Raw genomic sequence first — 96,606 nt, 5'->3', positions numbered from 1 at the left:
ATACTGGATGTATCGGGGTGATCCCGACAACGCGGCGAGCGTGCGTGCCAGGCGCCGTCGGGCAGGCGGGACTTTCGCAACACGCCCTAGGGGGTGTCCGCAGAATGGCGGGCCCCCGGCACCCGGCGTAGCGTCGGGAGCGAGAGCCGGACCCCTAGGAGGCCGATCGATGATCCGCAACGTCATCGGCTCGGTCCTGGCCCTCGCCGGAGCGACGGCCGCCGTCTGGAGCCCCTTCCGTGCCTGGTACGACGGCCGTCTCGGCCGCGACTACGCGATCGACGAGCTGTTCACCGGAATCACGGAGACCAGGGCCGACCTGCTCGGCTCGATCCTGCTGCCCTTCGCCTTCGCCGCCCTCGTCACGGTCCTCGGCGTCGTCCTCCGCTCCCGGCTGCTCGTCGCCCTCGCGGGAGTCGTCGTCCTCGGCTTCACCGTCTTCTGGATGGTCCGGGTCGGGCAGGCCGAGGGCAGCATCGTGATCTCCGGCGACGGTGCGGGCCTGGGCGACGGGGTCGCCAACGCCTTCGGCGGCGGGGTGCTGCTGCTCCTCGGCGCGCTCGTCATGTCGGGCCGACACCCGACGCACCGGCTGGACCGGACGGACCACGAGCCGCGGCCCACGCACCCCACCCTTGACGGGCCGCCGCCGGTCACGGGGGTCCCGGACGGCGCGGAGGTCGGGGACGGGCCGCACCGCCACCCGCAGGCCTCCACGCCGTACGCCGCCCCGACGCAGCCCTACGACGTCCCGACGTGGGATCCGGACCGGGACGGCCCCCCGGGGCCCCCGCCGCGGTAGCGGGGGCCCGGGCGCCGTCGTCAGCGGGGCGCGGACCCCCTGCCCGTGGCCGTGCCCTTCACCGCGTCGAGCGCGTACACGCAGCGGTCCTTGCTGCACGCGTACACGACCCCGTTCTTCGCCACCGGCGAGCCCGTGATCTCGCCGCCCGTGGCGAGCTTCCAGCGGAGCTGCCCGCCGGTCGCGTCCAGCGTGTAGAGGACGTGGTCGGCGGAGCCGAAGTGCACCCGGCCGTCGGCGACGACCGGGGAGCCCACGAGCTCGCCGCCCGCCGCGAACCGCCACCTCGGGGTGCCGGTGACCGCGTCCAGCGTGTAGAGCGCGCTGCCGCTGCCCACATGGACGTTGCCGTCGGCGACGAGCACCGGCTCGGCCGACTGGCGCGGCTCGGTCGCGATCCGCCACCGGTCCTGGCCGGTCGTGGCGTCGAGCGCGTACACCGTGCCGAGGTGGTCGGAGAGGTACACCCCGCCGCCCGTGACGGCCGGACCCGGTGCGAACGCGGGCGGGGAGAGGAAGACCGCGGGCGCCTCGAAGTGCCAGCGGACGTGCCCGGCGGCGATGTCGATCGACAGGACCCGGGTGCCGGCGGAGACGTACACGCAGCCGTCCTCGGCCGGGGCGACCCGGACCGGCACGTTGGCACAGGAGGCGGCGTCGCCGATGGGGTACGACCAGCGCTCCACGCCCGTCCGGGCGTCGAGGGCCTGGAGCCGGGCGTCCTTCCAGACGTACACGGTGTCGCCGTGCACGGCGGGCCCCGCCTCCGGGGTCTCGAAGTCGGTCTGCGCGCCGGTGATCTCCCACAGCTTGGCGCCGTTGGAGGCCTCCCAGCCCTGGACGCCGCCGCCGCGCGTACCGGTGACGACCGTGCCCCGGTCCACCTGGAGGGAGTACACCCAGGCGTCCGTGTGCAGGCGCCAGCGCTCGCTTCCGTCGCTCGCGTCGAGCGCGTACAGCGTGGGCCCGTCGGAGGCGTGGATACGGCCCGAGGAGACGGCCATCGACCAGGCCACGTCCCGGGTCTTGAACTGGCGCCGCCCGCTGCCGGTGTCCAGCGCGTGCACCTCGAACGAGGTCACGTAGAGCAGGTCGCCGTCGACGACCGGGGTGCCCCAGACGTCGTTCGACATCCGGAAGCGCCAGGGCCGCCAGTGACCGGGCTCCGGCGGCTGCGCCGGGGCGGCAGGATCCCCCTGCGGGGGTACGGCGACGGGGCGCGAACCGGGCAGCGGGCCGGGCTCGGCGCCGTGCGGACCGCCGGCGGGCGGCCTGATCCAGCCGGTCGCCGGGCCTGCCTCGGCGCTGCGGCCGACGGCGAGCGCGGCCCGGGTGTCGGACACCCGGGGGCCGGGGCCGATCGGCACGGTGGCGCCGCCCAGCCGGACGGGGCCGCCGGCGCTCTCGGCGGGACCGGCGTGCCGGCCGCCGAGCTGCGCGGGCTCGGGCTGCCGGCCGGGCTCCGGGGAGCGCGGGTCGCCGGACCGCTCGGCGGGCTCGCGGGGCGGGCGCGGCGGCATCGGCGGGGCGGTCGGCCCGGGGACGGGACGGCCGCCGTTGCGCCGCTGCTCGATCATGGCGGTGGCGCGGTGCGGCAGCCAGGCCGAGGCCGTGCCGCTGTCGTCGCTGCCGGGACCGAAGAGGTGCGGGGCGAGCTGGGCCTGGAGGTCGGCCGGGCTGGGCCGCCGGGTGACGTCCATCTGCATGCAGGAGTCGATGAGGGGCCGGAGCTCGTCCGGGAGGCCCTCCAGGTCCGGCCCCTCGCGGAGCAGCATGAAGACGGTCTCGACCGGGTTGGCGCCGTGGAAGGGCGCGTGGCCGGTGGCGGCGAAGACCAGCATCGAGCCCAGCGAGAAGACGTCGCTCGCGCCGGTGACGCTGCGCGAGTCGCGGGCCTGCTCGGGCGACATGTAGGCGGGGGTGCCGACGGCGACGTTGGTCATCGTCAGGCGCGTGTTGGACACCCCCGACGCGATGCCGAAGTCGATCACCCGGGGGCCGTCCTCGACGACGAGGACGTTGGAGGGCTTGAGGTCACGGTGGACCAGGCCCGCGCCGTGGATGGACTGGAGGGCCTCGGCGACGCCGGCCGCGAGCCAGCGCACTGCCTGGGCCGGGAGCGGCCCGCACTCGTTCACTATCTCTTCGAGGGAGGGCGCGGGGACGTAGGCGGTGGCCAGCCACGGCACGGCGGCGCGCGGGTCGGCGTCGACCACGGCGGCCGTGTAGAAGCCCGAGACGGCCCGGGCGGCCTCCACCTCGCGGGTGAAGCGGACCCGGAACAGCTGGTCCTCGGCGAGCTCCGTGCGCACGGTCTTGATCGCCACGCGCCGGCCCGAGGCCGAGCGCGCGAGATAGACCAGGCCCATCCCGCCCGCGCCGAGCCGGCCCAGCACCTCGAAGGGCCCGATACGTCTCGGGTCGTGCTGCGTCAGCTGTTCCACTTGCCTGCCACCTCCCCGTACGGGCCATGAAGGTACGGCCCCGTGGCCCTGATTCTTCCTGTCCGAGGGCCTGGTTGCGAACCCGGGGGCGGATCGGGGTGTCGGACGTTCGCCACGGTGTATGCGAGTGGACGTTCGAGATGTCGCCGGTTGTGGTGCTGAAGTGCGGTAGTGGTGCGTCTGTACGGGAGCGAGTGACACGGTGAGTGTCATGAAGCTCACGGCGAGGACGCCGACTGCTGCCGTCGCCGGTGCAGATGGCGGTGTCCGGTGCGCGTGTCCGCCGGGTGCTCGGGGGGGGGGAAACGAGCAGGTACGTGAGCAGGTGGGCGCGCATCTCGGTTTCCTCGCTGCGACGGACCTCACGACCCGTTGCGCCCAAGGACCGGCGCATTCGGCCGAGACGTGGGCGGAGCGAAAGCGGGGGCTGACGCCCTTGATGTCGTCACGGTGGGCGGGGAGCCTGACGAGGGCGACGCGTATCGGAGCCATCCGGCGGGGATGCCTCACGGTGTGGCGGGCGGCTCCGAGAGGACGGCGAAGCGGGCGCCCTGGTTGTCGTGGAGGACTGCCACGCGGCCGTGCGGGGTGTCCAGGGGCGGGGTGGCGACGCGGCCGCCGAGGCGGACGGTGGTCTCGCAGGCCTCGTCGCAGTCGTCGACGACGAAGTAGACGAGGACGTGGCCGGGCATCTCGGCGGGGAAGTCGTCGCTGATGACCGCGCGCCCGCCGAAGGCGCTGTCGTCGCCGGGCCGGGAGCCGGGGGGCGACCAGACGCGGTAGTCGAAGCCGGGGTCGCGGCCCTCGGCTCCGGCGTCGGCCTGGCGGCCGAGGTAGCCGAAGACGGTGGCGTAGAAGGTGTCGACGGCGTCCGGCCGGCGGGTGTACACCTCCATCCAGCAGAAGGCGCCCGGCTCGTTCGTCTTCTCGAAGCCGTCGTCGTCGCCGGCCTGGCGGAGGCCGAAGACGGCGCCGCCGGGGTCGGCGGCGAGCGCCATGACGCCGAACGGGCCGACGGGGTAGGGCTCCATGACCATCTGGCCGCCGGCGGCCTTGATGCGGGTGGCGAGGGTTCCCGCGTTCTCGGTGGCGAGGTAGACGGTCCAGGTGGTGGGCATGCGGCCGTCCCGCTTGGGGAGGAGCCCGGCGACCCGGCGTCCGTCGAGGAGGGCCTCGTCGCGGTCGGCGTCGAAGGTCCAGCCGAAGAGCTCGCCGTAGAAACGCTTGCCCGCTTCGAGATCGGGAAGCTGCGCGTCCACCCAGCACGGGGTGCCCTCTGTGCGTGCGGCCATGGCTCCACGCTAGGGCGGCGGAGAGCCCCTCGCACGCCCTGACATGCGAACATAAAGGCGATTTATGCCCCGGGAACCCTTGGGGCGCTTGAGTTGTCCACCGAAGTTGTCCACAGGCTGTTCATAAGCCTATTCGGGTACGGGGCTCCCCCGGCCGGTCCGAGGACGTGCCCCGCACCCGCCTCCATGGCTTGAACCCGCCCCCTCCGTCCGGGGCCGCCACGCCGCGCCGACCTCGTGGAACGCCCCCGGAACAGGGCCGCACCCCATTTGCAGTCGGCCGAATCGCGCGCCGACCCCCCCTCGGTAAGCTGACGGCATGACAGGACAAGTACGCACCGTCGACGGCCGCGTGGCCGGACGACGCGGTCAGGCGACGCGGCAGAAGCTGCTCGACTGCCTCGGTGAGATGCTCAGCTCCTCGCCCTACCGGGACGTCAAGGTCATCGATGTGGCCCGGAAGGCGGGTACTTCACCCGCGACGTTCTATCAGTACTTCCCGGACGTCGAGGGTGCCGTTCTCGAGATCGCGGAGGAAATGGCCAAGGAGGGCGCCGGGTTGACCGAGCTGGTCTCCGGCCGCTCCTGGGTCGGCAAGGCCGGCTGGCAGACATCCGAGGAACTCGTCGAAGGCTTCCTGGACTTCTGGCGCAAGCACGACGCGATCCTCCGCGTCGTGGACCTCGGCGCGGCCGAGGGCGACAAGAGGTTCTACAAGATCCGGATGAAGATCCTGAACTCGGTCACCAACTCCCTCACGGACGCGGTGAAGGAGCTCCAGGCCAAGGGCAAGGTCGACAAGGAGGTCAACCCGGCCGCCATGGCGGGCTCCCTGGTGGCGATGCTGGCCTCGGTCGCCGGCCACCAGAAGGGCTTCCAGACCTGGGGCGTCAAGCAGGCCGAACTCAAGCCGAACCTGGCCCTCTTGGTCCACCTGGGCATCACCGGCAAGAAGCCGACCAGATAGACCGGACAGCCCCTTCCCACCTCCTCCACCCGTCCTGTCGTCGACGCCGACGGCGGTCCCGCTCCGCCCCCACGGAGCGGATACCGCCGTCGGCGTCGGCGTTCTCCGGGCGGAGCGCCCGGAGCGGGGCGTCAGCGCCGGGTCAGCCGGAAGAGTCTGATCTCGCGCTCCACCCGCTGCTGGTAGGTGGCGTACGGCGGCCAGAACTCCAGCGCCGCCTTCCAGGCCGCCGCCCGCGCCTCCCCCGCGAGGAGCTCCGCCCGTACGGGGACGTCCTCGCCCCGCCAGTTGACCTCGACGTCCGGGTGGGCGAGGAGGTTCGCCGTCCAGGCGGGGTGGCCCGGCCGGCCGAAGTTGGAGCCGATGAGCAGCCAGCCGCCGTCCGGCTCCGGCATGCAGGCGAGCGGTGTCACCCGGGGGAGCCCGCTCCTGGCGCCCCGTGCCGTGAGGATCACCCCCGGCAGCATCCGGGCGCTGAGCAGCACCTTTCCCCCGGTCAGCCGGTGGACGGCCTTGTCCATCGCCGGGATCACGTGCGGGGCGATCCGGGCGAAGGTCCGGGTCGAGGACACCTTCTGCATCAGTCTCACGCCGACGGGCATCTAGGCCGCCACCTCTCCGAAGAGTCCGGTCCGTTCCGCCGCCCGGGCGCGCAGTCGCCGGGCGGGTCCGAAGAAGAGTTCGTCGGAGGCGGCCCGCTGGTAGAACAGGCGGGCCTCGCGCTCCCCGGTGGCGCCGCCGCCGTGGAGGCGGACGCCCTCGCCCGCCGTGGCGCGCAGTGCCTCCAGGGCCTGGGCGAGCGCGAGCGGCCCGCCCTCGGGGCCGGGGCCGGGTTCGCGGGCCGCGCTGTAGGTCAGGGAGCGGGCGGCCTCGACCCGGACGTACAGGTCGGCGAGGGTGCTCCTGGCCGCCTGGAGGTGACCGGCGGGCCTGTCGGGGCGGGCGCGCGGGCCGAGGCCGGCGATGGCCCGGTCGAGTGCGGCGCCGGCCGCTCCGACGGCCTCGGCGGCGATCATCACGGCGGCGGTGCGGCCGGTGGCGGCGAGTGCGCCGAGGACGTCGGCCGGTTCCTCGCCGAGGAGTTCGGCCCGGGCGTCGCGGAGTTCGACGGTGGCGTGGGGGCGGGTGAGGTCGAGGGCGGTCCTTCGGGTCCGTACGAGTCCGGGGGTCCCGCCCGCGCGCTGCCGCACGAGGAAGAGGAGGGTGCGGCTGCGGGCGAAGCCGCCGGTGTGGGCGGCGACGAGCAGGAGGTCCGCGCTGTGCCCGTCGAGGACCTGAGCGGCCTCCCCGTACAGCCGCCAGCCGCCGTGCTCCGTCCCGTCGTCGCCTTCCTCGCTCCCGGTCGCGGGGCGGGCCTGGATTCCGCCGGCCCGGCCGCCGCCCGACCAGTCCTCCGCGGTGTTGTCGCCGGTCAGGCCGAGGGCGAGCGCGAGGGAGCCGCCGGGGACGGCGAGGGCGCAGGTCAGGCTTCCGTCGATGACGCGCGGGAGGAGTTCGGCGCGCTGGGCGGGGGTGCCGAGGGCCGCGATCAGCGGGGCGGCGAGCACGGCGGTGGCGAGGAGCGGGGAGGGCGCGAGGGTGCGGCCGGTCTCCTCGCAGGCGAGGGCGAGTGCGGCGGGGCCGTGGCCGGCGCCTCCGTACGCGGCGGGGAGGGCGAGTCCGGCGAGGCCGAGGGTGCTGGAGAGCCGGGCCCAGAGCTCGGGGTCGTACCCCTCGGGGGTGGCGCCGGCGGCGTGGTTCTCGGCCGGCCCGGTCCGTTCGGCGAGCAGGTCCCGCAGGGTGCGGCGGATCTTCCGCTGCTCCTCGGTGAGCGCGAGCGCGGCCTCGGGTGCGGCGGCGTCGGCTGCTGTGTCGGCGGCGTCCATGAAGCTCCCTCCGTATCTGACGGTCCGTCATGCTAGGGCGGCGGGGTACCGGTTGCCCAGAGAGACGCCGATCCCGATTCGGCAAATCTGATGTACCGTCAGATCCATGGTCGCCACTTCACGCAGCCCCCGCCGCGTCGCCGTCGTCGGCGTCTCCCTCGCCGACTGCGGACGCGTCGACGAGGCCACCCCGTACGCACTCCACGCCCAGGCCGCCCGGCGCGCCCTCGCGGACAGCGGCCTCGACCGCTCGCTGATCGACGGCCTCGCCTCGACGGGGCTGGGCACGCTCGCCCCGGTCGAGGTCGCCGAGTACCTGGGCCTGCGCCCCCGCTGGGTGGACTCGACCGCCGTCGGCGGCGCCACCTGGGAGGTCATGGCCGCGCACGCCGCCGACGCGATCGCCGCCGGGCACGCCAACGCGGTGCTGCTCGTGTACGGCTCCACCGCGCGCGCCGACATCCGGGCCCGGCGGCGCACCGCGAACCTCTCCTTCGGCTCGCGCGGCCCGCTCCAGTTCGAGGCCCCGTACGGGCACACCCTGATCGCGAAGTACGCGATGGCCGCCCGCCGCCACATGCACGAGTACGGGACGACCCTGGAGCAGCTCGCCGGGGTCGCGGTGGAGGCGCGGGCGAACGCGGCGCTCAACCCCGAGGCGATGTTCCGGGACCCGATCACCGTCGACGACGTCCTGGACGGCCCGATGATCGCGGACCCGTTCACCAAGCTGCACTGCTGTCTGCGCAGCGACGGCGGCTGCGCGGTGCTGCTGGTCGCGGAGGAGTACGTGAAGGACTGCCGGACCACCCCCGTCTGGGTGCTCGGCACCGGCGAGCACGTCTCGCACACCACGATGTCGGAGTGGGAGGACTTCACGGTCTCCCCGGCGGCGGTGAGCGGCCGGCTCGCCTTCGAGCGGGCGGGGGTGAGCCCTGCCGACGTCGACCTCGCCGAGATCTACGACGCCTTCACCTACATGACCCTGGTGACGCTGGAGGACCTGGGCTTCTGCGCGAAGGGCGAGGGCGGCGCGTTCTTCGGCGAGAAGGGCCGGCTGCCGGTGAACACGGACGGGGGCGGGCTCTCGGCCTGCCATCCCGGGATGCGCGGGCTGTTCCTGCTGGTGGAGGCGGTGCGGCAGTTGCGCGGGGAGGCGCCCGGGCTGCAGGTGCGGCGGCCGGACGGCTCGCTGCCGCGGCTGGCGGTGGCCTCGGGGACGGGGGGCTGGTTCTGCTCCTCGGGGACGGTGGTGCTCGGGCGCGACTGACCCGCCGGGGCCACCCCGGAAAGAATCTATACAAGCGTCATAGACAGTCGTGTAGGACATTCGTATAGTCATCGGCGCGGGCTAAGGAGACGCCCGCACCACCGACAAGGAGTCCGCCATGAACAGCACCGCGAACAGCACCCCGAAGACCACCCCGAACACCATCGCGAAGCCCGCCGCGCACACCCCCGCGAGCGCCCCCGCGAAGACCGTCCTCATCTCCGGCGCCTCCGTCGCCGGCCCCGCCCTCGCCCTCTGGCTGCACCGCTACGGCTTCGCCCCCACCGTCGTCGAGCGCGCCCCCGAGCTCCGCACCGGCGGCTACAAGGTCGACATCCGCGGCACCGCGATCGAGGTCTGCCGCCGGATGGGCATCCTCGACGAGATCCGCGCCAGGTCCACCGACATGCGCGGCGGTTCCTACGTCGACGACGCCGGCCGCACCATCGGCGAGCTGCCCGCCGACGTCTTCGGCGGGCGCGTCGAGGAGGACGACGAGATCATGCGCGGCGACCTCGCCCGCCTCCTGTACGAGCGGACCCGCGAGGACGTCGAGTACGTCTTCGACGACTCGATCGCCTCCCTCGCGGAGGACGCCGACGGCGTCACCGTCACCTTCGACAGCGGCACCGTCCGCCGCTTCGACCTCGTCGTCGGCGCCGACGGACTCCACTCCCACACCCGGAGGCTCGCCTTCGGCCCGGAGGAGCGGTTCAAGCGCCACCTCGGCGCGTACATCTCCATCTTCACCGCCCCCAACCACCTGGGCCTGGACCGCTGGGAGACGTACCACGCCCTCCCCCAGAAGCTGCTCTGCGTCTACAGCTCCTCCGGCGAGACGGACGCCAAGAACCTCTTCGTCTTCTCGGCGCCCGAGGACGTCCCGTACGACCTCCGGAGCGTCGCCGGCCAGAAGCGGCTGCTCGCCGACACCTTCGCGGGCGACGGCTGGGAGGTCCCCCGCCTCCTGGAACACGCGGCCGCCGCCGACGACTTCTACCTCGACTCCATGTCCCTGGTGGAGATGGACCGCTGGTCCAAGGGACGCGTCGTCCTGCTCGGCGACGCCGCCCACTGCGCCTCCCCCGCCTCCGGCCAGGGCACCGGACTCGCCCTCACCGGCGCGTACGTCCTGGCGGGCGAACTGGCCCGGGCCGGCGGCGACCACACGGTGGCCTTCGCCCGCTACGAGGAGCGGATGCGGCCGGGCGTCGAGCAGAACCAGAAGATGGCCGAGGGCTTCGTCAAGGAAATGACGGTCGACTCGAAGTGGAAGATCGCCCTGCGCATGTTCATGGTCCGCACCCTGCCGAAGACCCCCTGGAAGAACCTCATCGCGAAGAAGATCCGCGACGGGATCCAGTCCGCGGCCAACGCGGTCGCGATCGAGGACTACACCGTGCCGGCCGGCACCCCGGCGACCCCGCGCCCTACCGTGACCGCATGACCGACTTCCACCACGCCCTCCGCTCCCTCCGCGTCTGGGACACCGAGCTCCCCTCCTTCGACCCGGCGGGCGCCCCGCCCGAGCCGCTCGCCCTCTTCCACGACTGGTTCACGGCCGCCGTCGCCGCCGGCCAGACCGAGCCGCACACCCTCTCCCTGGCCACCGCGGACGAGGACGGCAGGCCCGACGTCCGCACGGTGATGCTCCACGACGCCGACGAGCGCGGCTGGCACTTCGCCTCGCACGCCACCAGCGCCAAGGGCTGCCAGCTCGCCGCCCGCCCCGAGGCCGCCCTCGGCTTCTACTGGCCGGCCCAGGGCCGCCAGGTCCGGATCCGGGGCCACGTCACCACCGGCACCCCCGAGGAGGCCTACGAGGACCTCCACGCCCGCACCACCGGCGCCCTCGCCGCCGCGCTCGTCGGCCGGCAGAGCGAGGTCCTGGACTCCCCCGAGACCCTCGCCCGGGCGAGCGAGGCGGCCTGGCACCGGGCCGAGACGGAACCGGACGCGCCCTCCCCCACCTGGACCCTCTACGTCGTCGAACCGGCCGAGGTCGAGTTCTTCCAGGGCGACGCCCGCCGCCGCCACCTCCGCCTCCGCTACCGCCGCGACGCGACCGGCACGGGCTGGCTCCGCGAGCTGCTCTGGCCGTGACCGGGGCGGCTCAGGGAGCGTCCCCCGCCCCGTACATCTCGTCGATCTCGCGCGCGAAGTCCCGCAGCACGGCCCGCCGTTTGAGCTTCAGCGACGGGGTCAGATGGCCCGAGCGCTCGGAGAACTCGGTCGTCAGGAGCCGGAAGGCGCGGATCGACTCCGCCCGCGAGACCAGCCGGTTGGCATCGTCCACGGCCCGCTGGACCGCACCGAGGAGCTCCTCGTCCCGGGTCAGCTCCCACAGCGCCAGATGGTCCTTGTGCCGCATCCGCCGCCAGTGCGTCAGGCCCTCGTGGTCGAGGCTGATGAGGGCCGTGACGTACGGCCGGTCGTCGCCCACCACCATGCACTGCGCGACCAGCGGGTGGGCGCGCAGCCAGTCCTCCAGCGGCGCGGGGGCCACGTTCTTGCCGGCCGAGGTGATGAGGATGTCCTTCTTGCGGCCGGTGATCCGCAGATAGCCGTCCTCGTCGAGCGAGCCCAGGTCGCCGGTGGGGAACCAGCCGTCGTCGGTGTACGGCACGGCCGCCCCGCGCTGGGCGTCCCAGTACCCGGCGAAGACGTGGGCGCCCTTGAGCCAGACCTCGCCGTCGTCGGCGATCCGGACGGCCGTGCCCGGCAGGGGCCAGCCGACGGTGCCGGTGCGGGGCCGGCGCGGCGGGGTGACCGTCGAGGCCGCCGTGGTCTCCGTCAGGCCGTACCCCTCGAAGACCGCGAGGCCGGCGCCCGCGAAGAACTCGGCGAGCGGCGCACCGAGCGGGGAGCCGCCGCAGATCACGTACTTCACCCGGCCGCCGAGCGCGGCGCGGATCCGCCGGTAGACGAGCGGGTCGTACAGCGCCCGCGCGGCCCGCAGCGCGAACGAGGGCGCGGAACTCCCGCCGAACTTGCGGGCGATGGCCGCCGCGCGGTCGAAGGCGGCGGCCTTGCCCGCGCGTTCGGCGGTGGCGCGGGCGGTGTTGAAGACCTTCTCCATGACGTACGGGATGGCGAGGAGGAAGGTCGGCCGGAAGGCGGCGAGGTCGGTGAGGAGTTCGTCGCCCTCGACGGAGGGGGCGTGGCCGACGCGGACCCGGGCGCGCACGCAGCCGACGGAGACCATCCGGCCGAAGACGTGGGAGAGCGGCAGGAACAGGAGGGTGGCGGCGGGCTCCTTGCTCTCCGAGACGAAGACGGGGTGGAGGAGCCGGACGGCGTTGTCGACCTCGGCGAAGAAGTTGGCGTGGGTGAGGGCGCAGCCCTTGGGGCGGCCGGTGGTGCCGGAGGTGTAGACGAGGGTGGCGAGGGTCTCGGGGGTGAGGAGCCCGCGCCGGGCGGTGACGGCCTCGTCGGCGATCCGGGCGCCGGCCCTGCGGAGCAGGTCGACCGCGCCGGTGTCGAGGGCCCAGAGATGGGCGAGGCCGGGGAGCTGCCGGCGCTCGGCGGAGACGAGCCGGGCCTGCCCGGGGTCCTCGACGACGCAGGCGGCGGCCCCGGAGTCCTGGAGGATCCAGCGGGTCTGGAAGGCGGAGGAGGAGGGGTAGACGGGGACGGTGACGAGTCCGGCGGCCCAGGCGGCGAAGTCGATCAGGGTCCACTCGTAGGTGGTGCGGGCCATGAGGGCGAGCCGGTCGCCGGGGCGCAGTCCGTGGGCGATGAATCCCTTGGCGACGGCGTGGACGTCGGCGGCGAAGCGGGCGGCACTGACGTCGTACCACTGGCCGTCGGCGTCCTTCCGGGAGAAGAGCGCGGCCTCGGGGTCCTGGCGGGCGTTGTCGTACGGCAGGTCGGCGAGGGAGCCGCGGGCCACGCGGGGGACGAGCGCGGGGACGGAGACCTCCCGGACCCGCCCGTCCACCCGTACCTTCTGCGGCTCGACCGGCTCGGTCCCGGATGCGGCGATGACGACGGACACGTGCGGCTCCTCGGTCTGCGCGATGAACTGAGGTCGTGCGTCGGTACGTTGAGCCCTGTGATCCTTTGACTAGCCGGTAACCTTACTGCGCGGTAAGGCTCAACGGGGAGACCAGCGCTCGCTTTTCATGAGGTTCCCGAGCCCGGCCCAGGCGAAGTTCATGAGCGTCGCGGCGGCCTCCTTCGCCGTCACCCCGGGCGTCTCGTTCGCCCAGGTGGCCAGGGACTCGGCGGAGCCGACCAGCGCCTGGGCGAGCGCGTCCACGTCCCGCCCGGTGACGGCCCCGTCCGCCGCCCCGGCGGCCTCCCCGATCAACCCCGCCACGAAGGCCACGATCCCGTCCCGCAGCCGCGCGAGCTCCCCGGCGAACGGCTCGCCCTGCGTCCGCGCCCGCAGGCTCAGCACCAGCCACGAGTCCGGGTGGTCGGCGGCGTACGCGAAGAAGGCGGAAAGCCCCGCCCAGAGCCGCTCGTCGGGCGGCAGCTCCGCCCCCTCGACCCCGGCGGCCACGGACCCGAGCAGCGCGTCCGCCTCACGCCGGATGCAGGCGGTGAACAGCTCCTCCTTGGACCCCAGGTAGAGGTAGACCAGCGGCTTCGACACCCCCGCGAGCTCGGCGATGTCGTCCATCGACGCCGCCTGGTACCCGTGCCGGGCGAAGCACCGCACGGCGGCGTCCATCATCTGCCGCTCCCGCACGACCCGCGGCAACCGCCGCGCCCTCACCCCGTCACCCACGGCACCCACCCCTGTTTCCAAGATCAATCGGCTGCCCCGCAGAAGACTACGTGCCCCCTGCCCGGACGGGGGCAGGGGGCACGGAGGCGTTCGGGGCGGGCCGTACGGGACGGACCCGCCGCGTCAGGCGGCGGCCGTGACCGCGACCTTCTGGTCGGACTCGCCGACCGTGACCAGCTCGTCGAGCGGGGACGCCGAGGCGTTCGCGTACGCGGTGTGGTCGAGGATCTTCTCGCGGGCGGCGACGATCACCGGGACGAGCGCCTGACCGGCCACGTTCGTGGCCGTGCGGATCATGTCCAGGATCGGGTCGATCGCCATGAGCAGGCCGACGCCCTCCAGGGGGAGTCCCAGGGTGGAGAGGGTGAGGGTCAGCATGACCGTCGCGCCGGTGAGGCCGGCGGTGGCCGCCGAGCCGATGACCGAGACGAAGGCGATCAGCAGGTAGTCGCCGATGCCGAGCTGCACGTCGAAGATCTGCGCGATGAAGATCGCGGCGAGCGCCGGGTAGATCGCGGCGCAGCCGTCCATCTTGGTCGTGGCGCCGAACGGGACGGCGAAGGAGGCGTACTCCTTCGGGACGCCGAGGCGCTCGGTGACCTTCTGGGTGACCGGCATGGTGCCGACGGAGGAGCGGGAGACGAAGGCCAGCTGGATCGCGGGCCAGGCACCCTTGAAGAACTGGATCGGGTTGACCTTGGCGACCGTCGCGAGCAGCAGCGGGTAGACGCCGAAGAGGACCAGGGCGCAGCCGATGTAGACGTCGGCGGTGAAGGTCGCGTACTTGCCGATCAGGTCCCAGCCGTAGTCGGCGATGGCGAAGCCGATGAGGCCGACGGTGCCGAGCGGGGCGAGGCGGATGACCCACCACAGGGCCTTCTGGAGGAGCTCCAGGATGGACTCGGAGAGCGTGAGGATCGGCTTGGCGCGGTCGCCCAGCTTGAGGGCGGCGATGCCGGCGACGGCGGCCATGAAGACGATCTGGAGGACGTTCAGCTCGGTGAAGGGCGTGATGACGTCCGTCGGGATGATGCCGGTGAGGAAGTCGATCCAGGAGCCCTCGCGCTTCGGCAGCTTGCCGTCCTGCGGGGTGAGGCCGGTACCGGCGCCCGGGTTGGTGATCAGGCCGATCGCGAGGCCGATGCCGACCGCGACCAGCGAGGTGATCATGAACCAGAGCAGGGTGCGGGTGGCGAGCCTGGCGGCGTTGTTCACCTTCCGCAGGTTGGTGATCGACACCAGGATCGCGAAGAAGACGAGCGGGGCGACGGCCAGCTTGAGCAGCTGGACGAAGATGTCGCCGACCTGGCCGAGGGTCTCCTTCAGCCAGGAGACGTCCTGGCTGCGGGCGATCCAGCCGAGGAGGGCGCCGAGCACGAGGCCGGCGATGATCTGGGCCCAGAAGGGGACCTTCGGTATGCGCGCGGAAGCCGGGGACTTCTGCTCGGGTGCGTTCGCGGACGCGGACACAGACACACTCCACAGGTGCGTATCGGGAAATACGGGACGGGGGTGCGGCACACACGCGTTTTCACGCGGGCCGCTGCATGATGCCGGGTCAGAGCTCGCGGCAACAGACCGCGGACATACTGGGGGTCCCCCCTGCACGAGCGGAGCCGAGTCCTTGGGGGAGGCACAGATCGACGTGCAGGCGCGCCACGAGCGGGGTGCTCGCGGCATGAGAGGGGCGCACTGCTGTCGTCATGTCGAACACGTTAACACTTGAACTTTGAGATCCTCAAAGCCATTCTTTGGGTGCGCGGGAGCCCCCTTCCGCCTCTGAAACACAGAAATCCCCAGGCTGGAGCCTTGGAAGGCCCTACCTGGGGTGGTGTTGGTCGGGTACGCCCGTGTACGTCTGTGAGGAACCTTACGCGGGCTTTACGGCGCTACAGCGAGTCCTCCTGGGACCGGTTCGAGGCGAGCCGGCCCTTGGCGCGGTCGACCTTCGCCACGACCTCGGCGCTCGCCTCGTCCCGCACCTTGCGCAGGAGGACGAAGCTGAGCGGGGCGGAGACGACGATGGCGAGGACGAGGACCCAGAGCAGGTTCGAGTCGCCCAGGCCGCGCGGCAGCACGCCGACGTAGACGAGACCCCACAGGGCGAAGAAGCACCCGGCGAAGATGCCGAGCCGCATCAGCGAGTAGCGGAGCATGTCAGTCAGTCCACTCTTCCGTTCCGAAAAGTTCCCATACGGGACGAGCGCGCCTCCAGTGAAGCACGGGGAGGGGCGTCCACCGGGAGCGGGGGGTTGCCGGAGGGGGGCCGAGGTGAGGCCGGAGCAGGGGCCCGCGCCTCTTGAGACCCTCCCCACGTAATGGCTAAGCTCTACACATGACCCTTACGTTCGAGGTGGACCCGGCCGTCGACCGGACCCTGCGCGACGGCGTGCTCTCCCTCTGGGCCGACGTCTCCAACGCGGGCGGCGCCGTCGGTTTTGTACCGCCCGTGACCCCTGACGAGATCCGCCCCGCGCTGCTCAAGCACCTCGTCGCCATGGCCGAGGGCGGTACGCGCCTGCTGGTCGGCCGCGACGAGGACGGCGAGGTCGCCGCCACCGCCTTCTTCACCTTCAACACCCACCCGCTGATGGGCCACTGGGTGTGGCTCTACACGGTGATGGTCCACCCGCGCCACCAGGGCAAGGGGTACGGCTCCGCCCTGATGGCCGCCGTCGAGCACACCGCCCGCACCGCCCCGGGCTTCGAGGCGATCGAGGCGATCCGCCTGACCTGCCGGGGCGGCACCGGCGTCGACGGCTTCTACGCCCGGTCCGGCTACAAGGAGGTCGGCCGCGTCCCCGACGCGATCCGGGTCGCCCCCGGCGACGACCGCGACGACATCGTCATGCTGCTGCCCCTGAACTGACCCCGCCGGGACCCGACCGGAACGGGCACGGCTTGTCGGGTCCGGCAGGGGCCGCCCTTCCTACCGTGAGGACCTGGAAGAAGGAAGGACACACCCGTGCTGGAGCGGCTCAACGAGGCCCTGGACCACATCGAGGAACACCTCCGCGGGGACCGCGAGGACCTCGACGCGGCCGTGCTCGCCCGGATCGCCATGACGTCGGAGTACCACTTCCGGCGGCTGTTCTCGGCGCTGGCGGGGATCCCCCTGTCCGAGTACGTACGGCGCAGGCGGCTCACCGTCGCCGGCGCCGAGGTGCTCGCCGGCGAGCGCACCCTCCTGGAGATCGCGGTCCGCTACGGCTACGGATCCGGCGAGGCCTTCGCCCGCGCGTTCCGCGCGGTGCACGGCGTCGGACCCGGCGAGGCCCGGCGCACGGGCGCAGCGCTGAACGCCCAGCCGCGGATGTCCTTCCGCCTCGTCGTCGAAGGGAACAGCACCATGCGGTACAGGGTCGTGGAGAGGGAAGAGTTCCGGATCGTCGGGCGCCGGGCCCGGGTGCCCCTCGTCCACGAGGGCGAGAACCCGGCGATCGCCGCGCACATCCGGTCCATCGGCCAGGAGGCCCTGGGCCGGCTCGCGCGCCTGTCGGACGGTGATCCGGCGGGCGTCGTCTCCGCCGTCGTCCACCTCACGGAGAGCCGGGAGGAGGGGGCGGAGCTGGACTACTGGCACGGGGCGGTGAGCGGCGCCGAGGTCCCCGCGGAGTTCGACGCGCTCGACGTGCCCGCCGGCACGTGGGCGGTCTTCGAGAACGAGGGCCCGTTCCCGAAGACGCTGCAGTACCTGTGGCGGGACATCTTCACGCAGTGGTTCCCGTCCAACCCGTACGCGAGCCGGCCGGGCCCCGAGGTGCTGGCCGTCTCGCCGTCGGAGGACTGGACGACGGCACGGGCCGAGCTGTGGATCCCGGTGGAGCGCACGGAGAGCTGACGGCGGAACGGGGAGAGGGGCCGGCGGGGATGTCCCCACCGGCCCCTCTCTCCACTCTCTGTCCGAGGAATCCCCGCCCGACGGATCCCTGTCCGACGGATCCCTGTCCGACGGATCCCTGTCCGGCGAACGCCGGTGCGTCAGAACCGCATCGACTGCGGCGTCTCGCGCCGGTCCGCGTCCGGGCCGGGGTACTCGCGGATGATCTCGTACCGGGTGTTCCGCTCGACCGGGCGGAAGCCGGCGTCACGGATCAGTTCGAGCAGGTCCTCGCGGCCCAGCTTGTTCGGCGTGCCGTAGTTGTCGGCGTCGTGCGTGATCTTGTACTCGACGACCGAGCCGTCCATGTCGTCCGCGCCGTGCTGGAGCGCGAGCTGGGCGGTCTGGACGCCGTGCATGACCCAGAAGACCTTGACGTGCGGCACGTTGTCGAAGAGCAGGCGGGAGACCGCGAAGGTCTTCAGGGCCTCGGCTCCGGTCGCCATCGTGGTGCGCGCCTGGAGCTTGTTGCGGACCTTGCCGTCCTGCATGTCGACGAAGTCGTGCTGGTAGCGCAGCGGGATGAAGACCTGGAAGCCGCCGGTCTCGTCCTGGAGCTCGCGCAGCCGCAGCACGTGGTCGACGCGGTGGCGCGGCTCCTCGATGTGCCCGTACAGCATCGTGCTCGGGGTCTTGAGACCCTTCTCGTGCGCGAGGCGGTGGATCCGGGACCAGTCCTCCCAGTGGGTGCGGTGGTCCACGATGTGCTGGCGGACCTCCCAGTCGAAGATCTCCGCGCCGCCGCCGGTGAGCGACTCCAGACCGGCCTCGATCAGCTCGTCGAGGATGTCGGAGGCCGACATGCCCGAGATGGTCTCGAAGTGGTGGATCTCGGTGGCGGTGAAGGCCTTGAGGGAGACGTTCGGGAGGGCCTTCTTGAGCTCGGAGAGCGAGCGCGGGTAGTAGCGCCAGGGCAGGTTGGGGTGGAGCCCGTTGACGATGTGCAGCTCGGTGAGGTTCTCGTTCTCCATCGCCTTGGCGAGGCGGACGGCCTCCTCGATGCGCATCGTGTACGCGTCCTTCTCGCCCGGCTTGCGCTGGAACGAGCAGTACGCGCAGGACGCGGTGCACACGTTCGTCATGTTGAGGTGGCGGTTGACGTTGAAGTGGACGACGTCACCGTTCTTGCGGGTCCGGACCTCGTGGGCCAGGCCGCCGAGCCAGGCCAGGTCGTCGGACTCGTACAGAGCGATGCCGTCCTCACGGCTCAGCCGTTCACCGTCCCGGACCTTCTGCTCAAGTTCGCGCTTGAGTCCCGCGTCCATGTACGGCCGCCTCCCTTTGTCTCCGAAATCAGGCTCCACCACCGTACTCTCAGCCCTCTTCGGGAAGGTCTCCGACCCGGTTCTCCCACTTCGTGGAGAGCACGATCGTCGTGCGGGTGCGGGAGACGCCCTTCGTGCCGCTGAGGCGGCGGATGGTCTTCTCCAGGCCGTCGACGTCGCTGGCGCGGACCTTGAGCATGAAGGAGTCGTCGCCGGCGATGAACCAGCAGTCCTCGATCTCGGCGAGGTCCTTGAGCCGGCGGGCCACGTCCTCGTGGTCGGCGGCGTCGGAGAGGGAGATGCCGATGAGGGCGGTGACGCCGAGGCCGAGCGAGGCGGCGTCGACGGTGGCCCGGTAGCCGGTGATGACTCCGGCCGCCTCAAGTCGGTTGATGCGGTCGGTGACGGAGGGGCCGGAGAGCCCGACGAGCCGGCCGAGCTCGGCGTACGAGGCACGGCCGTTCTCACGCAGAGCCTGGATGAGCTGCCTGTCCACGGCGTCCATAGGTATGAAGCCTTCCATTGTCCAGCGATACCGCGAGTTTAGGTATAGAATCTAAGGTACACAGGGAAGACGCCCTGTGAATCTTTCAGCAGATCAAAGACGATCTTTCAGGAGTGGTGTTCACCGTGTACACGATCGAGATGGCCTACGCCCGTATGCGCGAGCTGCAGGACCTGGCCAACCGCTCGCGTGCCCACCAGTCGGTCTCCGCCTCGAAGCGCGCCGCGAAGAAGCGCGCGAAGAAGCGCTAATCAGCCCGGAGAGCAGCACCCAGCTCTCCCTCCCAGCGGCGGTACAGCCGGTGCGGCACCCTTGCCGCGTCCAGCACCCGCCCGGCGACGAAGTCCACCAGGTCCTGGATGTGCGTCGCCCCCGCGTAGAACGCCGGAGAGGCGGGCAGCACCACGGCGCCCGCCTCGTCCAGCGCCACCATGTGCTTGAGCGTCTGCCCGGTCAGCGGGGTCTCCCGCACGGCGACCACCAGCGGCCGCCGCTCCTTCAGCGTGACGCTCGCGACCCGCTGCAGCAGGTCCTTCGAGAGCCCCAGCGCCACTCCCGCCACCGCGGCGGTCGAGGCCGGCACCACCAGCATCCCCTTCGCCGGGTACGAGCCCGAGGACGGCCCCGCGGCCAGGTCCCCGGCCGCCCAGTACCGCACGTCCGCCAGGTCCGGCGCGGACACGTCGAAGGTCCCGGGCTTCCCGTCGGCGCCCCGCGCCAGCCAGGTCGCCAGGTCCTCGCGCCAGTGCGCGTCCCGGAAGGAGATGCCCGTCTCGTCCAGGAGCGTGAGCCGCGAGGCCCGCGACACGACGAGGTCGACGCTCTCCCCGGCGGCGAGCAGCCCCCTGAGGACGGCGGCGGCGTACGGCGTGCCCGACGCGCCGGAAACCCCCACGATCCAGGGCCGACGACTCTTCAATTCCTGCGACTCCACGACAGAGAGCCTATCCGGCCAGGAAAAAGCGGGCCTGGGGGCGGCACCCGCACCGCCCGCCGCCGTCAGGCGTCCCGGAAGCGCAGCAGCCGCTTCGCGGTGCTCCTCACCAGGCGGTCCGCCTCGGTGAGGGGGAGGCGTTCGCGGCGGAGGCGGAGGGAGGGCCGCCCCTCGGCCCCGAAGCCCTCCTTGAAGCGCGCGAGGGAGGAGCCCGGACGGGAGTCGCCCATGACGTACGCCTTCCGGCCCTCCGTGCACGCGTCCTCGATCGCCCGCCGCTGCAGCAGGAAGTTCGCCCGCACCGGATGGGCCAGCTCCCGTTCCATCGCGCCGCGCCAGTACTTGGCCCGGTCGCCGTACGACAGCACCACGACGCCGGCGGCCGGCTCCCCGCCGACCCGGGCCAGGTAGACCGCGCACGAGCTGCCGAACCGCGCGGCGACCTCCTCCAGGTACCGCCGCGGGAACGCCCGGGACTGCCGCAGCCGGGCGAGCGCCCTCGGCTCGTGCTGCTGCCCGGCCCAGCGCACCATGGACGTCTCGTACAGGCCGTAGAACTCCCCCACCAGCCGGCCCCCGCGGTCGACCTCCACCTCGACGGGCGAGCGCTCGGCCTTGCGCGCGTCGCGCCGCACCCGCTGGTGGAAGCGGTGCTCCCAGACCTCGTCGAAGCCGCCGCCCAGGTCGAGGACGTACGTCGTCAGGGTCTCGGCGGCGAAGTCCGCCGCCGCGGCGGACGTCCACACCGGACCGGCGTCCGGTCCGAACCGCACGCCGACCCGCAGCGCCGGGAGGCGGGCCAGGTCGCGGAGGACGACCCGGGCCTCCTCCTCGTCGGGTGTGCCCGGGGCCGCCAGCGGCCCGCCGATCCCCCAGCCGGACGGCCAGGACTCCTCGGCGGTCAGCCGTCCGGGCAGCCCGCGCCGCCGGGCGAGCGGCACGAGGAGCCGCCGGCCGCCCTCGAAGGCGTACAGCCGGCTGGCGTCCTCGTAGGGTCCGGTCGCGCAGAGGCTGTCGAGCCACGCCGGGGTCTGGGTGACGAGCGTGGCCGGGTCCTCCTCGGCCAGCCGCCACCACTCCTCGCGCGGCGCCGGGCTCGTCACCCGCACCGGGCCCGCACCGGTGGTCCGGTCGAGGACCTCCACGGTGCTCACCGCCTCCCTGCTCACCGTTTCCCGGCTCACCGCCGCGCCACCTCGGTGAGGACCGGCACCACGTTCCCGGTGACCCAGCGGCGGCTGCGCCCGTAGCGCGCGGACTTGGCCGCGTTCCCCGCCACGTGCCACAGCCAGGTGAGCAGCGGCAGCAGGGCCTCGTCGGTCTCCTGCGGCGGGGGCGGGACGTCGGAGTGGGCGAGCAGGTCGCGGTCCTCGGGCAGCAGGCCGCCGCGGCGCACGGCCTCGGCGACGATCCTGCCCAGCTCCCGCCGCTCGCGCTGCTGCCGCAGGGTGAGGACGAAGAGGTAGGAGTCGACGGCGCACGGCCCGTCGGGGCGGGCGTCCGCCCAGTCGATCACCCCGGAGAGCGCTCCGCTCTCCTCGTCCACCAGGATGTTCCCGGGGTGGTAGTCGCCGTGGGTCCAGGCGGTGGTGAGGGTGCGCCCGGCCAGCCCGCCGAGGAGGCGGTCGCGCAGGGCCCGCAGGGCGGTCCGGCCCCGGGCCCCGCCGCACCAGGGGACCTCCTCCGTCAGCACCGCGAGCCGGGTGTCCACCCAGTCGGCGCTCCTCCGGTCGGCGCGCTCCGGGCGGCCGGTGGCGCGGTGCAGGGCCGCGACGGTGTCGAGCGCGGCGAGGGCGAGCGGCAGGGTCCGGCCGGGTGTGCGTCGCAGGAGGGTGTCCGCCTCGACGCCCGGCAGGCAGCGCTCGGCCACGAGCAGCAGCCGTCCCTCGTACCGCAGCTCCTCGGCCGGCGGCAGCAGCCTCCGCCACTCCCCGACCCGCTCGTCCCCGGCCAGCTCGCGCAGGGCCGCGCAGCCGTGGGTGAGGGAGCCGGCGGCGCGGGCACTGCGCGGGTGCTTGATCACGAGGGGGTCGGCCGCGTGGTCCTCCAGCCGGAAGACCAGCAGGTCGGAGACGGTCCGCTCCAGCCGGTGCAGATCGCGGAAGCGGACGTTCCCGCCGCGCAGCAGTCCGGCGAGCCGGTGGGCCCGCACCAGGTCGGACGGGCGGGTCAGCAGCGGGTTCGGGTCGAGCGGGAGGAAGCCGCTCCATCCCGGGCGTTCGGGGCCCGGCCGCTCCCCCGGCACGGTCCGGGGGAGAGTGGTGTCCACGGATCCTCCCGGCCACGCGTCGGACTGTCGCACGCTCCGACGCACGCGAACCGACGATGACGAACCGACGATGACGAACTGACGAATGCGAACCGACGAATACGAACATTTCACTCTAACGCGGCCATAGCGACCCTCGCGCGGCCCTGGCCCGTACGTCCCTTCCGACGCGGCGGGCGACGGCCCCGAGGAACCGGACCGCCTCCACCGCGGCCGGCAGCGGGTCCTCGCGGCTGAGCCAGGCGCGCTCGGCCTGCGGCCCCGGCAGCAGGGCGGGCGGGAGCCGGTGCTCCTCGCGCAGCCAGGCCAGCACCGACGGCAGGTCGAGCTGCCCCGCGACGAACACCCGCCCGTCGGCCTGCGGCGCCGGCGGCACGTCACGGCCCGTCAGGTCGAGGTGCATGGCCCGTACGACGTCCACACCGGCGACGTTCTCGAAGAGCCGGAACTGCGCGCCGGCCCGCGGATTGAAGTCGACCAGCTTGTACCGCTCGTCGCGGCGGTCGTAGCGCCAGTCGAGGTCCGCCGCGCCGCTGTAGCCGATCCGGCGGCACAGGTCCGCGGCCAGCCCCACGAGCGGGGGGTTGTTCAGCGCCACGGCCCGGGTCGTCACCCCCGCGTGCGGCGGCCAGGAGCGCAGCTTGAGGCCGGTGAACGCGACCCGGATCTCGCCCCCGGTCCCGCAGTACAGGTGGGTGATCCAGTCCTCCGCCCACTCCCTCGGGATGTACTCCTGCACCAGGAGCGGGGGCAGGACGCCCGGCTCGAACCGGTCCAGGAGCCCGCGCTCGTCGCGGACCGCGGTGGTGCCGCCCACGGCCGGGTCGCGCAGCCGCGTCCACGCGTCGCGGTTCTTCAGGACGACGGGGTAGCCCAGCTCGCGGCCCGCGTCGACGAGTTCGTCGCGGGTGACGGGCGCCCTGGTGCGCGGCGAGGCGACGCCCAGTTCCTCGCAGAGGACGTGCAGGCTCGCCTTTCCCGCCAGCAGTCGCGGGAGCCCCGGGGGGACCCGGGGCAGCAGGAAGTACTCGGACAGGGTCTCGTAGTGCTCGGCGAGCAGGATCGCGGCCTCGTCGTCGGTCGGCACGGGGACGCAGGGCCCGCCGACGGACCGGCCGATGTCGAGCAGGGCCGCGACGAGGTCGTCCTGCCGCTCCAGGCCGGTCGTCGGCCGGACGAAGGCGCGGGACAGGTGGCGGGAGAGCGCGACCGGGGTGAGCCGGTCCTCGACGACGGCGTGGACGGTGACGCCGGCCCGGCCGAGGGTGCGGACCACGCCGAGGCCGCCGTGGTGCTGGGGGTAGCCGCCGATCTTGGCGAGGAGCGCGGGCACCGCCGGGTCGAGGAGCGGATCGTCCGGCGCGCGCGGGCTCACGACTCTCCCTTCGGCGGCCCCTGCGGGGTCCGGTCCGAGGTCCGAGGTCTCATCAGGCCTCACAGCAGGGGGCGTTCTAGAATCACACCATAATGTCTCTTTTGCGGCTTACCGGAAGGTACGGTCCCGCCGAACAGGTCATGGACGTGTTCCGGTGAGCGGGTACCACCACCGGGCCCACACCGAAGCCGGACCGGGAGGCCGAACCGGACCGGGAGGCGGAACGGGATCGGAAACCGGAGCCGGTCCGGAGACGAGAGCCGGGTCGAAGACCGGAACCGGGACCCGTACCCGTACCCGGCCCGCCGCCGTTCGCGTCTGGGCGTCGCGTCTGATCCTCCCCCTGTCCGTCGCCCTCTGGCTGCTGTCGCTGCGCTCGGTCCCGATCGACCGGATGCGCGACCTCGGACTCCTCCAGGTCCTGCCGCCGCTCTTCTGGGTGGCGGCAGGACTGCTCACGCTGGGTTTCTGCCTGGCCCTCACCGACCGCCGCACCCACAGCGCCTGGCTGACCGGCTACGTCCTCGCGCTCATCGCCCTGCTCCACGCCACCCCCACACTGCTCTACCCGACCCTGCGCTACTCGTGGGCCTGGAAACACCTGGCGGTCATCGACGCGATGATCCGGCACGGCGGCGAGGTGCCGTACGCGGACAAGTTCTCCGTCTACAACGACTGGCCGGGCTTCTTCCAGCTCCACGCGCTGTTCCTGCAGACCACCGGCCTCGATTCGAGCGTCGGGTACGCCTCCTGGACACCCCCCTTCGCCAACGCCCTGCTGCTCGCCCCGCTGCTCCTGCTGTACCGGTCCGTGACCCGCGACCGGCGGCTCGTCTGGGGCGCGGTCTGGATCTTCTACAGCTGCTCCTGGGTGGGCCAGGACTACTTCGCGCCGCAGTCCTTCGCCTTCCTCCTGTTCATGACCGTCATCGCCCTCCTCTTCCGGCAGCTGCCGGCGCCGGTGGCGGCGGCGGCGTCCTCGGCGGCAGCGGCCTCGAAGGCGGCGGCGGCGCCGGACGCCGCGTCCGACGCGCTCCCCCGCCCCGATCCGCGGCGGCGGACCGGCTGGCCACCGGGGCTCCTGGCCGCGGTCGTGGTGATCGTGGCCGCGATCGTGGTCTCCCACCCCCTGACACCACTGATGCTGATCAGCGCCCTGGCGATGCTGTCCCTGCCCCGCCGCACCCGACGCCTCGCGGTTCCGGTGCTGATCGCCGCGGCCGTCCTCACCGCCGCCTGGGACGCCACCGTGGCCCGGTCGTACATCTCCGTGAACATCAGCAACCTCATCGACTCCCTCACCGAGCCCGACAAGAACGTCTCCTCCGGACTGGCCGCCCTGGGCAACGCCGCTCCGGGGCAGATCCTGCTGTCCTGGGTCGACCGCGGACTGTCGGCGGCGGTCGCCGTCCTGGCCCTGGCCGGTCTCCTGGTCCGCCGGTGGACCCGGCGCACCGGCCTGCCCCTGCTGGCCGCGGCCCCGCTGCCGCTGCTCGCCGTCAACGCCTACGGCGGCGAGATGCTCTTCCGGGCCTATCTCTTCGCGCTGCCCGCCGCCGCGTTCCTGGTGGCGGCGCTCGTGCTGCCACCGGGCGACCGGCGCCACGCCCCGCGCACGCTCGCCGTCTACCCCCTCCTCCTGGCCATGTTCGGCGCGCTGGTCTTCGGCTACTACGGCAAGGAGGCCCTGAACCAGTACACCCTCAAGGAGGTCGCCGCCGCCCGGTACGTGATCGAGCACGCCCCACCGGGCTCGACGTTCGTCACGCTCACCGAGGACGTGCCCGACCTCGACCTGGACTACGAGAAACACCACCGGGTCCAGCTGGCCTACCAGGAGACGGACGAGTTGCGGGAGCTGGTGCGCGACCCGCTGGAGGGGGTGGAGGGCTTCGTCTTCGGCGCCACCGAGAAGAACCCCGCGTACATCGTGCTCTCCCGCGCCCAGGACATGAACCTCTTCGTCACCGGAGCACTGCCGGCCGACCTCCCGGAGCGGATCCAGTCCGTGCTGTCGGACGCGCCGGGCTTCACGAAGGTCTACGACAACGGCGACGCGATCGTCTACCGCTACGTGACACCGCCGCCCGACTGAGGAGTCGCCCCATGACACCCCTGCGCCTGGGACTCGCCGCCTCCGGGTGGCTCGCGCTCCTCGCCACGGCGCTGCCGGAGGCCGCCCCGCTGCGGGTGGCCGCCGTCGCCGCGTTCCTGCTCGTCTGCCCGGGTCTCGCGGCCCTGCTCGCGCTGCGGCCGGGCGGCCCGCCACGGGACGGGCACGCGGGGGCGCTCCTGGAGACCGCGCTCGTCACCCTCGTCCTCGGCCTCTCCCTGACGACCCTCGTGGCCGTCGCGCTCTTCCTCGGCGGCGTCTTCACGGCCACCCGGTCCCTGCTGGCGCTCGCCGCCCTGACCTCCGTCCTCGCCCTGGTGTCCCTCCGTCCCGGCGCGCGGAACCGGGACACGGGGGTGCACGCTGGTTGAAGGGCCCTTCCTCGCAGGACCGACAGGATCGCCAGGATCACCGGAGACCGGAGAGGAGACGCGCGATGGCCCAGGACCCCACCGTGGTGGTCGTCGGAGCCGGGCCGTTCGGGCTCGCCACCACCGCCTGGCTGGGCGCGACCGACGTGGCCACCCGCGTCTTCGGCGAGCCGATGGAGACCTGGCGCACCCACATGCCCGAGGGCATGTTCCTCAAGTCGGTGCCGACGGCGTCCTCGATCTCCGCTCCCGGGGACGGTCACCGGTTCGCGGACTTCCGCGCCGCGCGGGGCCTGCCGCCCGTGGGCGACACCTACCCGATCCCGGTCGAGGAGTTCGTCGCGTACGGCCACTGGTTCCAGGAGCGGCTGGTGCCGGACCTGGAGCGCACGGCGGTCCGTGAGGTGCGGCGCGCCGACGGCGGTTTCGCCGTCTCGCTGGCCTCCGGCGAGGAGGTCGCCGCACGGGCCGTGGTCGTGGCCACCGGACTCGTCGCGTACGCCCACCGGCCGGCCGGACTGGCGCCGCTCGCCGCTGCGGGCCTCGCCTCCCACACGTGCGACCACCCGGACCTGGCCGTGTTCGCCGGCCGTCGTGTCGCCGTCGTCGGCGCCGGCCAGTCGGCCCTGGAGAGCGCCGCCCTGCTGCACGAGGCGGGCGCGCAGCCGGTCGTGATCGCCAGGACCCGGGCCCTGCTCTTCGGCGACCCGCCGGAGGCCGACCGGCCGGCCGACCGGTCCTGGCCCGAGCGGCTGCGCAAGCCCAGCTCGGCGCTGGGTCCCGGCTGGTCCCTCTTCGCGGTCAGCCGCGGCCCCGCCGCCTACCGCCGGCTGCCGCGCCCGGTGCGCGCGCACTTCCTGCGCACCGTCCTCGGACCGTCCGGCGCCTGGTGGCTGCGGGACCGGGTCGACGGCCACTTCCCGGTGCTGTGCGCGCGCCGCCTGGTGGCGGCCCGGCAGGAGGACGGCGCCGTGCGCCTGGCCCTCGCCGGCCCGGCGGGATCGCGGGGCGTCCTGCACACCGACCACGTCCTGGCGGCCACCGGCTACCAGGTGGACGTGGAGCGGATCCCCGTCCTGGAGCCGGCGCTGCGGGCCTCGGTGCGCACCTGGACGGGCGGTGCGCCCGTGCTCTCGTACGGGTTCGAGTCGTCGGTCCCCGGCCTGTACTTCACCGGACTCGCCGCCGCCCCCACGTTCGGCCCGCTCCTGCGGTTCGTGCACGGCACGACGTTCGCCGCGCCCCGCGTCGCGGCCTCGGTCGCGGCCTCGGACGGGGTCGCGGATGCGGCCTCGGTCGCGGCCTCGGCATCGGCATCGGCATCGGCCTCGGCATCGGCCTCGACTTCGTACGGAGGCGGGGAGCGGTGAGCGCGCGGGGCGCCGTCCGGTCCCTGCGGCGGGCCTCGGCGCTGGCGTTGTCGTCCGTCCTGCTGCTGACGGCCGCCGCCTGCGCCGGCCCCGCCGAGGGCAGCCGGGCCGGGCCCACCGGCGTGGCCACCGACGGACCGACACCGGCCGACGAGTGGCGGATGGTCCTGGACGAGAACTTCGACGGCTCGGAGCTCGACGAAGAGACGTGGACGACCTGCTACGACTGGAACAAGGACGGCTGCACCAACAGCGGCAACGACGAACTCCAGTGGTACCTGCCGGAGCAGGTCTCCGTGCGGGACGGCGAGCTGACCCTCACCGCCGAGCGGCGCGAGACCCGCGGCAGCGACGACGAGACCTACCCGTGGACCTCCGGAATGGTCTCCACGGGCCGGGACGACTGGTACGCCGAGCCCCGGCGCACGTTCACGTACGGCTACTTCGAGGCGGCGATCAGGATCCCGCCCGAGGCCGGCATGTTCCCCGCGTTCTGGCTGATGCCCGCCGCGCGCTTCACCCCGCCGGAGATCGACGTCATGGAGTTCCTGGACACCACCCAGAAGGTCAGCATGTACGTGCACTGGCGCGACGAGGAGGGCGACGAGGCGCGGCAGCGCGGCACGTACGGGCCGGTCGACTTCCCCGCCGGGTTCCATGTGTTCGGCCTGCTGTGGGAGCCCGACGAGCTGGTCTGGTACGTGGACGGCGTCGAGCGCCTCCGCGTGACGGACACCGAACGGATCCCGGACGTGCCCATGGAGATCCTGCTCAACCTGGCGGTCGGGGTGCCGAAGGCGCCCCCGGATTCGGTCGACGAGGCCCGGATGTACGTGAACTGGGTACGGGTGTGGGAGAAGCGCTGACCCTCCGGAAGACCCGTAGGGCTGACTTGCCGACAGGCCGGACAACCCCTACGAGACCGCCCTGTACGGCACCTTCAGCCGGGCCCTCAGCCGCCGGTAGGCGCGCCAGCCCTTGGTCCTGCGCCCTTCGGGGAAGGGTGCGACCGGCGCCGCGGCGCCCCGGGTCCACTGCCGGAACCGGTCCCGGTCCGTGTCGGCGCGGACCATCAGCCGGGCGATGCGCAGCGGATCGTCGTCCGCCGAGCTGTGCGCGTCGCGCACCGCCGTCGCCGAGGTCCACCCGGCAGCCCGCACCTGCTCACGCACCGCCGGGCTGGAGTAGCCGTGCGGATAGGCGAACTCGGTGACGCGGCGCCCCAGGAAGTCCTCCAGCTCGCGCCCGCACCCCGCCACCTCGTCCCACACCCGCTGGGCGGGCAGGGTGTCGAGCTGCGGGTGGGTCCGCGTGTGGCCGCCGACCTCCACCCCGTACTCGTCGAGACCGACGAGCTGGCGCCAGCCGAGCATCCGGGACTCCGGCGGGAAGACCTCGCCCTCCGGGCCGCCGGCCCGGCCGCGCAGCGCGCCGGTGGTGACGTACAGAGTGGCGGGGAAGCCGTGCCGGACCAGCAGGGGCAGCACGGTCGAGTGGAAGTCGGCGAAGCCGTCGTCGAAGGTGAGGACCGCGGAGCGGGCGGGGAGCGGCGGGCCGCCGCGCTGCGCGTCGACGAGCAGGCGCAGCGGCACGATCCGCAGCCCGCTGTCGGCGATCGCCTCCAGCTGCTCGGCGAAGACGCGGGGGGCGACCGTGAACGGCGCGATCCAGGACGGCGGATCGGTCGACACCGAGTGGTAGAGGAAGACGGGTACGGCGGTGGCGGGGGTGACGGCGGTCATGACGGCCCTCCGTCCACCCCTCCCGCCCCCGTTCCCACGCCTGCTCCCGCTTCTGCGCCCGCACCCGCGCCTGCTCGCGGACCCGCCCCCGCACGTGCCCCGTCGCCCGCCGGGCGCCGGGCCCGGCCCACGACGTATCCCGCGACGGTCACCCCGACCCCGCCCACCAGCGCCGAGGCCGTGCGCAGTCCGCCGGGGCGGCCGGGCCGCAGCGCCCGGACGACGGCGCGCGGGACGGTCGACCGCAGATAGGCGCGCTCGCTGGACAGGGCCGCGCGGCTGCTTCCGAGCTGGGCGACGCGCGCCTTGGACAGGCCCTCGGCATAGCACCGCGCGAGGAAGTACGCCCAGGTGGCGCGGGCCGCGGGCACCCGGTGGCGGACCGCGGCGGCGGGTTCGTGGAGCAGGACGGCGGCCGGGCGGCGGGCGGCGACGCGCAGGCACAGCTCGGTCTCCTCGCAGCCGAGGGGGCGCTTGCCCACCCGGCCCAGGTCGGTGCGGAAGCCTCCGGCGGCGATCACCTCGGCCCGCCGGAAGGACATGTTGGCGCCGATGAAGTTCCGTACGGGGGAAGGCCGTTCGGGAAGGCCCCGGTAGGAGCAGCCGACGACCCAGTCGAACTCGCGCGGGAACCACACCGGCCGCCGCGTGACCCACCAGGGCCGGACCAGCCCGCCGACGCCCACGACGGCCCGGTCGGCATAGCGGGCGAGGAGCCGCGCGGACCAGTCCGGGTCGGCGGCCGCGTCGTCGTCGAGGAAGGCGACGACCTCGCAACGGGCGGCCGCCACCCCGGTGTTGCGCGCCCCGGACAGGCCCTGTTGCTCCCGGTTCGCGAGCACCCGCACCCCGGGGAAGGCGGCGGAGGCCCGCTCGTACAGCTCACGGCAGTGGTCGACGACCAGCACGGTCTCGTCCACGCGATGACGCTGGGACCGCACCGATCCGATCGCCGTCCGCAGGTCGTCCCAGCGGTCCAGGGTGTAGGCGCAGACGACGACGGTCAGGCTCGGCGCGGGGCGCGTACCGGTGCCGGTGTGGGGGTCGGGACGGGTGTTCACGAGGACCTCCGTGATCCGGTCGTGAGCCAGCGCGACCGCCAGATCAGCAGCGGCGCGGCGAGCAGGCACATGGTCACCAGCCAGGCGACGCCCGCCCCGGTGATGCCCAGCGTCGGCAGCAGCAGCTTGGTGAGCCCCAGGACGAGCACGCACATGGCGAACTGCACGCCGACCGCCCACCGCAGCCGCCGGCGCGCCCGCCACACGTCGATGGCGAGGCTGACCAGGATGTTCGGCAGGGCGGACAGGGCGAGGAGCCGCAGCAGGGTCGTTCCGTGCTCGGCGTACTCGGGGCCGAAGAGGGAGAGGATCTGCGGCGCGAGCGCGACGACGAGGACGACGGCGGCGCCGAGCAGCAGACCGGTGTGCCGCAGCATCCTCATCGTGTGCTCGACCAGCCGCTCCGGGCTCCTGACCGCCTCCACGACGAGGGAGCTGCCCAGGTTGCGGGCGATCAGGTAGAGCACGTAGCCGACGATCCAGGCGAGCGAGAAGTAGGCGCTCTGCTCGGCGCCCAGGTTGTTCAGGACGAGCAGCGGGACGACGGTGTACGCCGCCATCCGGAAGAGCGAGCCGACGTAGTCGGCGGCCGCGTACCGCAGCGCCCTGGCCGGACGCTGAGCCTCCGTCGACACCCGTACGTGGTCGGGCACGGCCCGCCGCAGCAGGACGTAGTTGGCGACGAGGAGGGAGACGGCGAGCGCCCCGACCCAGGAGAGCAGGATGCCGGAGAACAGCGCCAGGGCGGCGCCCATGCCGAGCAGCCCGATCTTCACGCAGGCGAAGATCACGTTCTCGCCCACCACCCAGCCGGGCCGCCGCACCGCGGTGAGCGCGCCGTCCTGCATGACGAAGACGGCGTATCCGGCGGTGGCGGCGACGAAGCAGGCGGCGGTCACGGGGGTCAGCAGGAAGTCGAGGCCCGGGGCGACCGTGGGGACGAGCATCAGGAAGCCGATGGCCACCAGGGAGCTGACGACGGCGCTCACGGCGTAGCAGAGGAGGATCAGCCGCCGGGTGTGGTGGCCGGCGGAGGGCACGAACCGGACGAGGAAGTCGGAGAGGTTGAGCTGTCCGATGCTCGCCAGGAGCAGGGTCATGGAGAGCGCGGAGTAGCTGAGGCCCACCACCTCGTCGTCGTACCAGTGCGTGGCCAGGACCCAGAAGATCGAGCCCAGCGCGGAGCTGACGAGGGAGCTGATCGCGAGGAGGTGCCCGTTGCGCAGCAGCGGGTCGCGGGGGAACACGGCGGCGACGCCGGAGCGGACCACCGCTCCCAGCGAGCGCCGCGTGTCGAGGGGGGCCGGGTCGCCCGCGGTCCCGGGGTCGGCCACCAGGGCCGCGGGGGCGGGCCGTGCGGTGCGCGGCTCGGTCATCGTCTCTCGCCCCGCCTCCGGGGGCCGGGGTCCGCGAGGTCGCCGTGGCGGCGACCGGACCCGGTCCGCTGCCGTAGCCGCCGCTCGATCAGGCGGCTGCGCAGATAGCCGTACGGGCCGTAGAGCAGGCCGCGGATCTCCAGGCGGGCGAGCCTGGCGGGGCCCGCGGCCGGCCGGCCGGCGCTCTGCCCCGCGGCCGGCGGGCCCGAGCGCTCGCGGTTCCTGGCGATCACGTACCGGACGCCGCCGGGCAGCCGGCGCAGCAGCGCGGGCAGCATGCGGGGTTCGTGGACGAGGGCCCCGGCCAGGTAGGCGCCGAAGCCCGCGCCGTAGCCGAAGGCCTGCGCGTCGAGGGCCTCGAAGGTGCGCCGGTGCCGGTGCCAGACGATCGCGGCCGGCTCGTAGGCGAGGGAGCCGCCGTGGGCCAGCACGCGGAAGAAGGAGAGCAGGTCGTCGCCGCCGCGCGCGGGGGTGCCGACGCCGGTGGCGGGGTCGAAGCCGCCGAGCTCGTGCAGCAGCTCCGTACGGAACGCCATGTTCGCGCCGGAGCCGAAGCGGCCGGCGGTGAACGGGAACAGCGGGTCGGCGGGCGGGGTGCGCAGCGACCAGGTGCGGGGTGCGTACCCCTTCGCGAACGCGCCGTGGCGCTCCAGGGCGACCTGCGCCTCGGTGTCGAGTTCGGCGGGGACGATGAGGCCGGTGACGCAGCCGGTCCGGGGGTCGGCCAGGAAGGGCTCGACGAGCGCGGCCAGCCACAGCCGGTCGACGAGGGTGTCGTCGTCGGTGAAGGCGGCGATGTCGCCACGGGCCGCGGCGAGCCCCCGGTTGTGGGCCCGGGCGAGGCCGGGCACGGGCTCGCGCACGTACCGCACGGCGGGGCCGTGCCCCGGCGGCGTACCGCCGTACTCGCCCCGGACCAGCTCCTCGGTGGAGGTGTCGGCCGGGGCGTTGTCCACGACGATCACCTCGAACCGCGGGTACTCCACCGCCAGCAGCGAGTCCAGGCAGTCCCGGAGCATCCGGACGCGGTTCCGCGTGGCCACGATGACGCTGACCGGGGGCGCCCCGGCGAGGACCGGCCCGCGCCCCGCCGCCCGGCCGCCGGCCGAGGACTGCCGACGCCCGCCGGTCGAGGACGGCGTCCGCTCGCCGGCCGAGGACTCCGGCGGCCCGTCGGTCGCGGGGTCCCGCCGCTCGTCGCTCGCGAACTCCCGCCGCGCCGAGGCCGCGAGCGCCTGCCACAGCTCCTCGGGCCCGCCGCCGGCCGCCTCGGCCATCCCCAGCGGGCGGCCGTGCAGCCGTACGAGCCCGAGCGCGCGGCCCGACGGCCCGGGCCGGGCCGCGCCGCCCGGGCGCCGGAACGCTCCGGGCTCGGCGAGGTCGATGTCCACGACCGGCAGCGGCCCCGACAGTACGAGGGGACGGACGGCCACGCCGGTCACGGCGTGCTCCGCTCCCGCGGTGCGGACGCGGGCCGGCCGTTCACCGGCTGACCGTTCGCGGGCCTGCCGTTCGCGGGCAGCCCGTCCGCCTTCTGGACCTGGGCGCCCGGGCGCTCGGACAGGAGCGTGCGCAGGACCCGGCGGCCGTCGGAGATCGCGTGCAGGTTGGAGCGTCCGTTGCGGCGGGGCAGTTCGAGGCTCGGGACCTCGGCGATCCGGAGTCCGGAACGCAGCGCGTGCACGATCATCTCGGCCTCGATCTCGAAGCCGGTGGCGTGCAGGTCGAGCTGGTCGAGGAAGCTGCGCCGGAACGCGCAGAAGCCGTAGCAGAGGTCGGTCAGCGTGGCGTCGTACAGCCGGTTCACGAGGGCGAGGAGGGCGTGGTTGCCGAGGCTGCGGAAGCGGGTGATGTCGAGCGAGCCGCCGCCCTCGACGAAGCGCGAGCCCTTGACGAAGTCGTAGCCGTTCTCCAGGAAGTGCACGAAGTGCGGGATCTCGGCCGGAGACATGCTGCCGTCCGCGTCCATCATCACCACGTAGTCGCCGCGCGCCGCGAGGAAGCCGGTGCGCAGGGCGTTCCCCTTGCCCTTGCCGCTCTGCGGGATGCTGCGGACGGTGGGCAGGATCTGGGTGGCCACGCGGACCGTGGCGTCGTGGGAGTCGCCGTCGACGAGCAGGACCTCGCCGACGCAGTCCGGGATCTGTTCGAAGACCCAGGGGATGTTGCGCGCCTCGTTGAGCGCCGGGACCACCAGGCTCACGGCGGGTCGTGTCGGCGCCTTGTCCTCGGCGCGCCGCATCGGGTGCGGGGGCGGGTCGGTGGAGCGGCGGAGCGGGTGGTCGACGGGCCGGGAGTCGGTGGTCCGGCGCAGGGTCGGGTGAGTGGTCATGATGGCTCCGGATCGAATCGGTGCACGGTCGCGTGGTGCCGTCGTGCTGGCGTGCTGCGGAGGCCGTCCGCCGGAACGTGGCGATCGGTGGGTTCACCCTGCCGATGCACCATACGTTTACGACGTATATGTACACTTTATCCCGGGATGTCCCACGGTCAAGGCGAGAGCGCAGGCAGGCGGGCAGGCGGACACATGGCGATCGAGAAGGACCCCTCGACGGAAGGCCCGTCGGCGGGAGGCGCCCCGGCCGGGCGCCGCACGCCGGGCCGCCGGGCCGGCGACCACGGGCGCTACGGCCGGCTGAACCGCGAGCGCGTGCTCGCCACCGCCCTGCAGCTCGTCGACCGCGAGGGTCTCTCCGCGCTGAGCATGCGCCGGACCGGCGCGGAGCTCGGGGTCGAGGCCATGGCGCTGTACCGGTACGCGGCGGGGAAGGACGCGCTGCTCGACGGTCTGGTGGAGGCGCTCTACACGGAGCTGGAGGAACAGCTGGCCGCCTCCGACGAGGCACCCGAATGGCGGGACGAGCTCCATCGGATCGCGGCCGCGACCTACCGGGTCGCCCTCGCCCACCCCCATGTGGCCCCGCTCCTGGCCACCCGCATGCTGGCGGTCCCGCTCGCCCGCCGCCCGCTCGCCGTCCTGAGGGACCACGAGCGGATCCTGGCGCTCCTGGCGCGGGCGGGCCTCGACGAGGAGGGCACGGTCACGGCCTTCCGGGCCGTCACGGACTGGGTCCTCGGCTACGTCCTCGGAGACCTGCGGGCGATGGTCGACAATCCCGACGAGCCCGATCCGGCGTTCCGCCTCGGCCTGCACCGCATGCCGGCGCGCGAGCTGCCCGGCCTGCGGGCCGCCGCCCCGACGCTCGCCCGGCGCGGCGGCCCGGAGGGCCTGGCCGCGGGCCTGGACGCCCTCCTGGACCGCCTCGCCCCCGGGCCGGGGTGAGTGTCTCCCCGGCCCGGGGTGAGTCCCGGCCGGGGTAGGTCCCGCGGGTGCGTCCTACGGCGTGAGCCCGCGCACCAGCAGGTCGAGCAGGGCGCAGACGAACAGCGCCATGCCGATGAAACCGTTCACCGTGAAGAACGCCCGGTTCAGCCGGGACAGGTCGTGCGGCTTCACGATCGAGTGCTCGTAGCAGAAGGCCGCCGCCACGATCACGAGGCCGACCCAGAAGAACAGGCCGGCGTCGGTGGCCAGGGCGTACCAGACCAGGAGCCCGGTCGTCACGACCGCCGAGGCGCGGGCGCCCCACAGGGCGGCCGGGATGCCGAACCGCGCCGGCACCGACATCACTCCGCCGGCCCGGTCCGCCTGGACGTCCTGGCAGGCGAAGATCAGGTCGAAGCCGCCGATCCAGACGCCGACCGCGAGACCGAGGACGACGGCGTCCCAGGACCACTCGCCGGTGACCGCGAGCCAGGCGCCGATCGGCCCTATGGCCTGGGCGAGCCCGAGGATGGCGTGCGGGAAGTTCGTGAACCGCTTGCCGTACGGGTAGACGACCATCGGGATGACGGCGAGCGGCGCGAGCGCCAGACAGAGCGGGTTGAGCAGGGCCGCGGCGCCGAGGAAGACGACGACGGCGATCCCGGCCCCGGTCCACGCGGACCGCACGGACACGGCGCCGGTCACCAGCTCGCGCCCCGCGGTGCGCGGATTGCGGGCGTCGATCTCGCGGTCGATGATCCGGTTGCAGGCCATGGCGAAGGTCCGCAGGCCCACCATGCAGACGGTGACGAGGAAGAGCGTCCACCAGTGGATGTTCCTGTCCATCTGGTACATCGCGGTGAGCGAGGCGGTGTACGCGAAGGGCAGCGCGAAGACCGAGTGCTCGATCATCACGAGACGCAGGAACGCCTTCGTACGCCCCGGATCAGCGCCCGGTACGGCGGCCGTGGTCACAGCCCGTACTCCTTCCAGCGGCGGTCCACCAGGGCCGCCGTCGCCGGGTCCGACTCCACCATGTCCGGCCAGCCGCCGTCCCGGGTGTAGCCCTCCTCGGGCAGCTTCTTCGTCGCGTCGATACCGGCCTTGCCGCCCCAGAACTGCTGGTAGGAGGCGTGGTCGAGGTGGTCGACGGGCCCTTCGACGACGGTCAGGTCCCGCGCGTAGTCGGTGTTCCCGAGCGCTCGCCAGGACACTTCGTGAAGATCGTGGACATCGCAGTCCTTGTCGACGACGACGATCAGCTTGGTCAGCGACATCATGTGCGCGCCCCAGATGGCGTGCATGACCTTCTGCGCGTGCTTCGGGTACTTCTTGTCGATCGAGACGATCGCGCAGTTGTGGAAGCCGCCCGACTCCGGCAGGTGGTAGTCGACGATGTCCGGCACGATGATCTTGAGCAGGGGCAGGAAGAACCGCTCCGTGGCCCGGCCGAGCGGCCCGTCCTCGGTCGGCGGCCGGCCGACGACGATCGACTGGAGCAGCGGACGCTTCCGCATGGTGATGCAGTCGATCTTCAGCGCGGGGAACGGTTCCTGCGGGGTGTAGAAGCCGGTGTGGTCGCCGAAGGGACCCTCGGGCAGCATCTCGCCCGGCTCCAGCCAGCCCTCGACGACGACCTCGGCGTTGGCCGGGACCTGGAGCGGGACGGTCTTGCAGTCGACCATCTCGATCCGCTTGCCCTGCACGAAGCCGGCGAAGAGGTACTCGTCGATGTCGCCCGGCAGCGGAGCCGTCGAGGCGTACGTGACGGCGGGCGGGCAGCCGAAGGCGATCGCGACGGGCAGCCGCTCGCCCTTCGCGGCGGCGACGGCGTAGTGGTTGCGGCTGTCCTTGTGGATCTGCCAGTGCATGCCGATGGTGCGCTTGTCGTGGCGCTGGAGCCGGTAGAGCCCGAGGTTCCGCACACCGGTCTCGGGGTGCTTGGTGTGCGTGAGCCCGAGGTTGAAGAAGGAGCCGCCGTCCTTGGGCCAGGTGAAGAGCGCGGGCAGCAGGTCGAGGTCGACGTCGTCGCCGGTGAGCACGACCTCCTGGACAGGAGCGTCCTTCACCTTCTTCGGCGGCACGTGGACCATCGAGCCGAGCTTGCCGAAGGCCTCGCGGACGCCGACGAAACCGTGCGGAAGCTCGGGCTTGAGCAGCCCGCCGATCTTCTCGCTGATCTCGGCGTACGACTTCAGGCCGAGCGCCTTGAGCAGCCGGCGGTCGGTCCCGAAGACGTTCATCGCGAGCGGCATCGAGGAGCCCTTGACGTTCTCGAAGAGAAGCGCCGGGCCTCCTGCCTTGTTCACCCGGTCGACGATCTCCCCGACCTCCAGGTACGGGTCGACTTCGGCCTTGATGCGCTTGAGGTCGCCTTCACGCTCCAGAGCCCTGAGCAGCGAGCGGAGATCGTCGTAAGCCATAAGGGCCAGTATCGGTCACCGGCTACCCTGGACCTGTCACCGGGGCCGCCGAAACGCGCCTCCGCCACCGCTTCCAGGGGGCTGTCCCACATGCTCAGGGCGCTGTTGTACATCCTGCCGCTGGCGCTGACGATCTACGCCTTCATCGACTGCCTGAACACCCCGGAGGAAGAGACCAAGCACCTGCCGAAGGTGGTCTGGGTCATCATCATCCTGCTGTTCTGGATCGTCGGGCCGATCGTCTGGTTCTTCGCGGGCAAGGCGCGGCGCGCGGCCCCGGCGCGGGGCCGGTCGGGCGGCTGGGTGGCCCCCGACGACAACCCCGAGTTCCTGAAGTCCCTGAAGCAGCAGGACGGCCCGGACGACGAGGCCGCCCTCAAGGACTGGGAGGCGGACCTCCGCCGCCGCGAGGAAGAGCTGAAGAAGCGCGAGAGCGGCGAGGACACCGACAAGTGATGGAGCTGAGGCTCCTCGTCACCTTCGAGAAGGTCGCCGACGTCCTCTCCTTCACCCGAGCCGCCGCCGACCTCGGCTACGCCCAGTCCAGCGTCACGGGGCAGATCCGCTCCCTGGAGACCTCGCTGGGCGTCGACCTCTTCGAGCGGCTGGGCTCCCGGATCCGCCTCACCGAGGCCGGCGAACGCCTCCTCCCCTACGCCCGCCGGATGACCGAGCTGGCCGAGGAGGCCCGGGCGGCCGTCGCGAGCGCGGGGGACCCCGAGGGGACGATCGCCGTCGGCACGATGGAGTCGCTCACCTCCTACCGGCTGCCGCCGCTCCTGGAGTACTTCCACCACCGCTACCCGAAGGTGCGCCTGACCCTGCGCCCGACGCTCGGCGACGCGACCCGGCAGGCGCTGCGCCAGGGCACGTACGACGTGGGCTTCCTGATGGAGCCGGACACGGAGCACGAGGGCCTGGAGACCGAGGTCCTCGCGCCCGAGCCGCTGGTCCTGGTGGCCGGCCCGGGCCACCCCCTGTCGGGGCGTACGGGGCTGACGAACGCGGACCTGGCGGCGGCGCACCTCGTGGGCACCGAGCCGGGCTGCCCGTACCGCGACCTGTTCGAGGCGGAGCTGCGGGAGTGGGCGCCGCCGTTCATGGAGTTCGGCACGATCGAGGCGACGAAGCGGGGCGTGACCTCGGGCCTGGGCGTGGCGCTGCTCCCCCGCGTGACGGTCGCGGAGGAGCTGGCGTCGGGCGCCCTCGTCGCCCTGGACTGGGAGGCCCCGTTCACCCTCTTCACGCAGCTCGCGTGGCGACGGGGGAAGCGGCTTCCGGCGCACGTCCGGCTGTTCGTGGAGCAGGCGCGGCGGCTGGTGTCCGAGCAGAGCCTGCCAGCGTGACCCTGAGGCTGGCGAGCACGATGAGCGGGACGCCGAGCGCCTGGACGAGCCCGATGTGGTGCCCGTACACCGCCCAGTCGACGCCCATGGCGACGGCGGGGTAGGTGAAGGCGAGGACGGCGATCTTGGCGGTCGGCAGCTTGGCGTAGGCGGCGTACATGAGCACGTACATCAGCCCGGTGTGGATCAGCCCCAGCCCGACCAGCCACGCCCAGCCGGCACCGAGGCCCGCCGTGGCGGACAGGTCGACGAAGGGCAGCAGCAGGGGCAGTCCGACGAGGACCTGGACGAGCGCGACGAGGTGCGGCCGGATGCCGGTGATCCGCTTGGTGACGAAGACCGAGAGGGCGTAGAGGACGGCGGCGGCGAGCGCGAAGCCGAGCCCCTTCAGGGACGCGGTGTCGCCGGGCCGCACCCCGGACACGAGCACGAGCCCGACGAAGGCGACGGCGAGCCACCCCAGCTTCCCGCCCGGGATCCGCTCCTTCGCGAAGACCGCCCCGAGCAGCACGAGGAAGAAGGGCTGCGTGTGGTAGACGACGGTGGCGAGGGAGATCGAGGTGGCCTCGTACGCCTCGAAGAGGAACACCCAGTTGAAGACGATGAACGCGCCACCGAGAGCGGCGAGCCCCAGCTTCCTCGCGGTGAACCCGTGCCCGGTGAAGAACCCCCGGGCCAGGCTGTACGCCCCGAGCGCGGCGGCCCCGAAGAGGCACCGGAAGAACACCACCTCGAAGGGCGACGCCCCGGACTCGACGACGAAGACGCCGAGCGTGCCGGAGAGCACCATGGCGAGGGTGAGTTCGACGGTTCCCCTGGTCTCGTTTCTCATGGCGACGACGCTACGAGCGCCGCCGAACGCGGTCCACGAGCCAGTGGACCGTCCTCCCGATGGGACCGATCGGCGGGGCCGATGGGGGGGCGCCCGGAATACCCCCGGAGCAAGGAAAGTTGGCCACGAGGACCGGGCACCACGCCCCCATGGCACCGAGGCACCCACACCACCGGAGCAGACATGACCCTCGACACGGCACGCGGCGACTCGGACGGCCCGGACCTCCGGGACCGCTCGTTCCTCTTCGTCCTCGGCAGCTCGCGCTCCGACGGCAACACCGAGGTCCTCGCCCGCGCCGCCGCCGCGCAACTGCCCTCCTCCGTCCCGCAGCGCTGGCTGGACCTGAACGACCTGCCGCTGCCCGACTTCCAGGACGGCCGGCACGAGACCGCGGAGTGGTCGGCCGGAGAGACCGAGGAACTGCTGCGCCGGGCGACGGTGGAGGCCACCGACATCGTCATAGCCTCGCCCCTGTACTGGTACACCCTCTCCGCGCAGACCAAGCGTTACCTCGACTACTGGTCGGGCTGGCTGAACGTCCCCGCCTCGGACTTCAAGGAGCGGATGGCGGGCGGGACGCTGTGGGGGGTGACGGTCATGTCGGACGACGACCACGCGGTCGCGGACGGCCTGGTGACCGCGCTGAACCATTCGGCGGCCTACCTGGGGATGCGCTTCGGCGGGGTCCTGACCGGAACCGCCTCCCGCCCCGGCCGGGTCCGCGCCGACGAACAGGCGATGCTCCGCGCCAAGACCTTCTTCAGGAACGAGCCCCCGCTCGCCCGCTTCCACTGAGGGCCGTCACGCAACAGGACCCGGACCGCACGCAGCGGCCCGGGCCCTGGGACGGCGCTGCGTCAGCTGTCAGCGGCTCCGTCGCCCGCCTGCCCGGCACCCTCGGCCGCACCGGTCTTCTCACGCATCTTGCGCACCAGCTCAGCCTTCTTGTCCGCCGCACTCCGCCGGTCGAGATTGCGGTGCGGCCCGTTGTTCTGACGCTCGGCGCGGGACTGCCGCTTACGCTGGCCGCCGCCCTGGCCCACGGGGTTGTTGATGTTCTTGCTGTCGGGCATGCGTACGACGTTACCCGCTTCCGCCGACCCCGCACGCCAACCGTTCGACTCCGGTCCACGGTGGCCCGCCCTCCCGATGCGGCCCCGGGGCTACTCGGCGGCGGGCAGCGACTCCCGCAGGGCCTTCGCGGTGACGGCCGGGTCGTAGCCGGCGGGGACGCCCTCGACCAGGATGATGTCGGCGGGCATGTGCCGGTACCGCAGCGGCGCGATCTCCTGGTACGCCGGCGAGTCCCACCAGGCCCGCGCCTCGGCGATCCCGGGGAACCCGATCATCACGACCGCCCCGGCCCAGTCGCCCTCCTTCACCTCGTGCGCCGTCCCGTGCACGAGGAAGCGGCCGCCGAACGGCTCGAAGGTGGCGGGGATGCGCTCGATGTACTCGACGACGTCGGCGTGCGGGGCCTCGGTGTTCAGCTTCGCGATGGCGTAGGCGGTCATGGTGCCGGTGTCCTTCCGGTCGGCCGGGCTGGGTACGGGACCGATCGTGGCACCGGCCCTGACCGGAGGTCGATGACGTCCCAGGTAATGGCCGGCTACTCAGGTGCCATCGGCAGCGCCGCCGCCTCCCTCCACACGGCCAGCTGCGCATCGTCCACGGGCTTCATCTCGCCCTGGTACCTCAGCCAGTAGCCGTCGGCGTCCTTCGCCTGGGTCGCGAACACGTACGTCTCGCCGTCCACCAGCCGCTGGGCAGGCTCCTTGTCCGAGGCGAAGGGGACGAGCACCGTGCCCCGCACGTTCCCTCGCAGCACCGACACCACGTCGACCCGGTAGATGTCCGTCGTCCAGTCGTCGATGTCCCGCCGCTCCTCGAACGCCCTCACGCGTCCGGTGAAGACGTTCTCGGAGTGCGGCGCCGTACCCGCCGGTGTGTGGGCGTCGTACCCCCGCAGCACCTCCCCCGCCGCGACCTGCGCCTCCAGCTGCTGGTAGCCGAACCAACCGCCCACCACCAACGCCCCGGCGGCCACCGCGCCCGCGGCGAGCCCCACCGCCTTCCTCTTCACGGCCGCCCCTGCCTACCGAGGCGCCATCGGCAGCGCGACCGCTTCCTTCCACACGGCCAGCTGCCGCTCGTCCAAGGGCTTCATCTCGCCCTGGTACAGCTGCGCGTGACCGTCCTTCACGGTGTCCGCCCAGGCGTGGGTGGCGAAGAGATACGTGCTGCCTTCCTCCAGCCGGGCGGCGGTGCCCTCATCCAGGCCGTACGTCACCCGGACCGTCCCGCGCACGGTCCCCCGCAGCACGGAGGCGACCTCGACCCGGTAGACGTCCTGCGTCCACCCCTCGATCTCGCGCTGCTCCTCGAAAGCCGCCACGCGCCCGGCGAACACGTTCTCGGTGTGCGGCGCGGTGGCCGCCGGGCTGGTGGCGTCGTAGCCCCGCAGGACCTCTCCGGAACCGAGCGGCTCCTCCAGGTACCGGTACCCGAACCAGCCCCCCGCGACCAGTACCCCGGCAGCCACCGCGCCTGCCAGAAGAGCCGTCCTCTTCCTGTTCATGCTCATGCTCGTCCCCAGAGTGCGTGATACGCCGTGATGTCGTGCGAGGTCGGCCCGTTGATCCGCTTGCCCTCGATGAGGCCGTAGTCCGCCCACATCACCGAGTGGTGCGTCCCGTACCCGTACGCCTTGTGGCAGAAGCCGAGCGCGTGCCCGAGCTCGTGGGCGGCGACCCGCCTGCGGTGGTCGGCCGTGCCGTACCGCTTCCCGTCGTCCAGGTAGGCCCGGTTGAGCATCAGGTGATCCGTCCCGTGCCGCGCGGCCCACTTGCCGTAGACATCGGTCCACTGGCCGGTGACGCTGTTGGCGTCCCGCCACTCCAGGTCGGCGTACGAGGTCGCGCCGTCGGGCTCGATCGTCACCTGCTTGAGCGTGCCAGCCGTCCAGACCTTGATCGCGTGCTTGCGTGCGTCGTCGAACTTCGACTCGTCGTCCCACGCGATCTCACGGCCGTCCACGGACGACCGCCCACGCGAGTCGGCCTCGCCGCCCTCGCACCGGTGCGGGGCCGCGGCCGGAGTCGCGTGGGCGGGCACGGGGACCGCTAACAGGAGGACGGCCGCCGAAGCGGCCGTCAGGGCCAGGTCGTCCATCCTCATAGTCACCGGACGATAGCGCTCCGTCACACCTGCAGGTGCTCACCCGGCCCCGCCAAGGGCTCCGCACCGCCGACCCGCCCGCCACGCGCCCCCTGACCGCCCCCGGGCGCCGGCTCACTCCCCCGACCCCGAAGGCCCTCCGGTCAGCAGATCGCGCCCGGCGCAACCGCGACAGCCCTCAGCAGGTCCCGCACCAGACCGAGATCGACGTCCTCCGGCTTACGGAACCGCAGGCAGCCCTTGCCCATGTCCCGGCCGGCCAGCCGCTCCTCGAACGCCTCCCGGACGTCGCTCCGCATGAGGTAGAAGGAGATGTACTGCTTCTGGCTCGCGAAGGCGATCTCGGCGGCGCCCGCCCGCATGTACGTGGGCATGCCGTACGCCATGACCTCGTCGAACCCCTTGAGCTCGGCCCGGCACAACCGCCGCAACGCGGTCAGCGCGTCCCTGCGCCCCTCAGGCACCTCGGCCAGGTACGCGTCGACGTCCACCGCACTGCTCTGCACCATGCGGCGAGCCTATTCCAGCCGGTCGAGCGCCGCCGGATGGCAGAGGCATCCGCACACGAGGTACCGGACCCCCTGTACGCCGCTGTCGCGGGGCTCATGATCCCGGCAGCGGTCGTGACGGCCGACGATGCAGCGCGGCGACCGGAACTCCGGCTCGGGCGGGGCCGCGAGGGCACGGGCCAGCAGGGACACGGTCACCGCGTCGGCGATCTCCGGCGTCACCCACCAGCCGTCGCCCGCGCGGTCACGGTGCGGACCGTCGTGCCCCACGGCGAGCACGCAGAGCGAGCCGCCCCACACCGGCCGCACCACCTCGGCGACGTCGCACACGGACCGCCTCGCCCCGCAGCGACTCATCGGACACTCCCCGCGTGGATGTTGCGCTGGTCGACGTCCACCCCGACCGTCGCCAGCCACAACGCCCGCCGCCGCCTGCGCTGCTCCACCCGCAGATAGGGCCGCTCCAGCGGCGACCGGGAGCCGTCGAGGAGCTGCGTCTGCTCCTGGGCGTAGGGAGACCGCCGGGCGGGCGCCCGATGCCGGGGCGCCCGCGCCGGCGCCGCGGGGCGGGGCCGGTGCCGGCCGGTGGGCGGGAGGGTGAGCATGAGCAGCCCGAGCAGTACGGGGATCAGCGCCCTGCCCAGTAGGCGCGCGATAGGGTTCCGCACGTCATCAACTCCGTTGGTAGTTGGTGGCCATGCCCCGGGGCCGTTCCAGCGGTCGCCGGGGTTTCACGTTCATTCACCATAGAGCTAGCTACACAGTGCCGCATTACTGTGTAGCTAGGTCCATCCGAACGTGTCACTGTGTGACTATCTAGCGTTGACCTATGAGCCTTGACCCGAAGTCGGGACGTCCGCTGTACGTGCAGCTGGCCGACGTAATCGCGGCGCGGATCGCCACCGGGGAGTACGCCCCCGACCGCATGGTCCCCACGCCGGCCCGCCTCGCCGAGGAGTACGGCATCGCAGTGCTGACCGCCCGCCGGGCCATGCAGGAACTCCGCAGGCACGAACTGATCTACACCGTGCCCGGCAAGGGCTCCTTCGTCGCACCCGCCGCCGGAGTGAGCGCCCCGGCGACCGTGGAACGCGAACAGGCGCAGCGTTGGCTCGGCACCGCCCTCGACGAAGCCCGTGCCGGGCTCGCCGAAGGGGGCATCCCCATCGGGGCCGCGCTCTACGGGGCCGACGGGATGCTCCTCGGGCGGGGGCACAATCGGCGGGTGCAGGACGGGGACCCCTCCCTGCACGCCGAGACCGCCGCCTTCCGGGCCGCCGGGCGGCAGCGCTCGTACCGGGGGACGACGATGGTCACCACCCTGTCGCCCTGCTGGTACTGCTCCGGTCTCGTCCGGCAGTTCGGGATCTCGCGGGTCGTCGTCGGCGAGGCCGAGACCTTCCACGGCGGGCACGACTGGCTCGCCCAGCACGGCGTCGAGGTGCTCGTGCTCGACGATCCCGCGTGCACGGCCCTCATGCGGGACTTCATCGCCGCGCACCCCGCCCTCTGGCACGAGGACATCGGGGAGGAGTCCTAGGCTCTGGAACGCCGATGCGATCGGCCGCTGTCGCTCTCGCCCGCGGCGAGTTCGCAAGCGGATCGGTGGCACGTGGTGGCATCCAAGGCCCATGCGGCTTCGAGCGGTTCGGCGCCGGAAACTCGCCCCCTCACCTGCACCGATCCGGGAGATGTCACACTTTGGCCATGAGCAACGCCAAGGACATCGTCCACCAGTTCCTTCTACAGGTGCGCTCGGGGCGGCATCCCGAGCGGGCCGGTGACTTCATGGCCGACCGGGTACGGGCCCATCAGGTCGTCTCTGAGGCGCCGGCGGTCGTGGAGCGGACACCGAAGGAGTACACCGAGCACGTGCAGGAGATGCTCGACGCGTATGGCTCCTTCACGCTGACCGTGGACGAACTCATCGCCGAGGGGGACCGGGTCTACGCCCGCTGGACCCAGCACGGGCGGCACATCGGACCGGTCGACCACCACCAGCCGACCGGCGCACCGGTCACGGCGATGACCAGCGCGGTCTACCGCGTCGAGAACGGCCTCATCGTGGAGTACTGGATCCAGATCGACCGGCAGGGGATCACCGCCCAGCTTCACCGGAGGGCCACCGAGCACTGACCCCGGCTCTGCGCCGCGCGGCGACCGCGGACCTCCGGCCGTGACCCGCCCCGCCGAGAGCGAACATCCTTGGACACAGGGCCTGTTGGGGGAAGACTGGGGCACCCGTCCCGGACACCGGAGGCCCGCATGAGCGCCGAGCACACGCACACGCTGTACGAGGCCGTCGGCGGCGCCGACGCGCTGCGGCGGCTCTCCGCGACGTTCTACGAGGGCGTCCTCGCCGACCCCCTCCTCGCACCCGTCTTCGCCGACTTCACCCCCACTCACGTGGAGCACGTGGCCGTGTGGCTGGCCGAGGTCTTCTCGGGGCCGGCCGGCTTCACCGCCGAGCACGGCGGGCACCAGGCGCTGCTCCGCGCCCATCTCGGGCTCGGCATCACCGAGGAACAGCGGCTGCGCTGGATGGAGTTGATGACGGCGGCGGTGGAGAAGGAGCTGCCGGAAGACGCCCTGCTGCGCCGCCGGGTCGTGGAGTACTTCGACTGGGGCACGCGGATCGCGAAGGACGTCTCCGCCTCGGCGCCGGGCACGGATCTCGGCGACCCCGGCCCCACCCCGCGCTGGGGCTGGGACGGCCTCGCCTGATGCGTCCGCCCCGGTGAGGACCCGCACTCCACCGGGCACAACCCCCTCAAGGACACCGGCGCGACCCCCACGGCAACCTCGCAAAGGCTGGCGTGTTCCCAACACCCTGTCGATATCCTGGACTTGAGATGTGACGGGGCACATCTCGTGGGGTAGCAGGGGGAAGCAGGGGGGTGGCGGGTGGACAGGGAGCTCTACGGCCGCGAGGCGGTCCTGCACGACAGCGGTCTCGTCGCACGGCTCAGCGGACTCACCCGGCACGGTGCCGCGCGGGTCGCGTACGAGCACGGCGACGATCCGCCGGTCACGGTGTTCACGGGCGGGCGCGGCATGGGGAAGACCGCCCTGCTCAAGGAGGTCCGCAACCGGTACAAGGGCTACACGCCGCTGGCGCTGCTCGACTGCGCGCACGTCGAGCCGCCCGCCGACCACGGCCCCGGCTGGAGCGAGGTCACCGGGGCGCTCACCGAGCTCGCCGTACAGCTGTCGCCGAAGGTGCTCGCCGCGAAGCCGGTGCAGTTCCCGAGGCTCTCGCTCGGGCTGGTCGCCGTCGCCTCGCTCGGCTGGTCCCAGGAGGACGACGAGCGCGCCCGGAACGACCTCCTCCAGCTCGGGCCGCTGCTCGCGACCGTCGACGCGTCGAAGGGCGCCGCCGGGGCCTGGGTCGCCAAGGTCCTCTCCAAGCTGGCCGCCAACTTCGCCGAGGCCACCGCCCCGATGGCCGGGGTGCTCGTCGAGGCGACCGTGGAGACCGTCCTGGAGGAGGTCTTCAGCCGCTTCCAGCGCTCCTCCGAGAACTGGTACGGCACCTATCGCAACGCCGGAGGCCGGGGCAAGGCCGGCCTCCGCCAGCTCGCGATCGACTTCGAGCAGGGCGGCCGGCGCCGCCGCGAGGCCGAGGACTTCCTCGTCGGCGCCCTCACCGAGGACCTGCTCCACGCGTATACGGGCCTCCGGCGCGGCACCCGCGTCGGCAGGCCCCTGCTCCTTCTCGACAACGCCCACGAGGAGCTCGGCCGGCAGCTCGTCGAACCGATTCTGCGCGCCCGCGCCGGCGGCCGCCGCGACCGCGTCGTCGTCCTCGCCGCCTCCCGGGTCCGCGAGCACGAGGGGCTGCGGCAGGCCACCCGGACCCGGCTGCCGGAGACCGCGCACCGCGCGCCCTGCCCGCGCGGGACGAGCGTCGGCTCCGGCATCCTCGCCGTCGAGCTCACCCCGCTCTCCCCCGCCCAGACCCGCACCGCCTTCGACCGCCAGGACCCGGCCGGCCGCACGCCCGCCGAACTGGCCCGCGCCGTGCACCGGCTGACCGGCGGCCGGCCGCTCGGCGTGGCCCTCCTCGGCCGGGCCGCCGGCGAGGCGCCCGCGGAGCTGAAGGCCGGACTCACCCCGGGCGGGCTCCTCGACCTGACGGTGGAGCTGCGCGAGGACGCCCCGCCCGTGCCCGTCGCCCCCGCCCTCCTCGCCGAGCTGCTCCCGGTGCGGCGCCCCGGCCCGTACGCGGTGCTCGCCGCCACCCACGACGAGGAGTCCGCGCGGATGCTCGCCCACGCCCGGCTCCAGGGCGAGTCCCTGGACGGGGACGTGGCCCTGCGGGTCCGCGACCAGCTCCGAGCCGAGGACTGGCCGGAGGGCCCACGCCACTTCGTCGCCGACCCCCTCCTGCGCGCCCTGCTCCTGCACCGGCTGCGCTTCGAGGACGCCGACGACCCGCGGTACGCGGCCTGGCGCGCGGTCCACGAGACCCTGCACCGGCACTACGGGCCCGAGCCCGGCCCGTACCGGCTCCACCACGACCTCGCGCTCGGCCGCACCGAGGAGGCCGTGACCCACCTGCGGACCACCTTCCCCGAGCAGGACGTCCTCGGCTGGCTCGGGCGGCTGAAGTTCGTCGCCGCCGCCCCGTACCCGCGCGAGCGGAACCGGCCGGGTCCCGACCCGCGGCGGGCCGTCGCCCTGGGCCAGGCCCCGTCCGGCGACCTGCCCGCCGGCCTCGACGCCGACAGCACCGAACTCCACCTGTCCCTACGGCGGCTGCTGCACGCCGTATGGCTGCTCACCGATCCGCTCGCACTGCCCGACGACGAGGTCGCCGACCGGCTCGCGCACGAGCTGCGCAGGCTCTCCGGCCGCCATCTGACGGGCAGCGGTTCACTCTGGGACGCGGCCACCCACTGGCCGCGCGACATCCGCGCCTGGCGGGAGCTCTCGCTGCCGCCGGGCCGCGAGGACGGAGTCTGACGCCATGCCCGACCGTCTGACCGACCGGCTGCGCCGCCGCGTCCGCACGCCCCGCCAGAAGCTCGTCGCCACGCTCGCCACGGCCGCCGTCGTCATCGGTCTCGGCACGTACGGGATCAACCGGCTCACCACCCCGGAGGACCGTTCCTGCGCGGCCGGCGTCGAACGCACCGAGACCAGCTCCGAGTGCGTCGGCGTCAACGGCGACGGCCATGACTTCGGCATCCCCGAACTCGCCGAGATAGCCGGGGCCATAGGCGCCGAGAACGCCGGCCTCAAGCCCGGCGAGTACGCCACCGTCGCCGTGCTCCTGCCCCTGACCTCCCCCGACGGAGGCATGCGGACCAAGGTCCTCCACGAGCTGCAGGGCGCCTACGCCTACCAGTACCGCGCCAACCACGAGTCCAACAGCCAGACCCCGAAGATCCGACTCGTCCTCGCCAACACCGGCCGGGGAAACACCTACTGGCAGGCCACCACCCGGCAGCTCATGTCCATGACCGGCGCCCCGGACCGGTTGCGGGTCGTCTCCGGTGTCGCCACCTCCTCGACCGAGATGCGGGAGGCGGTGACCGCGCTCACCGGGGCCGGGATCGCCGTCGTCGGCACCACCATCACCGCCGACGACATCGCCAACGGCCCCGGCGCCGGGAACAACCGCTACCCCGGCCTCGCCCGCGTCTCCCCCACCAACAGCGACGAGGCCAAGGCCCTCGCCTACTTCGGCCGCGTCGACGCCGCCAAGGCGATCCTCGTCCAGGACACCCGCAGCGGCGACCACTACACGGACACCCTCAAGTCCGCCTTCGCCGCCTCCCTCAAGGGCGCGCCCTACGAGCCGCAGCTCTTCACCTCGCCGCCCGACCCGACCGACGAGGGCACCACCGCCAACACCTTCCGCCAGATCACCCACCTGATCTGCGACACCCGCGCCGAGACGGTCTTCTTCGCGGGCCGGCACACCCAGCTCCGCCAGTTCATCAACGCGCTGGGCTCGCGCGGCTGCACCGAGCGCGCCTTCACGATCCTGACCGGCGACGAGGGCTCGTACCTGGGCGCCGACAAGAAGCTCGACCGGAACGCGCTCCGGACGAAGCTGACCGTCCGCTACGCCTCGCTCGCCCACCCGGACGCGTGGAAGCCGGCGAAGGGGCGGCCCGTCCCGGCGACGGGCGGTTCGGTGGTGGCGTACTCGACCTTCGAGACGGACATCGCCCGCGCCTCGAAGAAGCCGGTGGCGCTCGCGGACGGGCAGGCGATCGTCGCGTACGACGCGATGGCGACGGCGGTCCACGCGATCCGCCAGGCCACCCCGCGCGAGGCCCGGTACCCGGAGCTCGCGGACGTGGTCACGCAGTGGCCGCAGGTGAAGGGCTCGCTGCGGGTGCAGGGCGCGAGCGGCTGGATCTGCCTCGACAACTACGGCAACCCGTACAACAAGGCGGTCCCGATCGTGGAGCTGGCCCCGGACGGCTCACAGCGCTTCGTCCAGATCGCCTGGCCGGAGAAGAACCCCCCGAGCACGTCCTGCCTCCCGCCGAAACGGGGCTGACGGCGGGCTCCTCACGGCACCCACTTCGGCCAGGGCGCCTCGTCCCGCTCGTAGAGCGACCGCAGGTGCCGCCAGCGCTCGGGCGACCACGCGGCCCAGTCCGTCCGGCGGCCCTCCAGCGCGGCGGAGAGCCGTTCGAAGTGGTCGTGCCAGCCCGCGAGGCAGTCGAGCCGGTACTCCCGCGTCCCCCGGAACTCGTTGGTGAAACGCAGCACGGTCGACCCGCCGCCGCCGGGGCCCGGCTCCAGATGGAACCGGATCCGGCCGTGCGGCGGATCGACCGTGTACTCGGCGACGTATTCGGGATCCCAGGCCGTCACCCAGCCCGAGACCTCGGTCTCGCTGTTCAGCCAGCGGAGCGTGACCCGGCCGCCGAGCCGGGGCTCCAGCGGGTCCGCCGCGCACAGCCAGCCCGGGAGGCCTCCGGCGGTGGCGACGGCCTCCCAGACCTCGGCGGGCGGATGCGGGAGCTCCATGACGTACCGCAGCAGATGCGTGTCGCCGTCGTGGGTCTCGCACCTGCCCCGGGGTATCTCGCTCATACCTCAAGCGTGGCCCCGGGGTCCCCCACCCGCTACTCCACTGCCGCCGTTACTCCACGCCCGCGTAGGAGTGCTTGCTGGTGACGAAGATGTTGACGCCGTAGTAGTTGAAGAGGAAGCAGCCGAAGGCGATGAGCGCGATGTACGCGGCCTTCCGCCCCTTCCAGCCGGCCGTGGCGCGCGCGTGCAGGTACGCGGCGTAACCGACCCAGGTGATGAAGGACCAGACCTCCTTGGCGTCCCAGCCCCAGTAGCGGCCCCACGCGTCGCCGGCCCAGATCGCGCCCGCGATGATCGTGAAGGTCCAGAGCGGGAAGACCGCCGCGTTGACCCGGTACGAGAACTTGTCGAGCGAGGCCGCGGAGGGCAGCCGCTCCATGACCGAGCGGGCGAACGCGCCGGGGTTCCCGCCGGTCGCGAGCTTGTTCTCGTACGAGTCGCGGAAGAGGTAGAGCAGGGTGCCGACGGCGCCGAGGTAGAAGACCGCGCCGCAGAAGATCGCGGTGGAGACGTGGATCCACAGCCAGTACGAGTCGAGCGCCGGGACCAGCTGGTCGCTGGGGGTCTTCAGCCAGGTGGTGGCCATGCCCAGGTCGAGCAGGACGGTCGTCACCAGGGGCAGACCGATCCAGCGGACGTTCTTCTTGGCGACGAGGAAGCCGAGGTACGCGCCGACCGCCACCGTGGAGAAGGTGGTGGAGAACTCGTACATGTTGCCCCACGGGGCCCGCTGCACGGAGAGCGCGCGGGTGATCACGCCGGAGGCCTCGACCAGGAAGGCGAGGGCGGTCAGCGAGACGGCGATCCGGCCGTACAGGTCGCCCTTGACCGTGCCGCCGGCCGCGCCGGGGCCGTCCGGCACGTCCCGGGCGCCGGCCGCGGCGCGGGTGACGACCTGCGGCTTGTCGAGCACGGCGGTGCCGCCGGCCTGCTTGACCTGGACGGTCACGGCCGGGGCGGCGGTCCGCTGCGTGAGGGCGGCGGCGGTGCGGCCGACCTTGCTGCGGCTGCCGAACACCCACTCGGCGATGTGGGCGAAGAAGGCCAGGGTGTAGACGGCCATCGAGGAGTAGATGAGCAGGTCGCTGGTTTGCGCCAGGCTCTCGTTGGTCGTGGCGGCGAGGATCACTTGTCGGCCTCTCCAGAAGGGGCAGGGTCTTCTGCGGGTTCTTCCGCGGGTTCCGGTACGTCTTCCGGATCGGCTTCGGTCACGTCTTCCGGATCGGCTTCGGTCTCGGCTTCCGGATCGGCGCCGGTCACGGCTTCCGGACCGGCTTCGGGCGCCGGCGGCGCGTCCGCCGTGAGCGCGACCGCGAGGTCGCCCAGCTCCTCGGGGAGCCTGGCGGACTCGCTCCGGCCCAGGCCCGCCATCTCGACGACGGTCACGCCGTCCTCACCGCGCACGGCCCGGACCCAGACCCGGCGCCGCTGGATGAAGAGCGAACCGGTCAGACCGGCGATCGCGGCGATCGCGCCCGCGAGGGCGAGGCCGTTGCCGGGCTGCTGCGAGATCTGGAAGCTCGCCCACTCCTTGATGTCCTTCTCGAAGGTGATCGAGCCGGCGCCGTTCGGCAGGGTCATGGTCTGGCCGGGCACGAGCCGCTGCGCGAGCTTGTTGCCGGACGCGTCCATGAACTGCACCAGCTTGGTCTTGTCGAGCTGGTACACGTTCTGCGGCAGACCGGAGTCCACGCCCAGGCTGCCGTGGTAGGCGGTGAGCGCCATGGCCGGCGAGACGAGCGCCGGGAACTGGGAGAACATCGTGCCCTGGCCGGCGCCGGCGAAGGTCGGCACGAAGAAGGCCTGGAAGCCCAGCTGCTCCTTCTTGCCGTTCTTGTCGCGGTAGCCGTCCATCACCTTGATGGCGCCGGTGGAGGTGATGTTGTTGTCGATGGGCAGCAGCGGCACGGCGCCGTGGTAGACGGTCTTGCCGCGGCCGTCCTTGACGGTGACGACGGGCGCGTAGCCGTGGGCGATCAGATAGACCTTGGAGTCGCCCACCTTCAGCGGCTCGTTGACCCGGATGACGGCCTTCTTCTTGTCGGTGCCGCCCTGCCGGTAGGTGACGTTCGCCTCGAAGGTGCGGGGGGTGCCGCGCTGCGGGCCGCTCATCTCGTACGTGCCGTGGAAGGAGTCGAGCTTGAAGCCGAAGGGCTCCAGCTCGTCGAGGCCGAACTGGGAGCCGGACTTGAAGTCGTCGTACTGGGTGAGCGTGTTGGAGAAGCCGTCGCCCTCGACGATCAGCTTGCCGCCCTCGGACTTGAAGAGCTGGCCCCAGGCGAAGGCGACGAGCATGACGATCAGAGCGACGTGGAAGGCCAGGTTCCCGGCCTCGCGGAGGTAGCCCTTCTCGGCGGCGACGGCGTCGCCCGCCGGATGGGCGCGGAAACGGCGGCCCTTGAGGAGGGTGAGCGCGGCCTCCCGGACCTGCTCGGGCTCGGCCGCGGTGCGCCAGGTGGTGTACGCGGGGAGCCGGTCGAGTCGCCGGGGGGCGCCCGGCGGGCGGCTGCGGAGCTGGCCGACGAACTGCCAGGTGCGCGGCACGATGCAGCCGATGAGCGAGACGAACAGCAGGATGTAGATCGCGGAGAACCACACCGAGCTGTAGACGTCGAAGAACTGGAGCTTCTCGTAGATCGGCGTGAGGGTCTCGTGGGCTTCCTTGAAGGTCTGCACCTTCAGCTCGTCCGCGCTGGTCTGCGGGATGAGGGAGCCGGGGACGGCGCCGAGGGAGAGCATGAAGAGGAGGATCAGCGCGACCCGCATGGAGGTCAGCTGCCGCCAGAACCAGCGGATCCAGCCGACCACTCCGAGGACGGGTCCGCCGATGGCGGTGTCGCCGCGCTCCTCGGCGGGGGCGGTGGAGAGCTGGGCGGCGGCCGCTTCGTCGCCGGTGTGCCCGGTCTCCGCCGCTCCGGTCTCCGTCGTTTCGGTCTTGCTCATGGAACTCAGATCCCCACCGTGAAACCGCTGGACCAGCTCTGCATCGTGGCGACCATGTTGTCCCACACGCCCGTGAGGAGCAGGAGGCCGGTGACGATCATCATGCCGCCGCCGATCCGCATCACCCACGCGTAGTGCTTCTTGACCCATCCGAACGCGCCGAGGGCCTTGCGGAAGGCGACGGCGGCGAGGACGAACGGTACGCCCAGGCCGAGGCAGTACGCGAAGGCGAGTATCGCGCCGCGGCCCGCGCTGGCCTGCTCCAGGGCGAGGGCGTTGACGGAGGCGAGCGTCGGGCCGATGCACGGGGCCCAGCCGATGCCGAAGAGCGCGCCGAGGATCGGCGCGCCGACCAGGCCGGCGACGGGCTTCTTGTGGAAGCGGAACTCTCGCTGGGTGAGCCAGGGCATCAGGCCGAGGAAGAACACGCCCATGAGGATCATGAGCGCGCCGAGGACCAGGTTGAGCGTGTCGCTGTACTTCTGGAGGTAGGTCCCGAAGTAGCCGAAGAGGGCCCCGCCGGAGACGAACACGGCGCTGAAGCCGAGGACGAAGAGGAGGGCTCCGGCGGTCATCCGGCCGCGGCGATTCTCGGCGAGGTCGGTGCCGGTGACCCCGGTCACGTACGACAGGTAGCCGGGGACGAGCGGGAGCACGCACGGCGAGAAGAAGGAGACCAGACCGCCGAGGACCGCGATGGGCACGGCGAGCAGCAGGGCTCCGCTGGTGACCGTCTCGTTCACCGGCTCACTTCTCCTTGAGGAGAGGCTCGATCATCGACCGGAGCTTCGTCTCGTCGAGCGCCATCAGGGCCCGGGCGGCGATCTTGCCCTCCTTGTCGAGGACGACGGTGGAGGGGATGCCCTGGAGGCTGAGGGTGCCCTTGGGGAAGCCGAAGAGGATCAGCTCGCCCTGCGGGTCGTAGAGGCTGGGGTAGGGCACCCCGTAGTCCTCCTCGAAGGCGAGGGCGGGCTGCTTGTTGGGGTCGCGGGTGTTGAGTCCGACGAACTCGACGCCCTTGCCCTTGAGGTCCTTGGCGACCTTCGCGAAGTGGGGGGCCTCGGCGCGGCAGGGTGCGCACCAGGAGCCCCAGGCGTTGAGGACGACGACCTGGCCCTTGAGGTCGGCGACGTCGAGCTGCTTGCCTTCGAGGGTTTCGCCCGCGAGCTCCCCGGGGGTCGCCCGCTGGCCCTTGGCGGCTGTGGAGATACCGCCGCCGCTGGTCACGAAGTTGGTGTTGCCACCGCCGCCGGACTTGCCGTTGCTGTCGCCGCTGCACGCCGAGAGCATGAGGGCGGCGGACAGCACTCCGACGGCGAGCAGGGTGCGTCGTGGGGCACGGCTAAGGCTCATGTGAAAAGTTTCGCATGGGCGTTTGGGGGATCTTGGGCACCCCCCTACGTGCCCGTAAAGCCCCTTGTCAAGATCGCCTAAGCGGTCGGTTGACGACCGGGGCCGGTCAGGCGGGCCTGAGGAAGGTGTTCCAGCCGCCGGCGGGCTTCTGTCCGACCTCCAGCGTACGGAGTTTGGCCAGGATCTTGGGGTCCTGGACGTCGAGCCAGTCCACGAACTGCCGGAAGGAGACGAGCCGGACGTCCTTCTTCCCGGCCATGCCCTTGAGCGCGTCCTCGACGGCGTCCATGTAGATGCCGCCGTTCCACTGCTCGAAGTGGTTGCCGATGAAGAAGGGGGCGCGGTTCGATCCGTACGCGCGCTGGAAGCCGCCCAGGAGGGCGTCGGTGGCCTGCTTGCGCCAGCCCGGGTAGCGGGACGGCATGCCCTTCGTCGTGTTCTTCGACTGGTTGGCTAGCATGTTGTAGTCCATCGAGAGGACCTCGAAGGAGTGCCCGGGGAAGGGCACGGCCTGGAGCGGGAGGTCCCAGACGCCCTGGCGCTTGGTGGGCCACATCTGCCGGCCGCCGGGCGAGCTGGCGTCGTAGCGCCAGTTGAGGCGCTTGGCGGTGGGCAGCAGGTTGTCCTGGCCGAGGAGGCAGGGCGTACGGCCGCCGACGAGTTCCTTGGAGTAGTCGAAGGGCAGCGGGTCGAGGTCGGTCCAGCCGCTGTTCGTCTTCCACTCGGTGACGAACTTCGTCGCCTGGTCGATCTCGCTCTGCCACTGGGCCGGGGTCCAGTTGCCGACGGAGCCGGAGCCGCCGCAGAAGTGCCCGTTGAAGTGGGTGCCGATCTCGTGGCCCTCCAGCCAGGCCTGCCGGACGTACTTCAGCGTGTCCTTGATGTGATCGTCGGTGAGGTAGCCGATGTCGGAGGCGCCGACGCGGTTGTTCGGCGGACGGTAGAGGTTCTTCTTCGACTCGGGGAGGAGGTAGATCCCGGAGAGGAAGAAGGTCATCGCCGCGTCGTGGTTCTTGGCGAGTTCGAGGAAGCGGGGGAAGAGGCCGTTGCCGACCTCGCCGGCGCCGTCCCAGGAGAAGATCACGAACTGCGGCGGGGTCTGGCCGGGTTCGAGCGGCACGGGGGTGTCGGGCTGGTGCGGCTGCTTGCCGGTGTCGGCGGTGGAACCGTCGCCGATGAGCTTGGCGTCGTCCTTGGTGGGGGTGGGGGTGCTCGGCTGCCCCGACGCGTCACCGCCCTTGGCGGGTCCGGAACGTCCAGGCTTGTCCTGGTTGTTGCCTCCACAGCCGGCGATCCCGACGGCCGCGGCCGCGCCGACGCCCGCCCCGAGGAGCCCCCTTCGACTGATCCCGATGTTCCCGCGCATGACATCCCCATTCGCGCTGACGTATGAGACGTATGAACTCAACGTCATCCAAACCGACAATGAGTGAGATGCCGGGCGGAACACGGAGGTTCCGGAAAATCGCACATAAATTTCAGGCGTAGATCAGAAATAGCACAGGGCGACCGGATGGCATGTACACCACCCGACCGCCCTGACGATGGACCTCTTCGCCCCCGCTGTCCAGGGGGACAGCGGGACGACGCCCGACGACGGACCCCACGAGGCCCGGCCGCGGACCCCACGAGGCCCGGACATGGACCCGTGAGGCCCGGCCACGGACCCGTGAGGCCCGGCCACGGACCCGTGAGGTCCGGGCCATCCGCCTGCGGGACTACGCCCCGAAGGCCTTCGACTTCCCCTTGACCGGCTTCGCCCCGGCCAACAGGTGCGCCGGGACGAGGTCCCGGGCCGGCTCGCTGTACCCGACCGAGACGATCTTGTCGCCGCGGTACGTGAACGAGGTCAGCGAGGCCAGCGTGCACTGCCGCCGCCGCGGGTCGTGCCACAGCCGCCGCTTCTCCACGAAGCTCCGGACGATCCAGATCGGCAGCTGGTGGCTGACGCAGACCGCCTCGTGCCCGCGCGCCGCGTCCTTCGCCGCGTCCAGCGCGCCCATCATGCGGACGACCTGCTCGACGTACGGCTCGCCCCAGGACGGCTGGAACGGGTTGGTCAGGTGCTTCCAGTTCCCCGGCTTGCGCAGGGCCCCGTCCCCGACGCCGAAGGTCTTGCCCTCGAAGACGTTCGCCGCCTCGATGAGCCGCCCGTCGCTCGCCAGGTCCAGACCGTGCGCCTTGGCGACCGGCATCGCCGTCTCCTGCGCCCGCTCCAGCGGGGAGGCCACGACGTACGTGACGTCCCGCCCGGCCAGGTGCTCGGCGACCCGGTCCGCCATCTGCCGGCCGAGCTCGGAGAGGTGGTAGCCGGCGCGGCGGCCGTAGAGGACGCCGTCCGGGTTGTGGACCTCGCCGTGCCGCATCAGGTGGACGACGGTGATGTCCTCGTCCTTGGTGCCGTTCTCGCTCATGCGGTCGCCTCCGCGGCGGCACGGGCGGCGGCCGGCAGCGCGGCGGCGATCCGCTCGATCGCCCGCTCGTCGTGCGAGGCCGAGACGAACCAGGACTCGAAGGCGGACGGCGGCAGGTAGACGCCGTCGGCCAGCATCGAGTGGAAGAAGGCGTTGAAGCGGAAGGCCTCCTGCTGCTTCGCCTCGTCGTAGTTCCGCACCTCGTCGGCCGTGAAGAAGACCGAGAACATGTTGGAGGCGGTCTGCAGCCGGTGCGCGACGCCCTCCTTCGCCAGGGCGCCGGTGACGAGCCCCTGGATCTCCTTCGACACCGCGTCGACCTTCGCGTACGCGGCGTCGTCGAGCAGCCGCAGCTGCGCGAGCCCGGCGGCGGTGGCGATCGGGTTACCGGAGAGCGTGCCCGCCTGGTAGACCGGGCCGGCCGGGGCCAGGTGCCCCATGACGTCGGCGCGGCCACCGAACGCGGCGGCCGGGAAGCCGCCGCCCATGACCTTGCCGAAGGTCAGCAGGTCGGCCTTGACGCCGTCCACGCCGTACCAGCCGGCCTTCGACGTACGGAAACCGGTCATCACCTCGTCGGAGATGTACAGCGCGCCGTTCTCCCGGCACACGTCCGCCAGGCCCTGGTTGAAGCCCTCCGCCGGCGGCACGACGCCCATGTTGCCCGGCGACGCCTCGGTGATCACACAGGCGATCTCGCCCGGGTGCGCGGCGAAGGCCGCCCGCACCGCTTCGAGGTCGTTGTACGGCAGCACGATCGTGTCCCCGGCCTGCGCGCCGGTCACGCCGGGCGTGTCCGGGAGGCCCAGGGTCGCGACCCCGGAACCGGCCGCGGCCAGCAGCGCGTCCACGTGACCGTGGTAGCAGCCGGCGAACTTGACGACCTTGGCGCGCCCGGTGAAGCCGCGGGCGAGCCGGATCGCGGACATCGTGGCCTCCGTACCGGAGGAGACGAGCCGGACCTGCTCGACGGGCTCGACGCGCGCGACGATCTCCTCCGCGAGCGCGACCTCGCCCTCGCCCGGCGTGCCGAACGAGGTGCCGCGGGCCACGGCGGCCTGCACCGCGGCGGTGACCTCCGGGTGCGCATGGCCGAGAATCATCGGCCCCCACGAGCAGACCAGGTCGACGTACTCACGACCGTCCGCGTCGGTGAGGTACGGACCGGTACCGGAGACCATGAACCGGGGCGTACCGCCCACGGCTCGGAAGGCACGCACCGGTGAGTTCACGCCGCCGGGCGTCACGAGGGACGCGCGGTCGAAAAGCGTCTGTGAGACTGGGGCTTCGTATGAATACGGCACTGTGATCCTGACCTGCGAGTACGGCTGCGAGTACGGCTTCGAGTACAGAGGAACGGTGTGGGCACCCTGAGATCACGCCGGGGCGGCGATCGGCCGCGTCTGCGAAACTGGGGCGTCAGAGGGATGGCTCACGGAATCCATGGTGTCAGAGGCCACGGCGTTCTTGCGGACAGGTGTTTCACCGTACGAACGCGGGGGAGGTCACTGACACGATGATCGGGTTGCGCGGCGGGGTCGTGTTGCCGAGAAAAAGCAGTCGGGTGGAGATATGCATCGCGGTGGCGGACCGGGCGAGGGGACGGACGACCTGGGTCCGGAGTCTGCCCGGCGGGGGAGGCACCGGCGCCGGCGGGCGGACGGGCCGACTCCCGGCGCGCCCGGCGCTCCGGGAAGCCCTGACGCCCCGGGGGAATCGACACCCGCGAGCGGAGGCGGGCGGTCGTTGGGCGTGACGTACAAGTACTTCGGCGCGCCCGACGGCGCCACGGCGGCCCGCGTCCCGATCTCGATGCGCCCGGAGGAGCTCGGCGGCGACGAGCTCGGCATGGGCGGCATGTTCACCAAGATCAAGCCGGAGACGATAGCGGCGATGGTCCTCACGGGCATCCAGGGCATGCCCCTGCACAAGGTGCCCCCGCTGGAGCTCGTCGTGCTGCACCCGGACTACGCCGTGGTGAAGCTCCCGATGACGGTGGTCGACCCGCTGCGCGCGATCGGCGAGGAGTCGGTCGGCGCCGCCGCCTTCATCTGGTCCACGGTCCCCGACCGCGGCGGCCCGCGCGACGCCTTCGACGTCTACCAGCTGCTCCACGAATGGCAGGACTTCTCGGTACGCCTCCACGAGGCGGGCCACCAGCCGTACTGTCTGGTGTGGCCGTAAGGGGACCGGCTCCTACCGGTCCCGCTCCCCCGGCGGCCCCTCCGCCCCCGGCCCCGTCCGCTTCCCCTCCGGCCCCGGCGGTCCCTGCGACCCCGGCTTCCCCTGCTCCGCCCGCTCCCTCAGCCGTCGCTGCTCCCGCTGCTGCTCGACCAACTCGCGGGCCGAGGCGAGCCGGTACGGCACGTCGATGACGACGACGTTCTTCATGAACAGGAGCCGCGTCTTCAGGCGCAGGGCGCTCTGGTTGTGCAGCGGCTGCTCCCACCAGTGCCCGACCACGTACTCGGGGATGACGACCGACACCACCGAGTCCGGCGACCGCTCGGGCAGCTCCCGGACGTGGCGCACGACGGGCTGGACGAGTGAGCGGTACGGGGAGCTGAGCACCCTCAGGGGCACGTCGATGCCATGGGCCTCCCAGGTCGCGCGGAGCACCTCCGCCTCCGCCGGGTCCTCGGCGACGGTGACGGCCGTGAGGGAGGCGGGCCGCAGGGTCTTCGCGTAGGACAGGGCCCGCAGGCTGGGCGCGTTGACCGAGGCGACCAGGACGATGACGTGGTGCGCGGCCAGCGCGCGGGGCCGCGCGCCGGCGTCGACCGCGACCTCGGCGGCGACGGCGTCGTAGTGCCGGCGCACCCCCTTCATCCCGGCGAAGAGCACCGGCATCGCGATCACCACGAGCCAGGCGCCGTGGGTGAACTTGGTGATCAGGACGATGACGAGGACGACCGCGGTCAGGCAGGCGCCGAAGGCGTTGATCGCGAGGCGGCGCCGGATGCTGTGGCGGTCGGCGGCCCCTCCCGGGCCGGCCGCCGTGGCGGGTCTGGCGAGTTCTCGCCGCCAGTGCTTGACCATGCCGGCCTGGGAAAGGGTGAAGGAGACGAAGACGCCGATGATGTAGAGCTGGATCAGCCGGGTCAGCTCCGCGTCGAAGGCGACGATCAGGGCGACGGCGGCGAGCGCCAGGAGGACGATGCCGTTGGAGTGGACGAGCCGGTCCCCGCGGTGGAAGAGCTGGCGGGGCGCGTAGCGGTCGCGGCCGAGGACCGAGGCGAGCATCGGGAAGCCGTTGAAGGCGGTGTTGGCCGCCAGGATCAGGACGCCCGCGGTGACGGCCTGGAGTGCGTAGAAGAGGACGTGCCAGTCACCGAAGGTCGCCCGGCCGATCTGGGCCAGCGCCGTGGACATCGGGGTGCCGGGGGCGAGCCCGAGCTCGGTGGGGTCCTCGGCGACGTGGACCTCGTAGACCATCGCCAGCACGGTGATCCCGAAGAACATGGTCACCGAGAGCGCCCCCATGATCGCCAGCGTCATGGCCGCGTTGCGGCTCTTCGGCGGGGCGAAGGCCGGGACGCCGTTGCTGACGGCCTCGACACCGGTCAGCGCGGTACAGCCGGAGGCGAAGGCGCGCAGGGCGAGGAAGACCAGCGCGATCCCGGAGTAGGTCGAGACGGCGTTCACGGGCAGGTCGGCGGACTCGGCGCGGATCGTCGACCCGGTCGCCATGCGCACGGCGGCCACGGCGAACATGACGTAGATGACGGCGATGAAGGCATACGTGGGAATCGCGAACCAGCGCCCCGACTCCCGCACCCCCCGCAGGTTCAGCCAGGCCAGCACCGCCACAAAACCCACCGACATGGCCACCGCGTGCCCGTCGAGCGCGGGCACGGCCGAGGTGATCGCGGCGACCCCCGAGACGACCGACACCGCGACGGTCATCACGTAGTCGATGAGCAGGGCGGAGGCGGCGGTGAGCGCGGCGGTCTGCCCCAGGTTCTCGGCGGAGACGACATACGCCCCGCCGCCGCCCGGGTAGGCGTAGCAGGTCTGCCGGTAGGACGCCACGACGACCAGCAGCAGGACGACGATGCCGACCGCCGCGTACCAGGTCAGATGGAGCACGGCGAGGCCGCCGAGGGCGAGGATCAGCAGGATCTCCTCGGTCGCGTAGGCGACGGAGGAGAGCGGGTCGCTGCAGAAGATCGGCAGGGCGAGCTTCTTGGGCAGCAGGGTCTCACCGAGCCGTCCGCTGTCCAACGGACGTCCCACGAGCAGGCGTTTCGCCGCACTTCCAGCTCTCATAAGTGCTGAAGTTAGGACGAATGGTATGTAATGCGCGGATGCCGCGCCCTGCGGGAGCCCCTTACGAGAAAGGACGTCACGCGTGAGCGGAGTACGGAGCGGAGTACGGATGGCCGGCGAACCCATGCAGATCGGCGAGGTCGCCGCACGGACGGAACTGTCCCTGCGCACCATCCGCCAGTACGAGGACAGCGGCCTGGTGGTGCCCTCCGCGGCCTCACCCGGCGGCTTCCCGCTCTACACGGACGCGGACGTCTCCCGGCTCATGGTGATCCGCCGGATGAAGCCGCTCGGCTTCACCCTGGACGAGACCCGCGAGCTGCTCACGGCCGTGGACCGGCTGACCGAGGACCGGCCGGGCACGGACACGGAACTCGCGCCGGAGGACCGCTCGGCGCTGGTGACCCGCGTCCGCCGCTACGAGCAGGCGGCCGCGGAGCGGGTCACCGAACTGCGGACCCAGCTGGCCCGCGCGGAGGAGTTCGCCACATCGCTCCGCACCCGGCTGTCCTCGACCCCGGCGTGACCCCACGCCTGTGGTCAGGCAGGCTTCAGGCGGCCAGGGCCTCGGCCAGCTCGCGGAAGAACCGCGCGTAGGCGGCGGGGCTCGGCGGGGTCTCGGGGTTCCACGCGGCGAGCCGGGTGCCGGGCGGGGTCTCGTACGGCGGGACGGCGTGGAACCGGTTGTCGAAGAGGATCAGGTCCGGGCCGAGCTCGGCGACCCGGCCCCAGTCGGCGGTCAGCCAGTTCGCGCCGGGCCCCGGGCCCGGGTCGAGCAGCCGGACGCCGAGCGCCGCGAGCCGCGCCAGCTCGGGCCAGGCCTGCGGACGGGCCAGATGGACCTGGTCGGGACCGGCCCCGGAGAGCGCGAGGACGGCGAGCCCGGTCCGCCCGGCGACCCCGCGCAGAACGGCCTCGGCCTCCGCCACACCCGCCGGGCCCACGGCCGAGCCCGCCGAGGGGCCCGCCGAGGGGCCCGCCGAGGGGCCCGCCGCCGACGGGTCGCCCGTCACCGGCGCCCCGGCGCGGAGCGAGGCGCCCAGCGCCCCGAAGCGGCCGAGGATCTCCGGAAGCGTGAGCTCGTTGCCGACGGACAGCGCGACGAGCGGCACCCCGAGCCGGTCGGCGACCGCCTCGTCCAGCGCGTACGGGCTCTTCCCGTCGTACGTGACGTCGACGACCAGATCCGGCCGCAGCTCCCGCAGTACCCCCTCGTCCAGCGCCCGGCCGGGGCCCAGGTACGGCACCCCGGCCGCCTCGAGCCCGCCCGCCTTGGCCGGGTCGTACCCCGGACCGTCGTGCCCGGAGCCGTAGACCGCAACCGGCCTCACCCCCAGATCGAGCAGCGCCGCCCCGGCCCGTACGTACGCCACGACCCGCTCCGGCACACGGGCCGCCCCCGGTTCCGTACCCCTGTCGTCCGTGAAACCCCATGGCTGTGCTCCGGACATACGGCTGCTCCTCCCCGGCGAACCGCCTGCTGCCTGCTGCCTGCCCCGTCACCTTGGAGCGGTTCACCGGCCCGCACAAGAGGGCCTGTGGCGGCTCCGGGCGACCACCGCCGCCCGGCCGGGACTTCGGTCCCGGTCCCCCCTGCCGAAAGTCCCCCAGGTTGGTGTTAACTGAACGGGTCGGGAGGAAGCAGTAGGAATCACCAGCGCCTCCGTGCACGCGCGCCACCTGCCGGGGCGCGGCGCGTACGGACGGCCCTCACGTCCTGGAGCGAGCCATGTCCTTGCCCGACCAGTTCTCCGACCCCCGCGTCCTCACGCTCTTCGGGCTGCTCGCCGTGTCGACGGCCGTGTGGCTGACGCTGGGCCTGCGGTCCCGCGCCCGGGCGCGCCGCCACCGGGCGGCCGGCCCGCTGGCTCGCGTCTGGCACCCGCAGGAGTCGGTGCAGCTGACCCCCGCGGAGGAGCACGCCTTCGGCCAGGTCGTCTCCCGCCTCTCCCTCGGCGCCCCGGGCCGCCTGCGCTGACCCGGAACACCGGCAGGACCCACGGGCCGGAGGGCGCGCCGGACCGCGCAACACGCCCTAGGGCGTGTTGCGAAAGTAGCGCCGGCCGCCCGAAGGGCGGGCCCGACGGCGTCTGGTGCGTGCGATCGCAAGGCGGAGGGTCGCCCCGATACTGGATGTATCGGGGTGATCCCGACAACGCGGCGAGCGTGCGTGCCAGACGCCGTCGGGCAGGCGGGACTTTCGCAACACGCCCTAGCCTCCGGACGCCCGGGACCGTAAGCCGTCAGCCCCCGGACCGCCGAGGAGCGCAAGCCCCGACCGCCCAGGACCGCAGGCCATCAGACCGCCCAGGCCCGCGGATCGCGCCCCGTCACGGCGAGCAGCCGCTCGAACTCCGTCGCCCCCTCGGGCAGGTCGACGCCCTCCCCGAAGACGTTCATCTTCCGGGCCATCGGTGCCATCCGCTCCACCTCCTCCACCAGCCCGGCCACCACGGCCGGATCCGGTTCGAAGCCGCGCCCGGTGGCCCGAGCGAGGTCCCAGACGTGCACGGTCAGATCGAGCAGGACCATCGACCCGACCGTCCGCGCGGGCAGCCCCATGGCCCCGGAGGTCCCCTCCTCCGCGCCGGGCGCCGACCAGGCGGCGACCAGCTTCCCGGTCTCCAGCGAGAACCGCTCGCGCCAGCCGTCCTCAGCGAGCCGGTCCGGGGTCTCGGAGAAGTCGGCCGCCTCCTTGGCCGCGAGGGCCTGGAAGTTCACGACGACGGCGAAGAGGTGGTTCAGCAGGGCACGCACGTCGTACTCGGAGCAGGGCGTGGGCGCACCGAGCGAGTCGTCGGTGGTGGCACCGACCACGGGTGCTGCGTGGGCGGCGGCGGAGCGGAGCAGATCGGCGATGCGGGGCGGGGCTTCGTTCGTCATGCCCCGACGCTAGGGGCACCCGCCGCCCCGGTCTTGAAGAAACGCGCCGCCCCACTTCCTCGTCCCCGACATCTCCGCGCGGGGACGGCCCTACCATGCGGACCATGTCCGCCACCGCCCCGTCCCCGCGCCGGGACACCCGCGGCATCGTCGACCCCGCCGAGCTGCTCGCCCGCGTCCGCTTCCGCCGCCACACCCCGGCGCCGGAGCTGCGGCCCTACCTGGAGCACTACTGGCTGATCGACTGGAAACTGGCGGAGCCGTACGAGACCCGGGTCGTCCCGCACCCGTCGGTGAACATCGTCTTCCAGCGCTACGGCCCCCTCGACGCACCGCCGGACGCGGCCGAGTCCTCCGCCGAGGTCGCCGGGATCGGGCTCGGCCTGTTCACGCAGAAGCTCACCGGCCGGGGCCGGGTCTGCGGGATCCAGTTCCGCCCCGGCGGCTTCCGCCCCTTCGCGCCGGCGTGGCCGGTGTCGGCCTGGACGGGCCGCCGGACCCCCCTCGCGGACGTCTTCACGGCCGGGCCCGGCCAGGACGCGGGCACCGCAGCCGTCATCGCACACCCCGGCCGCCCCGACGACCCCGGCCCACTCCCCGCGGTCCTCTCCCCCGACGGCGAGCACGCGCGCGTGGCGGCGCTCGACGCGTTCCTCCTGGCCCACGGCCCCGCCCCCGACCGGGCCGCCGAGCTGGCCATGGAGCTCGTGGACCTGATCCGCACGGACCGGGGGCTCCGCAGGGTGTCCCGGCTGGCCGCGGCGTCCGGTCTGTCGGCGCGCTCGCTCCAGCGCCTCTTCGCCGGCCACGTGGGCGTCGGGCCGAAATGGGTCATCCTGCGCTACCGCATCCACGAGGCCCTGGAGCGCGCCGAGTCCACGGGAACGGCGGGCGCCCCGGACTGGCCCCGCCTCGCGGCCGAGCTCGGCTACAGCGACCAGGCCCACCTCGTACGGGACTTCACGACGACCATCGGGGTGCCGCCGACCGCGTACGCCCGCACGGTGTCAGTGCCCTGACCTACCGTGCGGGGCATGACCGACACCGCCGCGCACACCTCGCCCGTACGCCTGGAGCCCTGGTCCGAAGAGGACGCGGGGCTGCTGCGCGCGCTGAACGCACCGGAGCTGATGGAACACCTCGGCGGCCCGGAGACGGAGGAGCAGCTGGCCGGCCGCCACCGACGGTACGTGGCGCTGAGCGCCGACGGCACGGGCGCCGGACGGATGTTCCGGATCCGGCTGCTGCCGGAGGACGTGGTCGTGGGCAGCATCGGCTTCTGGGCACAGACCTGGGACGGCGAGCCGGTGTACGAGACGGGGTGGACCGTGCTGCCGGGCTTCCAGGGCCGGGGCGTGGCGACCGCCGCCACGCGCGCGGTGGCGGCGGAGGCCCGGGCCGCGGGCACCCGCCGGCACCTGCACGCCTTCCCGTCGGCGGACAACACCGCGTCGAACGCGGTGTGCCGGAAAGCGGGTTTCGTCCTGCGCGGCGAGCGCGGCTTCGAGTACCCGCCGGGCCGCCCGATGCGCTGCAACGACTGGCGCCTGGACCTCGGCCAGGCCCTGTCGTCACACTCCCGTCGTCCGCCCGCCGGGCAGGCGGGAGTGTGACGACAGGACCTAGGGCGTGTTGCGAAAGTAGCGCCGCCCGCCCTTCGGGCGGCCGGCGGGACTTTCGCAACACGCCCTAGGAGGCGTCGCCGTCCGGGCCGCCGACGGGCCGGACGAAGTGGAAGGCCGCGATCTCGAAGCGCTCGCGCAGGTAGAAGCGGTGGGCTCCGGTGCGGTGGGTGCCGGAGTCGAGGTTCAGCTCACGGCAGCCGGCCGCGCGGGCGTGGCCGTCCAGGTGGGCGATGAGCTCGTGGCCGACACCGGTGGAGCGGTCGGCGGCGGCGGTCACCAGGTCGTCGACGTACAGCTGCCGCAGGGAGCTCGTGTTGTTGACGATCCGCCAGCCGGCCGCGCCGACACAGCGCCCGGCGTCGTCGTAGGCGGCACTGAACCGCAGACCCTCGGCGTGCCCGGCCTCGTACACCTCGCGGAAGAGCTCCGGAGTGAGGTGCGGGCGGAGCTCCGAGAGGACCGGCAGGAGGTCGCTCTCCAGCCGGGGATCGCCCGGCCCAAGGTCGATGATCTTCATGCCGGGACCGTACCCCAGGGCGAATTCCCTGGCCCCCCACGAGCCCCGGTGCCATCCTGTCCCGGTGAACGGACCGGAGATCATCATCAGTTTCGCCCCCGGCCTGCGGCTCTTCGTCTCGGCGGAGCGGCGCTCGGGACGCACCGCCGTGACCACCGACGGCGTCTCCTCGCTCGGGCACGTCGTGGAGTCGCTCGGCGTGCCGCTCACCGAAGCGGGGCGGCTCCTCGTCGACGGCCGGAGCGTGACCCCCGCGCACGTCCCGGCCGCGGGCGAGACGGTCGAGGTGGAGGCGGTCACCCGCCCCCAGCCCGTGCCGGGCGCGCCGCTCCGGTTCCTGCTCGACGTGCACCTCGGCACACTGGCCCGCCGGCTGCGCCTGCTCGGCGTCGACGCGGCGTACGAGAGCGAGGACATCGGCGACCCCGCACTGGCCACGCGCTCCGCGGAGGAGCGGCGGGTCATGCTCTCCCGCGACCGCGGCCTGCTGCGCCGCCGGGAGCTGTGGGCGGGCGCCTACGTCTACAGCGACCGGCCGGACGACCAGCTCCGCGACGTGCTGGAGCGGTTCGCGCCGCCCCTGGCGCCCTGGACCCGCTGCACGGCCTGCAACGGACGGCTGTCCGACGCCGACAAGGACGCCGTCCGCGAGCGGCTGGAGCAGGGCACGGAGAAGACGTACGACGTCTTCGCGGAGTGCGTGGACTGCGGCCGGGTCTACTGGCGCGGCGCCCACCACGCCCGCCTGGAGGCGATCGTCTCCGAAGCGGTCCGCGAGTTCGGCGGCGCGGGCGCCCACTAGAGAACCCTAGGGCGTGTTGCGAAAGTAGCGCCGGCCGCCCGTCGGGCAGGCGGGACCTTCGCAACACGCCCTAGAAGACGTACGGGTCCCCGGTCGCGAGCACGAGCACACGGTGCCGGTCGTTCCCCGGGTTCCGGTCGGCCGCGCCGGCCCGCCAGGCCGTGGTGATCTCCACGGTCAGCTCGTCCGGGAGGCCGGCGGTCCTCAGGTCGAGCGCCAGCTCACCGACGGCCCCGGCGGCCCGGAGCTCGCCCGTGCGGCAGGACACCACACGGTCGCTGCTCCACAGACAGGCCGGCGGCAGCTCCTGGGCCCCCGCCATCGGCTCGGAGAAGGCGAGCCGGACCGTCGCCTGGGAGAGGTCGGTGGGCCCGTGGTTCTGGCTGACGAGCCAGACCCCGACCCGCCCGTCCCACAGGGAGACATGCCCGTGATGGGCGAGATCGGCCTCGACCAACGGAACACCGGGATGGGCAAGATCGGCCCCGGCCACCGGAACACCGTGAGGGGCGAGATCGGCCCCGGCCACCGGAACACCGACCCCGACACCCGCACCCGCACCCGCACCCGCACCACCCGCCCCGGCATCGGCGGCACTCACCCCTGCCCCCGTCACCACCGAAGCCGCGAGCACAACCCCCACCACAACCTTCGACATTCCTCGCATAACCACAAAATACCCACATCACATCCACCCGCCTGAGACCCCATCAGCCCGCGTGTCCCCGGGACCTGACACCCTGCCCCCATGCCGATCGCCCGCTCCGCAGTCCTCTTCGTCCTCGCCGCCCTCTTCGAGATCGGCGGCGCATGGCTCGTCTGGCAGGGCGTACGGGAGCACCGCGGCTGGATCTGGATCGGCGCCGGCTTCCTCGCCCTCGGCGTCTACGGCCTCGTCGCCACCCTCCAGCCCGACGCCGAGTTCGGCCGCGTCCTCGCCGCCTACGGCGGGGTCTTCGTCGCGGGCTCGCTCCTCTGGGGCATGGCCGCCGACGGCTACCGCCCCGACCGCTGGGACGTCATCGGCGCGCTGATCTGCCTCGCCGGGATGGCCGTGATCATGTACGCCCCACGCGGCCGCTGATCCCCGCCCCGCCCTATCCTGGCCGGGCGATCCACGGAATCGACCACCTGCGCGAGGAGCACGCCACCATGACCGCCGCCGGCACCCCCATCGCCGTCATCACCGGAGCGAGCAGCGGCATCGGCGCCGCCACCGCCAGGCAGCTGGCCGCCGCCGGCTACCGCGTCGTCCTCACCGCCCGCCGCAAGGACCGCATCGAAGAACTCGCCGCCGAGATCAACGACGCCGGCCACCAGGCCACCGCCTACGCCCTCGACGTCACCGACCGCGCCGCCGTCGACGAGTTCGCCACCGCCTTCCGCACCCTCGCGGTCCTCGTCAACAACGCCGGCGGCGCCCTCGGCGCCGAGTCCGTCGCCACCGGCGACCCCGACGACTGGCGCCGGATGTACGAGGTCAACGTCCTCGGCACGCTCCACATGACCCAGGCCCTGCTCCCGGCCCTCACCGCGAGCGGCGACGGCACCGTCGTCGTCCTCTCCTCCACCGCGGGCCACGCCACCTACGAGGGCGGCGCCGGCTACGTCGCCGCCAAGAACGGCGCGCGCGTCCTCGCCGAGACCCTCCGCCTGGAGATCGTCGGCACCCCGGTCCGCGTGATCGAGATCGCCCCCGGCATGGTCAAGACGGACGAGTTCGCCACGACCCGCTTCCGCGGCGACACCGAGAAGGCCGCCAAGGTCTACGCCGGCGTGGCCGAGCCCCTGACCGCGGACGACGTGGCCGACACCATCACCTGGGCCTGCACCCGCCCCCCGCACGTCAACATCGACCTCCTGGTCGTCCGCCCCCGCGCCCAGGCCTCCAACACCAAGGTCCACCGCGAGCTCTGACACGTCCGGGTGAACGACCTCGATCACCCACACGCCGACCGAAGACCCGCTCTGACGTCGAAGACAACTCCATACAGAACGGCCCTCGGCAGGGATTGCACTCCCCGCCGAGGGCCTCACCATCCGGAAGGCAGAACTTCCCATGGCTGAACAGGCCCCTGCCGCCGCAGCCACCGCGCTCGACCGCACCGAGCAGAGCTGCTTCATGCGTCTGTGGCGTCTCCGCACAGGCCAGACGCCCATGCCCGCCCAGTAGGCCAGCACGAAGCGGAAAACGGGGTGCCACTGACGTGGCACCCCCCTTTTTTTCGCCCTCAGCCCTTCACACAGATGACCTGCTTCAACTTGGCGACGACCTCCACCAGGTCCCGCTGCTGCTCGATCACCTGCTCGATCGGCTTGTACGCGCCCGGGATCTCGTCCACGACGCCGGAGTCCTTACGGCACTCCACACCCCGCGTCTGCTCCTCCAGGTCTCGCGTCGTGAAGCGCTTCTTCGCCGCGCTCCGGCTCATCCTCCGGCCTGCGCCGTGCGAGGCGGAGTTGAACGACGCCGCGTTCCCCAGGCCCTTCACGATGTACGAGCCCGTACCCATCGAGCCCGGGATGATCCCGAACTCTCCCGAGCCGGCCCGGATCGCACCCTTCCGGGTGACGAGCATGTCCACGCCCTCGTACCGCTCCTCCGCCACGTAGTTGTGGTGGCAGGAGATGACGGCGTCGAAGGTCACTCGCGCCTTACGGAACTCTCTCCGCATGACCTCCTGGAAGAGCGCCATCATGATCGCGCGGTTGTACTTGGCGTACTCCTGCGCCCAGAACAGGTCGTGCCGGTAGGCCGCCATCTGCGGAGTGTCCGCGACGAAGACGGCCAGGTCACGATCGACGAGCCCCTGGTTGTGCGGCAGCTTCCGCGCTTCGCCGATGTGGTACTCGGCGAGCTCCTTCCCGATGTTCCGGGATCCGGAGTGCAGCATCAGCCACACCGAGCCCGAAGAATCGATACAAAGTTCAACAAAATGATTCCCTTGGCCAAGGGTTCCCATTTGCGTAACCGCCCGGTCTCGCCGGAACTTCACCGCGTCCGCGACCCCGTCAAACCGCGACCAGAAGTCGTCCCACCCCGCCGTCGGGAACTGGTACAGCCTCTTCGGGTCCACCGCCTCCCGGTGCAGCCCACGCCCCACCGGGATCGCCTGCTCGATCTTCGACCGCAGCCGTGACAGATCGCCCGGCAGGTCGTTCGCCGTCAGTGACGTCTTGACCGCCGACATCCCGCAGCCGATGTCCACACCGACCGCCGCCGGACACACCGCGCCCTGCATCGCGATCACCGAACCGACCGTCGCGCCCTTGCCGTAGTGCACGTCCGGCATCACGGCCAGGCCCTTGATCCAGGGCAGCGTCGCCACGTTCTGCAGCTGCTGCATGGCGCCGCCCTCCACCGAGGCGGGGTCGGCCCACATCCGGATCGGTACTTTCGCCCCCGGTACCTCTACATACGACATACTTCCTCGATTCCCCCGAAAAGTCTGATAACGCAAAAACCGGAGCCAAAGCCCGTACAGGTGACAGGGGACCGGCATCAACGGCTGCGTGTGCGATAGACATTGTGTCCATCGGCCGGGTTCGCGCGGCAAACAGTTTTCTGGAAAGACTTCGGGTGAAGGGAGCCTGGGACCGTGCAGCGAAAGAGGTACGCATCCGGTCGCACCGGGTCCACGGCACGCAACGCCGTCGTCCTCACCAGCGTCATCGGACTGGGCCTCGGGCTCGGCCTCACCGGATGTTCGGCGGGCCCGACGACCGACGATCTCGCCGTCGACGCCAAGGCCGGCCCCGTCGTGGCCGTCGCACCCCCCGGCCGCTACCGCACGCTCTTCGAGCCCTGCGGCGCCGTCCCGCAGGGCACGCTCAAGGACCTGCTCCCGGGCGCCGCCGCCCTGCCCGACGCCGAGCGCGGCAAGGCGTACCGCGGCGTCGCGGCCGTCACGTACGACACCGACCGGCGCGTGGGCTGCACCTGGAAGGCCGACAGCCCCGAGACCTCCCACCGGCTCGCCCTCGACATCGAGCGGGTCGTCTCGTACGACCCCGCCGTCAGCGACGACGCCCGGGCGCAGGAGGTGTACGTCCGCAAGCAGCTCGCGGCGGGCATCCCCCTGCCCCCCACGACCCCGCCCACCCCCACCGGCACGACCACGACCACGGCCACGGGCGCCGCCTCCGGCACCGCCACGCCCCCCGCGGCACCCCCCGCGACCAAGAGCGGCACGGGCACCGCCGCTCCCACGGGCAAGCCCTCCACGGCCTCGGCCCCGCCCTCGGGAGCGCCTTCCGTCGGCACGCCGCCCACCGGCCCCACGCCGAGCGCCACCGGTCTGGAGCCCCGCGGACTCGAAGGCCTCGGTGACGTCGCGTACCTCGACGACGCCCTGAGCACCGTCGGCGCGAACGGCCACCAGCGCGTCGTCAGCGTGGTGTTCCGCACATCGAACGTCATCGTGACCGTCTCCTACCGGGAGCAGACCACCGGTTCCGCGGAGGCCCCCGACAGCAAGGAACTGCAGGAAAAGGCCCGGAACCTGGCCCGGATGCTCGCCGAGCGCCTGGAGGAGTAGCCGTTCCGCTCCGATCCGTGAGCGGACGGCGACCACGTAACGTGTCGGCGTACCCGTGGCCGCCCGATGGCCGTGGCCGCCGACCGGCCGGCCGGACCGTACGACAAGCGACTGAAGGAACCATGCAGCGATCAGCCTCGCGACTCCCCCGCATACTCGCCTGCGCAGCCGTCCCGGTGATGCTCGTCGCCGCCGGCTGCTCCTCGGACTCGGGCGGCAGCGGCGGCTCCGGCAAGCAGGGGACGCAGGACAAGACCTCCGCGTCGGCGTCCGCCACCCCGACCCCCTCGCCGACGCCGACGGTCGAGCCGGCGAAGTTCGCGAAGCTGCCCGAGGTCTGCAAGTCGGTCTCGGCGAAGACGATCGGGTCCCTGGTGCCCGACGCGAAGAACAAGAAGGGCACGCCGGCGGCCTCCAGCGACCTGGGCAGCCGTGGCGGCTGCTCCTGGAACGGCCTGGACGACAAGGGCGTGGACGGCTCGCAGTACCGCTGGCTCGACGTGTCGTTCTACCGGTACGCCTCGGACGTGTCGCTCGGCAGCGGCGAGGAGCGCGCGCGGGAGAACCTGACGAAGGAGCTCGCGAAGGTCCAGGAGACGCCGGGCGCGAAGAAGCTGAAGACCACCACGGCCTCGGGGATCGGCGAGGAGGCGAAGGCGGTCTCGTACAAGCTGCGGAAGACGGACGAGGACTTCGTCTACGCCTCGGTCGTCGCGCGGACGGGCAACGTGCTGGTCCTGCTCTCGTACAACGGCGCCGGGTACGCGGGTGCCGACGCCCCGTCCGAGAAGAAGATCATGGATGGCGCGGTGAAGGCCGCCAAGGAGGCCGTGGCCGCCGTGGCCGCAGCCAACAAGTAGTCACAAACCAGCGCAGACGGAGACATCCGCGTGGAGCCCGTCCCTCCCCAGAGGGCCGGGCTCCGCGCGCATGTGCCAGTCTGTGCGCGCGAGATGTCGTTTGACGGGAGGGTCCGCGGGTGGCCGCGATGCAGCTGACACGCACACACCGAATACTCATCGGCCTCGTCATCGCCGGTGCGCTGATCATCGCGGGGATCGGTTTCGCGGGCTCGTACGCCGCTGTCCGCGAGCTCGCGGTGGCCAAGGGCTTCGGTACCTTCTCGTACTTCTTCCCCATCGGCATCGACGCGGGCATCTGTGTCCTGCTCGCCCTGGACCTGCTCCTGACCTGGCTGCGGATTCCGTTTCCGCTGCTGCGGCAGACCGCGTGGGTGCTGACGGCGGCGACGATCGCCTTCAACGGCGCGGCCGCGTGGCCGGACCCGCTGGGTGTCGGGATGCACGCGGTGATCCCGGTCCTGTTCGTGGTGGCCGTGGAGGCCGCGCGTCACGCGGTGGGCCGGATCGCGGACATCACGGCGGACAAGCACATGGAGGGCGTGCGGCTGACGCGCTGGCTGCTCTCCCCGGTGCCGACGTTCCGTTTGTGGCGCCGGATGAAGCTCTGGGAGCTCCGCTCGTACGACCAGGTCATCAAGTTGGAGCAGGAGCGGTTGATCTACCAGGCGCGGCTGCAGGCCCGGTTCGGTCGCGGGTGGCGGCGCAAGGCGCCGGTGGAGGCGCTGATGCCGCTGCGGCTGGCGCGGTACGGGGTGCCGCTGGCGGAGACGGCGGCGGCGGGTCTCGCGGCGGCGGGCATCGAGCCCGCGGTGCTGCCGCCCGCGGAGGGCCAGGCGCAGTCGCAGCCGGTCGCGCTCGCGCAGCTCCAGTCGGCGGCGCTGCCGGCGCAGGTCCCGGCGCAGGTCCCGGCACAGGTCCCGGTCGGGCCGCAGGCACAGGCGCAGGTTCCGGTCGGGCCGCAGGCGCAGGTGCCGCAGCAGGCGCAGGCCCCCGTGGGGCCGGTGAATCACGAGAGCCACTGGTTCGACGCCTCGCAGGTCTCCCCGGCGTCCTATGAGGGCAGCTACAACCCGCAGATCGTGGAGGGTCTGGAGCCGACGCCGGTGCCGGTGCCGCAGGGGCCCGAGGACGTCCCGGCGCCGGGCCCGGAGGAGTTCGTCGAGTACCCGGAGTACGTCGAGCGGCAGGAGCCGCACGCGGACGAGTTCGAGGACGTCGTCTACAAGGTCCTGGGCGCGTACGTGATGGAGCACGAGCGGCTCCCCGCCGAGGCCGAGCTGGCCCAGCTGGTCGCCGAGCAGTACGGCCTCCAGGAGTTCCCCGACGCCGACATCGACCTGCTGCGGCGGGCGATGCCGAGGGCGCAGGAGCGGGTCCAGCAGGCGAGGGCCGACGTCGACACCCCGTAGGGGTCCTCGTCCATGTGAGCGGAAAGGGCCGCCACCCGGATTGCGGGTGGCGGCCCCTTCACGTGCTCACGTGCTCACGTCCTCACACGCTCACGCGCATGCGCACGCGCACGCTCACGCGCCGAGGAGCTTGCGCACCCGCTCCGCGCCGACCGCGAGGAGCAGCGTGGGCAGGCGCGGCCCGGTCTCGCGGCTCACGAGGAGCTTGTAGAGCAGGGCGAAGAAGGCGCGCTGGGCGAGCTTCAGCTCGGGTGTCGGCTTGGCCTCGGGGTCGAGACCGGCGAGGACCTTCGGGACGCCGTAGACGAGCGTGGTGAGCCCGTCGAGCGACCAGTGGGTGTCCAGGCCCTCCAGGAGGAGCCGCAGCGAGTCGCGGCCCTCGTCGTCCAGGGTGCCGAGGAGCTCGGTGTCGGGCTCCTCGCGGACGATGGTGCGCTGGTCGGCCGGGACCTGGTTGGTGATCCAGTTCTCGGCGCGGTCGAGGCGCGGCCGGACCTCGTCGAGGGAGGTGACCGGGTTCTCCGGGTCGAGCTCGGTCAGGATCCGCAGGGTCTGCTCGTCGTGGCCGGCCGTGATGTCCATGACCGAGGCGAGCGTGCGGTACGGCAGCGGGCGCGGCGTGCGGGGCAGCTCGCCGGCGGCGGTGCGGGCCGCGCGGGTGTGGGCCGCGGCGTCGGCGGGGAGGACGGTGCCGTCCGCGACCTTGGCCTCCAGCTTGTCCCACTCGTCGTAGAGCCGCTGGATCTCCTGGTCGAAGGCGATCTTGAAGGACTGGTTGGGCTTGCGGCGGGCGTACAGCCAGCGCAGCAGCGGCGCTTCCATGATCTTCAGCGCGTCGGCGGCGGTCGGTACGCCGCCGCGCGAGGAGGACATCTTGGCCATGCCGCTGATGCCGACGAAGGCGTACATGGGGCCGATGGGCTGGACGCCGTCGAAGATCTCGCGGACGATCTGGCCGCCGACGACGAAGGAGGAGCCGGGCGAGGAGTGGTCGACGCCGGAGGGCTCGAAGATGACGCCCTCGTAGGCCCAGCGCATGGGCCAGTCGACCTTCCAGACCAGCTTGCCGCGGTTGAACTCGCTGAGCTTGACGGTCTCGGCGAAGCCGCAGTTCGTGCAGGTGTAGGCGAGCTCGGTGGTCTCGTCGTCGTACGAGGTGACCGCGGTCAGGTCCTTCTCGCACTGTCCGCAGTACGGCTTGTACGGGAAGTAGCCGGAGGCGCCGCCGGAGCCGTCGTCCTCGGCGGCTGCGCCGGAGCCCTCCTCGGCCTCCAGCTCGGCCTCGTCGAGGGGCTTCTGCGACTGCTTCTTGGGGGCCTTCTTCGTCCGGTACTGGTCGAGGATGGCGTCGATGTCGCCGCGGTGCTTCATGGCGTGCAGGATCTGCTCGCGGTAGGCGCCGGCGGTGTACTGCTCGGTCTGGCTGATGGGGTCGTACTCGACGCCAAGCTCGGCCAGGGACTCGACCATGGCGGCCTTGAAGTGCTCGGCCCAGTTCGGGTGGGGCGAGCCGGCGGGGGCCGGGACGGAGGTCAGCGGCTTGCCGATGTGCTCGGCCCAGGACTCGTCGATGCCCTCGATGCCGTTCGGCACCTTGCGGTAGCGGTCGTAGTCGTCCCAGGAGATGAGGTGGCGGACCTCGTGTCCGCGGCGGCGGATCTCGTCGGCGACCAGGTGCGGGGTCATGACCTCGCGGAGGTTGCCGAGGTGGATGGGGCCGGACGGGGAAAGACCGGACGCGACGACGACCGGTTTGCCAGGCGCACGTCGCTCCGACTCGGCGATGACCTCGTCCGCGAAACGGGAGACCCAGTCGGTCTCGGTGCTGCTCTGAGCCACGGTCGGTACGTCCTTCTTCCTGAGGGGTTCTGCCTGACAGCCCTACGTGAGCCATTCTCCCAGACGGAAGGGCGCGCTCCGAGGTTGTCCACAGGCGGAGAAAACACGTTGCTCTCCCATGGGACACTTGACAAGCGAAATAGACCTGACGGACTCAACAGGAACGGAAGCTCATGGCCTCGGTCCCTTCCCTCGCTTCGACCGTGCAGCAGCGCCTCGCGGACGGACTCTCGGCAGCACTGCCGGAGGCCGCGTCCGCCGACCCGCTGCTGCGACGAAGCGACCGGGCCGACTTCCAGGCCAACGGCATCCTGGCGCTGGCCAAGCAGCTCAAGGGCAATCCGCGTGAGCTGGCGACGAAGGTCGTCGACGCGATCCCGGCGAACGACGTGCTGAAGGAGATCGAGGTCTCGGGCCCCGGCTTTCTGAACATCACGGTCACGGACTCGGCGATCGTCGAGACCCTCGCCGCGCGCGCGGCCGACGCCCGGCTCGGCGTGCCGTTCAACGAGTCGGCGGGGACGACGGTCATCGACTACGCCCAGCCGAACGTGGCGAAGGAGATGCACGTCGGGCACCTGCGCTCCGCCGTGATCGGCGCCGCGATGGTGGAGATCCTGGAGTTCACGGGCGAGAGCGTGGTCCGCCGGCACCACATCGGCGACTGGGGCACCCAGTTCGGCATGCTCATCCAGTACCTGATCGAGCACCCGCACGAGCTGGACCACAAGGCCGACGGCGAGGGCGCCGACGCCTCCGGTGAGGAGGCCATGTCGAACCTGAACCGGCTGTACAAGGCCTCGCGGAGCCTCTTCGACTCGGACGAGGAGTTCAAGACGCGGGCGCGTGCCCGGGTCGTGGACCTCCAGGCGGGCGAGCCGGAGACGCTGGCGCTGTGGCAGCGGTTCGTGGACGAGTCGAAGATCTACTTCTACTCGGTCTTCGAGAAGCTCGACATGGACATCGACGACCCCGACATCGTCGGCGAGTCCGGTTACAACGACATGCTGGCGGAGACCTGCCGCATCCTCGAGGAGTCGGGCGTCGCCGTCCGCTCCGAGGGCGCGCTGTGCGTGTTCTTCGAGGACGTGAAGGGCCCGGACGGCAACCCGACCCCGCTGATCGTCCAGAAGTCCGACGGTGGCTTCGGTTACGCGGCGACGGACCTGTCCGCGATCCGTGACCGCGTCCAGAACCTGAAGGCGACGTCCCTGCTGTACGTGGTGGACGCCCGTCAGTCGCTGCACTTCAAGATGGTCTTCGAGACGGCCCGCCGGGCCGGCTGGCTGAACGAGGACGTGAAGGCCGTCCAGCTGGCGTTCGGCACGGTCCTCGGCAAGGACGGCAAGCCGTTCAAGACCCGTGAGGGCGAGACGGTCCGGCTGGTGGACCTGCTGGACGAGGCCGTGGACCGGGCGACGGCGGTCGTGGCGGAGAAGGCCGAGAAGGTGGGCCTGAGCGAGTCGGAGATCGCCGAGAACGGCCGGTTCGTGGGCATCGGCGCGGTCAAGTACGCCGACCTGTCGACGTCCGCCGCGCGCGACTACAAGTTCGACCTGGACCAGATGGTCTCGCTGAACGGCGACACGTCGGTCTACCTGCAGTACGCGTACGCGCGGATCAGGTCGATCTTCGGGAAGGCCGGCGACCGTGCGCCGCTGGCCCACCCGGAGCTGGAGCTGGCCCCGGCGGAGCGCGCGCTCGGCCTGCACCTGGACCAGTTCGGCGAGGTCGTCGCCGAGTCGGCCACGGAGTACGCCCCGCACAAGCTCGCCGCGTACCTGTACCAGCTGGCCTCGCTGTACACGACGTTCTACGACCAGTGCCCGGTCATCAAGCCGGAGCCGGCGCGGGAGGTCGCGGAGAACCGCCTCTTCCTCTGCGACCTGACGGCGCGCACGCTCCACCAGGGCATGGCCCTCCTCGGCATCCGCACCCCCGAGCGCCTCTGACGCCCGGAGCGGCATCCTCCTGAGGCGAAGCCCCCGGTACGGGCCGTACCGGGGGCTTCGTCGTCAGCGAAGACTGTGGGAGGTCCTGCCCGAGACCTCGTCGATCTCCGTGTGGGCCTTCTGGAGCAGCTGGGAGGCGAGGTCCATGAGGGCGCGGGCGCCCGCGATCTCCTCCCCGACGCGCAGCTGGTCCGGATCGGAGGGGTGCCGGTTGGCCGTGCCGTGGGCCCGGAACTCGGTGCCGTCGGTGAGCCGGACCATGGCCGCCGCCCGCGTCCGGTCGCCCTCCTCCTTGAATTCCATCTCCACGTGCCATCCGACGAGTGTGTGCATCATGAGGACCACCTCCACCGAGGTACCTGTCGGCTACCTCTCCAGAGTGCGCCGCCCGGTGCCGCCCCACCACTCGCCCCGTTGTCAGTGGTGCCCCGTACGTTCTCCGCATGGCGATGATCCCGAACCAGCTGCCTCGGCTCGCAGCCGATCCGACCGGCCGTTCTCTCGGCCTCGACCTGCCGCCCGGCGCCCTGACCGGCCCCGCGGACGCCCCGTACCTCTGGTCGGGCCACGGCGCGGCGGGCCCCGCCGGCTGGGGCGCGTTGCGCCCGGCGGCCCGCACGGCGGGGCTGCTTCCGGTGCTGCTGGGCGGTGACTGGGGCCTGGACCGGTGGGAGCTGATGCCGGAGCGGATGAGCGACCCGGCCGACCACGAGGCCGACGAGGTCCTGGCCGGGTTCTGGGACGCGAACGCGTCCGAGGAGATGCCCGGGAGCGCCGGCTGGCCGGGGCTGGCCCCGGAGCGGCCGTACGACACGGATCCCGACGGGACGGCGGCGGCCGTCGCCGAGATGCTGACGGAGCCGGGCTTCTGGCTGGAGGATGCCCGTCCGGCGCTGGTTCCGGCGCGGCGCAGCGCGGACATCCCCGCGGTGATCGGCTGGACGGGGCCGCTGAACCACGAGAACGACGTGGCCAGGCTGTGCGCGGTGCTCCGGTCCTGGGAGGACCGCTTCGGGGCCCGGGTCGTCGCGCTCACCTTCGACCAGCTGGTGGTGTCGGTGGCGTCGCCGCCCGTGACGGTGGAGGAGGCCGAGGCGGTGGCGGCGGAGCACTACGCGTTCTGCCCGGACAACATCGACCAGGGCAGCGCCTCGACCCTCCGCGACTACGCCCGGACGGGGCTGCTGGACAGCCCCGTCTGGACGTTCTGGTGGGACTGAGCCCACCGGGGGCCTATCGGCGTGCGGCGGACAGCTTCTGGGCGACCTCGGTGGCCCAGTAGGTGAGGATCATCTGCGCGCCGGCGCGCCGGATGCCGGTGAGGGTCTCGAAGATCGCCTTGTCCCGGTCGATCCAGCCCTTCTCGGCGGCCGCCTCGACCATCGCGTACTCACCACTGATCTGGTAGGCGGCGACGGGGACGTCCACGGCCTCGGCGACCTTCGCGAGCACGTCCAGGTACGGCCCGGCGGGCTTCACCATCACCATGTCGGCGCCCTCCTCCAGGTCGAGCGCAAGCTCGCGCATCGACTCGCGGAGGTTGGCGGGGTCCTGCTGGTAGGTCTTGCGGTCGCCCTGGAGGGAGGAGCCGACGGCCTCGCGGAAGGGGCCGTAGAAGGCGGAGGAGTACTTCGCGGTGTACGCGAGGATCGCCACGTCCTCCTTGCCGATGGTGTCCAGGGCGTCGCGGACCACCCCGACCTGGCCGTCCATCATCCCGGAGGGTCCGACCACGTGCACGCCCGCGTCGGCCTGCACCTGCGCCATCTCGGCGTACCGCTCCAGGGTGGCGTCGTTGTCGACCCGCCCGTCCGCGTCGAGGACACCGCAGTGGCCGTGGTCCGTGTACTCGTCGAGACACAGGTCGGACATGATGACGAGGTCGTCGCCGACCTCGGCCCTGACGTCCCGGATGGCGACCTGCAGAATGCCGTCCGGGTCGGTCCCAGCCGTTCCCGCCGCGTCCTTCTTCGCGTCCTCGGGTACACCGAAGAGCATGATCCCGGAGACCCCGGCCTCCAGCGCCTCCACGGCGGCCTTCCGCAGGGTGTCCCGCGTGTGCTGCACGACGCCGGGCATCGCGCTGATCGGGACGGGCTCGCCGACGCCCTCCCGCACGAACGCGGGAAGGATCAGATCGGCCGGCTGCAACCGCGTCTCGGCCACCATGCGCCGTATGGCGGGCGTCGTCCGCAGCCGCCGCGGCCGCGCCCCGGGAAAGGATCCGTACGAGTTCATAATCCCGAGGCTACGCCCGCCCAAACGGTGCTCTTACCGACACCCTGTTGCCGCCGAACCCCACCCGGTCACGCCCCACCACCACCGCACCGCGTACAACCCCAGCCCCACCCCCGCGGGCACGCACCCCAGCCCCACCCCCGTGTGGGCAATCGTCCCGCTGGGCGTGGGGGTCCCCCCCTCTGGGGGAGGGTGGGCACACGGGACGGCGCCCTTCGCGGGCGCCTCCGCCCCCGTACCGACCCGCACCACCGGATCCCGCACCCCGCCAGGCCCCCCACGCACCGGCCCACGGGCCAAGCCCGAGAAAACGCCGGGGCGCGGGCCCCATAAAGGAACCCGCGCCCCGACCGAGCAAACAACCACCCACCTACGTGGTCCGCCGCCTCCGCGCCCCCGGCCGCCGCTCACTGGGCCGCGTCACCGGATCGCCGGCCTCCAGCGCCGCCTCCCGCCGCCGCAGCCCGAAGTCCGCCAGCGCCTCGGCGAGCTTGTGCACGGACGGCTCGGGCGACAGCACGTCCACCCGCAGCCCGTGCTCCTCGGCCGTCTTGGCCGTCGCGGGACCGATGCACGCGATCACGGTCACGTTGTGCGGCTTCCCGGCGATACCGACCAGGTTCCGCACGGTCGAGGACGACGTGAACAGAACGGCGTCGAACCCACCGCCCTTGATCGCCTCACGCGTGTCCGCCGGCGGCGGCGACGCCCGTACGGTCCGGTAGGCGGTGACGTCGTCGACCTCCCACCCGAGCTCGATCAGGCCCGCGACCAGCGTCTCGGTCGCGATGTCGGCCCGCGGCAGGAAGACGCGGTCGATCGGGTCGAAGACGGGGTCGTACGGCGGCCAGTCCTCCAGAAGCCCGGCGGCCGACTGCTCGCCGCTCGGCACCAGGTCCGGCTTCACGCCGAAGTCGACGAGCGCCGCGGCGGTCTGCTCGCCCACCGCCGCGACCTTGATCCCGGCGAAGGCGCGGGCGTCGAGCCCGTACTCCTCGAACTTCTCGCGTACGGCCTTGACCGCGTTCACCGAGGTGAAGGCGATCCACTCGTACCGTCCGGTGACGAGCCCCTTGACCGCCCGCTCCATCTGCTGCGGGGTCCGCGGCGGCTCGACGGCGATCGTCGGCACCTCGTGCGGCACGGCGCCGTACGAGCGCAGCTGGTCGGAGAGCGAGGCGGCCTGCTCCTTGGTACGCGGCACGAGCACCCGCCACCCGAAGAGCGGCTTCGACTCGAACCACGACAGCTGGTCCCGCTGCGCCGGGGCGCTGCGCTCGCCGACCACGGCTATCACGGGCCGGTGTCCCTCGGGCGAGGGGAGGATCTTGCCCTGCTTGAAGACCTGGGCGATCGTGCCGAGCGTCGCGGTCCAGGTCCGCTGCCGGGTCGTCGTGCCCGCGATCGTGACGGTGAGCGGGGTGTCCGGCTTACGACCCGCCGCCACCAGTTCACCGGCGGCCGCGGCCACCGAGTCGAGCGAGGTGGACACGACGACGGTGCCGTCGGAGGCGCCGACCTCGGCCCAGCAGCGGTCGTCGGCGGTCCTGGCGTCGACGAACCGCACGTCCGTGCCCTGCGCGTCGCGCAGCGGGACACCGGCGTAGGCGGGCACGCCGACGGCGGTGGCGACACCGGGGACGACCTCGAAGGGGATGCCCTCGGCGGCGCAGGCGAGCATCTCGGCTCCCGCGTTCCCGTCGAGACCGGGGTCGCCGGTCACCGCACGGACGACCCGCCTGCCGCCCCTCGCGGCCTCCATGACAAGATTGGCGGCATCCCTCAACACGGGGACTCCGGCGGCTGTTGACGCCTCGTCAACAACCGTCAGCTCAGGCGTGCTCACCCCCGCACGCGCATGGTCGCGAACGACCTCGAGCACCTCCGGCTCGGCGATCAGGACGTCCGCGCCCGCGAGGGCCTCGACGGCCCTGAGGGTCAGCAGTCCGGGGTCTCCCGGTCCTGCGCCGAGGAACGTGACGTGCCCGTGGCCGGTGAAGGCCGAGGACACAGGGCTGGTGGTCGGGCGGGTGGGGTTCAAAGTGCTCGCTCCCCCATAAGACCAGCCGCACCCTTGGCGAGCATCTCGTCCGCGAGTTCGCGTCCGAGCGCCATCGCCTCGTCGTGCGAGGTGGGTACGGGACCGGTGGTGGACAGCTGCACCAGCGTCGAGCCGTCGGTGGTGCCGACGACGCCGCGCAGGCGCATTTCGGTGACAACCTGCCCGTGACCGGGGTCGTCGGCCAGCAGGTCGGCCAGCGCACCCACGGGTGCGGAGCAGCCGGCCTCCAGGGCGGCGAGCAGGGATCGCTCGGCGGTCACGGCGGCCCGCGTGAGCGGGTCGTCGAGAGCGGCGAGCGCGGCGACGAGCTCGGCGTCGGACGCCGGGCACTCGATCGCCAGGGCCCCCTGGCCGGGGGCGGGCAGGACCGAGTCGACCGACAGGTGGTCGAGCGACAGGGAGCCGGTCAGCTCCGCGGTCCCGCCGATGCGGTTGAGACCGGCCGCGGCGAGTACCACCGCGTCCAGTTCACCGCTGTGCACGTAGCCGACCCGGGTGTCGATGTTCCCCCGGATCGGGACACAGGTGAGTTCCAGGCCGTGGCTGCGCGCGTACGCGTGGAGCTGGGCCATGCGCCGCGGCGAGCCGGTGCCGACGCGGGCGCCCTTGGGGAGCCGGTCGAGCGTGACGCCCTCGCGTGCGATCAGGACGTCGCGCGGGTCCTCGCGCTTCGGGACGGCGGCCAGCGCGAGCTCGGGGTGCTGCGCGGTCGGCAGGTCCTTCAGGGAGTGGACGGCGAAGTCCACGTCACCGGCGAGCAGCGCGTCGCGCAGGGCGGCGACGAAGACGCCGGTGCCGCCGATCTGCGCGAGGTGCTCCCGGGAGGTGTCCCCGTACGTCGTGATCTCCACGAGCTCGACGGCCCGGCCGGTCAGCCGCCGGACGGCGTCGGCCACGTGCCCGGACTGGGCCATGGCGAGCTTGCTGCGCCTGGTCCCGAGCCTCAGTGCCCTCTCGGTCATACTCGCCCTCGGTTCTTGACGTCGGCGTCATTCAGGTCGGCCCGGCTGACGGATGCGACCGTCTCCGGGTCGAGGTCGAAGAGTGTCCGCAGCGCGTCCGCGTACCCGGCACCGCCGGGCTCGCTGGCCAGCTGCTTGACCCGCACGGTCGGCGCGTGCAGGAGCTTGTCGACCACGCGTCGCACGGTCTGGGTGATCTCGGCGCGCTGCTTGTCGTCGAGGCCGGGCAGCCGGCCCTCGAGCCGGGCGACCTCGCTGGCCACGACATCGGCGGCCATCGTGCGCAGGGCGACGACGGTCGGGGTGATGTGCGCGGCGCGCTGGGCGGCGCCGAAGGCGGCGACCTCGTCGGAGACGATGCCGCGGACCTGGTCGACGTCGGCGGCCATGGGCGCGTCGGCGGAGGCCTCGGCGAGCGACTCGATGTCGACGAGCCGGACGCCGGGGATCCGGTGCGCGGCGGCGTCGATGTCGCGGGGCATCGCGAGGTCGAGCAGGGCGAGCGGGGTGCGGCGGCCGAGTACGGCGGCCTCGACGGCCTCGGCGGTGAGGACGAGTCCGGTGGCGCCGGTGCAGGAGACGACGACGTCGGCACGTGTCAGTTCGTCGCCGACGGCAACCATCTCGACCGCGCGTGCGGCCACTCCCGTACCACCGGGCTCGCCGAGGATCTGGGCGAGCCGCTCGGCGCGGGCCAGGGTGCGGTTGGCGATCACGACCTCGGAGACGCCGGAGCGGGCGAGGGTGGCCGCGGCCAGCGAGGACATCGATCCGGCGCCGATGACGAGCGCCCGCTTGCCCTTGGCCCAGGTGTCGACGTCCGCGTCGCCCGCGCCGCCGGCGAGCTGCTCCAGGCCGAAGGTGACGAGCGACTGCCCGGCCCGGTCGATCCCGGTCTCGCTGTGGGCGCGCTTGCCGACCCTCAGGGCCTGCTGGAACAGGTCGTTGAGGAGCCGTCCCGCGGTGTGCTGCTCCTGGCCGAGCGCGAGGGCGTCCTTGATCTGGCCGAGGATCTGGCCCTCGCCGACGACCATGGAGTCGAGCCCGCAGGCCACCGAGAAGAGGTGGTGGACGGCCCGGTCCTCGTAGTGCACGTAGAGATAGGGGGTGAGCTCGTCCAGGCCGACGCCGCTGTGCTGGGCGAGGAGCGTGGACAGCTCGGCGACACCGGCGTGGAACTTGTCCACGTCGGCGTAGAGCTCGATGCGGTTGCAGGTGGCCAGGGCGGTGGCCTCGGCGGCCGGTTCGGCGGCGAGGGTGTCCTGGAGGAGCTTGATCTGGGTGTCCGCCGGCAGCGCGGCCCGCTCCAGGATGGAGACCGGGGCGCTGCGGTGGCTCAGCCCGACGACGAGGAGGCTCATGCCGGCATCACGGCGGGGACGTCCCCGTCGGGTCCCTTGCGGCTGCCCGGGGTGCGGGCGGCGGGCGGTGCGGTGGGCGCACCGGTGTCCGTGGCCGTCTCCGGGCCGCCCTCGGCGCCCGCCTCCTCGCCGGCCTTCCGCTGCTCGTGGAAGGCGAGGATCTGGAGCTCGATGGAGAGGTCGACCTTGCGCACGTCGACGCCGTCGGGCACGGAGAGCACGGTGGGGGCGAAGTTCAGGATGGAGGTGACTCCGGCGGCCACGAGCCGGTCGCAGACCTGCTGGGCGACGCCGGCCGGGGTCGCGATGACGCCGATGGAGACGCCGTCCTCGTTGATGATCTTCTCGAGGTCGTCGCTGTGCTGGACGGGGATCCCGGCGACCGGCTTGCCGGTCATGGCGGGGTCGGCGTCGATCAGGGCGGCGACGCGGAAGCCGCGGGAGGCGAAGCCGCCGTAGCCGGCGAGCGCGGCGCCGAGGTTGCCGATGCCGACGATGACGACGGGCCAGTCCTGGGTCAGCCCCAGCTCACGGGAGATCTGGTAGACGAGGTACTCGACGTCGTAGCCGACACCGCGGGTGCCGTACGAGCCGAGGTAGCTGAAGTCCTTGCGCAGCTTCGCGGAGTTGACGCCCGCGGCTGCCGCGAGCTCCTCGGAGGAGACCGTGGGTACGGAGCGCTCCGACAGCGCGGTCAGTGCGCGCAGATACAGCGGAAGCCGGGCGACGGTGGCCTCGGGAATTCCTCGGCTACGGGTCGCCGGTCGGTGAGTTCGGCCAGTTGCCACGGTGCTCCTGCGGGATGAGCGGGGCTGCAGGCGGCCATATGTCCCAAGACCGCCCCGTCGAATGCAGGCTATGTCTTTGTGAACGCGTGCACAAAGATGGTGTCCGTTTTGTCCGGCCAAAGTGACCGGGGTCACGCGGCTGGTTCCCATCGTCGCGGAACCGCGGAGTCGGTCAGAGCGTTGAGATCTCGAAGGGGGCAAAACCGCACACACTCCTCACGACGCCGCCCCCGAAACCCAACAAAACGTCCATGATGGTAACCGCCTTTCGGTCACACACCCAGTTCACGCCGGAGCCGCTGGGGGTCCACCCGCCAGAAGGTGTGCTGCTCACCGTCGACGAGTACGACGGGGATCTGCTCCCAGTAGGCGCGGTGGAGCTCCTCGTCGAGCGTGATGTCCTTCTCCTCCCATCGTGCCCCCGTTTCGGCGCACACGGCCTCGATCACCGCCCGGGCGTCGTCACAGAGGTGACAACCCGGCTTGCCGATCAGCGTCACGGTGCGCGACGCGGCGTCCTTCTTCTTCGTCCGTCCGAACATGACGTCCATTCTGTCCAATTAACAGGGGAGCCCCGCAGTGTTCACGCCCCGGCATCGTCACAAGTCGGGAAGTACCGAACAGACTGGCTATGCTCACGGCATGGCCGCTCTGGGATGGCTCACCCCTCGTAGGCGCTCCGCCACCGCGCGCAGCGTCCTCGCAGGCGAGGCCGCTGCCGAGGCAGCGCGGAAGTCCTCGCTCCAGCTGGAACGGGAGCGGGAGGAGGCGGCGGCGGAGACCGCGGCCGCCGAGACCGCCCCGGCCGAACCCGAGTTCCCGGTCGTCGGCGACGTACGGGCGGCGGCCTTCTTCGACCTCGACAACACCGTGATGCAGGGCGCCGCGATCTTCCACTTCGGCCGCGGCCTGTACAAGCGGAAGTTCTTCCAGCGCCGCGAGCTCGCCCGCTTCGCCTGGCAGCAGGCCTGGTTCCGGCTCGCCGGTGTCGAGGACCCCGAGCACATGCAGGACGCCCGCGACAGCGCCCTGTCCATCGTCCAGGGCCACCGCGTCTCCGAACTGATGTCGATCGGCGAGGAGATCTACGACGAGTACATGGCCGACCGCATCTGGCCCGGCACCCGCGGCCTCGCCCAGGCACACCTGGACGCGGGCCAGAAGGTCTGGCTCGTCACGGCCGCCCCGGTCGAGACCGCCACGATCATCGCCCGGCGGCTCGGCCTGACCGGCGCGCTCGGCACGGTCGCCGAGTCCGTCGACGGCGTCTACACCGGCAAGTTGGTCGGCGAGCCCCTGCACGGCCCGGCCAAGGCCGAGGCTGTACGGGCCCTCGCCTCCGCCGAGGGGCTCGACCTGAGCCGCTGCGCCGCCTACAGCGACTCGCACAACGACATCCCGATGCTCTCGCTCGTCGGGCACCCGTACGCGATCAACCCGGACACCAAGCTCCGCAAGCACGCGAAGGACCGGGAGTGGCGCCTGCGCGACTACCGGACCGGCCGCAAGGCCGCCAAGGTCGGCATCCCCGCCGCCGCGGGCCTGGGCGCGCTCGCCGGCGGCACCGCCGCCGCGGTCGCCCTGCACCGCCGCCGCCGCTGACCCGGCCACCCGCCGGACACCAGCCGCACCGGAGGCCTCCCCCCGGCGCACCGCCGCTCTGCCGATACGTTTCGGCTGCGATCATCTGCGACAACCCCGGACCAGGCGCCCTCACCCGTCCGTGGTCGAACACCCCCGCACAGGTCGACTCCCAGGCATTCCGGGGTCCTTACCCAGCAGCGGCCCCGATCACTCACCCGTTCTGCACTTGAGCACAACGCAACGCCCGCGCAGTCACACTCGGAAGCAATTCGATCAACAACCGGTCACGAACAGTGGCCAGTTATGACTGCAAGCAGTAACGGAAACGACGTAATCGGTGATTTGAGCAACTGGGTGTAGCGCTGCCTGTACGAAGCGTTATTCTCCTCAGACGCACAAAGGACCCCTCCCGTCGCCACGACGAGTGAACGGTCCTGTACTGCACGTGATGGAAGCTCTGCCTCTGGGAGTCCCGTGTACCCACACGTCGGGGTTGACACCTCGGGCCTGGCTACGCTGCGCGCAACGGTCCTCGACCACTTGCGCGGCTTCGTCCCCACCGCGTACGCCGGCCCCGTCCCCGCCTTCGCCTTCGCCTCACCGGCACCCGCCGGCCCTTGCTATGCCCTGGCCGACGGCAGCGCCGCCGTGGGCAGACGGGGAACCCGCGGCGGCGCCGGAACCTCGACCGCCGCCCGCCGCCCCACCGCCGACAGCGACAGCGCCCGCATGATGGACCTGGTCGAGCGGGCCCAGGCCGGCGAGGCCGAGGCCTTCGGCCGGCTGTACGACCAGTACAGCGACACCGTCTACCGCTACATCTACTACCGCGTCGGCGGGAAGGCGACAGCGGAGGACCTGACCAGCGAGACGTTCCTGCGCGCCCTGCGCCGGATCTCCACCTTCACCTGGCAGGGCCGCGACTTCGGCGCCTGGCTCGTCACCATCGCCCGCAACCTGGTCGCCGACCACTTCAAGTCCAGCCGCTTCCGTCTCGAAGTGACGACCGGCGAGATGCTCGACGCCAACGAGGTGGAGCGCAGCCCCGAGGACTCCGTACTCGAGTCCCTCTCCAACGCGGCACTCCTCGACGCGGTCCGCCGCCTCAACCCCCAGCAGCAGGAATGCGTGACCCTGCGCTTCCTCCAGGGCCTCTCGGTCGCCGAGACCGCCCGCGTCATGGGCAAGAACGAGGGCGCCATCAAGACCCTCCAGTACCGGGCCGTCCGGACCCTGGCCCGCCTCCTCCCGGACGACGCCCGCTGACCGGTGCGCCCCCCACACGCGCCTCCACCCACCGGTCCGGGCCCCGCCGGCCCACGCCCCACCCCCCGCTCCTCCCCCCACGCCCCACGACCCCCGTACAACTCACAGTCGGTGACGCCTCGGTGACGCACTGGTCCGATCATCTTTCGCGCGTAACCCAAGTGCCGCGCCGCTCGTTGTGCGGAATGCAGGCTCCCTGTGGTCACGCCATGCCCGCAGCCACTCACTCGTTCGTGTGGATGTGTTCAAGGTGTGCAACCTTCCGGACACCCCGGGGAGTCGACCGTCATGACGAGAGGAGGTGCCGCCAGTGATCGCGAACGTATCGGCGCACCGGCGGGCGAACGCCTTCGCCCAGGCCCTGGAGGACCGGGCGGCCGAGGGCGCGGCAGTCGAACAGCCCGAAGCTCCGGCCGAACCGGCCGAGCAGGGACGGCTGTTGGCGCTGGCGAACGGCCTCGGTGAACTGCCGAAGCCACAGCTGGATCCCGAGGTCAAGGTGGTGCAGCGAGCGCAGCTCGTCGCCGCCATGGAAGCGATGCTCATGGAAGGGAGCGCGGCCGCGGGACCTACGGTCCCGGAGCAACGGGCCCCGGGCGGAAAGGGAACCCACCGGGCCTCCCCGCTCCGCAAGCTCCGCCCCCGTTCCCGCTGGTCCAAGGGCCTAGCCGCCGGCGGCCTCACGGTCGGTGTGGCGGCCGGAGCCTTCGGCGGCGTGGCCGCCGCCAGCTCCGACGCCCTCCCCGGTGACTCGCTGTACGGCCTCAAGCGGGGCATGGAGGACATCAAGCTCGGCATGGCGGACGACGCCGCGGACCGCGGCGGCATCTACCTCGACCAGGCGTCCACCCGGCTCAGCGAGGCCCGCAGGCTCATGGAGCGGGGCCGCTCGGGCGACCTCGACCACGAGTCGCTCACCGAGATCCGCCGGGTCCTGGGCGGAATGAAGCACGACGCCAGCGAGGGCCACCGGCTGCTCCGCGAGGCCTACGAGCAGGACGGCGAGATCGGCCCGATGGCCCGTCTCAACTCCTTCGCCCAGGCCCACCGGGACACCTGGAACGGCCTCCGCGACCGGCTCCCCGTCCAGCTCGCGGACGTCGGGAGCGAGGTCACCGGGGTCTTCGACGCCATGGACGAAGAGGTCGAGCCGCTCCAGTCGGTGCTTCCCCGCACCCTGGAGAAGGACGGCATCACCACCGAGCGTCCGACCGGCCGGACCAGCGCCCCGCAGGACACCCGGCAGCCGGACACCCAGCGTCCGCCGTCCACCCACGAGGCACCGTCCACCGGCAGCACCTCCGCCCCGCCCCGCCCGACCGGTCCCACCCCGAGCACCGGTACGAGCACGAGCGCGAGCACGGACAGCGGCAGCACCACCTCACCGGAGGACGACGGTCTCCTCGGCGGCAACACCGGGGGGCTGCTCCAGCCGCCCTCCCCGACCGGCCCGCCGACGGCACCCACCACCACGACCCCGGCACCCCCCGAGGCACCGGACGTGACCCTTCCGCCACTCCTGCCGGGCCTGCTTCCAGGCCTCGGCATCGACAGCGAGGACGCTCGCTAGCAAGGGAGGAGGGGCGCCCCACGGACGGGGGCGCCCCTCCACTCTGTCTTCTGCCTCCCTCGCACCGCTCGGCCCCGGGGGGCCTCACGGCCTTCGGAAGCCTGCGCCGGACTCCGTCCGTCGGGCGGGCGCGGGGATCAGAAGAACACCGACCGCCGCTGTACCAGCAGCTTGTAGAGCGTGTGCTGTATCTGCTCCCTGACCTGGTCCGTCAGATTGAACATCAGCATCGGGTCCTCCGCCGCCTCCGGCGCGTACCCGTCCGTCGGAATCGGCTCCCCGAACTGGATGGTCCACTTCGTCGGCAGCGGCAGCGCCCCGAGCGGCCCCAGCCACGGGAAGGTCGGGGTGATCGGGACGTACGGGACACCGAGCACCCGCGCCAGCGTCTTCGCGTTCCCGATCATCGGGTAGATCTCCTCGGCCCCCACGATCGAGCAGGGCACGATCGGCACCCCCGCCCGCAGCGCCGTCGAGACGAAACCGCCCCGCCCGAACCGCTGCAGCTTGTACCGCTCCGAGAACGGCTTCCCGATCCCCTTGAAGCCCTCCGGCATCACACCGACGATCTCGCCGGCCCGCAGCAGCCGCTCCGCGTCCTCCGCGCAGGCCAGCGTGTGCCCCGCCTTCCGCGCCAGCTCGTTCACCACCGGCAGGACGAAGACCAGATCCGCGGCGAGCAGCCGCAGGTGCCGCCCCGCCGGGTGCCGGTCGTGGACGGCCACCTGCATCATCAGCCCGTCCAGCGGCAGGGTCCCCGAGTGGTTGGCGACGATCAGGGCCCCGCCCTTGTCGGGGATGTTCTCGATGCCCTTCACCTCGACCCGGAAGTACTTCTCGTACAGCGGGCGCAGCAGCGACATCAGGACCTGGTCGGTGAGCTCCTCGTCGTAGCCGAACTCGTCGACCTCGTACTCACCGGTGATCCGCCGCCGCAGGAACGCGAGCCCACCCGCGAGCCGCCGCTCCCACCCCCCGGCCCCGGACACGCCCCCGGCCTCCGCCCCGGCAGGCCCTTCGGCACCGGCCTCCACCGCGGCACCGGCCCCGGCAGGCCCCTCCGGGGCCTCCTCCGGCTCCTGGGGGCCCTGCTGGGCCCCGGGCAGGGCTCTCACGGCCGCCGCCTCCCCGTCGGCCCGGCTGGGCCGACGACGGGCCCGCGAACGGTCGTCGTCGAACGGAATGACCTTGGCGTCCGCCATCGCTGTCCGGTCCCCTCAGGCGCCGTGGTGAAGTGAGTCGGTGGCCGCCGGGGCGAGCCGGCCCGCGAGCCGGTCCACCGCCCCGGCGAGCATCTCCGGCGGCAGGAGGCCAGGCCCCCGGCTGCCGGCGAAGTCCGCGAAGGTCTCCGCGGTCGTGTAGCGCGGCGAGAAGCCGAGGACCTCACGCATCTGCACCGTCGAGACGACCCGGCCGTGGGTGAGCAGCCGGATCTGCTCGGGTGCGAAGTCGGTGATCCCGACGGTGCGCAGCGCCGTCCCCACCCAGGTGACGGCGGGCAGCAGCACGGGGACGGTCGGCCGCCCCAGCCGCCGCGCGCACTGCGAGAGCAACAGGACCCCGTCCCCGGCGACGTTGAACGTGCCGCTGTTCAGGGTGGCCCGGCGGGGCTCGTGCGCCGCGAGGCGCAGGACGTCGATCACGTCGTCCTCGTGGACGAACTGGAGCCTCGGGTCGTAGCCGAGGACGGTCGGCATGACCGGCAGCGACAGGTACTCGGCGAGCGGGGAGTCCACCCGCGGCCCGAGGATGTTCGCGAAGCGCAGCACGCACACGGCCACGTCGGGCCGGCGCCGGGCGAAGCCCCGCACGTACCCCTCGACCTCGACGGCGTCCTTGGCGAAGCCCCCGCTCGGCAGCGACTTCGCCGGGGTGGTCTCGGTGAAGACCGCCGGGTCGCGCGGCGCGGAGCCGTAGACGCTCGTACTCGACTTGATCACGAGCCGCTGGATCCGCGGCGACTTCTGGCAGGCCCCCAGGAGCTGCATGGTGCCGATGACGTTGGTCTCCTTGACCGACGTACGGCCGCCGGCGCCGAGCGCCGTGCCGGTGACGTCCATGTGGACCACCGTGTCGACCTCGTGCTCGGCGAGGACCTTCGCGATGGCCGGCCGGCGGATGTCCGCCCGGACGAACTCGGCGGCTCCGAGCTGGTGCGGCGGGTCGACCGCGTCCACCGCGATCACCCGCTCCACTTCCGGGTCCCGCTGGATCCGCCGTACGAAACGGCCCCCGAGGTGCCGGGCGGCACCGGTGACGAGCACGACCCTGCCCAAGATCAGCGCCTTCCGTCCGTCTTCCGTTGGTCGCCACCGTAGCGCCTCCGTATTTCGGCGCGAATAAGGCGTGGCCCTCCACCGCGAACGGTGAAGGGCCACGCCTGACGCACGAATCGCTGCGGTGCAGCGGTCGCCTTACTTCTTGTTGCGACGCTGAACGCGCGTGCGCTTGAGCAGCTTGCGGTGCTTCTTCTTCGCCATCCGCTTGCGCCGCTTCTTGATAACAGAGCCCACGACTACCCTCGCTCACTTCTCGGAACATCCCCGCCTCCCGGCGGGGATCGGTGCGGGGCGTCTGGGCCCACACGACCTACGTCGGCCTAGCCTACCGTCCCGAGCACCTCGCTTGTAATCCGAGGGCCGTACGCGACTTTCCCGGCGAAACCGGCCGCGCGCTCGCTACGCGGTCCCCACCCCCACGAAGGACTCCCTCAGGTACTCGTGAACCGCCTGTTCCGGCACCCGGAAGGACCTGCCCACCCGGATCGCCGGCAGATGACCGCTGTGCACCAAGCGGTACACGGTCATCTTCGACACGCGCATCACCGAGGCGACTTCCGCCACGGTCAGAAACTTGACCTCGTTGAGAGGTCGCTCGCCAGCAGCCATGACCCACCTGTACCTTCCGCCGCGACGCCCACCGGCTTCCCCTCCGGTGACTCTTCGTCGCCGAGCGCTCACTCGCCAGACTAGGGGCGGGTGGTACGAGTGGGGAAGAGGAGCTGTCACCGGCCGTTTACCGTGACAGACACGCTCGATTGAGTACATAGCGCGTGAGCGGATGGTAGTAGTCGGAGCGCACGCCGTCATCAAGCGGAACGGCCACCGACACCTGCCCCTCCGCCTCACCGACGAACAGCGCGGGATCATCCGTATCGGCGAGACCGATGGCCTCGATACCCAGCTGACCTGCACCGCAGACCCATCCGTGGTCCCCGACCACCAGCTCGGGAAGCGGCCCGCCGGCCTCCGCCGCACTTTCGAGCGCAGCCCTAACCGGCAGCGCGGAGTGCGAGTGCGCCCCCGGCTCACGGCCGTCCCCCGACAGCCCGGGCTCCCGCACCAGCGCGACCCCCCGTACGTAGTCGAGGAGGTACGTACGTACGCCGAACCGGGTCGTTATGTCGACACATCGCCCCTGCGCCGGAGTGAGGACAAGACATCCCGCCGCCGACAAAGCGTCTGCGAGCGCGACGTAGAAACCGAGCAGACGATGCGGATGCCCCGTTCCGAACAGCACCGGAACCCGCCGCGCGGCCGCCGCGCCCAACCGCGCGGCGAAGGCGTCGAGCCCCCTCAGCGTCCGCTCGGGATCGATGACGTCCGGCCCCGACCGGTGCTCCGGGTCCCCCGACACCCCGCACTTGTCGGCCATCAACCGCAGCAGATCCGCCTCGTCCCACCCCCAGGCGGGATCGAGCCCCAGCAGCACCCGCGGATCACGCGCCGCGAAGAGCCGATAGCTCCGCAGGCTCTCCTCCCGCGACGTCGCCACCGTCCCCGCCAACCCCGCCGCCAAAAGATGCGCCCGCAGCGCCCCGGTACTCAACACCCTCCCGATGCTGCCGGAACACACCGCCCCCGGAGCCGAAACCCCGGGGACAGCGCACAGTCGGCGTAACGGCCGGCGGCCCCCTTCAGGGGAAACCGACAGGCCCACTCCTCTAGGGAAGCAGCCCCCGCAGCGGGAAGGCAGCCTTCCGGGTCGCGAGCACCGCCTGGTCCAGTCGGTCCGCGGGGTCGTAACCGGCGGCCCACTCCCGGAAGCCCACCGGCCACCGCCCGTCCGTCATCCGCGCCGGCCCCAACTGCCGGGTCCGCGCGTACACCTCGTCCCGCCAGGACGACGGAGTCATGGACTCCGGCTCCACCGGGGCATGCGCGGCGATCCCCACCAGATGCGTCCAGGACCGCGGCACGACGTCGACCACCGCGTACCCGCCACCGCCGAGGGCGACCCAGCGCCCCTCCGCGTACTCGTGCGCCAGCTCGTGACAGGCCTCCTGCACGGCCCGCTGCGCGTCCAACGACACCGCCAGATGGGCCAGCGGATCCTCGAAGTGCGTGTCCGCCCCGTGCTGCGTCACGAGCACCTGCGGCCGGAAGTCCGCCATCAGTTCCGGCACCACGGCGTGGAAGGCCCGCAGCCACCCCGCGTCCCCGGTCCCCGCCGGCAGCGCGACGTTCACGGCCCCGCCCTCACCGGGCCCCGCGGCACCCGTCTCCTCCGGCCACCCGGTCTGCGGGAACAACGTCCGCGGATGCTCGTGCAGCGACACCGTCAGGACCCGCGGATCCTCCCAGAACGCGGCCTGCACCCCGTCGCCGTGATGCACGTCCACATCCACGTACGCGACCCGCTCGGCCCCCAGCTCCAGGAGCCGGGCGATCGCCAGCGACGCGTCGTTGTAGATGCAGAAACCCGAGGCGCTCCCCGGCATCGCATGGTGCAGCCCGCCCGCGAAGTTCACCGCGTGCGCGGCCTCCCCGCGCCACACCGCCTCCGCCGCCCCCACCGACTGCCCCGCGATCAGCGCCGACACCTCGTGCATCCCGGCGAACGCCGGATCGTCCACCGTCCCCAGCCCGTACGCCTGGTCGGCACGGCGCGGATCGGCCGACGCCGCCCGCACCGCCGACACATAGTCCTCACGGTGCACGAGCCGCAGCGTCGACTCCCCCACGGGCTTCGCCGACACCACGTCCGTCGCCCGGTCGAGCCCGAAGGCCCGCACCAGCGACATCGTCAGCGCGAGCCGTACCGGATCCATCGGGTGCTCGGGACCGAAGTCGTACTGCGTGACAGCTTCATCCCACATCAACAGTGCGCGGCCGCTCATGCCCGCCACCGTATCGGGCCTCTCTCGAACCGAACGACGTGGCGTACACCACCGTCACCAGGACCAGCACCATCGGAACGAGCATCGCCCCCCGGTAACTCCACGTGTCCCCGAGCGCCCCCACCAACGGCGAACCGACCAGGAACCCCACGTAGTTGAAGACGTTGAGCCGCGCGACCGCCGCGTCACTCGCCCCCGGGAACAACCGCCCGGCAGCGGCGAACGTCTGCGGCACCAGCACACTCAGCCCGAACCCCAGCACGGTGAACCCGGCGATCCCCACCCACGCACCGGGCGCCACGGCCACCACGGCGAACCCCAGCGCGGCGAGCACCGCCCCGCACCGGACCACCGTCGCGGCGCCCAGCCTCCGCACCCCGAGGTCCCCGACCGCCCGCCCGAGGAGCGTGGTCACCATGTACGCGTTGTACGGCACGGTCGCGAGCTCCTCCGAACCGCCGAGGACGTCCTGGAGGTACTTGGCACTCCAGTTGGAGACGGTCGAGTCCCCTATGTACGCGAAGGTCATGACGAGACAGAGCGGCAGCAGCAGCGCGAAGGAGACCCCGCTCCCCCCGCGCTCCGCCCCCTCACCCTTCACCGGCGGCGACTCACCGGCCCCGTACCACCGGCTGCCGACGAGAGCGGCGGGCAGCAGCACCGCGACGACCGGCAGGTACGACACGAACAACGACAGGTGCCAGTGCGCCCCCACCCAGGCGAGCGAGGCACCCGCGATCCCGCCGAGGCTGTACGAGGCGTGGAAACCGAGCATGATGCTCCGCCCGTACGCCCGCTGAAGGTTCACCCCCAGCATGTTCATGGAGGCGTCCAGGGCACCCACCGCGAGCCCGAAGAGCCCGAGGGCGACCGCGGCCTCCCACAGCTCCGAGCCGGCCCCCACACCGAGGAGCGCGAGCAGGACGACGGGCTGCGCCCACCGCAGCACCACCGCGGGCCCCACCCGGGCGACGACCTTCTCGGTCGCCACGCTCCCCACCCCGGCGAGGATCGGCACGGCCGCCAGGAACGCCGGCAGCAGCGCGTCCGAGATCCCGTACCGGTCCTGGATCCCCGGTATTCGGGTCACGAGCAGGGCGAACGTGACCCCTTGTACGAAGAAGCTGACCGCCAGGGCTCCCCGCCCACGCCGCAACCGCGCATCCGTCATGGCGGCACAGCGTAGGCCCGGGGCCTACCCGTGGGTAGATGGATCACAGACCCAATGTCGCGGGCAGCTCGTCCATCGCCCCGAAGTACCCCGTCGCGCCCGCGAGCTTCTCCTTGGGCGTCATCGCCGTGAACCCGTACACGTCCATCCCGGCCGCGACGGCGGCCTGGACCCCGAGCCCACTGTCCTCGACGACCACACACCGCTCGGGGGCGACGCCCATCCGCGCGGCGGCGTGCAGGAACAGGTCCGGCTCCGGCTTGCCCCGGCCGACGTCCTCGGCACTGAAGACGTTCTCGTCACGGAACCACGCGTCGAGCCCGGTCTTCCGGTGCCCCACCCGGATCCGCTGATGGCTCCCGGAGGAGGCCACACAGTACGGAACCCCCGCCTCTGCCAGCCCCTTCAGCACCTCCGCGGCCCCGCGCACGGCCTCCAGCTCCCGCTCGAAGGCGGCGAAGACCCGCGCGTGGAACGTCTCGTCGAAGTCAGCGGGCAGCCGCTCCCCGGTCCGCTCCTCGACGAGCTCGTGGATCCGGTGCATGGCTGACCCCATGTAGTCCCGCACCGACTCCTCGTACGAGGTGGGATGCCCGAGCTCCGTCAGATAGCCGGCGAGGAGCGTATTGGAGATCGGCTCGCTGTCCACGAGCACACCGTCGTTGTCGAAGATGACCAAGTCGTATCGCATGGACAAAGCCTAGAACGCAAAAATGCCTCAACCCCCGGAATCAATCCGGGGGTTGAGGCTAAAAATTGTTCGGCGGCGTCCTACTCTCCCACAGGGTCCCCCCTGCAGTACCATCGGCGCTGAAAGGCTTAGCTTCC

General features: G+C 72.2%; 97 protein-coding genes. 37 read left to right on the top strand and 60 right to left on the bottom strand.

Annotated elements, in window-relative coordinates; all coding sequences use genetic code 11:
* Positions 1-169: 169 nt before the first annotated feature.
* Positions 170-802 carry a hypothetical protein gene (locus tag ACF08F_RS34340; protein ID WP_392302448.1) on the top strand — a complete coding sequence of 211 codons (633 nt, stop codon included), beginning with the start codon at positions 170-172 and terminating at the stop codon, positions 800-802.
* Between the two features lie 20 nt (positions 803-822).
* Here ACF08F_RS34340 and ACF08F_RS34335 read toward each other — a convergent pair whose 3' ends face one another.
* Both ACF08F_RS34335 and ACF08F_RS34330 read right to left on the bottom strand, forming a co-directional pair.
* Positions 823-3,246: a PQQ-binding-like beta-propeller repeat protein gene (locus ACF08F_RS34335; protein WP_392302447.1), complete on the bottom strand. Its 2,424-nt coding sequence runs from the start codon at positions 3,244-3,246 to the stop codon at positions 823-825.
* Between the two features lie 506 nt (positions 3,247-3,752).
* A complete protein-coding gene (locus ACF08F_RS34330) occupies positions 3,753-4,538 on the bottom strand; it encodes a VOC family protein (RefSeq protein ID WP_392302446.1) in 786 nt (261 codons plus the stop codon).
* Between the two features lie 319 nt (positions 4,539-4,857).
* Here ACF08F_RS34330 and ACF08F_RS34325 point away from each other — a divergent pair, with 319 nt between their 5' ends.
* Positions 4,858-5,505 (top strand): TetR family transcriptional regulator, encoded by a 648-nt coding sequence (locus ACF08F_RS34325; protein ID WP_055642901.1) that lies wholly within the window; start codon positions 4,858-4,860, stop codon positions 5,503-5,505.
* A gap of 131 nt (positions 5,506-5,636) precedes the next feature.
* On the opposite strand, the gene ACF08F_RS34320 is transcribed toward ACF08F_RS34325, so the two are convergent.
* Positions 5,637-6,107: a nitroreductase family deazaflavin-dependent oxidoreductase gene (locus tag ACF08F_RS34320; RefSeq protein WP_392302445.1), complete on the bottom strand. Its 471-nt coding sequence runs from the start codon at positions 6,105-6,107 to the stop codon at positions 5,637-5,639.
* The gene (locus ACF08F_RS34315; protein ID WP_392302444.1) at positions 6,108-7,370 is read right to left on the bottom strand and encodes an acyl-CoA dehydrogenase family protein; all 1,263 of its coding nucleotides are present in this window, start codon (positions 7,368-7,370) and stop codon (positions 6,108-6,110) included. It abuts the gene before it with no gap.
* A gap of 106 nt (positions 7,371-7,476) precedes the next feature.
* Between ACF08F_RS34315 and ACF08F_RS34310 the strand changes: the two genes are divergently transcribed.
* From ACF08F_RS34310 to ACF08F_RS34300, 3 genes are all read left to right on the top strand, one after another.
* Positions 7,477-8,640, top strand: coding sequence for an acetyl-CoA acetyltransferase (locus ACF08F_RS34310; RefSeq protein ID WP_392302443.1), 1,164 nt, complete (start codon positions 7,477-7,479; stop codon positions 8,638-8,640).
* A 118-nt stretch (positions 8,641-8,758) separates the two neighbouring features.
* On the top strand, positions 8,759-10,087 hold the full coding sequence (locus ACF08F_RS34305; RefSeq protein WP_392302442.1) for an FAD-dependent monooxygenase: 1,329 nt from the start codon (positions 8,759-8,761) through the stop codon (positions 10,085-10,087).
* Complete coding sequence (locus ACF08F_RS34300; protein ID WP_392302441.1) at positions 10,084-10,743, top strand: pyridoxal 5'-phosphate synthase; 660 nt, start codon at positions 10,084-10,086, stop codon at positions 10,741-10,743. Before ACF08F_RS34305 ends, ACF08F_RS34300 begins: the two co-directional genes overlap by 4 nt.
* Before the next feature lie 10 nt (positions 10,744-10,753).
* Here the strand turns inward: ACF08F_RS34300 and ACF08F_RS34295 are convergent, their stop codons facing one another.
* The 4 genes from ACF08F_RS34295 to ACF08F_RS34280 form a co-directional block, all read right to left on the bottom strand.
* A complete protein-coding gene (locus ACF08F_RS34295; protein ID WP_392302440.1) occupies positions 10,754-12,637 on the bottom strand; it encodes an AMP-dependent synthetase/ligase in 1,884 nt (627 codons plus the stop codon).
* A 99-nt stretch (positions 12,638-12,736) separates the two neighbouring features.
* Entirely contained in the window at positions 12,737-13,321 is a 585-nt protein-coding gene (locus tag ACF08F_RS34290) for a TetR/AcrR family transcriptional regulator (protein ID WP_392302451.1), read from the bottom strand.
* A gap of 177 nt (positions 13,322-13,498) precedes the next feature.
* Positions 13,499-14,845 carry a dicarboxylate/amino acid:cation symporter gene (locus ACF08F_RS34285; RefSeq protein ID WP_392302439.1) on the bottom strand — a complete coding sequence of 449 codons (1,347 nt, stop codon included), beginning with the start codon at positions 14,843-14,845 and terminating at the stop codon, positions 13,499-13,501.
* A 419-nt stretch (positions 14,846-15,264) separates the two neighbouring features.
* Positions 15,265-15,531 carry a DUF4229 domain-containing protein gene (locus ACF08F_RS34280; RefSeq protein WP_392302438.1) on the bottom strand — a complete coding sequence of 89 codons (267 nt, stop codon included), beginning with the start codon at positions 15,529-15,531 and terminating at the stop codon, positions 15,265-15,267.
* A gap of 179 nt (positions 15,532-15,710) precedes the next feature.
* Between ACF08F_RS34280 and ACF08F_RS34275 the strand changes: the two genes are divergently transcribed.
* Both ACF08F_RS34275 and ACF08F_RS34270 read left to right on the top strand, forming a co-directional pair.
* Positions 15,711-16,244, top strand: a complete 534-nt coding sequence (locus ACF08F_RS34275) for a GNAT family N-acetyltransferase (RefSeq protein WP_392302437.1) — start codon at positions 15,711-15,713, stop codon at positions 16,242-16,244.
* A gap of 96 nt (positions 16,245-16,340) precedes the next feature.
* Positions 16,341-17,216 (top strand): GyrI-like domain-containing protein, encoded by an 876-nt coding sequence (locus ACF08F_RS34270; RefSeq protein ID WP_392302436.1) that lies wholly within the window; start codon positions 16,341-16,343, stop codon positions 17,214-17,216.
* A 140-nt stretch (positions 17,217-17,356) separates the two neighbouring features.
* Here the strand turns inward: ACF08F_RS34270 and mqnE are convergent, their stop codons facing one another.
* Both mqnE and ACF08F_RS34260 read right to left on the bottom strand, forming a co-directional pair.
* Positions 17,357-18,520, bottom strand: coding sequence for an aminofutalosine synthase MqnE (gene mqnE / locus ACF08F_RS34265; protein WP_392302435.1), 1,164 nt, complete (start codon positions 18,518-18,520; stop codon positions 17,357-17,359).
* Between the two features lie 49 nt (positions 18,521-18,569).
* Positions 18,570-19,025: an Lrp/AsnC family transcriptional regulator gene (locus ACF08F_RS34260; RefSeq protein ID WP_030495192.1), complete on the bottom strand. Its 456-nt coding sequence runs from the start codon at positions 19,023-19,025 to the stop codon at positions 18,570-18,572.
* A gap of 113 nt (positions 19,026-19,138) precedes the next feature.
* Here ACF08F_RS34260 and ACF08F_RS34255 point away from each other — a divergent pair, with 113 nt between their 5' ends.
* Positions 19,139-19,276, top strand: coding sequence for a hypothetical protein (locus ACF08F_RS34255; protein ID WP_167534144.1), 138 nt, complete (start codon positions 19,139-19,141; stop codon positions 19,274-19,276).
* Here the strand turns inward: ACF08F_RS34255 and ACF08F_RS34250 are convergent.
* The 4 genes from ACF08F_RS34250 to ACF08F_RS34235 form a co-directional block, all read right to left on the bottom strand.
* Positions 19,273-19,944 (bottom strand): UbiX family flavin prenyltransferase, encoded by a 672-nt coding sequence (locus ACF08F_RS34250; protein WP_392302450.1) that lies wholly within the window; start codon positions 19,942-19,944, stop codon positions 19,273-19,275. The two genes, ACF08F_RS34255 and ACF08F_RS34250, sit on opposite strands and share 4 nt — an antisense overlap.
* An 80-nt stretch (positions 19,945-20,024) precedes the next feature.
* Positions 20,025-21,113 carry a GNAT family N-acetyltransferase gene (locus ACF08F_RS34245; RefSeq protein ID WP_392302434.1) on the bottom strand — a complete coding sequence of 363 codons (1,089 nt, stop codon included), beginning with the start codon at positions 21,111-21,113 and terminating at the stop codon, positions 20,025-20,027.
* A 26-nt stretch (positions 21,114-21,139) separates the two neighbouring features.
* Positions 21,140-22,228, bottom strand: coding sequence for a phosphotransferase family protein (locus ACF08F_RS34240; protein WP_392302433.1), 1,089 nt, complete (start codon positions 22,226-22,228; stop codon positions 21,140-21,142).
* Positions 22,229-22,343: 115 nt separating this feature from the next.
* On the bottom strand, positions 22,344-23,603 hold the full coding sequence (locus tag ACF08F_RS34235; RefSeq protein ID WP_392302432.1) for an ATP-grasp domain-containing protein: 1,260 nt from the start codon (positions 23,601-23,603) through the stop codon (positions 22,344-22,346).
* 394 nt (positions 23,604-23,997) lie between these two features.
* Between ACF08F_RS34235 and ACF08F_RS34230 the strand changes: the two genes are divergently transcribed.
* From ACF08F_RS34230 to ACF08F_RS34215, 4 genes are all read left to right on the top strand, one after another.
* The gene (locus ACF08F_RS34230) at positions 23,998-25,698 is read left to right on the top strand and encodes a glycosyltransferase (RefSeq protein WP_392302431.1); all 1,701 of its coding nucleotides are present in this window, start codon (positions 23,998-24,000) and stop codon (positions 25,696-25,698) included.
* Positions 25,699-25,709: 11 nt separating this feature from the next.
* Positions 25,710-26,087, top strand: a complete 378-nt coding sequence (locus tag ACF08F_RS34225; protein ID WP_392302430.1) for a hypothetical protein — start codon at positions 25,710-25,712, stop codon at positions 26,085-26,087.
* A 65-nt stretch (positions 26,088-26,152) separates the two neighbouring features.
* Entirely contained in the window at positions 26,153-27,457 is a 1,305-nt protein-coding gene (locus ACF08F_RS34220) for an NAD(P)-binding domain-containing protein (protein WP_392302429.1), read from the top strand.
* Positions 27,454-28,323 (top strand): family 16 glycosylhydrolase, encoded by an 870-nt coding sequence (locus ACF08F_RS34215; RefSeq protein WP_392302428.1) that lies wholly within the window; start codon positions 27,454-27,456, stop codon positions 28,321-28,323. The genes ACF08F_RS34220 and ACF08F_RS34215 overlap by 4 nt, the downstream gene beginning before the upstream one ends.
* 48 nt (positions 28,324-28,371) lie before the next feature.
* Here the strand turns inward: ACF08F_RS34215 and ACF08F_RS34210 are convergent, their stop codons facing one another.
* Genes ACF08F_RS34210 through ACF08F_RS34190 form a run of 5 tightly spaced genes read right to left on the bottom strand, consistent with a single transcriptional unit; the run spans position 28,372 to position 33,968 of the window.
* Positions 28,372-29,199, bottom strand: a complete 828-nt coding sequence (locus ACF08F_RS34210) for a polysaccharide deacetylase family protein (RefSeq protein WP_392302427.1) — start codon at positions 29,197-29,199, stop codon at positions 28,372-28,374.
* Positions 29,196-30,260: a glycosyltransferase family 2 protein gene (locus ACF08F_RS34205; protein ID WP_392302426.1), complete on the bottom strand. Its 1,065-nt coding sequence runs from the start codon at positions 30,258-30,260 to the stop codon at positions 29,196-29,198. Before ACF08F_RS34205 ends, ACF08F_RS34210 begins: the two co-directional genes overlap by 4 nt.
* Positions 30,257-31,636: a lipopolysaccharide biosynthesis protein gene (locus ACF08F_RS34200; protein WP_392302425.1), complete on the bottom strand. Its 1,380-nt coding sequence runs from the start codon at positions 31,634-31,636 to the stop codon at positions 30,257-30,259. The genes ACF08F_RS34205 and ACF08F_RS34200 overlap by 4 nt, the downstream gene beginning before the upstream one ends.
* Positions 31,633-33,078, bottom strand: a complete 1,446-nt coding sequence (locus tag ACF08F_RS34195) for a glycosyltransferase (RefSeq protein WP_392302424.1) — start codon at positions 33,076-33,078, stop codon at positions 31,633-31,635. Before ACF08F_RS34195 ends, ACF08F_RS34200 begins: the two co-directional genes overlap by 4 nt.
* Positions 33,075-33,968: a glycosyltransferase family 2 protein gene (locus ACF08F_RS34190; RefSeq protein WP_392302423.1), complete on the bottom strand. Its 894-nt coding sequence runs from the start codon at positions 33,966-33,968 to the stop codon at positions 33,075-33,077. Before ACF08F_RS34190 ends, ACF08F_RS34195 begins: the two co-directional genes overlap by 4 nt.
* A gap of 195 nt (positions 33,969-34,163) precedes the next feature.
* Here ACF08F_RS34190 and ACF08F_RS34185 point away from each other — a divergent pair, with 195 nt between their 5' ends.
* On the top strand, positions 34,164-34,919 hold the full coding sequence (locus tag ACF08F_RS34185) for a TetR/AcrR family transcriptional regulator (RefSeq protein ID WP_392302422.1): 756 nt from the start codon (positions 34,164-34,166) through the stop codon (positions 34,917-34,919).
* A gap of 54 nt (positions 34,920-34,973) precedes the next feature.
* Here ACF08F_RS34185 and mqnP read toward each other — a convergent pair whose 3' ends face one another.
* Together mqnP and ACF08F_RS34175 are read right to left on the bottom strand one after the other, a co-directional pair.
* Entirely contained in the window at positions 34,974-35,876 is a 903-nt protein-coding gene (gene mqnP / locus ACF08F_RS34180) for a menaquinone biosynthesis prenyltransferase MqnP (RefSeq protein WP_392302421.1), read from the bottom strand.
* Positions 35,873-37,324 carry a menaquinone biosynthesis decarboxylase gene (locus ACF08F_RS34175; RefSeq protein WP_392302420.1) on the bottom strand — a complete coding sequence of 484 codons (1,452 nt, stop codon included), beginning with the start codon at positions 37,322-37,324 and terminating at the stop codon, positions 35,873-35,875. The genes mqnP and ACF08F_RS34175 overlap by 4 nt, the downstream gene beginning before the upstream one ends.
* 90 nt (positions 37,325-37,414) lie before the next feature.
* Between ACF08F_RS34175 and ACF08F_RS34170 the strand changes: the two genes are divergently transcribed.
* A complete protein-coding gene (locus tag ACF08F_RS34170; RefSeq protein WP_392302419.1) occupies positions 37,415-37,780 on the top strand; it encodes a PLD nuclease N-terminal domain-containing protein in 366 nt (121 codons plus the stop codon).
* Positions 37,780-38,670: a LysR family transcriptional regulator gene (locus ACF08F_RS34165; RefSeq protein ID WP_392302418.1), complete on the top strand. Its 891-nt coding sequence runs from the start codon at positions 37,780-37,782 to the stop codon at positions 38,668-38,670. The genes ACF08F_RS34170 and ACF08F_RS34165 overlap by 1 nt, the downstream gene beginning before the upstream one ends.
* Here the strand turns inward: ACF08F_RS34165 and ACF08F_RS34160 are convergent.
* Positions 38,567-39,502, bottom strand: coding sequence for a DMT family transporter (locus tag ACF08F_RS34160; protein WP_392302417.1), 936 nt, complete (start codon positions 39,500-39,502; stop codon positions 38,567-38,569). The genes ACF08F_RS34165 and ACF08F_RS34160 overlap by 104 nt on opposite strands.
* 183 nt (positions 39,503-39,685) lie before the next feature.
* On the opposite strand from ACF08F_RS34160, the gene ACF08F_RS34155 reads away from it, so the two are divergent.
* Positions 39,686-40,300: a flavodoxin family protein gene (locus ACF08F_RS34155; protein ID WP_392302416.1), complete on the top strand. Its 615-nt coding sequence runs from the start codon at positions 39,686-39,688 to the stop codon at positions 40,298-40,300.
* Positions 40,301-40,362: 62 nt separating this feature from the next.
* Here the strand turns inward: ACF08F_RS34155 and ACF08F_RS34150 are convergent, their stop codons facing one another.
* From ACF08F_RS34150 to ACF08F_RS34115, 8 genes are all read right to left on the bottom strand, one after another.
* Positions 40,363-40,578: a DUF6243 family protein gene (locus ACF08F_RS34150; protein ID WP_392302415.1), complete on the bottom strand. Its 216-nt coding sequence runs from the start codon at positions 40,576-40,578 to the stop codon at positions 40,363-40,365.
* A gap of 90 nt (positions 40,579-40,668) precedes the next feature.
* On the bottom strand, positions 40,669-41,019 hold the full coding sequence (locus ACF08F_RS34145) for a DUF1330 domain-containing protein (protein ID WP_392302414.1): 351 nt from the start codon (positions 41,017-41,019) through the stop codon (positions 40,669-40,671).
* Between the two features lie 95 nt (positions 41,020-41,114).
* The gene (locus ACF08F_RS34140) at positions 41,115-41,588 is read right to left on the bottom strand and encodes a hypothetical protein (protein ID WP_392302413.1); all 474 of its coding nucleotides are present in this window, start codon (positions 41,586-41,588) and stop codon (positions 41,115-41,117) included.
* Positions 41,589-41,600: 12 nt separating this feature from the next.
* Complete coding sequence (locus ACF08F_RS34135) at positions 41,601-42,083, bottom strand: hypothetical protein (RefSeq protein WP_392302412.1); 483 nt, start codon at positions 42,081-42,083, stop codon at positions 41,601-41,603.
* A gap of 2 nt (positions 42,084-42,085) precedes the next feature.
* Positions 42,086-42,682 (bottom strand): hypothetical protein, encoded by a 597-nt coding sequence (locus ACF08F_RS34130; RefSeq protein ID WP_392302411.1) that lies wholly within the window; start codon positions 42,680-42,682, stop codon positions 42,086-42,088.
* A 143-nt stretch (positions 42,683-42,825) separates the two neighbouring features.
* Positions 42,826-43,191: an iron chaperone gene (locus ACF08F_RS34125; RefSeq protein ID WP_392302410.1), complete on the bottom strand. Its 366-nt coding sequence runs from the start codon at positions 43,189-43,191 to the stop codon at positions 42,826-42,828.
* Between the two features lie 9 nt (positions 43,192-43,200).
* Positions 43,201-43,548 (bottom strand): hypothetical protein, encoded by a 348-nt coding sequence (locus ACF08F_RS34120; RefSeq protein ID WP_392302409.1) that lies wholly within the window; start codon positions 43,546-43,548, stop codon positions 43,201-43,203.
* Positions 43,545-43,859, bottom strand: a complete 315-nt coding sequence (locus tag ACF08F_RS34115) for a hypothetical protein (RefSeq protein WP_392302408.1) — start codon at positions 43,857-43,859, stop codon at positions 43,545-43,547. The genes ACF08F_RS34120 and ACF08F_RS34115 overlap by 4 nt, the downstream gene beginning before the upstream one ends.
* Before the next feature lie 161 nt (positions 43,860-44,020).
* Between ACF08F_RS34115 and ACF08F_RS34110 the strand changes: the two genes are divergently transcribed.
* From ACF08F_RS34110 to ACF08F_RS34090, 5 genes are all read left to right on the top strand, one after another.
* Positions 44,021-44,731, top strand: a complete 711-nt coding sequence (locus ACF08F_RS34110) for a GntR family transcriptional regulator (RefSeq protein ID WP_392302407.1) — start codon at positions 44,021-44,023, stop codon at positions 44,729-44,731.
* Between the two features lie 167 nt (positions 44,732-44,898).
* Positions 44,899-45,327 carry an ester cyclase gene (locus ACF08F_RS34105; RefSeq protein WP_392302406.1) on the top strand — a complete coding sequence of 143 codons (429 nt, stop codon included), beginning with the start codon at positions 44,899-44,901 and terminating at the stop codon, positions 45,325-45,327.
* A 129-nt stretch (positions 45,328-45,456) separates the two neighbouring features.
* Complete coding sequence (locus ACF08F_RS34100) at positions 45,457-45,915, top strand: group II truncated hemoglobin (RefSeq protein ID WP_392302405.1); 459 nt, start codon at positions 45,457-45,459, stop codon at positions 45,913-45,915.
* A gap of 180 nt (positions 45,916-46,095) precedes the next feature.
* On the top strand, positions 46,096-48,156 hold the full coding sequence (locus ACF08F_RS34095; protein ID WP_392302404.1) for a hypothetical protein: 2,061 nt from the start codon (positions 46,096-46,098) through the stop codon (positions 48,154-48,156).
* A 4-nt stretch (positions 48,157-48,160) separates the two neighbouring features.
* A complete protein-coding gene (locus ACF08F_RS34090) occupies positions 48,161-49,708 on the top strand; it encodes a hypothetical protein (protein WP_392302403.1) in 1,548 nt (515 codons plus the stop codon).
* Between the two features lie 11 nt (positions 49,709-49,719).
* Here the strand turns inward: ACF08F_RS34090 and ACF08F_RS34085 are convergent, their stop codons facing one another.
* From ACF08F_RS34085 to hemL, 8 genes are all read right to left on the bottom strand, one after another.
* The gene (locus ACF08F_RS34085) at positions 49,720-50,250 is read right to left on the bottom strand and encodes an SRPBCC domain-containing protein (RefSeq protein WP_392302402.1); all 531 of its coding nucleotides are present in this window, start codon (positions 50,248-50,250) and stop codon (positions 49,720-49,722) included.
* Between the two features lie 49 nt (positions 50,251-50,299).
* Positions 50,300-51,379: a c-type cytochrome biogenesis protein CcsB gene (gene ccsB, locus ACF08F_RS34080; RefSeq protein ID WP_392302401.1), complete on the bottom strand. Its 1,080-nt coding sequence runs from the start codon at positions 51,377-51,379 to the stop codon at positions 50,300-50,302.
* Positions 51,376-53,193 (bottom strand): cytochrome c biogenesis protein ResB, encoded by a 1,818-nt coding sequence (locus ACF08F_RS34075; protein WP_392302400.1) that lies wholly within the window; start codon positions 53,191-53,193, stop codon positions 51,376-51,378. The genes ccsB and ACF08F_RS34075 overlap by 4 nt, the downstream gene beginning before the upstream one ends.
* Positions 53,194-53,198: 5 nt before the next feature.
* Positions 53,199-53,936: a cytochrome c biogenesis CcdA family protein gene (locus ACF08F_RS34070; protein WP_392302399.1), complete on the bottom strand. Its 738-nt coding sequence runs from the start codon at positions 53,934-53,936 to the stop codon at positions 53,199-53,201.
* A gap of 4 nt (positions 53,937-53,940) precedes the next feature.
* A complete protein-coding gene (locus tag ACF08F_RS34065; RefSeq protein WP_392302398.1) occupies positions 53,941-54,546 on the bottom strand; it encodes a TlpA family protein disulfide reductase in 606 nt (201 codons plus the stop codon).
* A 106-nt stretch (positions 54,547-54,652) separates the two neighbouring features.
* Positions 54,653-55,912, bottom strand: coding sequence for a hypothetical protein (locus ACF08F_RS34060; RefSeq protein ID WP_392302397.1), 1,260 nt, complete (start codon positions 55,910-55,912; stop codon positions 54,653-54,655).
* Between the two features lie 352 nt (positions 55,913-56,264).
* Complete coding sequence (locus ACF08F_RS34055; protein ID WP_392302396.1) at positions 56,265-56,960, bottom strand: histidine phosphatase family protein; 696 nt, start codon at positions 56,958-56,960, stop codon at positions 56,265-56,267.
* A complete protein-coding gene (hemL, locus tag ACF08F_RS34050) occupies positions 56,957-58,264 on the bottom strand; it encodes a glutamate-1-semialdehyde 2,1-aminomutase (protein ID WP_392302395.1) in 1,308 nt (435 codons plus the stop codon). The genes ACF08F_RS34055 and hemL overlap by 4 nt, the downstream gene beginning before the upstream one ends.
* Positions 58,265-58,532: 268 nt before the next feature.
* Between hemL and ACF08F_RS34045 the strand changes: the two genes are divergently transcribed.
* Complete coding sequence (locus ACF08F_RS34045; RefSeq protein WP_392302394.1) at positions 58,533-59,144, top strand: hypothetical protein; 612 nt, start codon at positions 58,533-58,535, stop codon at positions 59,142-59,144.
* 12 nt (positions 59,145-59,156) lie between these two features.
* On the opposite strand, the gene ACF08F_RS34040 is transcribed toward ACF08F_RS34045, so the two are convergent.
* Positions 59,157-61,229, bottom strand: a complete 2,073-nt coding sequence (locus tag ACF08F_RS34040) for an amino acid permease (protein ID WP_392302393.1) — start codon at positions 61,227-61,229, stop codon at positions 59,157-59,159.
* A 109-nt stretch (positions 61,230-61,338) separates the two neighbouring features.
* Between ACF08F_RS34040 and ACF08F_RS34035 the strand changes: the two genes are divergently transcribed.
* The gene (locus ACF08F_RS34035) at positions 61,339-61,755 is read left to right on the top strand and encodes a MerR family transcriptional regulator (protein ID WP_392302449.1); all 417 of its coding nucleotides are present in this window, start codon (positions 61,339-61,341) and stop codon (positions 61,753-61,755) included.
* Positions 61,756-61,780: 25 nt separating this feature from the next.
* Here ACF08F_RS34035 and ACF08F_RS34030 read toward each other — a convergent pair whose 3' ends face one another.
* Complete coding sequence (locus ACF08F_RS34030) at positions 61,781-62,680, bottom strand: ABC transporter substrate-binding protein (protein ID WP_392302392.1); 900 nt, start codon at positions 62,678-62,680, stop codon at positions 61,781-61,783.
* A 278-nt stretch (positions 62,681-62,958) separates the two neighbouring features.
* Here ACF08F_RS34030 and ACF08F_RS34025 point away from each other — a divergent pair, with 278 nt between their 5' ends.
* A complete protein-coding gene (locus ACF08F_RS34025) occupies positions 62,959-63,207 on the top strand; it encodes a hypothetical protein (RefSeq protein ID WP_392302391.1) in 249 nt (82 codons plus the stop codon).
* Positions 63,208-63,527: 320 nt separating this feature from the next.
* On the opposite strand, the gene ACF08F_RS34020 is transcribed toward ACF08F_RS34025, so the two are convergent.
* On the bottom strand, positions 63,528-64,112 hold the full coding sequence (locus ACF08F_RS34020) for a TIGR03086 family metal-binding protein (protein WP_392302390.1): 585 nt from the start codon (positions 64,110-64,112) through the stop codon (positions 63,528-63,530).
* Between the two features lie 104 nt (positions 64,113-64,216).
* On the opposite strand from ACF08F_RS34020, the gene ACF08F_RS34015 reads away from it, so the two are divergent.
* Together ACF08F_RS34015 and ACF08F_RS34010 are read left to right on the top strand one after the other, a co-directional pair.
* A complete protein-coding gene (locus ACF08F_RS34015; RefSeq protein ID WP_392302389.1) occupies positions 64,217-65,131 on the top strand; it encodes a DUF6597 domain-containing transcriptional factor in 915 nt (304 codons plus the stop codon).
* A gap of 15 nt (positions 65,132-65,146) precedes the next feature.
* The gene (locus tag ACF08F_RS34010; RefSeq protein ID WP_392302388.1) at positions 65,147-65,725 is read left to right on the top strand and encodes a GNAT family N-acetyltransferase; all 579 of its coding nucleotides are present in this window, start codon (positions 65,147-65,149) and stop codon (positions 65,723-65,725) included.
* 76 nt (positions 65,726-65,801) lie between these two features.
* Here ACF08F_RS34010 and ACF08F_RS34005 read toward each other — a convergent pair whose 3' ends face one another.
* The gene (locus tag ACF08F_RS34005; protein ID WP_392302387.1) at positions 65,802-66,254 is read right to left on the bottom strand and encodes a GNAT family N-acetyltransferase; all 453 of its coding nucleotides are present in this window, start codon (positions 66,252-66,254) and stop codon (positions 65,802-65,804) included.
* Between the two features lie 64 nt (positions 66,255-66,318).
* Between ACF08F_RS34005 and ACF08F_RS34000 the strand changes: the two genes are divergently transcribed.
* On the top strand, positions 66,319-67,056 hold the full coding sequence (locus ACF08F_RS34000; protein WP_392302386.1) for a Mut7-C RNAse domain-containing protein: 738 nt from the start codon (positions 66,319-66,321) through the stop codon (positions 67,054-67,056).
* Between the two features lie 70 nt (positions 67,057-67,126).
* Here the strand turns inward: ACF08F_RS34000 and ACF08F_RS33995 are convergent, their stop codons facing one another.
* The gene (locus ACF08F_RS33995) at positions 67,127-67,513 is read right to left on the bottom strand and encodes a hypothetical protein (protein WP_392302385.1); all 387 of its coding nucleotides are present in this window, start codon (positions 67,511-67,513) and stop codon (positions 67,127-67,129) included.
* Between the two features lie 291 nt (positions 67,514-67,804).
* Between ACF08F_RS33995 and ACF08F_RS33990 the strand changes: the two genes are divergently transcribed.
* A complete protein-coding gene (locus ACF08F_RS33990) occupies positions 67,805-68,140 on the top strand; it encodes a YnfA family protein (protein WP_392302384.1) in 336 nt (111 codons plus the stop codon).
* A 68-nt stretch (positions 68,141-68,208) separates the two neighbouring features.
* Entirely contained in the window at positions 68,209-68,973 is a 765-nt protein-coding gene (locus ACF08F_RS33985) for an SDR family NAD(P)-dependent oxidoreductase (protein ID WP_392302383.1), read from the top strand.
* 314 nt (positions 68,974-69,287) lie between these two features.
* Here ACF08F_RS33985 and ACF08F_RS33980 read toward each other — a convergent pair whose 3' ends face one another.
* On the bottom strand, positions 69,288-70,481 hold the full coding sequence (locus tag ACF08F_RS33980; RefSeq protein ID WP_392302382.1) for an RtcB family protein: 1,194 nt from the start codon (positions 70,479-70,481) through the stop codon (positions 69,288-69,290).
* A gap of 174 nt (positions 70,482-70,655) precedes the next feature.
* Here ACF08F_RS33980 and ACF08F_RS33975 point away from each other — a divergent pair, with 174 nt between their 5' ends.
* From ACF08F_RS33975 to ACF08F_RS33965, 3 genes are all read left to right on the top strand, one after another.
* Positions 70,656-71,594 carry a DUF3558 domain-containing protein gene (locus tag ACF08F_RS33975; protein WP_392302381.1) on the top strand — a complete coding sequence of 313 codons (939 nt, stop codon included), beginning with the start codon at positions 70,656-70,658 and terminating at the stop codon, positions 71,592-71,594.
* 122 nt (positions 71,595-71,716) lie between these two features.
* Positions 71,717-72,454 carry a DUF3558 domain-containing protein gene (locus ACF08F_RS33970; RefSeq protein ID WP_392302380.1) on the top strand — a complete coding sequence of 246 codons (738 nt, stop codon included), beginning with the start codon at positions 71,717-71,719 and terminating at the stop codon, positions 72,452-72,454.
* 128 nt (positions 72,455-72,582) lie between these two features.
* Positions 72,583-73,866 carry a DUF2637 domain-containing protein gene (locus tag ACF08F_RS33965; RefSeq protein ID WP_392302379.1) on the top strand — a complete coding sequence of 428 codons (1,284 nt, stop codon included), beginning with the start codon at positions 72,583-72,585 and terminating at the stop codon, positions 73,864-73,866.
* A gap of 114 nt (positions 73,867-73,980) precedes the next feature.
* On the opposite strand, the gene lysS is transcribed toward ACF08F_RS33965, so the two are convergent.
* Positions 73,981-75,705, bottom strand: a complete 1,725-nt coding sequence (gene lysS / locus ACF08F_RS33960; RefSeq protein ID WP_392302378.1) for a lysine--tRNA ligase — start codon at positions 75,703-75,705, stop codon at positions 73,981-73,983.
* Positions 75,706-75,878: 173 nt separating this feature from the next.
* Between lysS and argS the strand changes: the two genes are divergently transcribed.
* The gene (argS, locus tag ACF08F_RS33955) at positions 75,879-77,657 is read left to right on the top strand and encodes an arginine--tRNA ligase (protein WP_392302377.1); all 1,779 of its coding nucleotides are present in this window, start codon (positions 75,879-75,881) and stop codon (positions 77,655-77,657) included.
* 63 nt (positions 77,658-77,720) lie between these two features.
* Here argS and ACF08F_RS33950 read toward each other — a convergent pair whose 3' ends face one another.
* Complete coding sequence (locus ACF08F_RS33950; RefSeq protein WP_055646212.1) at positions 77,721-77,990, bottom strand: DUF1876 domain-containing protein; 270 nt, start codon at positions 77,988-77,990, stop codon at positions 77,721-77,723.
* Between the two features lie 110 nt (positions 77,991-78,100).
* Between ACF08F_RS33950 and ACF08F_RS33945 the strand changes: the two genes are divergently transcribed.
* Positions 78,101-78,877, top strand: coding sequence for a DUF4253 domain-containing protein (locus tag ACF08F_RS33945; RefSeq protein WP_392302376.1), 777 nt, complete (start codon positions 78,101-78,103; stop codon positions 78,875-78,877).
* 13 nt (positions 78,878-78,890) lie between these two features.
* On the opposite strand, the gene hemB is transcribed toward ACF08F_RS33945, so the two are convergent.
* The 6 genes from hemB to ACF08F_RS33915 form a co-directional block, all read right to left on the bottom strand.
* Positions 78,891-79,895 (bottom strand): porphobilinogen synthase, encoded by a 1,005-nt coding sequence (gene hemB, locus ACF08F_RS33940; protein WP_392302375.1) that lies wholly within the window; start codon positions 79,893-79,895, stop codon positions 78,891-78,893.
* A gap of 370 nt (positions 79,896-80,265) precedes the next feature.
* A complete protein-coding gene (locus ACF08F_RS33935) occupies positions 80,266-81,936 on the bottom strand; it encodes a uroporphyrinogen-III synthase (RefSeq protein ID WP_392302374.1) in 1,671 nt (556 codons plus the stop codon).
* The gene (gene hemC / locus ACF08F_RS33930) at positions 81,933-82,919 is read right to left on the bottom strand and encodes a hydroxymethylbilane synthase (protein WP_392302373.1); all 987 of its coding nucleotides are present in this window, start codon (positions 82,917-82,919) and stop codon (positions 81,933-81,935) included. Before hemC ends, ACF08F_RS33935 begins: the two co-directional genes overlap by 4 nt.
* Positions 82,916-84,280 (bottom strand): glutamyl-tRNA reductase, encoded by a 1,365-nt coding sequence (locus ACF08F_RS33925; protein WP_392302372.1) that lies wholly within the window; start codon positions 84,278-84,280, stop codon positions 82,916-82,918. Before ACF08F_RS33925 ends, hemC begins: the two co-directional genes overlap by 4 nt.
* Positions 84,277-85,068 carry a redox-sensing transcriptional repressor Rex gene (locus ACF08F_RS33920; RefSeq protein WP_392302371.1) on the bottom strand — a complete coding sequence of 264 codons (792 nt, stop codon included), beginning with the start codon at positions 85,066-85,068 and terminating at the stop codon, positions 84,277-84,279. Before ACF08F_RS33920 ends, ACF08F_RS33925 begins: the two co-directional genes overlap by 4 nt.
* A gap of 272 nt (positions 85,069-85,340) precedes the next feature.
* Positions 85,341-85,619, bottom strand: coding sequence for a glutaredoxin family protein (locus ACF08F_RS33915; protein WP_392302370.1), 279 nt, complete (start codon positions 85,617-85,619; stop codon positions 85,341-85,343).
* Positions 85,620-85,710: 91 nt separating this feature from the next.
* On the opposite strand from ACF08F_RS33915, the gene ACF08F_RS33910 reads away from it, so the two are divergent.
* The 3 genes from ACF08F_RS33910 to ACF08F_RS33900 all read left to right on the top strand — a co-directional run bounded on the left by ACF08F_RS33910 (position 85,711) and on the right by ACF08F_RS33900 (position 89,488).
* A complete protein-coding gene (locus ACF08F_RS33910; protein WP_392302369.1) occupies positions 85,711-86,670 on the top strand; it encodes an HAD family hydrolase in 960 nt (319 codons plus the stop codon).
* A 456-nt stretch (positions 86,671-87,126) separates the two neighbouring features.
* On the top strand, positions 87,127-87,918 hold the full coding sequence (locus ACF08F_RS33905; RefSeq protein ID WP_055642830.1) for an ECF subfamily RNA polymerase sigma factor, BldN family: 792 nt from the start codon (positions 87,127-87,129) through the stop codon (positions 87,916-87,918).
* Between the two features lie 310 nt (positions 87,919-88,228).
* Positions 88,229-89,488: a DUF5667 domain-containing protein gene (locus ACF08F_RS33900; RefSeq protein WP_392302368.1), complete on the top strand. Its 1,260-nt coding sequence runs from the start codon at positions 88,229-88,231 to the stop codon at positions 89,486-89,488.
* A gap of 137 nt (positions 89,489-89,625) precedes the next feature.
* Here the strand turns inward: ACF08F_RS33900 and ACF08F_RS33895 are convergent, their stop codons facing one another.
* The 8 genes from ACF08F_RS33895 to ACF08F_RS33860 form a co-directional block, all read right to left on the bottom strand.
* Complete coding sequence (locus ACF08F_RS33895) at positions 89,626-90,690, bottom strand: lysophospholipid acyltransferase family protein (protein WP_392302367.1); 1,065 nt, start codon at positions 90,688-90,690, stop codon at positions 89,626-89,628.
* A gap of 15 nt (positions 90,691-90,705) precedes the next feature.
* A complete protein-coding gene (locus tag ACF08F_RS33890; RefSeq protein ID WP_392302366.1) occupies positions 90,706-91,764 on the bottom strand; it encodes an NAD-dependent epimerase/dehydratase family protein in 1,059 nt (352 codons plus the stop codon).
* A gap of 138 nt (positions 91,765-91,902) precedes the next feature.
* Positions 91,903-92,001: a 30S ribosomal protein bS22 gene (locus tag ACF08F_RS33885; protein ID WP_003948845.1), complete on the bottom strand. Its 99-nt coding sequence runs from the start codon at positions 91,999-92,001 to the stop codon at positions 91,903-91,905.
* Between the two features lie 165 nt (positions 92,002-92,166).
* On the bottom strand, positions 92,167-92,376 hold the full coding sequence (locus ACF08F_RS33880; protein ID WP_015034391.1) for a helix-turn-helix domain-containing protein: 210 nt from the start codon (positions 92,374-92,376) through the stop codon (positions 92,167-92,169).
* Between the two features lie 127 nt (positions 92,377-92,503).
* Positions 92,504-93,319 carry a phosphatase gene (locus ACF08F_RS33875; protein WP_392302365.1) on the bottom strand — a complete coding sequence of 272 codons (816 nt, stop codon included), beginning with the start codon at positions 93,317-93,319 and terminating at the stop codon, positions 92,504-92,506.
* A gap of 112 nt (positions 93,320-93,431) precedes the next feature.
* On the bottom strand, positions 93,432-94,607 hold the full coding sequence (locus ACF08F_RS33870) for an acetoin utilization protein AcuC (RefSeq protein WP_392302364.1): 1,176 nt from the start codon (positions 94,605-94,607) through the stop codon (positions 93,432-93,434).
* A complete protein-coding gene (locus ACF08F_RS33865; RefSeq protein WP_392302363.1) occupies positions 94,576-95,778 on the bottom strand; it encodes an MFS transporter in 1,203 nt (400 codons plus the stop codon). Before ACF08F_RS33865 ends, ACF08F_RS33870 begins: the two co-directional genes overlap by 32 nt.
* A gap of 43 nt (positions 95,779-95,821) precedes the next feature.
* Positions 95,822-96,469: an HAD family hydrolase gene (locus ACF08F_RS33860; protein WP_392302362.1), complete on the bottom strand. Its 648-nt coding sequence runs from the start codon at positions 96,467-96,469 to the stop codon at positions 95,822-95,824.
* Positions 96,470-96,606 lie beyond the last annotated feature (137 nt).

Source organism: Streptomyces sp. NPDC015130 (genome assembly GCF_043080005.1).
In the GTDB taxonomy this organism is placed as follows: domain Bacteria; phylum Actinomycetota; class Actinomycetes; order Streptomycetales; family Streptomycetaceae; genus Streptomyces.
The sequence above is the reverse complement of the archived record's forward strand: the minus strand, read 5'-3'. Positions and strand labels throughout refer to the sequence as shown.

Coding starts and splice junctions, on each gene's coding strand:
- ACF08F_RS34320 (WP_392302445.1), bottom strand. CDS start 6,107: ATGCCCGTCGGCGTGAGACTGATGCAGAAGGTGTCCTCGACCCGGACC.
- ACF08F_RS34030 (WP_392302392.1), bottom strand. CDS start 62,680: ATGTCCGGAGCACAGCCATGGGGTTTCACGGACGACAGGGGTACGGAA.
- ACF08F_RS34315 (WP_392302444.1), bottom strand. CDS start 7,370: ATGGACGCCGCCGACACAGCAGCCGACGCCGCCGCACCCGAGGCCGCG.
- ACF08F_RS34330 (WP_392302446.1), bottom strand. CDS start 4,538: ATGGCCGCACGCACAGAGGGCACCCCGTGCTGGGTGGACGCGCAGCTT.
- ACF08F_RS34210 (WP_392302427.1), bottom strand. CDS start 29,199: ATGACCGCCGTCACCCCCGCCACCGCCGTACCCGTCTTCCTCTACCAC.
- ACF08F_RS33970 (WP_392302380.1), top strand. CDS start 71,717: ATGCAGCGATCAGCCTCGCGACTCCCCCGCATACTCGCCTGCGCAGCC.
- ACF08F_RS34045 (WP_392302394.1), top strand. CDS start 58,533: ATGCATCGCGGTGGCGGACCGGGCGAGGGGACGGACGACCTGGGTCCG.
- ACF08F_RS34260 (WP_030495192.1), bottom strand. CDS start 19,025: ATGGACGCCGTGGACAGGCAGCTCATCCAGGCTCTGCGTGAGAACGGC.
- ACF08F_RS34085 (WP_392302402.1), bottom strand. CDS start 50,250: ATGAGCGAGATACCCCGGGGCAGGTGCGAGACCCACGACGGCGACACG.
- argS (WP_392302377.1), top strand. CDS start 75,879: ATGGCCTCGGTCCCTTCCCTCGCTTCGACCGTGCAGCAGCGCCTCGCG.
- ACF08F_RS34155 (WP_392302416.1), top strand. CDS start 39,686: ATGACCCTCGACACGGCACGCGGCGACTCGGACGGCCCGGACCTCCGG.
- ACF08F_RS34060 (WP_392302397.1), bottom strand. CDS start 55,912: ATGCGCGGGAACATCGGGATCAGTCGAAGGGGGCTCCTCGGGGCGGGC.
- ACF08F_RS33980 (WP_392302382.1), bottom strand. CDS start 70,481: ATGTCGTATGTAGAGGTACCGGGGGCGAAAGTACCGATCCGGATGTGG.
- ACF08F_RS34135 (WP_392302412.1), bottom strand. CDS start 42,083: ATGAACAGGAAGAGGACGGCTCTTCTGGCAGGCGCGGTGGCTGCCGGG.
- ACF08F_RS33860 (WP_392302362.1), bottom strand. CDS start 96,469: ATGCGATACGACTTGGTCATCTTCGACAACGACGGTGTGCTCGTGGAC.
- ACF08F_RS34220 (WP_392302429.1), top strand. CDS start 26,153: ATGGCCCAGGACCCCACCGTGGTGGTCGTCGGAGCCGGGCCGTTCGGG.
- ACF08F_RS33915 (WP_392302370.1), bottom strand. CDS start 85,619: ATGGACGTCATGTTCGGACGGACGAAGAAGAAGGACGCCGCGTCGCGC.
- ACF08F_RS34230 (WP_392302431.1), top strand. CDS start 23,998: ATGCGCGACCTCGGACTCCTCCAGGTCCTGCCGCCGCTCTTCTGGGTG.
- ACF08F_RS34105 (WP_392302406.1), top strand. CDS start 44,899: ATGAGCAACGCCAAGGACATCGTCCACCAGTTCCTTCTACAGGTGCGC.
- ACF08F_RS33925 (WP_392302372.1), bottom strand. CDS start 84,280: ATGAGCCTCCTCGTCGTCGGGCTGAGCCACCGCAGCGCCCCGGTCTCC.
- ACF08F_RS34120 (WP_392302409.1), bottom strand. CDS start 43,548: ATGAGTCGCTGCGGGGCGAGGCGGTCCGTGTGCGACGTCGCCGAGGTG.
- ACF08F_RS34075 (WP_392302400.1), bottom strand. CDS start 53,193: ATGAGCAAGACCGAAACGACGGAGACCGGAGCGGCGGAGACCGGGCAC.
- ACF08F_RS34145 (WP_392302414.1), bottom strand. CDS start 41,019: ATGACCGCCTACGCCATCGCGAAGCTGAACACCGAGGCCCCGCACGCC.
- mqnE (WP_392302435.1), bottom strand. CDS start 18,520: ATGGACGCGGGACTCAAGCGCGAACTTGAGCAGAAGGTCCGGGACGGT.
- ACF08F_RS34290 (WP_392302451.1), bottom strand. CDS start 13,321: ATGATGGACGCCGCCGTGCGGTGCTTCGCCCGGCACGGGTACCAGGCG.
- ACF08F_RS34225 (WP_392302430.1), top strand. CDS start 25,710: ATGACACCCCTGCGCCTGGGACTCGCCGCCTCCGGGTGGCTCGCGCTC.
- ACF08F_RS34275 (WP_392302437.1), top strand. CDS start 15,711: ATGACCCTTACGTTCGAGGTGGACCCGGCCGTCGACCGGACCCTGCGC.
- ACF08F_RS34160 (WP_392302417.1), bottom strand. CDS start 39,502: ATGAGAAACGAGACCAGGGGAACCGTCGAACTCACCCTCGCCATGGTG.
- ACF08F_RS34310 (WP_392302443.1), top strand. CDS start 7,477: ATGGTCGCCACTTCACGCAGCCCCCGCCGCGTCGCCGTCGTCGGCGTC.
- ACF08F_RS34175 (WP_392302420.1), bottom strand. CDS start 37,324: ATGGCTTACGACGATCTCCGCTCGCTGCTCAGGGCTCTGGAGCGTGAA.
- ACF08F_RS34280 (WP_392302438.1), bottom strand. CDS start 15,531: ATGCTCCGCTACTCGCTGATGCGGCTCGGCATCTTCGCCGGGTGCTTC.
- ACF08F_RS34340 (WP_392302448.1), top strand. CDS start 170: ATGATCCGCAACGTCATCGGCTCGGTCCTGGCCCTCGCCGGAGCGACG.
- ACF08F_RS34110 (WP_392302407.1), top strand. CDS start 44,021: ATGAGCCTTGACCCGAAGTCGGGACGTCCGCTGTACGTGCAGCTGGCC.
- ACF08F_RS34100 (WP_392302405.1), top strand. CDS start 45,457: ATGAGCGCCGAGCACACGCACACGCTGTACGAGGCCGTCGGCGGCGCC.
- ACF08F_RS34325 (WP_055642901.1), top strand. CDS start 4,858: ATGACAGGACAAGTACGCACCGTCGACGGCCGCGTGGCCGGACGACGC.
- ACF08F_RS34185 (WP_392302422.1), top strand. CDS start 34,164: ATGGCGATCGAGAAGGACCCCTCGACGGAAGGCCCGTCGGCGGGAGGC.
- ACF08F_RS34090 (WP_392302403.1), top strand. CDS start 48,161: ATGCCCGACCGTCTGACCGACCGGCTGCGCCGCCGCGTCCGCACGCCC.
- ACF08F_RS34305 (WP_392302442.1), top strand. CDS start 8,759: ATGAACAGCACCGCGAACAGCACCCCGAAGACCACCCCGAACACCATC.
- ACF08F_RS33945 (WP_392302376.1), top strand. CDS start 78,101: ATGGCGATGATCCCGAACCAGCTGCCTCGGCTCGCAGCCGATCCGACC.
- ACF08F_RS34015 (WP_392302389.1), top strand. CDS start 64,217: ATGTCCGCCACCGCCCCGTCCCCGCGCCGGGACACCCGCGGCATCGTC.
- ACF08F_RS33990 (WP_392302384.1), top strand. CDS start 67,805: ATGCCGATCGCCCGCTCCGCAGTCCTCTTCGTCCTCGCCGCCCTCTTC.
- ACF08F_RS33865 (WP_392302363.1), bottom strand. CDS start 95,778: ATGACGGATGCGCGGTTGCGGCGTGGGCGGGGAGCCCTGGCGGTCAGC.
- ACF08F_RS34065 (WP_392302398.1), bottom strand. CDS start 54,546: ATGAGCCTTAGCCGTGCCCCACGACGCACCCTGCTCGCCGTCGGAGTG.
- ACF08F_RS34055 (WP_392302396.1), bottom strand. CDS start 56,960: ATGAGCGAGAACGGCACCAAGGACGAGGACATCACCGTCGTCCACCTG.
- ACF08F_RS33950 (WP_055646212.1), bottom strand. CDS start 77,990: ATGCACACACTCGTCGGATGGCACGTGGAGATGGAATTCAAGGAGGAG.
- ACF08F_RS34005 (WP_392302387.1), bottom strand. CDS start 66,254: ATGAAGATCATCGACCTTGGGCCGGGCGATCCCCGGCTGGAGAGCGAC.
- ACF08F_RS33965 (WP_392302379.1), top strand. CDS start 72,583: ATGCAGCTGACACGCACACACCGAATACTCATCGGCCTCGTCATCGCC.
- hemB (WP_392302375.1), bottom strand. CDS start 79,895: ATGAACTCGTACGGATCCTTTCCCGGGGCGCGGCCGCGGCGGCTGCGG.
- ACF08F_RS34040 (WP_392302393.1), bottom strand. CDS start 61,229: ATGAGAGCTGGAAGTGCGGCGAAACGCCTGCTCGTGGGACGTCCGTTG.
- ACF08F_RS34035 (WP_392302449.1), top strand. CDS start 61,339: ATGGCCGGCGAACCCATGCAGATCGGCGAGGTCGCCGCACGGACGGAA.
- ACF08F_RS34020 (WP_392302390.1), bottom strand. CDS start 64,112: ATGACGAACGAAGCCCCGCCCCGCATCGCCGATCTGCTCCGCTCCGCC.
- ACF08F_RS33985 (WP_392302383.1), top strand. CDS start 68,209: ATGACCGCCGCCGGCACCCCCATCGCCGTCATCACCGGAGCGAGCAGC.
- ACF08F_RS33880 (WP_015034391.1), bottom strand. CDS start 92,376: ATGGCTGCTGGCGAGCGACCTCTCAACGAGGTCAAGTTTCTGACCGTG.
- ACF08F_RS34010 (WP_392302388.1), top strand. CDS start 65,147: ATGACCGACACCGCCGCGCACACCTCGCCCGTACGCCTGGAGCCCTGG.
- ACF08F_RS34190 (WP_392302423.1), bottom strand. CDS start 33,968: ATGACCACTCACCCGACCCTGCGCCGGACCACCGACTCCCGGCCCGTC.
- ACF08F_RS34125 (WP_392302410.1), bottom strand. CDS start 43,191: ATGGTGCAGAGCAGTGCGGTGGACGTCGACGCGTACCTGGCCGAGGTG.
- ACF08F_RS34300 (WP_392302441.1), top strand. CDS start 10,084: ATGACCGACTTCCACCACGCCCTCCGCTCCCTCCGCGTCTGGGACACC.
- ACF08F_RS33910 (WP_392302369.1), top strand. CDS start 85,711: ATGGCCGCTCTGGGATGGCTCACCCCTCGTAGGCGCTCCGCCACCGCG.
- ACF08F_RS34130 (WP_392302411.1), bottom strand. CDS start 42,682: ATGAGGATGGACGACCTGGCCCTGACGGCCGCTTCGGCGGCCGTCCTC.
- ACF08F_RS34165 (WP_392302418.1), top strand. CDS start 37,780: ATGGAGCTGAGGCTCCTCGTCACCTTCGAGAAGGTCGCCGACGTCCTC.
- ACF08F_RS34170 (WP_392302419.1), top strand. CDS start 37,415: ATGCTCAGGGCGCTGTTGTACATCCTGCCGCTGGCGCTGACGATCTAC.
- ACF08F_RS34150 (WP_392302415.1), bottom strand. CDS start 40,578: ATGCCCGACAGCAAGAACATCAACAACCCCGTGGGCCAGGGCGGCGGC.
- ACF08F_RS33895 (WP_392302367.1), bottom strand. CDS start 90,690: ATGGCGGACGCCAAGGTCATTCCGTTCGACGACGACCGTTCGCGGGCC.
- ACF08F_RS34025 (WP_392302391.1), top strand. CDS start 62,959: ATGTCCTTGCCCGACCAGTTCTCCGACCCCCGCGTCCTCACGCTCTTC.
- ACF08F_RS34200 (WP_392302425.1), bottom strand. CDS start 31,636: ATGACCGAGCCGCGCACCGCACGGCCCGCCCCCGCGGCCCTGGTGGCC.
- ACF08F_RS33870 (WP_392302364.1), bottom strand. CDS start 94,607: ATGAGCGGCCGCGCACTGTTGATGTGGGATGAAGCTGTCACGCAGTAC.
- hemC (WP_392302373.1), bottom strand. CDS start 82,919: ATGACCGAGAGGGCACTGAGGCTCGGGACCAGGCGCAGCAAGCTCGCC.